Annotated in this window: 76 protein-coding genes and 4 pseudogenes (1 of these 80 cut by a window edge); 37 read left to right on the top strand and 43 right to left on the bottom strand. The window is 72.1% G+C overall.

Annotation, left to right across the window (positions count from 1 at the left end):
* Window positions 1–101 precede the first annotated feature (101 nt).
* From ACFC79_RS27895 to ACFC79_RS27880, 4 genes are all read left to right on the top strand, one after another.
* Entirely contained in the window at window positions 102–227 is a 126-nt protein-coding gene (locus ACFC79_RS27895) for a hypothetical protein (protein WP_376245369.1), read from the top strand.
* Window positions 228–354: 127 nt separating this feature from the next.
* Window positions 355–846 carry a hypothetical protein gene (locus ACFC79_RS27890; protein WP_376245366.1) on the top strand — a complete coding sequence of 164 codons (492 nt, stop codon included), beginning with the start codon at window positions 355–357 and terminating at the stop codon, window positions 844–846.
* Window positions 847–1,266: 420 nt separating this feature from the next.
* Window positions 1,267–1,608 (top strand): tyrosine-type recombinase/integrase, encoded by a 342-nt coding sequence (locus ACFC79_RS27885; protein WP_376245394.1) that lies wholly within the window; start codon window positions 1,267–1,269, stop codon window positions 1,606–1,608.
* A 358-nt stretch (window positions 1,609–1,966) separates the two neighbouring features.
* Entirely contained in the window at window positions 1,967–2,863 is an 897-nt protein-coding gene (locus tag ACFC79_RS27880; protein WP_376245363.1) for a metallophosphoesterase family protein, read from the top strand.
* Here ACFC79_RS27880 and ACFC79_RS27875 read toward each other — a convergent pair.
* The gene (locus tag ACFC79_RS27875; protein WP_376245361.1) at window positions 2,841–3,206 is read right to left on the bottom strand and encodes a VOC family protein; all 366 of its coding nucleotides are present in this window, start codon (window positions 3,204–3,206) and stop codon (window positions 2,841–2,843) included. The genes ACFC79_RS27880 and ACFC79_RS27875 overlap by 23 nt on opposite strands.
* Before the next feature lie 213 nt (window positions 3,207–3,419).
* Window positions 3,420–4,082: a ScbR family autoregulator-binding transcription factor gene (locus tag ACFC79_RS27870; protein ID WP_376245358.1), complete on the bottom strand. Its 663-nt coding sequence runs from the start codon at window positions 4,080–4,082 to the stop codon at window positions 3,420–3,422.
* Between the two features lie 129 nt (window positions 4,083–4,211).
* Here ACFC79_RS27870 and ACFC79_RS27865 point away from each other — a divergent pair, with 129 nt between their 5' ends.
* Together ACFC79_RS27865 and ACFC79_RS27860 are read left to right on the top strand one after the other, a co-directional pair.
* Window positions 4,212–5,282, top strand: a complete 1,071-nt coding sequence (locus ACFC79_RS27865; protein ID WP_376245355.1) for a ScbA/BarX family gamma-butyrolactone biosynthesis protein — start codon at window positions 4,212–4,214, stop codon at window positions 5,280–5,282.
* Window positions 5,279–6,271, top strand: a complete 993-nt coding sequence (locus tag ACFC79_RS27860; protein ID WP_376245352.1) for an NAD-dependent epimerase/dehydratase family protein — start codon at window positions 5,279–5,281, stop codon at window positions 6,269–6,271. The genes ACFC79_RS27865 and ACFC79_RS27860 overlap by 4 nt, the downstream gene beginning before the upstream one ends.
* Before the next feature lie 23 nt (window positions 6,272–6,294).
* On the opposite strand, the gene ACFC79_RS27855 is transcribed toward ACFC79_RS27860, so the two are convergent.
* Entirely contained in the window at window positions 6,295–7,194 is a 900-nt protein-coding gene (locus ACFC79_RS27855; protein ID WP_376245349.1) for a PhzF family phenazine biosynthesis protein, read from the bottom strand.
* A 65-nt stretch (window positions 7,195–7,259) separates the two neighbouring features.
* A complete protein-coding gene (locus ACFC79_RS27850; RefSeq protein WP_376245346.1) occupies window positions 7,260–8,033 on the bottom strand; it encodes an SDR family oxidoreductase in 774 nt (257 codons plus the stop codon).
* Between the two features lie 289 nt (window positions 8,034–8,322).
* Here ACFC79_RS27850 and ACFC79_RS27845 point away from each other — a divergent pair.
* Window positions 8,323–9,952 (top strand): annotated as a pseudogene (locus ACFC79_RS27845) (alkaline phosphatase D family protein).
* A gap of 45 nt (window positions 9,953–9,997) precedes the next feature.
* Here ACFC79_RS27845 and ACFC79_RS27840 read toward each other — a convergent pair.
* Window positions 9,998–11,020: a Gfo/Idh/MocA family protein gene (locus ACFC79_RS27840; RefSeq protein ID WP_376245344.1), complete on the bottom strand. Its 1,023-nt coding sequence runs from the start codon at window positions 11,018–11,020 to the stop codon at window positions 9,998–10,000.
* A gap of 75 nt (window positions 11,021–11,095) precedes the next feature.
* On the opposite strand from ACFC79_RS27840, the gene ACFC79_RS27835 reads away from it, so the two are divergent.
* On the top strand, window positions 11,096–12,418 hold the full coding sequence (locus tag ACFC79_RS27835; protein ID WP_376245341.1) for a multidrug effflux MFS transporter: 1,323 nt from the start codon (window positions 11,096–11,098) through the stop codon (window positions 12,416–12,418).
* A gap of 70 nt (window positions 12,419–12,488) precedes the next feature.
* Here ACFC79_RS27835 and ACFC79_RS27830 read toward each other — a convergent pair whose 3' ends face one another.
* Complete coding sequence (locus tag ACFC79_RS27830; RefSeq protein WP_376245338.1) at window positions 12,489–13,796, bottom strand: hypothetical protein; 1,308 nt, start codon at window positions 13,794–13,796, stop codon at window positions 12,489–12,491.
* Window positions 13,797–13,938: 142 nt separating this feature from the next.
* Here ACFC79_RS27830 and ACFC79_RS27825 point away from each other — a divergent pair, with 142 nt between their 5' ends.
* Window positions 13,939–14,934, top strand: coding sequence for a small ribosomal subunit Rsm22 family protein (locus ACFC79_RS27825; protein ID WP_376245336.1), 996 nt, complete (start codon window positions 13,939–13,941; stop codon window positions 14,932–14,934).
* Window positions 14,935–14,998: 64 nt separating this feature from the next.
* On the opposite strand, the gene ddaH is transcribed toward ACFC79_RS27825, so the two are convergent.
* Entirely contained in the window at window positions 14,999–15,868 is an 870-nt protein-coding gene (gene ddaH, locus ACFC79_RS27820) for a dimethylargininase (RefSeq protein WP_376245333.1), read from the bottom strand.
* 179 nt (window positions 15,869–16,047) lie between these two features.
* Here ddaH and ACFC79_RS27815 point away from each other — a divergent pair, with 179 nt between their 5' ends.
* Both ACFC79_RS27815 and ACFC79_RS27810 read left to right on the top strand, forming a co-directional pair.
* Window positions 16,048–16,719 carry a TetR/AcrR family transcriptional regulator gene (locus ACFC79_RS27815; protein WP_376245330.1) on the top strand — a complete coding sequence of 224 codons (672 nt, stop codon included), beginning with the start codon at window positions 16,048–16,050 and terminating at the stop codon, window positions 16,717–16,719.
* A gap of 286 nt (window positions 16,720–17,005) precedes the next feature.
* Window positions 17,006–17,752, top strand: a complete 747-nt coding sequence (locus ACFC79_RS27810) for a bifunctional DNA primase/polymerase (protein WP_376245327.1) — start codon at window positions 17,006–17,008, stop codon at window positions 17,750–17,752.
* Window positions 17,753–17,827: 75 nt separating this feature from the next.
* Here the strand turns inward: ACFC79_RS27810 and ACFC79_RS27805 are convergent, their stop codons facing one another.
* From ACFC79_RS27805 to ACFC79_RS27775, 7 genes are all read right to left on the bottom strand, one after another.
* Complete coding sequence (locus ACFC79_RS27805) at window positions 17,828–18,760, bottom strand: hypothetical protein (protein ID WP_376245324.1); 933 nt, start codon at window positions 18,758–18,760, stop codon at window positions 17,828–17,830.
* On the bottom strand, window positions 18,693–19,679 hold the full coding sequence (gene efeU, locus ACFC79_RS27800; protein WP_376245322.1) for an iron uptake transporter permease EfeU: 987 nt from the start codon (window positions 19,677–19,679) through the stop codon (window positions 18,693–18,695). Before efeU ends, ACFC79_RS27805 begins: the two co-directional genes overlap by 68 nt.
* A 58-nt stretch (window positions 19,680–19,737) precedes the next feature.
* On the bottom strand, window positions 19,738–21,069 hold the full coding sequence (gene efeB / locus ACFC79_RS27795; RefSeq protein ID WP_376245319.1) for an iron uptake transporter deferrochelatase/peroxidase subunit: 1,332 nt from the start codon (window positions 21,067–21,069) through the stop codon (window positions 19,738–19,740).
* 21 nt (window positions 21,070–21,090) lie between these two features.
* Entirely contained in the window at window positions 21,091–22,227 is a 1,137-nt protein-coding gene (gene efeO / locus ACFC79_RS27790) for an iron uptake system protein EfeO (protein ID WP_376245316.1), read from the bottom strand.
* A 189-nt stretch (window positions 22,228–22,416) separates the two neighbouring features.
* A complete protein-coding gene (locus ACFC79_RS27785; RefSeq protein WP_376245313.1) occupies window positions 22,417–23,256 on the bottom strand; it encodes a heme ABC transporter ATP-binding protein in 840 nt (279 codons plus the stop codon).
* A complete protein-coding gene (locus ACFC79_RS27780; RefSeq protein ID WP_376245310.1) occupies window positions 23,253–24,353 on the bottom strand; it encodes a FecCD family ABC transporter permease in 1,101 nt (366 codons plus the stop codon). Before ACFC79_RS27780 ends, ACFC79_RS27785 begins: the two co-directional genes overlap by 4 nt.
* Entirely contained in the window at window positions 24,350–25,450 is a 1,101-nt protein-coding gene (locus tag ACFC79_RS27775; protein ID WP_376245391.1) for a hemin ABC transporter substrate-binding protein, read from the bottom strand. The genes ACFC79_RS27780 and ACFC79_RS27775 overlap by 4 nt, the downstream gene beginning before the upstream one ends.
* A gap of 138 nt (window positions 25,451–25,588) precedes the next feature.
* Here ACFC79_RS27775 and ACFC79_RS27770 point away from each other — a divergent pair, with 138 nt between their 5' ends.
* The 3 genes from ACFC79_RS27770 (at window position 25,589) to ACFC79_RS27760 (ending at window position 29,561) form a co-directional block, all read left to right on the top strand.
* Window positions 25,589–27,004 (top strand): HtaA domain-containing protein, encoded by a 1,416-nt coding sequence (locus ACFC79_RS27770; protein ID WP_376245307.1) that lies wholly within the window; start codon window positions 25,589–25,591, stop codon window positions 27,002–27,004.
* Window positions 27,005–27,177: 173 nt separating this feature from the next.
* Window positions 27,178–28,764 carry an HtaA domain-containing protein gene (locus tag ACFC79_RS27765; RefSeq protein WP_376245305.1) on the top strand — a complete coding sequence of 529 codons (1,587 nt, stop codon included), beginning with the start codon at window positions 27,178–27,180 and terminating at the stop codon, window positions 28,762–28,764.
* A gap of 95 nt (window positions 28,765–28,859) precedes the next feature.
* Window positions 28,860–29,561 (top strand): PhzF family phenazine biosynthesis protein, encoded by a 702-nt coding sequence (locus ACFC79_RS27760; RefSeq protein WP_376245302.1) that lies wholly within the window; start codon window positions 28,860–28,862, stop codon window positions 29,559–29,561.
* A gap of 211 nt (window positions 29,562–29,772) precedes the next feature.
* Here the strand turns inward: ACFC79_RS27760 and ACFC79_RS27755 are convergent, their stop codons facing one another.
* On the bottom strand, window positions 29,773–30,438 hold the full coding sequence (locus ACFC79_RS27755) for a heme oxygenase (biliverdin-producing) (protein ID WP_376245299.1): 666 nt from the start codon (window positions 30,436–30,438) through the stop codon (window positions 29,773–29,775).
* A 304-nt stretch (window positions 30,439–30,742) separates the two neighbouring features.
* Window positions 30,743–31,600 (bottom strand): type I methionyl aminopeptidase, encoded by an 858-nt coding sequence (gene map, locus ACFC79_RS27750; RefSeq protein ID WP_376245296.1) that lies wholly within the window; start codon window positions 31,598–31,600, stop codon window positions 30,743–30,745.
* A 184-nt stretch (window positions 31,601–31,784) separates the two neighbouring features.
* Here map and ACFC79_RS27745 point away from each other — a divergent pair, with 184 nt between their 5' ends.
* Complete coding sequence (locus ACFC79_RS27745; RefSeq protein ID WP_376245293.1) at window positions 31,785–32,015, top strand: hypothetical protein; 231 nt, start codon at window positions 31,785–31,787, stop codon at window positions 32,013–32,015.
* 110 nt (window positions 32,016–32,125) lie between these two features.
* Here ACFC79_RS27745 and ACFC79_RS27740 read toward each other — a convergent pair whose 3' ends face one another.
* Window positions 32,126–33,433, bottom strand: a complete 1,308-nt coding sequence (locus tag ACFC79_RS27740) for an MFS transporter (RefSeq protein WP_376245290.1) — start codon at window positions 33,431–33,433, stop codon at window positions 32,126–32,128.
* A gap of 127 nt (window positions 33,434–33,560) precedes the next feature.
* Entirely contained in the window at window positions 33,561–34,163 is a 603-nt protein-coding gene (locus ACFC79_RS27735; protein ID WP_376245287.1) for a hypothetical protein, read from the bottom strand.
* 143 nt (window positions 34,164–34,306) lie between these two features.
* Between ACFC79_RS27735 and npdG the strand changes: the two genes are divergently transcribed.
* Both npdG and ACFC79_RS27725 read left to right on the top strand, forming a co-directional pair.
* On the top strand, window positions 34,307–35,032 hold the full coding sequence (npdG, locus tag ACFC79_RS27730) for an NADPH-dependent F420 reductase (protein ID WP_376245284.1): 726 nt from the start codon (window positions 34,307–34,309) through the stop codon (window positions 35,030–35,032).
* 153 nt (window positions 35,033–35,185) lie between these two features.
* Window positions 35,186–35,362: a hypothetical protein gene (locus ACFC79_RS27725; protein ID WP_376245281.1), complete on the top strand. Its 177-nt coding sequence runs from the start codon at window positions 35,186–35,188 to the stop codon at window positions 35,360–35,362.
* Window positions 35,363–35,440: 78 nt separating this feature from the next.
* On the opposite strand, the gene ACFC79_RS27720 is transcribed toward ACFC79_RS27725, so the two are convergent.
* Complete coding sequence (locus ACFC79_RS27720) at window positions 35,441–36,238, bottom strand: site-2 protease family protein (protein WP_376245279.1); 798 nt, start codon at window positions 36,236–36,238, stop codon at window positions 35,441–35,443.
* A gap of 197 nt (window positions 36,239–36,435) precedes the next feature.
* Between ACFC79_RS27720 and ACFC79_RS27715 the strand changes: the two genes are divergently transcribed.
* Window positions 36,436–39,762 carry a BTAD domain-containing putative transcriptional regulator gene (locus ACFC79_RS27715; RefSeq protein WP_376245276.1) on the top strand — a complete coding sequence of 1,109 codons (3,327 nt, stop codon included), beginning with the start codon at window positions 36,436–36,438 and terminating at the stop codon, window positions 39,760–39,762.
* Window positions 39,763–39,878: 116 nt separating this feature from the next.
* On the opposite strand, the gene ACFC79_RS27710 is transcribed toward ACFC79_RS27715, so the two are convergent.
* From ACFC79_RS27710 to panB, 3 genes are all read right to left on the bottom strand, one after another.
* Window positions 39,879–40,736 (bottom strand): ABC transporter permease, encoded by an 858-nt coding sequence (locus tag ACFC79_RS27710; RefSeq protein ID WP_376245273.1) that lies wholly within the window; start codon window positions 40,734–40,736, stop codon window positions 39,879–39,881.
* Window positions 40,733–41,746 (bottom strand): ATP-binding cassette domain-containing protein, encoded by a 1,014-nt coding sequence (locus tag ACFC79_RS27705; RefSeq protein ID WP_376245270.1) that lies wholly within the window; start codon window positions 41,744–41,746, stop codon window positions 40,733–40,735. The genes ACFC79_RS27710 and ACFC79_RS27705 overlap by 4 nt, the downstream gene beginning before the upstream one ends.
* A gap of 240 nt (window positions 41,747–41,986) precedes the next feature.
* A complete protein-coding gene (panB, locus tag ACFC79_RS27700; RefSeq protein ID WP_376245267.1) occupies window positions 41,987–42,874 on the bottom strand; it encodes a 3-methyl-2-oxobutanoate hydroxymethyltransferase in 888 nt (295 codons plus the stop codon).
* Between the two features lie 205 nt (window positions 42,875–43,079).
* Here panB and ACFC79_RS27695 point away from each other — a divergent pair, with 205 nt between their 5' ends.
* From ACFC79_RS27695 to ACFC79_RS27685, 3 genes are all read left to right on the top strand, one after another.
* Window positions 43,080–44,693 (top strand): MFS transporter, encoded by a 1,614-nt coding sequence (locus ACFC79_RS27695; RefSeq protein ID WP_376245264.1) that lies wholly within the window; start codon window positions 43,080–43,082, stop codon window positions 44,691–44,693.
* A 130-nt stretch (window positions 44,694–44,823) separates the two neighbouring features.
* Window positions 44,824–45,522 (top strand): TetR/AcrR family transcriptional regulator, encoded by a 699-nt coding sequence (locus tag ACFC79_RS27690; RefSeq protein ID WP_376245261.1) that lies wholly within the window; start codon window positions 44,824–44,826, stop codon window positions 45,520–45,522.
* Window positions 45,523–45,719: 197 nt separating this feature from the next.
* Window positions 45,720–46,751 (top strand): endonuclease/exonuclease/phosphatase family protein, encoded by a 1,032-nt coding sequence (locus ACFC79_RS27685; RefSeq protein WP_376245258.1) that lies wholly within the window; start codon window positions 45,720–45,722, stop codon window positions 46,749–46,751.
* A gap of 12 nt (window positions 46,752–46,763) precedes the next feature.
* Here the strand turns inward: ACFC79_RS27685 and ACFC79_RS27680 are convergent, their stop codons facing one another.
* The 6 genes from ACFC79_RS27680 to ACFC79_RS27655 all read right to left on the bottom strand — a co-directional run bounded on the left by ACFC79_RS27680 (window position 46,764) and on the right by ACFC79_RS27655 (window position 52,918).
* On the bottom strand, window positions 46,764–48,518 hold the full coding sequence (locus ACFC79_RS27680; protein ID WP_376245255.1) for an NAD+ synthase: 1,755 nt from the start codon (window positions 48,516–48,518) through the stop codon (window positions 46,764–46,766).
* Between the two features lie 115 nt (window positions 48,519–48,633).
* A complete protein-coding gene (locus ACFC79_RS27675) occupies window positions 48,634–50,421 on the bottom strand; it encodes a multicopper oxidase family protein (protein WP_376245252.1) in 1,788 nt (595 codons plus the stop codon).
* Window positions 50,422–50,487: 66 nt separating this feature from the next.
* A complete protein-coding gene (locus ACFC79_RS27670; protein ID WP_376245249.1) occupies window positions 50,488–50,658 on the bottom strand; it encodes a hypothetical protein in 171 nt (56 codons plus the stop codon).
* Window positions 50,659–50,903: 245 nt separating this feature from the next.
* Window positions 50,904–51,329: a CBS domain-containing protein gene (locus ACFC79_RS27665; RefSeq protein WP_376245246.1), complete on the bottom strand. Its 426-nt coding sequence runs from the start codon at window positions 51,327–51,329 to the stop codon at window positions 50,904–50,906.
* Between the two features lie 153 nt (window positions 51,330–51,482).
* Window positions 51,483–52,241, bottom strand: coding sequence for a DUF305 domain-containing protein (locus ACFC79_RS27660; RefSeq protein WP_376245243.1), 759 nt, complete (start codon window positions 52,239–52,241; stop codon window positions 51,483–51,485).
* Complete coding sequence (locus ACFC79_RS27655) at window positions 52,238–52,918, bottom strand: DUF3105 domain-containing protein (RefSeq protein ID WP_376245240.1); 681 nt, start codon at window positions 52,916–52,918, stop codon at window positions 52,238–52,240. The genes ACFC79_RS27660 and ACFC79_RS27655 overlap by 4 nt, the downstream gene beginning before the upstream one ends.
* A gap of 242 nt (window positions 52,919–53,160) precedes the next feature.
* On the opposite strand from ACFC79_RS27655, the gene glnA (ACFC79_RS27650) reads away from it, so the two are divergent.
* Window positions 53,161–54,522, top strand: coding sequence for a type I glutamate--ammonia ligase (gene glnA, locus ACFC79_RS27650; RefSeq protein WP_376245237.1), 1,362 nt, complete (start codon window positions 53,161–53,163; stop codon window positions 54,520–54,522).
* A gap of 77 nt (window positions 54,523–54,599) precedes the next feature.
* Entirely contained in the window at window positions 54,600–55,280 is a 681-nt protein-coding gene (locus ACFC79_RS27645; RefSeq protein ID WP_376245389.1) for a histone deacetylase, read from the top strand.
* A gap of 117 nt (window positions 55,281–55,397) precedes the next feature.
* Here ACFC79_RS27645 and ACFC79_RS27640 read toward each other — a convergent pair whose 3' ends face one another.
* Window positions 55,398–55,988 (bottom strand): TetR family transcriptional regulator, encoded by a 591-nt coding sequence (locus tag ACFC79_RS27640; RefSeq protein WP_376245234.1) that lies wholly within the window; start codon window positions 55,986–55,988, stop codon window positions 55,398–55,400.
* Window positions 55,989–56,136: 148 nt separating this feature from the next.
* Here ACFC79_RS27640 and ACFC79_RS27635 point away from each other — a divergent pair, with 148 nt between their 5' ends.
* The 3 genes from ACFC79_RS27635 (at window position 56,137) to ACFC79_RS27625 (ending at window position 62,176) form a co-directional block, all read left to right on the top strand.
* Complete coding sequence (locus ACFC79_RS27635) at window positions 56,137–57,639, top strand: MDR family MFS transporter (RefSeq protein WP_376245386.1); 1,503 nt, start codon at window positions 56,137–56,139, stop codon at window positions 57,637–57,639.
* A gap of 256 nt (window positions 57,640–57,895) precedes the next feature.
* On the top strand, window positions 57,896–58,714 hold the full coding sequence (locus ACFC79_RS27630; RefSeq protein ID WP_376245231.1) for a putative protein N(5)-glutamine methyltransferase: 819 nt from the start codon (window positions 57,896–57,898) through the stop codon (window positions 58,712–58,714).
* A 468-nt stretch (window positions 58,715–59,182) separates the two neighbouring features.
* Complete coding sequence (locus ACFC79_RS27625) at window positions 59,183–62,176, top strand: bifunctional [glutamine synthetase] adenylyltransferase/[glutamine synthetase]-adenylyl-L-tyrosine phosphorylase (protein ID WP_376245228.1); 2,994 nt, start codon at window positions 59,183–59,185, stop codon at window positions 62,174–62,176.
* Here ACFC79_RS27625 and ACFC79_RS27620 read toward each other — a convergent pair.
* Together ACFC79_RS27620 and ACFC79_RS27615 are read right to left on the bottom strand one after the other, a co-directional pair.
* On the bottom strand, window positions 62,161–63,198 hold the full coding sequence (locus ACFC79_RS27620; RefSeq protein WP_376245225.1) for a phosphatase PAP2 family protein: 1,038 nt from the start codon (window positions 63,196–63,198) through the stop codon (window positions 62,161–62,163). The genes ACFC79_RS27625 and ACFC79_RS27620 overlap by 16 nt on opposite strands.
* Before the next feature lie 149 nt (window positions 63,199–63,347).
* Entirely contained in the window at window positions 63,348–64,412 is a 1,065-nt protein-coding gene (locus ACFC79_RS27615) for a LacI family DNA-binding transcriptional regulator (protein ID WP_376245222.1), read from the bottom strand.
* Between the two features lie 393 nt (window positions 64,413–64,805).
* Here ACFC79_RS27615 and ACFC79_RS27610 point away from each other — a divergent pair, with 393 nt between their 5' ends.
* The 8 genes and pseudogenes from ACFC79_RS27610 to ACFC79_RS27575 all read left to right on the top strand — a co-directional run bounded on the left by ACFC79_RS27610 (window position 64,806) and on the right by ACFC79_RS27575 (window position 80,357).
* The gene (locus tag ACFC79_RS27610; RefSeq protein WP_376245220.1) at window positions 64,806–66,080 is read left to right on the top strand and encodes an extracellular solute-binding protein; all 1,275 of its coding nucleotides are present in this window, start codon (window positions 64,806–64,808) and stop codon (window positions 66,078–66,080) included.
* A gap of 19 nt (window positions 66,081–66,099) precedes the next feature.
* The gene (locus tag ACFC79_RS27605; protein WP_376245217.1) at window positions 66,100–67,119 is read left to right on the top strand and encodes a carbohydrate ABC transporter permease; all 1,020 of its coding nucleotides are present in this window, start codon (window positions 66,100–66,102) and stop codon (window positions 67,117–67,119) included.
* Window positions 67,113–67,985 (top strand): sugar ABC transporter permease, encoded by an 873-nt coding sequence (locus ACFC79_RS27600; RefSeq protein WP_376245383.1) that lies wholly within the window; start codon window positions 67,113–67,115, stop codon window positions 67,983–67,985. The genes ACFC79_RS27605 and ACFC79_RS27600 overlap by 7 nt, the downstream gene beginning before the upstream one ends.
* A gap of 109 nt (window positions 67,986–68,094) precedes the next feature.
* The gene (locus ACFC79_RS27595) at window positions 68,095–69,759 is read left to right on the top strand and encodes a glycoside hydrolase family 13 protein (RefSeq protein ID WP_376245214.1); all 1,665 of its coding nucleotides are present in this window, start codon (window positions 68,095–68,097) and stop codon (window positions 69,757–69,759) included.
* Window positions 69,744–70,796, top strand: coding sequence for a LacI family DNA-binding transcriptional regulator (locus ACFC79_RS27590; protein ID WP_376245211.1), 1,053 nt, complete (start codon window positions 69,744–69,746; stop codon window positions 70,794–70,796). Before ACFC79_RS27595 ends, ACFC79_RS27590 begins: the two co-directional genes overlap by 16 nt.
* 347 nt (window positions 70,797–71,143) lie before the next feature.
* Window positions 71,144–72,577, top strand: a pseudogene (locus tag ACFC79_RS27585) (alpha-amylase family protein); the annotation flags it as partial.
* Between the two features lie 245 nt (window positions 72,578–72,822).
* Window positions 72,823–78,150 (top strand): annotated as a pseudogene (gene pulA / locus ACFC79_RS27580) (pullulanase-type alpha-1,6-glucosidase).
* Between the two features lie 170 nt (window positions 78,151–78,320).
* The gene (locus ACFC79_RS27575; RefSeq protein WP_376245380.1) at window positions 78,321–80,357 is read left to right on the top strand and encodes a regulator; all 2,037 of its coding nucleotides are present in this window, start codon (window positions 78,321–78,323) and stop codon (window positions 80,355–80,357) included.
* 70 nt (window positions 80,358–80,427) lie between these two features.
* On the opposite strand, the gene ACFC79_RS27570 is transcribed toward ACFC79_RS27575, so the two are convergent.
* The 10 genes from ACFC79_RS27570 to ACFC79_RS27525 all read right to left on the bottom strand — a co-directional run bounded on the left by ACFC79_RS27570 (window position 80,428) and on the right by ACFC79_RS27525 (window position 91,816).
* Entirely contained in the window at window positions 80,428–81,141 is a 714-nt protein-coding gene (locus ACFC79_RS27570; RefSeq protein WP_376245208.1) for a TetR/AcrR family transcriptional regulator, read from the bottom strand.
* 134 nt (window positions 81,142–81,275) lie between these two features.
* Window positions 81,276–82,358: a PDR/VanB family oxidoreductase gene (locus tag ACFC79_RS27565; protein ID WP_376245205.1), complete on the bottom strand. Its 1,083-nt coding sequence runs from the start codon at window positions 82,356–82,358 to the stop codon at window positions 81,276–81,278.
* Between the two features lie 2 nt (window positions 82,359–82,360).
* Window positions 82,361–83,266, bottom strand: coding sequence for a metal-dependent hydrolase (locus ACFC79_RS27560; RefSeq protein ID WP_376245202.1), 906 nt, complete (start codon window positions 83,264–83,266; stop codon window positions 82,361–82,363).
* A 242-nt stretch (window positions 83,267–83,508) separates the two neighbouring features.
* On the bottom strand, window positions 83,509–84,156 hold the full coding sequence (locus ACFC79_RS27555) for a LuxR C-terminal-related transcriptional regulator (RefSeq protein ID WP_376245199.1): 648 nt from the start codon (window positions 84,154–84,156) through the stop codon (window positions 83,509–83,511).
* Window positions 84,141–85,409, bottom strand: coding sequence for a sensor histidine kinase (locus ACFC79_RS27550; protein ID WP_376245196.1), 1,269 nt, complete (start codon window positions 85,407–85,409; stop codon window positions 84,141–84,143). Before ACFC79_RS27550 ends, ACFC79_RS27555 begins: the two co-directional genes overlap by 16 nt.
* A 280-nt stretch (window positions 85,410–85,689) precedes the next feature.
* Window positions 85,690–86,292: a winged helix-turn-helix domain-containing protein gene (locus tag ACFC79_RS27545; protein WP_376245193.1), complete on the bottom strand. Its 603-nt coding sequence runs from the start codon at window positions 86,290–86,292 to the stop codon at window positions 85,690–85,692.
* Window positions 86,293–86,803: 511 nt separating this feature from the next.
* Complete coding sequence (locus tag ACFC79_RS27540; protein WP_376245190.1) at window positions 86,804–87,715, bottom strand: DUF6891 domain-containing protein; 912 nt, start codon at window positions 87,713–87,715, stop codon at window positions 86,804–86,806.
* A gap of 136 nt (window positions 87,716–87,851) precedes the next feature.
* Window positions 87,852–88,895, bottom strand: coding sequence for a glutamine synthetase (gene glnII / locus ACFC79_RS27535; RefSeq protein ID WP_376245187.1), 1,044 nt, complete (start codon window positions 88,893–88,895; stop codon window positions 87,852–87,854).
* Between the two features lie 162 nt (window positions 88,896–89,057).
* The gene (locus tag ACFC79_RS27530) at window positions 89,058–90,212 is read right to left on the bottom strand and encodes a hypothetical protein (protein WP_376245184.1); all 1,155 of its coding nucleotides are present in this window, start codon (window positions 90,210–90,212) and stop codon (window positions 89,058–89,060) included.
* On the bottom strand, window positions 90,209–91,816 hold the full coding sequence (locus ACFC79_RS27525; RefSeq protein ID WP_376245181.1) for a hypothetical protein: 1,608 nt from the start codon (window positions 91,814–91,816) through the stop codon (window positions 90,209–90,211). The genes ACFC79_RS27530 and ACFC79_RS27525 overlap by 4 nt, the downstream gene beginning before the upstream one ends.
* Before the next feature lie 345 nt (window positions 91,817–92,161).
* Between ACFC79_RS27525 and ACFC79_RS27520 the strand changes: the two genes are divergently transcribed.
* Window positions 92,162–93,073 (top strand): Gfo/Idh/MocA family protein, encoded by a 912-nt coding sequence (locus tag ACFC79_RS27520; RefSeq protein WP_376245178.1) that lies wholly within the window; start codon window positions 92,162–92,164, stop codon window positions 93,071–93,073.
* Window positions 93,074–93,250: 177 nt separating this feature from the next.
* Here ACFC79_RS27520 and ACFC79_RS27515 read toward each other — a convergent pair whose 3' ends face one another.
* Window positions 93,251–93,610, bottom strand: a complete 360-nt coding sequence (locus ACFC79_RS27515) for an arsenate reductase family protein (RefSeq protein ID WP_376245175.1) — start codon at window positions 93,608–93,610, stop codon at window positions 93,251–93,253.
* A 119-nt stretch (window positions 93,611–93,729) separates the two neighbouring features.
* Here ACFC79_RS27515 and ACFC79_RS27510 point away from each other — a divergent pair, with 119 nt between their 5' ends.
* Entirely contained in the window at window positions 93,730–93,999 is a 270-nt protein-coding gene (locus ACFC79_RS27510) for a hypothetical protein (protein WP_376245172.1), read from the top strand.
* A 220-nt stretch (window positions 94,000–94,219) separates the two neighbouring features.
* Window positions 94,220–94,324: pseudogene (locus ACFC79_RS27505) on the top strand (DNA mismatch repair protein MutT); the annotation flags it as partial.
* Between the two features lie 425 nt (window positions 94,325–94,749).
* Here ACFC79_RS27505 and glnA (ACFC79_RS27500) read toward each other — a convergent pair.
* Window positions 94,750–94,962, bottom strand: partial view of a type I glutamate--ammonia ligase gene (gene glnA, locus ACFC79_RS27500; RefSeq protein WP_376245169.1) — the 3' end only. 1,197 nt of this gene lie beyond the right edge of the window; the window shows 213 of its 1,410 coding nt (coding positions 1,198–1,410); the start codon falls outside the window, past its right edge; its stop codon occupies window positions 94,750–94,752.

Raw genomic sequence — 94,962 nt, 5'->3', positions numbered from 1 at the left:
GCGGATATTTCCTCGGGGCAGGCATCGTCTGGGCTCCTCTCATGAAACCCATCTGACCTGCTGTCACCTTTCCCCGCATCTCGGGGGAACCTCAAAGGGTCATGTACCGCCGGGATCTGCTCGATGCGTGGCTCAGTGAGCAGCAGAAGGCGGACTCGCGGTCGAACCCGGCCCTCAACCCGTTGAACAAGGCCCCGCAGCAGCGTGAGCGTCGCCGTGCTGCCTGACCTGGGAATACAGGTCTGAGGAGTTCAGCAGGACTCGGAATTTCATGCGCACGGCGATCGTCTGTGTGTCTGATCGCGACACAGATCGCGTCGAGAGAAGCAAAGCGAAGCCGAGGGCAGGACGGGTATGGCGGGATACATCGAGGACCGGTGGCTCAAGAAGCGACCGAACAAGGAGACGGGCAAGCGCGAACGCACTGCTCTGTGGGGCAAGTGCACGCGCTATCGGGTCAAGGGGATACCAGGGGTCCGCGACAGGTCTTTCGACACGGTCGCGGACGCCAAGGCGTGGCCGGCCGAGGCGCAGACCGACGCGCGGCGAGGGGAATTCGTCGACGCGCGAGACGGTGCGATCAGCCTTCGTGAGTACGTCGAGAAACACTGGTGGCCGTCCCAGGTGCATCCTGCTCAGACCCTGGAAAGCATGAGGCACCGAATCTGGGGGCAGGTGCTGCCGCAGCTTGGAGACCTGGCGCTCAGGGACATCGGTGTCGCGGAGCTGCGCAAGTGGTCGGCCGACGTATCAGAGGGCGGTGGCGTCGAGCACGGCTTATGTCGCGTGGGTGTACCTCAAGGCGATCATGCAGGCCGCGGTCGAGGACAAGCGGCTCTACCGTAACCCGTGCAAGGGCAACAGCTCGATCAAGCCGCCGAAGAAACCGGAGCGCAAGGCTCGCGCCTGGGAGCAGGATCGTGTCGACGTCGTACGGGAGGCGCTCGCCGACCGCTACCAGATCGCGCTCGACCTCGGCGTCGGATGCGGGCTCCGACAGGGTGAGGTGTTCGGCTTCAGTCCCAACGACGTCCACGGCGACTTCGTGCACGTCGAGCGCCAGATCCTCATGTACAAGTCGCGGCTGTACTTCGGCCCGCCCAAGGGCGGCAAGGAGCGTGACGTGCCTCTGCCGAAGGTGCTCGCGAAGCGGCTCCTCACCCACCAGGAACGCTTCGAACCGATCACGTCACCCTGCCGTGGCTGGACCCCGAGGAGCCCAACCTCGCACGCGAGGACCGGCGCAAGGTTACCGTCCCGTTGCTCGTGTACACCGGGCGGCGCGGTGCGATCAACCGCACCACCTGGAACACCAAGGCGTGGAAGCCGGCGCTCGCTGAGGTGGGAGTCATCCCGCCGCTGCCCGAGCGGCAGCCGGGCGAGAAGCCGTCGCGCGTATGGAAGCCGAGCCGCGAGCACGGCTTCCACGTCCTGCGCCACACGTACGCCTCGGTGATGCTCGAAGCCGGTGAGTCGATCGTCTGGCTCGCGAAGTGGCTGGGGCACTCCGATCCGGCGTTCACACTCCGGACGTACACTCACTTCATGCCGCAGGCCGGCGCGCGGGGACTGTCCGCGATCGAGGCGTGGCTCACCGATCTCGGCTGAAAGTCCCTGAGAAGTCCCAGAGGGCTGGACCAGCCGCCGGATTCCCGTAAATATGCAGGTCAGAGCGTGATCGCTCCCTGAGCGGAACAGAACCCGGCGTACAGCCCGACTCGTCTGCCGCCTCCGCCCCGCAAGGGGACGGAAGGCCGTATCACCTGACTTCGGCGATTCCCACCGGGTCGCTCGCGGAGCCGCATGCCGCACGTGCGGGTTCGGCACAGGAAGCGGAGACGGGCGCCCGGCGTCGAGACGGCGGGCGGCCGCCCGGGGCGGTGGGGCGCCGATGCCCGTGGCCGGCTGCGCCGCGCCCTTTCATGAGGCACGATCTTGTGCAGTTGTCTCCTGGGAAGGGTTCTTCATGTCCGAGCGTGCCGATGTACACCGCGGGTCCTTGTTCGCGGTGAGCGACCTACACGTCGGGATCGCGGACAACCGCCCCATCGTCGAGTCCCTGCGACCGGAGACGGACGACGACTGGCTCATCGTCGCCGGTGACGTCGCCGAGCAGGCCGAGGACGTGGAATGGGGGCTGCGGCTGCTCGCGGACCGGTTCTCCCGGGTGATCTGGACGCCGGGGAACCACGAGCTGTGGACCGTCAACGGCGACGCGGTCCGGCTGCGGGGCCAGGAGCGGTACGAGTACCTGGTCGAGCTGTGCCGGAGCATCGGGGTGACCACTCCGCAGGACCCGTACCCGCTGTGGACCGGCGCCGGGGGACCGGTGGCCGTGGCCCCCGTGTTCACGCTGTACGACTACACCTTCCGGGCTCCCGGCACCACGACCAAGGAGGAGTCCCTGGCGTACGCCCACCGGACGGGGGTGGTGTGCACCGACGAGTACCTGCTCCAGCCCGACCCGTACCCCGGCCGTGACGACTGGTGCAGGGCCCGGGTGGCGGAGACGGAACAGCGCCTGGCCGCACACGATCCGCAGGTTCCGCTGGTCCTCGCCGGCCACTGGTCCCTGGTCCGGCAGCCGATGGACGTCCTGACGTATCCCGAGTTCGCCCAGTGGTGCGGCACGGAACTCACCGCCGACTGGCACCGGCGCTTCAACGTGGCGGCCGTGGTCTACGGCCACCTGCACATCCCCCGGACGACCTGGTACGACGGAGTGCGCTTCGAGGAGGTCTCCATCGGCTACCCGCGGGAGTGGCGCAAGCGGGGCCACCCCAAGGGGCTGCTGCGGCGCATCCTCCCGTACGACGGCGCCGCCCCCGGGGCGAGGCCGGTCAGCGGTGGCTCAGCACGTTGATCACACGGCCGTCGGGGTCGCGGACGAAGAAGCGGCGCACCCCCCACTCCTCGTCCTGCAAGGGGTGGACGATCTCCGCGCCGCTCTCCACCAGGGCGGCGTGGACCGCGTCCACGTCGTCCACCTCCAGACTCAGGTCCGGAGCCACCGGTGCGGTCGCGTCCGCGCCCATGACGCTGAGCTGGACCGACGGGTGGGCGGGGGAGGCGAGTGTCATGATCCAGCCGTGGTTCATGACCTCCCGGAGGCCCAGCAGGCCGTAGAACTCCGCGCTCCGCTCCATCGCGGCCGCCGGATCGGCGGTGCTCGTAAGGATGTTGGGGACGATCCTGCGGACGGCCATCAGCTGCTCCTGTCGCGGGTTCTGCCGCGGGGTTCGCCGGGTGCCGCGTCCTGGTCCGCCGACGGCGGCGCAATCGACGTGAAGCGGGGCGCCGGCGTGTTCCCCGCTCGGGTTCGTCGAACGGTCCCGCCGAACCTACCGTCCGCACGGGCCCGGTGAACATACTGTCCGCACGGGCCGGGCCGTCGGTGCCGACGCACCGGCCCGGAGGCGTCAGCCGGTGGCGCCGGCCCGACTGGGTACCGTGTCGAGGGCACCGAACAGCCGCTCGCCGCGGTCCTCGGCCATGTCGAGCGTGGCCAGCACGGACGGCGTCGAGATGCTCGGCAGCACGAAATGCAGAAGGACCGAGATGCGATGCCCCAAGTCCTCGCGCTTGCACAGCGCCTGGGACATGACCTGGATGCCCGAGAAGGAGCCGGCGAGCATTTCCGCAGTCTCGCGGGGCTTGACGTGCGGCAGCAGTTCGCCCTGTTCCTTCGCGGCTTTCAGCAGATGTTCGAGCCTGTCTATCCAGGCACGGAACGGGGTGCCTCGGTCCAGTCCCTCCACGGCCTGGTCCATGGCCAGTCCGACGCTGGCGCGTACCAGCGGTTCGTGGCGGAGCCGGTAGGAGAGCAACATGCCCTGGTCGACGAGTTCCTGAAGCTTCGTCAGCTGCGGCGGGAGCGGGTTGCCGTCCAGCTGGACGTCCATCACGCCGAGCGCGAGGTCTTCCTTCGACGTGAAGTGGAAGTAGAGCGCACCCTTGGTGACACCGGCACGGGCGAGGATTTCACTGATGGTGGCGCTGCTGTAGCCACGTTCATCGAAGACGGCGGCGGCTGCCACCAGGATCGACCGTCGGGTCTGGATCGCGCGCGCCTGCTGTGCCATCAGCTACAAGTCTCTCTCAGCCGTGGCGTGGTCAGCACCCGATATGGCTGGATAGGAAAACCGGACTGTCAGTATCTTACTGCGGAGGCCGACTGCCCTCCCGGTATGGATCCTCTGGGAGGAAGATTCATGGTTCAACTCACCTCGAACAGCGTCTCGGCCCCGGCCGAGGGCGTCGGGGCCTTCGAATCCGTCGCCGTACGCGGAGTTGACGGGACGGGTCCCAGAGGGAGACAGGCGGAGGCGGACCTGCTGGCGCGTCTGGTCCACCGGCGCGACGCGCAGGATGTCTTCCCCACCGGCTGGACCCCGCAGACCGACACGCAGTTCTCGGTATCGGCCCGCTGGCCGCGCGCGCACCGGTTCTTCGCACCGGTGGCGGGCCGGCACCAGGACCCGTTGCTGATCGCGGAGACCATGCGGCAGACGACGATGCTGCTGGGGCACGCGGCGTTCGGCGTCCCGTTCGGGGACCAGTTCGTGATGTGGGAGCTGGCGTACGTCGCCGACCCCGGCCAACTGCTGCTCGGCGACGAGCCCTGGGACATCACGGTGGACGTCACCTGCTCCCGGATCAAGCGGGTGCGCAAGAGCATCGGGTCCATGCACGTCGAACTGCTCCTGCACCGGTTCGGCACCGTCCTCGCCCGGGGCGGCGGGCGCATCAGCTGCGCCTCGGCCGAGGCGTACGGCAGGCTGCGCGGCGGCCGCCGGCCGGACGCGGGTGTGCCGATACCCTTGCTGCCCGCCGTCCCGCCGTCCGCGGTGGGCCGGGCCGACGAGCGCGATGTGGTTCTGGCGCCCGGTACGAGGCGAAACGTTTGGCAACTGCGGCTGGACACCGGGCACCCGACCCTGTTCGCCCGGCCCAACGACCATGTGCCGGGCATCGTGCTGCTGGAGGCGGCCCGCCAGGCGGCCGTCGCCGTCTCCCCCGGTCGCGCCTTCCTCCCGACGTCGGCCAGGACCGATTTCCTGCGCTACGTGGAACTCGACCGCCCCTGCTGGATCGAGGCACAGCAACTCCCCTCCGAGGACCCGGACATGATCGCGGTGTGCGTCACGGCGACCCAGGACGACCGGCCCGCCTTCCGCTGCACCCTCGAATCCCCGGCGCCCGTCCCCGCCCGCGCGCACCACGCTTCGCCGGTCCCGGCGGAGTGCGCGCGGCAGCCGCACCGGCCGGACGGGCAGTCGTGACCTCGCGCGTACTCGTCACCGGCGCATCCGGATTCATCGGCGGGCACGTGGTGGCGGCAGCCCGCGCGGCGGGCGGTCCCCGGCTGCGGCTGATGACCCATCGGACCGCCCTCGCCCCGCAGTTCGCCGCGGACGGCGGACCCGGGATCGAGACGGTGCACGGCGACCTCGCGGACCCGGCGACGCTGCGCGGCTGCTGCGAGGGCGTCGACGCGGTGATCCACTGCGCCTCCGCGATCGGCGGTGACGAACCGACTGCCCGGTCCGTTAATGATCAAGGAACTCGGGCGCTGGTCGAGGAGGCCGTCCGCTGCGGCGTCCCCCGGATCGTCCAGCTGAGCACGGCATCCGTCTACGGGCGCGGCCCGTTCACCCGACTCCGGCCCGGTGGGGCCGCCCTCGCCCCGGCCTCCGCGACAAGCGCGAGCCGCGCCGCCGCGGAGGAACACGTCCTCGCGGCCGGAGGCGTCGTCGTGCGCCCGCACATCGTGTACGGGGCGGGGGACCGCTGGGCCGTGCCCGGACTGGTCGGGCTGCTCTGCATGCTCTCGGCCGGGGTGACCGGCTGCGAGGCGCGGCACTCGATGATCGAGGCGGGGGCACTGGGACGGGCGCTGCTGGGCGCCGCCCTTTCCCCGGTGGGACCGTCCGGGATCTACCACGTCAACCATCCCGAACCGGTGGGCTGTTCACAGCTGCTGGCCACGGTCGTCGACGAGCTGCGGCTGCCCCTGGCGGGGGCGGGGATCGATGCGGCGGAGGCACGGGCACGGTTCGCCGACGTGCCCCGCGCGCTGCACCATCTCGACATGCTCACCGCGGACCACTGGTTCACCGACGAACGGGTCGGCCGCGACTTCGGCTGGGAGCCCGGCGAGGGCTTCACCTCCGGGTTCGCCCGGCACGCCCCCTGGTACCGGCAGTACCTGGACTCCGCGCGCCGTGCCGCGGCCGGTGGCGCGACGGGCGCCGCGGCCCCGGGCCGCTGACGGACCGGGGCCCGGAGCCGCTGTCAGCCCGTGATCCGGGTGCCGGTTCCGCCGACCCGCACGCGGGGGTCGCCCGCCCGCAGTTCGACGGTGAGGGTGCCGGGGCGGCCCATGTCCTCGCCCTGGTGCAGGGTGAGGACCGCGGTCTCCGGGACGAGGCCGAGGGCGCGGGCGTACGCGCCGAACGCGGCCGCCGCCGCACCCGTGGCCGGGTCCTCGACCACGCCGCCCACCGGGAACGGGTTCCGGACGTGGAAGACGGACCCCGACGCCCGCCACACCAGGTGCACGGTGGTCAGGTCGAGCCGGTGCATCAGGGCTTCGAGGCGTGCGAAGTCGTAGTGGAGGCCGGCCAGGCGCTCCCGGCTCCCGGCGGCCAGCACCAGGTGGCGGGCGCCCGCGAAGGCGATCCGCGGCGGCAGCCCCGGGTCCAGGTCGGCGGCCGGCCAGTCCAGCGCGGCGAGTGCCTCCGCCACGTCGTCCGGGGCGATGTCCGTGACCCGGGGTTCGACACTGGTGAGCGTGGCGCGGAGTTCGGCGCCCTGCCGGGTGACGGTGACCGGGACCGGCCCCGCGGCGGTGCGGAAGAGGAGATCGCCGGGACCGTCGCGTTCGGCGAGCGCGATGGCCGTCGCCACCGTGGCGTGGCCGCAGAACGGCACCTCGGCCCGCGGGCTGAAGTAGCGGACGGTGTACGCCGGGGAGGCGGGCCGCCCCGCCTCGCCCGGCAGTTCCGCGTCGCCCGGCTCGGCCCGTCCGGTGACGAACGCCGTCTCGCTGTAGCCGAGATCCGCCGCGACGGCGAGCATCGCCGCGTCGTCGAGACCGGACGCGTCGAGGACGACGCCCGCGGGATTGCCGCCCTCCGGATCGGCGGAGAACGCGGTGTAACGCAGCACCTCGGTGCGTGGATTCTGACTCATGCCGCAGGTCAACCGAACCGGGTCCCGGTCCATTCCCGCCGGTCCGCCGACCGGGTGGGGCGCCGTCAGCCGCGGCCCACGTACGGCATCGCCGTCGCCAGGACCGTCGCGAACTGCATGTTCGCCTCCAACGGCAGCTCCGCCATGAGCAGCACCGTCCGCGCCACGTCCTCGACCGCCATCACCGGCTCCACCGCCACCTCGCCGTCGGCCTGGAGGACACCGGTGGACATCGCCCGCGTCATGTCCGTGGCCGCGTTGCCGATGTCGATCTGCCCGCACGCGATCCGGTGGGGGCGGCCGTCCAGCGACAGCGACTTCGTCAGGCCCGTCACGGCGTGCTTGGTCGTGGTGTAGGCGACCGAGTGCGGACGCGGGGCGTGGGCGGAGACCGAACCGTTGTTGATGATCCGGCCGCCCTGCGGCTCCTGGGCCTTCATCAGCCGGTAGGCGGCCTGCGCGCACAGGAACGCGCCCGTCACGTTCACATCCACCACCGCGCGCCAGTCCGCGACGGCGAGGTCCTCGACCGGGACGGAACGCGGACCGAAGGCCCCCGCGTTGTTGAAGAGCAGATCGAGACGGCCGAAGTGCTCCCGCACCGAGGCGAACAGCGCATCCACGTCCTCGGTACGCGACACGTCGGCGGGGACGGCGATCACCCGGGCGGCCTCCCCGGCCAGCGCGGCCGTTTCGGCGAGCGGGTCCGGACGCCGCCCCGCGAGCGCCACCGACCAGCCCGCGCCGGCCAGGGCGAGTGCCACCGCGCGGCCGATACCGGAACCGGCGCCCGTCACCACCGCCGTCCGCGAAGAGGGCCCGTTCGACGTGTCGTTCATGGCGTCGCAGCGTACGCGCTTCCGTTCGACCGGACACCGGTACGCGCGAGGACACGCCCGGACGAGGTCAAGGCGCGGTCAAGTCCCGGTGCGGGTCCGTGATTCCGGCACACGGGCGGGACCACCGGCCACAATCATGCTCGTCGACGCCTATGCGTGCTTTGCCCCGCGAATCCGTTCCCGCCGCATTACTCATCCGCGCGATGCCGCTGCGTCGCGTACACGACAGCCGTGCGACGGGCCGGCCCGGTGCACTTGCCGGGCACACCATCAGCCAGGGGAGGGACAGATGACGCACTCATCTCACCAGCAGGACATGCGGGACGCCGCCCGTAACGTCGGACGCCGCCGCTTCCTGACCGTCACCGGTGCCGCCGCCGCGCTCGCCTTCTCGGTCAACCTGCCGGCCGCCGGCGCCGCGAGCGCCGCCGAACTGGACGTGCGCAAGATCAAGGAGAATCCGTTCACCCTCGGTGTCGCCTCCGGCGACCCGCTGCCCGGCTCGGTCCTGCTGTGGACGAGACTCGCCCCCCCGCCCCTACGAGACGGGCAGCGGACTGCCCCGGGCCCGGGTCCAGGTCGGATGGGAACTCGCCCGCGACGAACGCTTCTCCCGCGTCGTCCGGCGCGGCACGGCCACCGCCCACCCGGAGTTCGACCACAGCGTCCACGTCGAGGTCAGGGGCCTGGAGGCCGACCGCGTCCTCTACTACCGCTTCCGCACCGGGAGTTGGACCAGCCCCGTCGGCCGCACCCGCACCGCGCCCGCCCGCGGCGCCCGCAACAGCAGCCTGACCCTCGCCGCGGTCTCCTGCCAGGCGTACCACGACGGCTACTTCACCGCGTACAAGCACCTCGCCGACGAGGACGTGGACGCCGTCTTCCACCTCGGCGACTACCTCTACGAGTACGCCGTCAACGCGACCGGCGGCGCCCGCAACGACACCAGCCGCAGGCTGCCCGCCCACTTCAACCGCGAGACGGTCACGCTGGAGGACTACCGGCTGCGGTACGGCCTCTACAAGTCCGACCCCGATCTGATCGCCGCCCACGCCGCGCACCCCTTCGTCGTCACCTGGGACGACCACGAGACCGAGAACAACTACGCGGGCGGCACCCCCGAGAACGACGTGCCGCCGGAGGAGTTCCTGCTGCGCCGCGCCGCCGCCTACCGGGCCTACTGGGAGAACCAGCCGCTGCGCACCCCGCAGCGCCCGGCCGGCCCGGACATGAAGCTCTACCGGCGCCTGCACTTCGGCACCCTCGCCCAGTTCGACATCCTCGACACCCGTCAGTACCGCAGCGACCAGGCGTACGGGGACGGCTGGCAGAAGCCCGGACCGGAGTCCGAGGACCCCTCGCGCACCATGACCGGTGCCACCCAGGAGCGCTGGCTGCTGGACGGCTGGCGCGCCTCGCGGTCCCTGTGGAACGTGGTGCCCCAGCAGGTCGTGCTCGCCCAGCGGCGGGACGTCCCCACCGACGCCTTCAAGCTGTCGATGGACGCGTGGGACGGCTACCCCGCCTCCCGGGAACGGATCCTGAAGGGCGCCGAGGCCGCCGGGGTCGACAACCTGATGGTGCTGACCGGCGATGTGCACGTGCACTACGGCTTCGACCTGAAGAAGGACTTCGACGACCCGGCGTCCCGCACCCTGGGCACCGAGATCGTCGCCACGTCCCTCACCAGCGGCAAGGACGGCTCGGACAGGCCGGGCAGCTGGGACAACCTGATGCGGGCCAACCCGCACCTGAAGTTCTTCAACGGCCGGCGCGGCTACGTACTCGTCACCCTGGGCCGCGAGCGGGCGCGTGCCGACTTCCGCACGGTGTCGGCCGTCACCACGCCCGGCGCGCCCGTCGCGACCGCAGGATCGTTCGTCACCGAGGTGGGGAACCAGGGCCTCACGCCCGCGTAGCGGCCGCCCCGTTCCCCGTCGCCGGTACCTCGCGGTGCGGTCCCGTCAGCCGATTCCGTCGGCCGGGTAACGGACGCCGATGCGGTCGCGCACCGCGTCGAGCGTCCGCATCACCGCGAGGGAACCGTCCAGTGGCACCAGCGGCGACTCCGTCTCACCCGCCCGCAACGCCCGTGCCACCTCGGCCTGTTCGAACTGCATCCCGCGCAGCCCCGGGCCCGTCCCGTCCGCCGCGCCCGCGGTGAACTCCTCCGGCTCGCGCCCCTCCCGGTGCAGGACGAACCGTTCCGGGTAGAAGAAGCCGCGTGGGAAGTCGATCCGTCCCCTCGTGCCCGTGACCGCCGCGGTCAACGGAGTGTCCGCGACGATCGAACAGTTCAGCAGCGCCGAGGCCCCGGCCTCCGACCAGCCCAGCAGCATCGCCGTGTTCAGGTCGACGCCCTCGGGGGAGAGCAGTGCGTCGGCCTGCACCCGGTCCGGCTCGCCCAGCAGCAGATGGGCGAACGACACCGGATACACCCCGAGGTCCAGCAGCGCGCCCCCGCCCAGCGCCGGGTCGCGCAGCCGGTGTCCGGGGCCGAAGGGGCCCGCGAGGCCGAAATCCGCCTGCACGGTGCGGATCTCACCGACGGCGCCGTCCCGCACCAGCTCCGTCATGCGCCGGATGACCGGGTTGAGGTACATCCACATGCCCTCCATCAGGAACAGACCGCGCTCCCGGGCGAGCCCCACCAGCTCCTCCGCCTCCCGCGCGTTGAGCGTGAACGCCTTCTCGCACAGCACGTGCTTTCCGGCCTCCAGGCAGAGCGCGGCGGCCTCCCGGTGCGCCGAGTGCGGTGTCGCGACGTACACCACGTCGACCTCCTCGTCGGCGGCGAGCGAGGCCCAGTCACCGTGTGCCCGGGGTATCCGGAACCGCTCGGCGAACGCCTCGGCCGAAGCGCGCGTGCGGGACGCGACGGCCACCACCTCCGCGTCCGGCAGTGCCCGCAGGTCCTCGGTGAACGTCGCGGCGATACCACCGGTCGCCAGTACACCCCAACGCAGAACCCCATCCGTGCCTGTCATGCCTGCTCCCGAAGGTCTCGACCAGTGCGGCTGAGCTGAGAGCATAGAAGCGGATTCAACTACATGGAGATGAGAATGGCGGAGAGCGGCCCGAGTCGGGCCCAGACGGACAAGGCGGACATATCGATCACCGGGGGTGAAGCCGGGAACGGCGCGGCAGCCGGGGCACTCCCCGGGACCCCACCGACGACCGGGGCGACACGGCGCACCGGCCTCTTCGTCACCCTGGTACTCGGCGGCCTCACCGCATTGCCGCCGCTCTCCATGGACATGTACCTCCCGGCGCTGCCCGCGGTCACCGAGTCTCTGCACGCCCCCGCGGCGACCGTCCAGCTCACCCTCACCGCATGCCTCACCGGCATGGCACTCGGGCAGGTCGTCGTCGGGCCGATGAGCGACCGCTGGGGGAGGCGCAAGCCCCTGCTCCTCGGCATGATCGTCTACGTCCTCGCCACCGTGATCTGCGTCTTCGCCCCCACCGCGGAATTCCTCATCGCCTTCCGCCTCCTCCAGGGGCTGGCCGGCGCGGCGGGCATCGTCATCGCCCGTGCCGTGGTGCGCGACCTGTACGACGGCGTCGCCATGGCCAAGTTCTTCTCCACCCTGATGCTGATCTCCGGCGTCGCACCGGTCGTCGCACCCCTGATCGGCGGGCAGGTGCTGCGCTTCACCGACTGGCGGGGCATCTTCGCCGTCCTCGCCGTCGTCGGCCTGCTGCTCACCCTCGTGGTCTGGAAGTGGCTGCACGAGACCCTGCCGGCCGAGGACCGGCACACCGGGGGCATCGGCGACGCGCTGCGCACCATGCGCGGCCTGCTCGCCGACCGGGTCTTCACCGGCTACATGATCGCGGGCAGCCTCGCCTTCGCCGTCCTCTTCTCGTACGTGAGCGCCTCGCCGTTCGTCATGCAGGAGATCTACGGGGCCTCGCCCCAGACGTTCAGCCTGCTCTTCGGCGTCAACTCGGTCGGACTGGTCGCGGTCGGCCAGATCAACGGCAGGCTGCTGGTCGGCCGGGTCAGCCTGGACAAGGCGCTCGGCTTCGGCCTGACGGTCATCGTGCTGGCCGCGACCGCGCTGCTGGTCATGACGTCCGGGATCGTCGGGGACGTCGGCCTGGTCCCGGTCGCGGCCGGGCTCTTCGTGCTGATGTCGGCGATGGGGCTCGCGATGCCGAACACCAACGCGCAGGCCCTGATGCGCACCAAGCACGCCGCCGGTTCCGCCTCCGCGCTGCTCGGCACCTCGTCGTTCCTGGTCGGGGCCATCGCCTCGCCGCTCGTCGGGATCGCGGGCGAACGGACGGCGGTCCCGATGGCCGTCGTCCAACTCGTGTGCGGGCTGGGTGCGATGGCCTGCTTCCTGGGGATGTGCCGGCCCTGGCAGCGAGCCGCCTGACCGGCCCGCCCCGGTGCCACGACGTGAGACGCCCCGCGCACCCGGCGAATTCCGGGGGGGGCGTCCCATGTCAGCGTGCGGCCGGGTACCCGATCAGATGCGGGCGGTCCTTCTCGTCGACCCAGCGGAACAGGCCGACGCCGTCCGAGGTCACTGCGCCCGGAAGCCGCACGTTCGAGGGCAGGGCCCCCGTCGAGCCGCTCCGCACCGCGACCGCGACGGGAGTGCCGCCGCCGGCCAGGACGTCCCCCGCGTTGCGCGCGTTCGCCGCGCCGTACGCGATGCCCTCGTCGTTCACCGACACCAGGGTCAGCGGCTTCGCTCCCTCCGTGCCCTCGAAGCAGAAGCCCCGCTTCGTCACCAGGTCGAAGGCGAGCGGCCCGGCCACCAGGAAGCCTCCCGAGGGCGCGGAGACGAGCTGCGGGTACTGGCCCGGCTTGATCGCGGGCTTGCTGCACTCCACGGAGGCCAGCGCCTTGCCCGTCTCCAGGTCGTGCACGGTCCACAGGTCGTGGGTGGCGGCGTGCTTCGCCTTCTTCTCCAGCTGCCACTTGGCGAGCACCAGACCCGGGATCACCGACGTCGGGATCCCGCTGACGCGGTCGGTGCCCTTGGGGGCGACGTTGCGGCTGAACCAGCCGTCCTGCACCCAGAACTCCTTGGCGCCGCTGAGCAGCAGGCCCTTCTGCGCCAGCCCGCGCACCTCCGTGAGCTGCTTGCAGTCGGCGCAGCCCTTCGGGTACTTCAGCTGGGCCGCGGCGATCTGCGACACCCGGCCGGTCACCGGGTCGACCACCGCGCTGTTCGTCCGGCCGTCGTTGATGAGGACGGCCGGGCCACTGGCGGAGACCGTGGGCACGGAGGTCCACGGCACCTCGACGCGCCGCCGGGAACCGTCCTGCACGCCGTAGATGTCCATCGAGACGATCGTGTCGGCGGGGGTCAGCGCGTTCTCGCCGACCTTTCCGTACGACCAGGTCACGAAGTACTCCTGGTCGCCCGCGGTGACCGTCAGCAGCCTCGGGAAGTTCTGCGGGGCCGGGGGCCGCCAGTTCTCCCCGTGCCAGCCGGCCTCCCCGGTCTCCGAGTCGATGGTCCGCAGCTGGTACTTGGTGTCCGAGACCCGCGCGATGTAGGCGAGGCGACCCGTCGACCGGGAGATCGCGTAATCGGGCGAGGTGCCGACCAGTTCCCAGCCGTGCTTTGTCTCGAACGCGTTGGGGACGGTCAGCTGGGTCACCGGCGTCGCGCTCGTCCTCACCTGCTTCGCCGACTTCTTGGCGCTCTTCTCACCGCTCCCGCACGTGGCGAGCAGCAGGAGCATGGCGAGCACGAGCACTCCGCCGACCAGAACCAGGCGCACGATCTTCTGTCTCATGGTGTCCCTCGATGGGCAAATCCCGACCTCGCGGCCGTCAGCGTAGCAACACGCGTAGCGCTCGTGGCAGTTCATGAGCACTGCCGTTCCCAGCCGTTCTCCGGCCGTGGGCCGGTTCGTCACCTCCGCCTACAATTCGTCGGTGAATGCCACCATCCCCACCGCGGAAGTCCTGCGCACGGCACTGGCCGGACTGCTCGACGGGCTCCCGCCCAAGCAGGCCGCCCAGGCCGTCGACCGGCTCATAGCCAACTACCGGGGCACCACTCCCACCCACGCCCCGGTGCTCCGCGACCGCTCCGACGTCGCGGCCTACGCCGCGTACCGGATGCCCGCGACCTTCGAGGCGGTACGCGCCGCCCTCACCGCGCTCCGGGCGGCCGCGCCGGACTGGGCGCCCGCCACGCACACCGACGTCGGCGGCGGCACGGGAGCGGCGAGCTGGGCCGTGGCGGGGGCCTGGGAGGGGACGCGGACGACCGTCCTGGACTGGGCCGAGCCCGCCCTCGCCCTCGGCCGCGAGCTGGCCGCGGCCTCCGGCAGCCCCGACCTGCGCGCCGCCGAATGGCGCCGGGCCCGGATCGGCGCGGACCTCGACCTCGCCCCCACGGACCTGATCACCGTTTCCTACGTGCTCAACGAACTTACCGAACAGGTCCGCACCGGCCTGATCGACGCCGCCGCGGCCGCGGCGCGGGCGGTCGTGGTCGTCGAGCCGGGCACACCCGACGGCTACGCCCGGATCATCGAGGCGCGCGACCGGCTGATCGCCGCGGGGCTGACGATCGCCGCACCCTGCCCGCACGACGGCACCTGCCCCATCGAACCGGGCACGGACTGGTGCCACTTCTCGGCCCGGGTCAGCCGGTCCTCGCTGCACCGGCAGGTCAAGGGTGGTTCGCTGCCGTACGAGGACGAGAAGTTCAGCTACGTCGTCGGCACCCGGTTCCCGGTGCGGCCCGCCAGGGAGCGGATCACCCGCAAGCCGCAGATCCGCAAGGGACAGGTGCTGCTGGACCTGTGCACCCGGGACGAGGGGCTGCGGCGGTCCACGGTCACCAAACGGCACGGTGAGCTCTACCGGGCCGCCCGGGACGCCGCGTGGGGCGACGCCTGGCCACCGGACGGAACCGACTGAGGGCTTCCGCGGCCCGCACCCCCGACCGGGGTGCGGGCCGCCCGGCCCCGCCGGAATCAGGGGATCAGCCGCGCAGCTCCTGCGTGCAGCACTTCACGCTGCCGCCCCCCTTCAGCAGCTCGCCCAGATCCATCGGCACCGGCTCGAAACCGCGCGCCCGCAAGGGCGCGAACAGCCCCGTGGCGGCCTGCGGCAGCAGTACGTGGAGGCCGTCGCTCACCGCGTTCAGGCCGAGTGCCGCCGCGTCCGCCTCCTCGGCGATCAACGCGTCCGGGAACAGCCTCGCCAGCACCGCCCGGCTGCCCGGGGAGAAGGCGTCCGGGTAGTACATGATCTCGTCGCCCGCCTCGTCGAGCACGGACAGGGCGGTGTCCAGGTGGTAGTAGCGCGGGTCCACCAGATCGAGCCCGACCACCGGGCGGCCGAAGAACTCCTGCGCCTCGCCGTGCGACAGCGGACTCGACCGGAAACCCCGCCCGGCCAGCAGATACGACGCGGTGACCGCGAAGTCGCCCTCGCCCTCGTTGACATGGGCCGGTTCGTGGATCGCGGTGAAACCGTGGGCCCGGAACCACGAGAGGTGGGCGGCGGACTCCTCGAAGCGTTCCCGGTAGGCGAACCGCGCGCCCAGCACCCGGCCGTCGACGACGGTGGCGCCGTTGGCGGCGAACACCATGTCGGGCAGGTCGGGACGGGGCGTGAGCAGCTCCACGGTGTGCCCGAGGGCCCGGTAGCGGTCCCGCAGGTCCTCCCACTGCGTCCGCGCCAGCGGAAGGTCCACGGGCTTGCCGGGGTCCATCCACGGGTTGATGGAGTACGTCACCCGGAAGTGGTCCGGAGGGCACATCAGGTAACGACGGGGCGTGGCCCGACGACGGGGGGCGGGGCGCGGAGCGCCGTGACGAGGGGTGCTGGCCGGGTGGTTCGTGGGCAATGAAGGCTCCTCACGAAACGCAGGGGTCGCCTGCCGGGGACATCGCACGGGCGTGTGCGGTGAGCCCATGGTCCGCCTTCCCGGGGTGGTGCGCATTGATCCGATCGGGTGGTTCCGTACGGGGGATCCCGGGGTGGGACGATACGTATCGACGCGTATCCGTCCACAGATCGGCAGCCATGGCAGACAGGCGTTCCCCCGACGCGGGCCGGCGCAGCGAGCGTTCCCGCCGCGCCATCCACGACGCGGCGCTCGCCCTGGTGGGCGAGGTCGGCTACCGCGCGACCACCGTCGAGGCCATCGCCGCCCGGGCGGGCGTCGGCAAGCAGACGATCTACCGGTGGTGGCCGTCCAAGGCGGCCGTCCTCCTGGAGGCGTTCGTCGCCCGCTCCGAGCGCGCCGCCCGGCGGGACGGCGGGGACGGGACGGGGAGCGGCGGGGACGGCGCACCAGGTCTTCCGCCGGAGATCCCGGACACCGGGGACCTCGCGGCCGATCTCAGGGCCGTCATGCGGGCCACCGTCGACGAGCTGACCGACCCCGCCTTCGAGGCGCCGACCAGGGCCCTGGCCGCCGAGGGGATCATCGACGCGGAACTCGGTGCCGCCTTCGTCCAGCAACTGCTCGAACCCGGTCTCCTGCTGTACGCCGCACGGCTGCGCGCCGCCCGGGAGGCCGGCCGGGTACGCGCCGACATCGACGTACGGATCGCCCTGGAACTCCTCGTCGGCCCGCTCACCCACCGCTGGCTGCTGCGTACGCTCCCGCTGACCCACGCCTACGCGGACGCGCTCGTCGACCATGCCCTGCGCGGCCTCGCGCATCCCTCGGGCCCAAGGGCTGTCCCGTAATCCGTGGTGGACCGGTGCGCGGCGTCAGATGTGGTGCATCGCAGGGCGGAGGGGTGTCCGCATACTGGATGTATGCGGACGTTCCGACAACGCGGCGAGGTGCCGCACCTGTCGTCGCGCGCCCGCCAGGGATTACGGGACAGCCCTTACCTGTCATTTCCTGACAGGAAGTGCCCTGGGGCGCCGCTCGGCGGAGCCCCTTCCGCACCCCGCTTCGGGACTCCGGCCACCTGAGGCGCAGGATGGTGGGACCATGGGGGCAGGCAATACCGAGGTGAGGGGATAGATGGGCGTCGATTTCGGCCGTAATCGCGGCTCAGCGAGCAAGATTTCCCAATGGCTCCGCCGCCGACCCAAACCGCAGCAGGACGAGGTCGACGACAGCGCGAGGGAGGAGCAGCTCCTGGCCGTCGCGGAAGCCGGAATGCCCATCGCGCCCGCCGCCCACCCGGTCGGCTACCGGTGTTCGTGCGAACGCATCGGCTGTCCCACCCCCGCCCGGCACCCGGTCTCCTTCGCCTGGCAGACCCAGTCCACCACCGACCGCGCCCAGATCGAGCGCTGGGCCCGCAACCAGCCGCAGGCCAACTTCATCACCGCGACCGGCATGATCCACGACGTCCTCGACGTGCCGCTTCCCGCGGGGGAGCAGGCCCTGGAACGCCTTCTCGCCGCAGGCGTCGACGTCGGCCCCGTCGCCCGCTCCGGCGACGACCGGATGCTCTTCTTCACCGCCACCCGCGGCACCCCCGAGGACGAGGACGAGTGGTGGCCCTGCGAGCTGGACTGCCACCCCGAGACCATGGACGAACATCCGGGGATGCGCTGGCACTGCCGGGGCAGCTACGTACTCCTGCCGCCGGCCAGGCTCCCCGGTGAGCTGGACGTGCGATGGGTACGGGGGCCGGAGCACCCGCTGCCCGATCCGCTGACGCTGCTGGAGACACTCACCGACGCCTGCGCGCAGTACGCGGACACCGCGGACCAGAGCGATCTGGACCATGGCTCGGTGGCGTGGCCGCTGAGCCGCTGAGGGCCGTACGACGCAGGTTCGGGGGCACGGCCCGGGCCGGCCGGCGGAGCCGTCCGGCCGCCGCCGAGGTCCGGGTCACTCGCCCTTCGCCGACGTCAGGCCCGGCAGCCGGTTCAGCACGACCACCTTGCCGTCGCCCGCGCCCTTCCTCGGGACGTACACCAGCTGACCGGAGACCCGCTCCTTGGTCAGGGTCGACTTCACCTCGCCGGTCAGCAGCGCCTCCACGTCCGCGTTGAGCGGGGGACGCAGCCCCTGGGCCGCGGTCTGCCGCTCGAAGTGCTTGCTGCTGAAGAAGACGAGCGCACCGCCGTCCTCCGTCTCCAGGCCGAGCGGTGCGAACGTGCCGGTGTCCATCGGCTGGTCGACGTACTGGTACGAGAAGCCGGGCCGCCGGGTGGTGCGGCGCGTCTCGCGCCAGCCCGAGGTGGCGGAGCCGGGGGCGAAGACGTCCGGGGTGCCCTTCTGGAGGAATTCCGTGTAGTGGGTGCCCAGGTCCTCCGGGGCCACGGCCAGTTCGGTGCTGTCCGCCGCCACCGGCCGGGCCCGTCCGTCGGCGTCCTTCGCGACGGCGCGCAGCTGCCCCGGGGCGACGACCGACAGATAGGCGGCCCGCCAGCCCGCGCCGGGAGCCGATTTGACGAAGACGACCAGCCAGCGGGTGTCCAGCTTCCCGCCGTCCTCGTCGCGGTTCGACTCCGTGTCCGCCACGAACCAGCGCGGCCAGCCCGCCTTCTTCGGGATGAGGTAGTTCGCGTCGGTCAGCGCCAACGGCGAGTGGTCCTTGTTGCCCTCGGGGCTGCTCTTCTGCCGCGCCTTCAGCCCGGCCTGGTTGATCGCGCCGAGCGGACCGGTGACCAGGTCCGCGTCCAGGGCCGGGTCGTATGCCTTGTCCGCCGCGTTGTACGCGGTGGTGAAGTCCTTCAGGGCCTGTGCGGCCTCAGCCGCGGTCGCCGCCGGTACCACTTCCAGCTCGCCGTGCACCGTCACGCACCCGCTCGCCGTCACGCACAGCACCGTCGCCGCCGCCGCGAGCCCCGTCGCCGGCCGAATCGGCCTCAGGCTTCTCATCAGTTGCTTTCCGCGCCTTCTGATCCGTGGCCCCCGATGCCGGGCCCCCTGACCGTCCGAACCCTACCGGGGAGAGGAACAGTGCGAGGGTGGGGATCAGATACAACGCCCACACCGTGATCTGGAGGACGGTCGGGTCCGGCTGGAAGTTGAACGTGCCCTTCAGCAGCGTGCCGTACCAGCTGTCCGGCGGAATCGTGGAGCTGATGTCGAATGCCTGGTTGTGCAGTCCGCCGATGAACTCGGCCTCCTGCAGGTCGTGGACGCCGTACGCGAGGACACCCGCGGCAACGACCACCAGCATGCCGCCCGTCCAGGTGAAGAACTTCGACAGGTTGATCCTGAGCGCGCCCCGGTAGAACAGCCAGCCCAGCACGACGGCGGCGGCGATCCCGAGGAACGCGCCGATCATCGGGTGCCAGCCGTCGTCCGCCGCGTGCACCGCGCGCCACACGAACAGCGAGGTCTCCAGGCCCTCCCGGCCGACCGCGAGGAGCGCCGTGGCGACCAGAGCCCCGGTCCCCATCGCGAGCGCCTCGTCCAGCTTGCCGTGCAGCTCCGTCTTCAGGTGCCGCGCGGTGCGCCGCATCCAGAACACCATCCAGGTGACCAGGCCGACCGAGATGATCGACAGCGAACCGCCGAGCGCCTCCTGCGCCTTGAAGGTCATCTCCTGGGAGCCGAATTCGAGGCCCGCGCCGAACGCCAGGCTGACGACGACGGCGATGGCGACGCCGATCCAGATCGGTACCAGCCTGTGCCTGTTGCCCGTCTTCACCAGATAGGCGATGAGGATGCAGACGACGAGGCTGGCCTCCAGACCCTCGCGCAGGCCGATGAGGAAGTTGCTGAACACGTCTCGGTTCTCCTGTTCCGCTTCGAGTCCCGTGGCAGGGACGGCAATGACCGGCCCGCTACGAGAACAGCGCCCGGCCCCACCAGTCGTCCTTGTCACGGACGCCCGGCGGGACCGCGAAGTGCGCCGAACCCACGTGCTGGATGTACTCGTTGAGCGCGTCGTGTGCCGCGAGGAGGCGTTGCACCGGGATGAAGCCCGTGCGGGCGTCGCGCTGGTAGGCGATGAAGAACAGCCCGGCGTCGAGTCGGCCGAGGCCGTCCGTGCCGTCGGTGAACGAGTACCCGCGGCGCAGGATCGTCGCCCCGCCGTTGCTGTCCGGGTGGGCGAGCCGGACGTGGGCGGTCGGCAGCATCGCCTTCAGGAACGGCTCGTCGCGCTCCTTGGACTTGCCGACCGGGGCGCCCTCGCCCTTGTCGCGGCCGAAGACGTCCTCCTGCTCCTGGAGCGGGGCGCGGTCCCAGGTCTCGATGTGCATCCGGATGCGCCGGGCCACCAGGTAAGACCCCCCGGCCATCCAGCCGGCACCGTCCTTCTCGCTCACCCAGACGTGCTTGTCCAGGGCCGCGCCGTCGGTGCCGGAGATGTTCCGGGTGCCGTCCTTGAAGCCCATCATGTTGCGCGGGGTCTGGGCGTCGGGCGTGGTCGAGGACGTCTTGCCGAAGCCCAGCTGGGACCAGCGGATCGCGGCACGTCCCATGCCGATCCTCGCCAGGTTGCGGATGGCGTGCACCGCCACCTGCGGATCGTCCGCACACGCCTGGACGCACAGGTCGCCGCCGCTGCGGGCCGCTTCGAGGTTGTCGCCGGGGAACTTCGGCAGGTCGATCAGGGCCTCGGGGCGCCGGTCCTCCAGCCCGAACCGGCCCTTGGCGAAGAGCGAGGGACCGAAGCCGATGGTGAGCGTGAGCCGGGACGGCTTGAGCCCCAGTGCCTCGCCGGTGTCGTCCGGCGGGGCCTCGGCGAGCCCGCCGTACGCCCCGTCACCGACCGCGTGACCGGCCGTCATCCGCTCGGCCGCCCGCGTCCACTCCTTGAGCAGCGCGACGAGTTCGGCGCGGTCCTTCGTCGTCACGTCGAACGCGGCGAAGTGCAGCCGGTCCTGGACGGCGGTGGCTATGCCGGCCTGGTGCGGACCGTGGAACGGCACGGCCGCACCGCTGTCGGCGGCCGGTACCGCGTCGCTCTCCGGCCGCAGCGCGGCCACCGCGCCACCGGCCGCGACCGCACCGAGCGCCAGCCCGGCGCCGCCCCAGCCGAGCAGCGCCCGGCGGGACGGAGCCGGACCGGTGGACGCGGAACGCCCGACGGCGGTGCCGCGCGTCCCGTCCGGTGCGTCGGGCGTCTCGGAAGTCTCGGGTGTCTCGGGTGTCTCAGGTGTGTCCGACATGGCCGGTGCCTCTCCCATCGGTTACTTCGTCACCGCGGCGGCGAGCTTGGACAGCGGCTCGGCCAGTGCGTTGACGGCGTCCGACAGCTCCTTGCGGTCCTCCTTGCCGACCTTCTCGTACGAGGTGAACACGTAGGAGCTCTTGTCCGTGCGGTACTTGTCGAGCAGCGTGTTCAGCGCCGCGAACTGCTTGTCCAGGGAGGCGGTCAGCGCCGGGTCGTTCTTCGAGGCGATCGGCTTCAGCAGCTCGTAGGACTTCTCCGCGCCCTCGACGTTGCCCTTGAAGTCGACGAGGTCGGTGTGGCTGTAGCGCTCCTCCTCACCGGTGACCTTGCCGGTGGCGACCTCGTCGAGGAGCTCCTTGGCGCCGTTGGCCATCGACGTCGGGGTGATCTCGGCGGTGCCGACCCGCTTCTGCCAGTCGAGCAGGTCCTTGTAGAGGGCCGGGGCCAGCGCCTTCTCCTCGGCGCCCAGCTTCTTGTCCTGCCACAGCGCCTTCTCCAGGCGGTGCCAGCCGGTCCACTTCTGCCCGTCCTCCAGGCCGTCCTCGCGGACGTCGACCTTCGGGTCGATGTCGCCGAACGACTCCGCGACCGGCTCGGTGCGCTCCCAGCCGAGCCGGGAGTCGGCGTAGAGCTTCTTGGCGGTCTCGATGTCGCCGGCGGCCACGGCGTCCGTGAACTTCTTGGCCTTCGGCAGCGTTTCGTCGGCCTGGGCCTGGACGTAGGTGCGGTATTCCGCGACCGCCTTGTCCATCTCGGGGCTGCGCTTGACCGCCTTGCCGCCGGTGACCTCGATCTTCTGCCGGATGCCGTGGCCCTTCATGCCGGGCTTGCAGGCGATCTCGTACGAACCGGCCTTGATCTCGGCCGTGATGTTCGCCTTGGTGCCGGGGCCGATGTTCTCGCGCTCGGCGACGATGCGGTCGTCCGGGAACAGCACGTAGACCTCGGTGACCTTGGACCCCTTGTTCTGCACCGCCAGTTCGACGTGACCGGCCGGCAGCTCCGTCTTCGAGACCTCGCAGGCGTCGTCCTTCGCGACGACCTGCACGGCGCCGTCGCCCTTGCCGTCGCTCTTCTGCGCGCAACCCGTGACGGCGGTCAGGGCTGCCACGGCGGTGGCAGCGGTGACGACGGAGAGACGAACGGCTCGCATGCGGGCTCCACGGAGGAAGAGAGGGACGGGAGGGAAGAACGGACAAAGACAGGTGAGGCGTGCCTAACTTAACCGAGGCTTACCTCGCCCATGCCCGTCCGTGCAGTGATTCGCCTCTCATCCCGGCATCACGGGAACGAAATGATCACGGTGGGGACAAGAATTCCTCGCGCAAGAGTCAAGCAATGGTCAAGTGATGCGGGTCGGCACGACGAGCGGCACCCCGGTCCGGGGATGCGGGAACACCTCGACCGGCTGCCGGTAGACCTCTCCGAGCAGTTCGTCGGTGAACACCTCGGCGGGCGGCCCGGCCACCGCGATCCGCCCGTTGTGCAGCACCGCGGCCCGGTCCGCGTACGCCGCCGCCAGTCCCAGGTCGTGCAGGACCACCACGACCGCGTCGCCCGCCGCGGCCCGTTCCCGGCAGATCCGCAGCACCAACTCCTGGTGGCGCAGGTCGAGGGCGGCGGTCGGCTCGTCGAGCAGCAGCAGCGGGGCGCGCTGCGCCAGCACCCGGGCCAGCGCGACCCTGGCCCGTTCGCCGCCGGACAACGCCGAGAACGGCCGGCCGGTGAACTCGGTGACCTCGGTGGCCGCCATCGCCGTCGCCACCGCCGGATCGTCCTCGTCCTCCCGCTCCGTCCCGGCCCAGGGCGCCCTCCCCATCCGGACCACGTCCTCCACCGGGAACGGGAAGGACAGCGCGGCGGTCTGCGGCAGCACCGCCCGGCGCAGGGCCAGTTCGGGGGCCGACCAGTCGGTGACCGGACGCCCGTCGATCCGTATCCCGCCGCTCTCCGCGGGCAGATCGGCGGCCAGCGCCGCCAGCAGGGTCGACTTCCCGGCGCCGTTGGGCCCGACCAGTGCCAGCACCTCGCCCGCGTGCGCGGTCAGGTCGATCGAGTCGAGCACCGGCCGCCGACCCAGCCGCACCCGCAGCGTGTGCGCCTCGGCGACGGGCGAGCCGGGGGAGACCGGGGCGGGCAGCAGGCGGCCTCGCGCCCGGAACGGATTCCGCATCACCCTCATGCCCAACCACCTTGCTTGCGACGGGTCCTGCGCAGCAGCCAGAAGAAGAACGGGCTGCCGAAGAGCGCGGTCAGCACACCGAGCGGCAGCTCGGCGGGGGCCGCCACGGTACGGGCCGCGAGATCACCCACCACCAGCACCAGGGCGCCGCCCAGCGCACTCGCGGGGACGAGGAAGCGGTGCCCGGGACCGTTCGCCATCCGCAACAGGTGCGGCACCAGCAGCCCCACGAACGAGATGATCCCGGAGACCGCCACCGCCGCGGCCGTCAGCAGCGCCACCACCAGCACCAGCACGATCCGCAGCCGCTCGACGTCGACCCCCAGGTGCCGGGCAGGCCGCTCGCCCAGCGCGAGCAGGTCCAGCTTCCGGGCGTACGACGGCGCGACGAGCAGCCCGAGCGCCGCGCACGGCAGTACCGCGAGCACCTTCGGCCAGGTCGCCTGCGCCAGCGAACCCAGCTGCCAGAAGGTGATCTGGGAGACCTGCGCGTTGTCGGCGAAGAAGACGGACAATCCGATCAGCGCCCCCGCGAAGGCGTTGACCGCGATCCCGGTGAGGATCAGCGTCACGACCTCGGCGCGCCCGCCCGACCGTGACAGCGCGTACACCAGCAGCACCGTCGCGAGTCCGGCGCCGAACGCGCAGACGGTGACGGTCCAGTTGCCGAAGAAGGTGAGCCCCAGCGCGATCGAGGCGACCGCGCCGACCGCCGCCCCGGAGGAGATCCCGATCACCCCGGGCTCCGCGAGCGGGTTGCCGAACACGCCCTGCATCAGGGCGCCCGCACAGCCCAGCGACGCCCCGACGAGCAGGGCCAGCACGACCCGGGGCAGTCGCACGTTCCACAGCACGCTCTCGCCGACCCGGTCCAGCGCCGCGCCGCCGAGCTCGATCCGGTGCTGGACCGAGCCGATGACGTCGCCGAGCGGAATGCTGTACGCGCCGAGCCCGGCGGACAGCAGGCAGCCCACCAGGAGGGCGGCGATCAGGCCGACGGTCAGGAGGAAGGCGGTGGAGCGCCGGGGGCCGGTCTGCGGCGGGGCCGGCGGCACGGGGGCGGCCGGACGGGTGCGTTCCTCGTGGGTGGCGGTCATGCGGTCGCACCGTCCTTCCGGTGGAGCTGCGCGACGAGGTCGCTCAGCACCCGGTCCGTGCGCGGCCCGTAGTTCAGCAGCACGCCGTCGTCGATGGAGATGATGCGCCGGTCCATCCCGGCCGGGGTCTCGGCGACACCCGGGATCTTCACCAGGCCGTCGACACCGCCCACCGAGTCCAGCCCCTTGCTCATCACCAGGATGGCGTCGGGGGCGGCCTCGGCGAGCGCCTCGCTGGTGATGGCGGTGAAGTCCTTCCTCAGCCCGGACGCCTTGCCCGCGTCGACGCCGCCGGCCGCCTCGATGAGCGAGCTCGCACCGGACTCCCGGCCGCCCAGCAGATAGACGGAGGCGGAGCCGCGCAGGTAGAGGAAGGCCACCCGGGGCTTCGGCCGCCCGTCGGCGGGGGCGGGCACGGACTTCTTCACCGCGTCGATGCGCGACCGGGTGCGCGCGTCGAGTTCGGCGCCCGCGTCCGGCACGCCCAGGGACGCCGCCACGGTCCCGATCCGGCGGGAGACGTCGGCGAGTTCCTCGGCGGGCCGGACGACGAGGAGCGGGATGCCCGCGCCACGGATCTGGTCGATGGCCTCGGCCGGACCGGTGGTGGTCTCGGCAAGGACGACGGTGGGCTTCAGCGAGAGCACGCTCTCCGCCGAGACGTCGTGCGCACGGGTCACGACCGGGAGCTTCGCCGCCTGTTCGAAGGTGGCGGTGATGTCGCGGGCCACGACCCGCTCGCCGAGGCCGAGGGTGAAGACGATCTCGCTCAGGCCGCCGGTCAGCGGCACGATGCGGTCCGCGGAGGTGATCGTGACGTCGGCGCCGTCCGCCGACTTCATCGTGACGGGCAGGCGCGGTTTCACCGGCGCGGTCAGCGGCTCGACGCGGTCGGCGGCGGCCTTCGCGGAACCCGCCGACGGCTTCGCGGTGTTCGTGCCGCCACCGCAGCCCGTCAGGGCGAGGAGCAGGGCGAGGCCGCCCGCCGACGCCGCCAGGGAACGGCGGGTCCTGGGCGTGCCCGCGGTCGCGAGTGGAGCGGGTCCGGGTCGTCGGGTGCGCCGTCCCCATGGGGCGAAGTCCTGCGAGAAGCGCACTGGGGCACCGTCCTGTCGTTCCGTCACGAGTGGTTGTCCATGGTTTGCGTGAGATGTGGCGAATGCGGGGGTACCGCCACATGAGTTACGCGTCTTAGGTTAGCCTTACCTACCTCGCTGGATATCGGAGGGGTTCCCATGCTGTCGTCCAGACCTGCCCGCGTGCCCGCAAGGGCGGGCGCGGTCGTGCTGCTCGCGGTGCTGCTCGGAGCCCTGCTCCCGGCCACCGCCGCTCACGCGGCGAGCCGCACGGTGCAGGGCGGCCGACTGGACTGGGGCATCAAGTCCTCGTTCCAGAGCTACGTCACCGGACCCGTCGCGAACGGGAGTTGGGGCCTGACCGGAGGCGCTGCCACCACCGGTGGCAGCCGGTTCCGCTTCCACTCCGCGACCGGTTCCTACGATCCGGCGACCGGGGCCTTCGCCGCGGGCTTCTCCGGCGGGGTCCGCTTCGTCGGCCACCGGAAGGCCGACGGCAGCAACGAACTGGAACTCTCCATCAGCCGCCCCACCATCCGTGTCACGGGGGGCCGCGGCACCGTCTTCGCCGACGTGGTCAGCAAGGAGCGGGGGAGCGGACGGGTCACCTCCGCCGCCCAGGTGCCGCTCGCCACGCTCGGCCTGGGCGGGATCGACATGAGGGGCGGCACCACCCCCATCGCCCTCACCGATGTCCCGGCGACCCTGACGGCGCAGGGCGCGAAGGCGTTCGCCGGTTACTACACGGCCGGTACGCCGCTCGACCCGATCAGCCTCTCCGTGGACACCACGGGCCCGGCCGGGAAGCCTGCCGCGTCCCGGTCCCCCGAGAAGCCCGCCGAGCCGAGGAAGACCGACCGGACGGCGGGACGGCTGGAGGACGCCGCCGTCGACTGGGGGGTGCGCCGCACCTTCCGCGAATACGTCACCGGGTCCATCGGCAAGGGGAAGTGGACCCTCGCCGACGGCGCGCAGGACGGCGGGGCGCTGTTCCGCTTCCCGCGCGGCAAGGGCACATACGAGCCGAAGGGGCAGAGTCTGGACGCCGCGTTCGCGGGCAGCGTCCGCTTCACCGGCGCCGACGGTCTCGACCTGAAGCTCTCCGCGGTCACGGTCCGGGTGAAGGCGGGCAGGGGCACGCTCTCGGCCGACGTGGTGAGCGGTGGCGACCGGCTCGGGCCCCTCCCGCTGGTCACCTTCGCCGCGAAGGACTTCGCACCGAAGAACGGGCTCGCCGTCCTCGCCGAGGCCCCCGCGACGCTCACCGCCGACGGCGCCAGGGCGTTCGGCTCGCTCTACCGGGCGGGAACCGCGATGGACCCGGTCTCCCTCGCCGTCGCCGTCGACGGGTCGGCCCGACTGCCCGCCCTGCCCGATCTGGGCAGCGACCCCACCCCGTCGCAGCCGCCCGCAGAGAAGACCGCCACCCCGGCGTCGGCGTCCGAACCGGCCCCGGACTCCGACTCCGGTTCCCGCACCCCGCTGTACCTCGGTGCCGGCGCCGGCGTGCTCGCCGCCGCGGCGGGCGCGTTCCTCCTCGTCCGCCGTCGCGCCACCGCGCGGAAGAACGACTGAGCTCCCCTCCGCCGCCCCGCCCGGCGGCCCCGTCCCCGATGAGAGGCCCGAACCCCCTCCCGCGCCCCGCCCGGCGGCCCTCGCCCGCCGAGGGGCCCGGGACTCCGCACCGGTCGAGCGACCGGCACCCCGTCCCCACCCCCGTACCGCACTCCCCGAGGAGACCACCGACCATGTCAGCCACCCGCCGCCGCCCCATAGCCCTCGCCGCTGCCGTCGCCACGGCGGCAGCCCTCGGCGCCACCGCGTTCGCCCTGCCCGCGCTCGCCGCCGACGGCGCCGCCACCGGCCGCGCGGCCGCCGGGGCGCCGAAGCTGGACCTTGAGGACGGCACCCTGGAGTGGGGCGTCAAGGAGTCCTTCCGCAAGTACCTCGCCTCGCCGTTCTCCGGCGGGAAGATCACCGTCGAGGACGGCGCCGTCCAGGCGGCCGGCAACGGCGTGTTCACCTTCGTCGACGGCAGGGGCAGCTACGACACCGGCACGCACGGCACCGACACCGCCTTCCGGGGCGGCGTCAACTTCTACGCCCACGGAGGCGTCCTCGACATCACGCTGTCGGACGTGAAGCTCTCCACCTCCGGTACCGGCGGTGCGATCACCGCCGACGTCAAGACCCCGGAGGGCACCCGCGACGACGTGGTCTTCGCCGACCTCGACCTGTCGGCGGTGAAGCCCGGCCGGGGCGAGGGCGGCGCCATGGTCTTCAAGGACATCCCGGCGAAGCTGACGAAGGCGGGCTCCGAGGCGTTCAACGGCCAGTACAAGGAGGGCGACGCGCTCGACGCGGCCACGCTTTCGGTCAAGGCCGCCGCGGCCCCGACCGGGAAGCCCACCACGGAGCCGACCACCGGGCCCACCGGGAAGCCGACGACCGAGCCGACCGGGAAGCCCACCACGGAGCCGACCACCGAACCCACCGGCAAGCCCACCTCGACCACCTCCCCGTCCCCGACGGCCACCGACAAGCCGGCCGCCGAGACCGGCGCGATCGTCGACGGCACCCTGGACTGGGGCGTCAAGAAGTCCTTCCGCAGCTACGTCACCGGCCCCATCGCCCACGGCAGGGTCGAGACGACGGCCGGCGCCGAGACGTCCGCCGACGGCTACCGGTTCCCCGACGCCACCGGTCACGTCGATGCGGCGAAGCAGACCCTGAACGCCGGGTTCGGCGGCAAGGTCCGCTTCCTGGGCCACGAGGAGAACGGCGCCCACACCCTGGACCTCTCCCTCGGTGCGCCGAGGATCCGGGTGAACGGCACGAAGGGCACGCTGATCGCGGACGTCTCCACCAAGGACCGCGAGACCGGGAAGGTCTCCTCGTACACCGGTCTGGCCGTCGCGGACCTGAAGCTGCCCAAGGGCGGACTCGTGGCCAAGGACGGGGTGGTGACCCTCTCCGCCATCCCGGCGACCCTCACCGCCGACGGCACCAAGGCGTTCGGCGGCATGTACCGGGCGGGCGAGGAACTCGACCCGCTGACCGTCGCGATCGCCCTCGACAAGGGCGCCGAACTCCCCGCCGCGAGCGGCACGGGCTCCGCGGGCGGCACCGGCGCCACGGGCGGGGCGGGCGGGTCCGCGGCCTTCGGCGGCGGCAGCGTGGGCGGCTCCGGCCTCGGCGGTTCGGTGGGTGGCTCCGGCTCGCTCGCCGCCACCGGCTCCGACGTCCCGGCCGGTGCCCTGATCGGCGGCTCGGCCCTCGTCGTGGCGGCCGGCGCCGCCACCGTCGTCGCCGCCCGTCGTCGCCGCACCGTCTGATCCCGGCGCGGCACCCGACCGCACCACCGCACACACCGTCCGGGTGGCGGCCCGCCCCGCGGCCGCCACCCGGACGGTGCTTGAATGCCGACGTGATGAGCGACGGCGAACCCGACGTGCCCGAGGGCATCGACGTGCTGCGGGTCTTCTGCGGCCCCGACGGACGGCACGGCAACCCCCTCGGCGTGGTGCGCGACGGACGCGCGTACCCCGACGACACGTCCCGGCAGGAACTGACCTGCCGGCTCGGCTTCAGCGAGACCGTCTTCGTCGACGACCCCGAGCGCGGACACGTCGACATCCACACCCCGGGGCTCCGTCTCCCCTTCGCCGGTCACCCGCTCGTCGGCACCGCCTGGCTGCTCGACCTGGAGATCCTGGAACTGCCGGTCGGTGAGGTGTTCGCCCGCCAGGACGGGGAGTTCACCTGGATCGGCGCCCGGCCGGAGTGGGTGCCGCCGCGCACACTGGAGCGGTACGCGTCCGTCGCCGAGATCGAGGCGCTGACCGGGCCGCCGCCCGGCGAGGGCTGGCTCTACGTCTGGGCCTGGGAGGACGAGGCAGCCGGCCGGGTCAGGGCGCGGGCGTTCCCGAGGCGGGGTGGCGAGGCGGGAGGAATCGTGGAGGACGAGGCCACCGGCGCTGCCGCACTGCTGCTCAGCGCGCGGCTGGGCCGGGCCCTCGACATCACGCAGGGGCGCGGCTCGCAGATCCTCACCGCGCCCGCACCGGACGGCACCGTGGAGATCGGGGGCCGGGTGCGGTGGGCGCACCGGTCCACCCCGTCGCGGGGCTGACAGCCCGCCGCGCCCTTCGGGCGTTACGCCCGGGGCCGGCGCGGGAAACGAGGGCGGTACGGGGATCGGGTCCGTCACGGGAAACGAGGGCGGTACGGGAACGGCGCGGCCGACGGGACCTGACCGGAGCGGCCGGTCGGTGCCGTCGGCCGCGCCGTACGGGCACGACGTACCGCGCGGGGGCCCGTGCCGTGACCGGCACGGGCCCGCTTCAGGCGCTGAGCGGGAACGCCTCGCCCAGTTCCCGGAACACCGCGGTGTTCAGCGCGAAGGCGCGCTTGCACTCGTCGATCACGCGCTGCTTCTCCAGGTCGTCCGCGTTCAGCGCGTCCAGCAGTTCGCGGTAGTCCCGCTTGAACGCGGCGGGGTTGGATATCGCCTCGAAGACGTAGAACCGCACGCCGTCCCCCTTGCGTGCGAAGCCCCAGGTCTTCTCCGCCTTGTCACGGATGATCTGGCCGCCCGAGAGGTCGCCGAGGTAGCGGGTGTAGTGGTGGGCGACGTAGCCGGCGGGCCAGGTACGGGCGCACTCCGCGACCCGGGCGGCGTACGCGGCGGTGGCCGGCAGCGGCTCCAGGCCCTCGCGCCAGTCGGCACCCCGCAGATGGGCCAGGTCGCGCTCCAACTCGGCGGTGCGCATCAGCTCGGACCGGATGAAGGGGCCGGCGACCGGGTCGTCCCGCAGTGCCTGCTCCCCCTCCTCCAGTGCCTGGTACACGAACCACAGCTGCTCGGTGTAGCGCGTGTACGCGTCCACCCCGAGGCGCCCGCCGAGCAGGTCGCTCATGAAGGTCGAGGTCTCCGCCTCGGTGTGCTGCTCGTGCGACGCCGTGCGGATGAGCGTCGAGAAGGGCGTGGCGGCGGCGGTTGCGTCCAAGGCGGGCCTCCGGGGGCCGAGGGGACGGGAAAGTCCAGAAACAGACGGATAAAAAGCGGCAGTGGCTGCGCGTCGCAGCCGCTGTCGACATCCCCGATCCTCCTGCTTAGGTTTACCTAAGTCAACAGCTTGCCGACGGCTTGTCGGTTAAATTGCCGACACGTTGTCGGTAAAAATCATACGTCGTTGCCCGATCCCGCGCCCCGCGGCGCGATCGGGTGCGGGAACGCGAGAGCGGCCGCCCCGGAGGGCGGCCGCTCTCATGGCCGATCGTTCCGCGCGAGGGTCGTTCCGCGCGAGGCCGTTACGGAAGCGTCAGGATGTCGGCGCCCGTCTCGGTCACCACCAGGGTGTGCTCGAACTGGGCGGTGCGCCTGCGGTCCTTCGTCACCACCGTCCAGCCGTCGTCCCACATGTCGTAGTCGTGGCTGCCCAGCGTCAGCATCGGCTCGATGGTGAAGGTCATGCCGGGCTTCATCACCGTCGTCGCGTGCGGGCTGTCGTAGTGCGGGATGATCAGGCCGGAGTGGAACGAGGAATTGATCCCGTGCCCGGTGAAGTCCCGCACGACGCCGTACCCGAAGCGCTTCGCGTAGGACTCGATGACCCGCCCGATGACATTGATCTGACGCCCCGGCCGGACCGCCTTGATGGCCCGGTTCAGGGCCTCCTCGGTGCGTTCGACGAGCAGCCGGGACTCCTCGTCCACGTCGCCGCAGAGGTAGGTGGCGTTGTTGTCGCCGTGCACGCCGCCGATGTACGCCGTGACGTCGAGGTTCACGATGTCGCCGTCGCGCAGCACCGTGGAGTCCGGGATGCCGTGGCAGATCACCTCGTTGAGCGAGGTGCACAGCGACTTGGGAAAGCCGCGGTAGCCCAGCGTCGAGGGATAGGCGCCGTGGTCGCACATGAACTCGTGGGCCACCCGGTCGAGTTCGTCCGTCGTGACGCCCGGGGCGATGTGCTTGGCGGCCTGGGCCATCGCCTGCGCGGCGATCCGGCCCGCGATGCGCATGCGTTCGACGGTGTCGGCGTCCTGGACCTCCGGACCGGTGTACGGGGTGGGGGCCGGCTTCCCCACGTACTCGGGGCGCCGGATGCTTCCGGGCACGGAACGGATGGGAGTGATCTCCCCGGGTACGAGCAGCGACTGGCCAGACATGCCAGCGAGTCTAACGACCCGGGGAGCAAGGGGGAGCGGCCCGGGAACGTGGGGAACATCGCGACCGCCGGCGACGCGGGAGGCGGGGCCGCAGGACGCCGGGAGCGCGCTCCCTTTCCCCTTGCTCCCCAGGTCGTCATCGGCTCGTCTGGGGCAGCATGGCCCCTGAGGGAAGGAGCCGATGATGGCCCTGTTCAAGAAGCGCACGGTCGGCAAACCGGGCGAGTGGTACTACTGCCTGCTGCACAAGAAGGTCGAGGAGGGCCCCGAGTGCCCGGCCAAGGACCGTTTCGGGCCGTACGCCAGCCGCGAGGAGGCGCAGCACGCGATGGACACGGCGCGGGAACGGAACCTGGAGTGGGAGACCGACCCCAAGTGGCACGACGGCGGCGCCCCCCGGGACCCGGAGGCGTGAGGCGGGGCGCCGCCGTCCCGGCCCCGGGTGTGAGACGGAGCACCGTCGCCCCGGCCCAGGACGGCGGCGCCGTCGGTCGCCCCGCGGGGTCACCGCCGGGCCCCGCCCGCTCATGCCTTGGCCGGGTCGGCCTCCGCGGCGCGCTGGGCGCGCCTGCGGGTCGCGTCCTCGTCCGTCTCGGAGTCGTACGTCAGCAGCTTCGGCAGCGCGGCCGTGAGCAGCGCGACCGACGCCACGCACGCCACGCCCCCGCTCCAGATCGCGGAACGGGTGCCCGTCCAGCCCGCCATCGCCCCGGCCCGCACCTGGCCCAGCTGCGGGCCGGTGCTGTACGAGAGCACCTCGATGCCCGCGAGCCGGCCCCGCAGCTCCTCCGGGATGGTCTGGTTCCAGATCGTGGAGCGGCCCAGACCGCTGAGCATGTCGCCCGCGCCCGCCACGGCCAGGCAGACCAGCACCAGCCACACGTTGCTGAACCATCCGGCCGCCGCGATCGCCAGTCCCCAGGCCGCCGCCCCGAACACCACGAACAGCCCGTGCCGCCGCACCCGCGACGTCCAGCCGCTGGTCAGGCCCAGCACCAGGGAGCCGACCGAATCAGCGGCATACATCAGGCCCAGCGACCAGTCGGCGTTCAGATCGTCCGCCAGGAACGGGAAGATCGCGTTCGGGAAGGCGAAGAACATCGCGGCCATGTCCACCGCGTACGTCCCCAGCAGCACCGGGCGGCTCCAGGCGTACTTCGCGCCCTCCACGATGCCGCGCAGCGACGGTTTCGCGTTGTCGCGGGCGGGCGGGGCCGGGGACAGACGCAGGCACAGCAGCACGGAGGAGGCGAACGTCAGCACGGTGACCGTGTAGGCCGTGGCGTGTCCGGCGTAGGCCACCACGAGGCCCGCCACCGCGGGCCCGGTGATCGCGCCGAACTGCCAGCGCAAGGAGTTCAGGGCGGCGGCCGCGGTCAGCTGGTCGTGCGGCACGATCCGGGCCATCAGGGAGTCCAGCGCGGGCCGCTGGAGCCCGGACAGCGCGGAGACCCCGCCCGCGACCAGGTAGAGCGGCCAGAGCAGGGGATCGGGCAGCGCGGCGTTCACCAGGAGCACCAGCGCCAGCACGCCCAGCCCCGCCTCGGTGCCCAGGATCACCTTGCGGCGGTCCACGGCGTCCGCGAGCGCGCCGCCGTACAGGCCGAAGACGATCAGCGGCACCAGCTCGACCGCGCCCATCGCGCCGACGGCCAGCGGCGACCCGGTGAGCTCCTTGATCTGGAGCGGCAGCGCGATCAGGGCCATGAAGCTGCCGAAGTATGTGACCAGGCCCTGGACCCAAAGCAACCGGAAGTCGGCCGAGGAACGCAGGGGGGTGACATCGGGCAGCAGAGCGGCGAGCCGGGCGATGCGGGAGGGAGCTGAGGTCACGAGGCGTCATCGTCCGGCGCGGTACGCGCCACCGCAACAGCTTTTCCGCGCCGCGTGCCGTCGGGCCCCGCCGTGCCCCGGCCCGCGGTGGCCCGTGCTCGGACGACGGTCCCCCGCACCGCACCCCTCACCAGCGCGGCGGAGGGGGTGCCGTCAGCCGGTCGGCGAGCCGGGACAGCCGGTCCCGGAACCGGCGGCGGCCGTGCGGCACGGGCGCGCCGCTCTCCCCGGCCGCCGCGCTCACCAGATGCTGCACGGTGTCCAGATCGACGTCGTCGCGGCCGCTCACCGTGAGCGTCTCGTGGGCGAGCCCCCGCACCTGCGGATCGCCGCCGTCCAGCGAGAGGACCGTCGCCCCGGCCCTGCGGGCGTCGTGCACGCGCTCCAACAGCCCCGCGCCGGGCCGCTCCGGGGCCACCAGGAGCAGGGTCTCGCCCCGCCCGGCCGCCTCGATCCGGCCGAGGCCGACCGCCAGATGCGCCGGATCGCCCGGTTCCACCCGGTGGCGCACCAGGACGGGCGCCAGCTCCGGCATCCCGGACCAGGCGGACTCGTCGACGAGGTGGGCCGCCAGGTGCCACGGCTCGTACTCCGCGGTTCCCACCAGCAGCAGTCCGCCGCAGTGCGGGACGACGGACGATCTGAGGACCCCGGCGAACCGCCGGGCCGCGGCCGGCCACTCGGTTCCGGCGAGCACTTCACGCAGCAGGGCGACACGTACGGCATCCATGGCCCGGCATCATGCCCCCGGCCCCCGCCCGCCACCGGTGAACGGCCCCGGAACCACACGAACGGCGCGCCCGCCCCCCGACACCGCGATCCCGCTGCCTCCCGCTCCCCAGGCCGTAACGGCCTCGCCGTAAGGTCGTGGTCATGACGACGAATGACACGGACAGCACCCCCAAGCCCGCGGCCAAGGACCCCTGGGACCTCCCGGAGGTGTCCGGGCTGACCGTCGGTGTGCTCGGCGGCACCGGCCCGCAGGGCCGCGGCCTCGCCTACCGGTTCGCCCGCGCCGGCCAGAAGGTGATCATCGGCTCCCGGGCCGCGGACCGCGCACGGACCGCCGCGGAGGAGCTGGGCCACGGTGTCGAGGGCGCGGACAACGCGGAGTGCGCCCGGCGCAGCGACATCGTGATCGTGGCCGTGCCGTGGGACGGCCACGCCAAGACCCTGGAGTCGCTGCGCGGCGAACTCGTGGGCAAGCTCGTCATCGACTGCGTCAATCCGCTCGGCTTCGACAAGAAGGGCGCCTACGCGCTGAAGCCCGAGGAGGGCAGCGCCGCCGAGCAGGCGGCCGCGCTGCTCCCGGAGTCCCGGGTCACCGCCGCCTTCCACCACCTCTCCGCGGTGCTGCTCCAGGACACCGCCGTCGAGGAGATCGACACCGATGTGCTGGTGCTCGGCGAGGCCCGCGCCGACACCGACCTGGTACAGGCCCTGGCGGGCCGGATCCCCGGCATGCGCGGCATCTTCGCCGGGCGGCTGCGCAACGCCCACCAGGTCGAGTCGCTCGTCGCCAACCTGATCTCGGTGAACCGCCGCTACAAGGCGCACGCGGGCCTGCGCGTCACCGACGTCCGCGCCACCGACGGCTGAGAGCCCGCCGGGTGCCCGGCAGGAGGGTGTGCGCCGGGCCGGTGAACCCCTCCGTCGGGGCACCGGCCGTCCGGGCCACCCCGCGTCGGGCGGACCGGGGCATGGGGGACACTGGACGGGACCGTGCACCGCCCCGGACAGGAGCCGACCCCCATGCCCCGCCTCGCTCTCTACGCCATCGCCGTCTGCGTCCTGGCCGTCGTCGCGGCCGTGATCTCGTTCACCCGGGGCCAGTGGCTCGGGATCGTCTGGATCCTGCTGGCCGGGCTCGCGTCGAACATGGCGTGGTTCTACGTGCGACGGCACCGCGCCCAGTCCGCCACGAGCTGATCACGGACCGGCCGTGAGCCGGTCGCGGACCGCGGGACGGCCGAGGCCGGACGCCGCCCCGTGGGTGGCCGCTGCCGGTCAGCCCGGCAGCGAGCAGACCGGGTCGGCGGCCCGCCAGAAGCGGTAGGCGTCGAAACCGCAGTACGTCGTGAACTCGTCGATGCCCAGTGCCCGCAGCAGGCCGTGGATCGCGTCGAAGAACACCGCGTTGACCTCGGGGATCCACAGCACGCCGAACACCGCGATCAGCCCGAACGGGGCGAACGGCTCGACCTGGCGGCGGACGCGGTACGACAGCCACGGCTCGATCACTCCGTACCCGTCCAGCCCCGGCACCGGGACGAAGTTGAGGATCGCGGCCGTGACCTGGAGCAGCGCCAGGAAACCCAGCGCGTACCGGAAGACCGGCGGGACGCCGTCCAGCGCGTGCAGCCAGAACGGCGCCGTGCAGACGATCGCGAACAGCACGTTCGTCAGCGGGCCCGCCGCCGAGATCAGGCTGTGCCGCCAGCGGCCCCGGATCCGGCCCCGCTCGATGAAGACCGCGCCGCCCGGCAGACCGATACCGCCCATGATCACGAACAGCACCGGCAGCACGATGCTCAGCAGCGCATGGGTGTACTTCAGCGGGTTCAGGGTCAGGTAGCCCTTCGCCCCGATGGAGATGTCGCCGCTGTGCAGCGCGGTCCGGGCGTGCGCGTACTCGTGCAGGCAGAGCGACACCACCCAGGCCGCCGTCACGAAGAGGAAGAGCGCGATGCCGGGCCGCTCGGCGAAATCCGTCCACACCGCCCAGCCCGACACCGCCGTCACGGCGACGATACCGAGGAAGACCGGGCTGATCCGCCGGTCGCTGCGGGCTGCTGCGGTGGGCATCGGCGAACTCCAGGGGGACGGGCCGGTCGGTGCGGTGCGGCGAGTCCGACCGTACCGCCGACACGTCACAAACGTCTCGCGCCGGGGCGGTGGTTCGGTTCAGGGTGGAGCCATGACGAATGCCCCGCGCACCCGACGAACACGGATACATCCGTACACGTGTCCGTCTTCCGCCCGCGGTCACGGAGAATAGGCGCGTGCGCTACAGCATCCTCGGCACCACCCGGGCACTCCGCGACGACGGCACGGCCGTCACCGTCGGCGGGGCGCGGCTGCGCGCCCTGCTCACCGCCCTCGCGCTGCGCCCCGGCCGCCCCGTCCCGGCCGCCGTGCTCGTCGACGAGGTGTGGGACGGCGACCCGCCGACCGACGCCACGGGCGCGCTCCAGGCGCTCGTCGGGCGGCTGCGCCGGGCCCTCGGCCGCGCGGCGGTCACCTCCGGCGAGAGCGGCTACCGGCTGGCCGCCGAGCCCGACGACATCGATCTGTACCGCTTCGAGCGGCTCGCGGGGGAGGGGACGCGGGCACTGGCAGGAGGCGACCCGGCCAAGGCACGGGCCGTGCTCGACGACGCGCTCGCCCTGTGGCGCGGACCGGCCCTCGCCGATCTGCCCGACCGCGACGCCCTCGCCGCGCGCTGGACGGCCCGGCGGCTGGAGGCCCGCCGCACCGGGATCGCCGCGGCCCTCCTGCTCGGCCGGGCGGACGAGGTCCTGCCCGAACTCGTCGCCCTGTGCGCCGAGCACCCGATCGACGAACCGCTCCAGGCGCTGCGGCTGCGGGCCCTGCGCGACGCCGGGCGCACGGCCCAGGCACTCGCCGCCTACGACGAGGTGCGCACCGTGCTCGCCGACCGGCTCGGCGCCGACCCCGGACCCGAACTGCGTGCCCTGCACGCCGAGCTGCTGGCCCAGGACGTGACGGGTGAGGAGCGGCGGCCCGGTCCGCCGCGCCCCGCCGTCCCCGAGCCCCCCGCGGCCCCGCGGGGCAACCTCCGGGCCCGGCTCACCAGCTTCGTCGGGCGCGACGACGACATCGGGGCCCTGCGCACCGACCTCGCGCGCGCCCGGCTGGTCACCCTTCTCGGGCCCGGCGGCGCGGGCAAGACCCGGCTCTCCCAGGAGGCCGCCGAATCCGTCGCCCCCGCCTGGCCCGACGGCGTCTGGCTGGCCGAACTCGCACCCGTCGACGACCCGGAGGCCGTACCGGAGGCCGTGCTGAGCGCGCTCGGCGCCCGCGAGACCGTCCTGCGCGGAGCGGGTGCCGAGGAGCTGCGGGTCGCCGAGGGTCATGCGGGCGACCCCCTGGTACGCCTCACCGAGCACTGCTCCCGGCGCCGGATGCTCCTGCTCCTGGACAACTGCGAGCACGTCATCGGGGCCGCCGCCGCCCTCGCCGACCACCTGCTCGCCCGCTGCCCGGGACTCACCGTGCTGGCCACCAGCCGCGAACCCCTCGGGGTGCCCGGTGAGTTCGTCCGCCCGGTCGACCCGCTGCCCGCCCCGATGGCGCTCCGGCTGTTCGCCGACCGCGGCGCCGCCGCCCGGCCGGGCTTCCGGACCGACACGGACGAGGGGACCGCCGAGGCCGCCGCCGAGATCTGCCGCCGTCTCGACGGGCTCCCGCTCGCCATCGAACTCGCCGCCGCCCGGCTGCGGATGCTCACCCCGCGGCAGATCGCCGACCGGCTCGACGACCGGTTCCGGCTGCTCACCAGCGGGGCCCGTACCGTACTGCCCCGCCAGCAGACGCTGCGCGCCGTCGTCGACTGGTCCTGGGACCTGCTCGACGACGCCGAACGCGCCGTGCTGCGCAGGCTGTCGGTCTTCGCGGGCGGCTGCACCCTGGGCGCCGCCGAGGCGGTCTGCGCCGACGGCCCCCGGGGCGGGCCCGAGGTCGCCGGGCTGCTCGGCTCGCTCGTCGACAAGTCCCTCGTCGTCGCCGCACCCGCCGAGGACGGAGGAATGCGCTACCGGCTCCTGGAGACCGTCGCCGAGTACGCCGCCGAACGGCTCGACGCGGCGGCGGAACGCGACACCGTGGAGCGGCGCCACCTGGTGCACTACCGGGAACTGGCCCGGACCACCGACCCGGAGCTCCGGGGGGCCGGTCAGCGCGACGCCATCGAACTCTTCCGCCGCGAGTACGAGAACATCCGCACCGCCCTGCGCCGCGCCGTCGCCGCCCGCGACGAGCAGGAGGCACTCTGCGTGGTGCTGTCGATGTGCTGGTACTGGCAGATGCGGGACCTGCGCGCCGACGCCCTGCACTGGGCCGACGCGGTCGCGGCCCTGGGCCCCGACCCCTTCGCCGGGCCCGCCGGACCCGTGCCCTCCCTGCACGAGCGCTGCACCGACGCACCGCCGCCCATGCCGCCCGACCTGCTCCAGGAGGCCCGGCGCCAGGTGGCCCTGGTCCAACTGGCCAGCATGGACCACGACCTGGACGTGTGGACCGACGAGAAGGGCATGGCCCGGCTGCGCGTCATCGCGAACACCTACCGTCCGGGCCAGCCGCAGACCTGCCGCGCCCCGGCCTCGCTGTGGTTCTTCGCGGTCATGATGACCGGAGAGATCGACGACCTGCGCGTCCTGATGGACGAAGCGGTCCGGGCCTGCCGCGAGTTCGGCTATACGTGGGAACTGGCCGGCGCGCTCCAGATGCGGGCCAACGTCCTGGCCAACCGGACCGACTGGGCGGGCGAGGCGCGCGCCGACGCCGACGAGAGCCTGGAGATCTTCATCCGGCTCGGTGACGACTGGGGCGCCGCCGAGGCGCTCTCCTCCCGGGGCGAGGCCAACGAGAAGCGCGGCGAATACGTGCGCGCGGCCGAGGACTTCCAGGCCGCCGTCGAACACGCGGAAAGGCTCGGCGCCCGGTCCCAGACGCTGGTCCTCAGGGCCCGCCACGCGTCCGTGCTCACCGAGCTCGGCCGCGGCGACGAGGGCGAGGCGATCATGCGGGGCGTGATCGCGGAGGGGCACGGGGCGAGCCACGAGGCGATGCCCGCCGCCCGGCTCCACCTCGCCCTGTGGCTGGGCCGCAGCGGACGCACCGACGAGGCGCGTGAGCAACTCGACATCCTGCGCGAGGAGTTCCGTTCCGACACGCTGGCGATCTTCGACGGGTTCCTGCAGGGCGCGCTGGCCTGGCTGGACAACCAGGACGGCCGGTACGCCGAGGCCCTGCCCAAGGGCCTGACGGCGCTGGCCCGGTCCCAGGACCGGCTGTCGCAGATGGTGGCCCCCCACATGACGGTCATCCAACTGGTCGGCGTCGCACGATCGTTGGCCGGCCTCGGCGGCGAGCGGCGAGCCGTGGCCGCGGCCCGGCTGCTCGGGGCCGGACGCGGACTGCTGTCCCCCACGTACGTACCCACGTCGATGGAACGGCACGACTGGGCCGCGGCGGAGGGGACGGCCGTCGCCGTCCTCGGCCGGGCCGCCTACGACGCCGCGTACGCCGAGGGCGGCGGCCTCTCCATGGAGGAGGCCGCCGCCCTCGCCGAAACGTACCGGGACTGACGGCCCCGCCGGTCGCGCACCGGCCATGGGGACCGAACCGTTCGCCACCGGCCGTTGCACCGAACCGTTTGCCACCGGCCGTCGGGTCGCACCGGCCGGTGGCGGACGGCGGGGCCTCAGCTCCGCTTGCGGAACTTGGCCACCGCGAGCGGAGCCGCCACCGCGGTGATCGCCACCGCCCAGCCGAGCGTCAGCCACACCGCGTGGGCGACCGGGCCGCCGATCATCAGCCCGCGCGCCGCGTCCGCCAGGTTGGACAGCGGGTTGTAGTCGGTGAACGCCTGGAGCCAGCCCGGCATCGTGGCGGGCGGGGCGAAGATCGACGAACCGAACTGGAGGGGCATGAGCACCAGGAACCCCAATCCCTGAACCGCCTGGGCGGTCTTCACCGACAGCCCCAGCAGGATGAAGATCCACATGATCGCGGCGCCGAACGTCACCGACAGACCGACCGCGGCGAGCAGGCCGAGCACCGAGGTCTTCAGCTCCATGCCGAGCAGGAAGCCCATGCCCAGCAGGATCGCCGTGGCGACCAGCATCCGGCCCATCTCGACGAGGATCTTGGCGATGAGGACCGACGAGCGGGCGATGGGCATCGTCCGGAACCGGTCCATGATCCCCTTGCGGAAGTCGTCGTTGACCCCCGTGCCGACCGCGGTGGCGATGTTCATGCCCATCATCGCCATCAGACCGGGGACGACGTAGTTGATGTACGTCTGCCGGTCACCGCCCAGGCTGGAGCCGATGGACCCGCCGAAGACGTACACGAACAGCAGGGTGAAGACGATGGGCATCAGCAGCACGTCGAACATCGACTCCGGATCCTTCTTGATCTGGAGCAGATTGCGCCGCATCAGCGCGCCGATGTGCCGCAGGTTGGCGCGCAGCCCGATCCGGCCCTCGTCGGGGAGCGTCCGCGGCGGCGCGGCGGGAGCGGAACCGGTGGTGGCGGGCTTCTGGATCGTCGTGCTCATGCCGCGACCTCCGCGGGGATCGTGTCGGTGGCGGAAGCGCTCTTCTCGCCGGTGATCGCCAGGAACACCTCGTCCAGGCTGGGCAGCGCGGTGGCGACGTGCGCCAGCGAGAAGCCCCGGGTGCCGAGCAGGCCGATGACGGCGGTCAACTGCTCGTCGCTGAGGATCGGTACGTACAGCAGGCCCTCGCCCGGGACGGCCTGGGCGCCCGCGACCCCGTCGAGCCCGGCCTCCTTGATCGCCAGCGCCATCGCGGGCAGCTGCGCCGGGTCCGAGGGCCGGATCTGCAGGGTGCGGCCGCCGACCTTCGCCTTGAGCTCGTCGACCCCGCCGCTGGCGATGATCCGGCCCTTGTCGATGACGGTGAGCTCGCTCGCGAGCTGCTCCGCCTCCTCCATGTACTGGGTGGTGAGCAGCACGGTCGCCCCCTCCTCGACCATCCGCCGCACCTCCTCCCAGACCTCGTTGCGGGTACGGGGGTCGAGCCCCGTCGTCGGCTCGTCCAGGTAGAGGACGGCCGGACTGCCGATCATCGACGCGGCGAGGTCGAGACGGCGCCGCATGCCGCCGGAGTAGTCCATCGCGGCGCGCCCTGCCGCTTCGGTGAGCGAGAAACGCTCCAGGAGTTCGTCGGCCCGGGACCGGGCGGCCTTGCGCGACAGATCGAGCAGCCGCCCGATCATGTAGAGGTTCTCCCAGCCGGAGAGCTTCTCGTCGACCGAGGCGTACTGTCCGGTCAGCCCGATGGTGCGGCGCAGCTGCCGGGGCTGCTTGACCACGTCGAAGCCCGCGACGGTGGCGTGTCCGGCGTCGGGGACGATCAGGGTGGACAGGCAGCGCACGAGCGTGGTCTTGCCGGCGCCGTTGGGCCCGAGCACACCGAGCACGGTGCCCTCGCGGACATCGAGGTCCACGCCGTCCAGAGCCTTGGTCGAGCCGTAGTGCTTGACCAGCCCCCGGACCTCCACGGCGTTCGAGCCGCTCCTGGGGTTCTTGTCGTTTCGCGTCATGTCCCCATGGGACCAGGCGTTGCCGACAGTCCGCCGACAACAGGCCGACAGCCCGCCGATGGGGGATGTCGGCGGGCTGTCGGTGGTGCGGGAGATGGACCGTGACCGGGGCCCGTCCGGTGGCCGGGCCCCGGTGGAACGACGTGCGGGAGTGCTCGTGGTCCGGTGGGCCGGGAGCCCGGTGGGCCCAAGGGCCGTCCCGTCATCCCCGGCGGGCCACCATGGATGACGGGTCGGTCCTCAGTGGAAGGTGTGCTCGGCGGCCGGGAACGCGCCGCCGACGACCTCCTGCGCGAACTCCTTCGCCGCCTCGCCCAGCACCTCGCGGAGGTTCGCGTACTGCTTGGTGAAGCGCGGCACCTTGCCGCCGGTCAGCCCGACCATGTCGGTGTAGACCAGCACCTGGGCGTCCGTGTCGGGGCCGGCGCCGATACCGACGGTCGGGATGTGCAGGGTGCGGGTGACCTCGGCGGCCAGCTCGGCCGGCACCAGCTCCAGGACGACGGCGAACGCCCCCGCGTCCTGCACGGCCTTGGCGTCGCGCAGCATCTGCTGCGCCGCCTCCTCGCCGCGCCCCTGGACCCGGTAGCCCATCGCGTTCACGGACTGCGGGGTCAGGCCGATGTGGGCCATCACCGGGATGCCTGCCTCGACCAGCAGCCGGATCTGCTCGTGGCTGCGCTCCCCGCCCTCCAGCTTGACCGCACCGACGCCGGACTCCTTGATCAGCCGGGTGGCGTTGCGCAGGGCCTGGACGGGTCCTTCCTGGTACGCCCCGAAGGGCAGGTCGGCGACGATCAGCGCGCGCCTGGTGCCCCGTACGACGGCGGCGGAGAGGACCGCCATCTCGTCCATCGTCACGGGCACGGTGGTCTCGTAGCCGAGGTGGCAGTTGCCCATGGAGTCCCCGACGAGCATGACCGGGATGCCGGCCTCGTCGAAGACGGACGCGGTCATCGCGTCGTACGCGGTGAGCATGGGCCACTTCTCGCCGCGCCCGGTGGCGGCGGCGATGTCGTTGACGGTGATGCGGCGGGTGCTCTTGCCTCCGTACAGCGCCTTGCTGCTGTCGGTGGCGGCTCCCGCGGCGGAAGAGGTGGGCTTGTTCCGCGCAGCCTGAAGCGACATGTGCCTATGGCTCCTTCGTCATCTCAAGGCGCCCTGACGGCGTCCCTGGACCGGTTCCATGGTGGCATCCCGCGACCGTCCTCGTGAAGTGGGCCGGCGCGCGGTTCCGGAAAGCGGGCCGGCACGTGTCGGCCGCAGGAACGTGCGGCAAAGGCAGTACCAATACGAGACGGTCTCGTATTGGTAATCGGATAGGCTCCTCGGCATGTCCATACCGTCGGGCGCTCGCACCGCCCCGCACCAAGTGCCCGAGGCGATCCACCGCCGCCGCTGGGCCATTCTCGTCGTCCTGATGTTCAGCCTGCTCATCGTGGTGCTGGACAACTCGATCCTGAATGTCGCGGTCAAGACCATCGCCAGCCCCGCCCCCACCGGCATCGGCGCCACCCAGAGCGAGCTGGAGTGGGCCATCAACTCCTACACGCTCGTCTTCGCCGGAATCCTCTTCACCGCGGGACTCCTCGGCGACCGCCTCGGCCGCAAGAAGGTGCTGCTGTTCGGCATCTTCCTCTTCGGCGTCGGTTCCGCCCTGGCCGCCATGTCCGAATCGCCCGGCGAACTGATCACCTGGCGGGCGGTGATGGGGTTCGGCGCCGCGTTCGTCATGCCCGCCACGCTCGCCGTTCTGATGAACGTCTTCGAGCGCGACGAGCAGCCCAAGGCCATCGGCATCTGGGCCGGCAGCGTCGGCCTCGGCATCGCGATCGGCCCGATCACCGGCGGACTGCTGCTCGAACACTTCTGGTGGGGCTCGATCTTCCTGGTGAACGTGCCGGTGGTGGTCATCGCCCTGATCGCGATGGCGCTGCTGGTGCCGGACTCCAAGGACCCGAAGCCGGGCCGGCTCGACCCGTTCGGTGTCCTGCTGTCCATCGTCGGCCTGGTCCTGCTCGTCTACGGCATCATCCGGGGCGGCGAGCTCGGCGACTTCACCGATGCCACCGTGTTCCTCCCGGTCGTCGGCGGCCTGGCCGTCCTCGCCGGGTTCGTCCTGCACGAGCGGCGCAGCAGCCACCCGGCCCTGGACGTCTCGTACTTCAAGAAGCCCGCGTTCTCCGCGGCCGTCGCCGCCATCGCGCTGGTCTTCTTCGCGCTGATGGGTGTGACCTTCTTCTCCGCCTTCTACATGCAGAGCGTGCGTGGCTGGAGCGCGTTGCAGGCCGGTCTGCTGATCCTGCCGCTCGCCGCCGCCCAGATGATCTTCGCGCCGCGCGCCCGGCTGGTCGTGGACCGGTTCGGCGCCCGGGCGGTGTGCGCCGTCGGCATGCTGCTGGTGGCGCTCGGCCTCGCCGCGTTCACCCTGTTCGACGCCGACACGCCGATCTGGGTGATGTGCGTGGTCTTCTTCGTTCAGGGGCTGGGCATGGCGCATGTGATGCCGCCGGTCACGGTCGCCGTGATGCAGACGCTGCCCAGGGAGAAGGCGGGTTCCGGCTCGGCCGTCAACAACACGTTCCGGCAGGTCGGCGGGGCGCTCGGGATCGCCGTGCTCGGCTCGGTGCTGTCCACCGTCTATCGGAACGGCATCGAGGGGCACCTCGGCGCCCTCCCGGCCGGGATCCGGAAGGTCGCGGGGGAGTCGATCGAGGCCACGCTCGGCATCGCGGACGGGCTGGGCCCGGCCGGTGCCCCGCTGGTGACGGCCGCGCACGACGCGTTCCTGGACGCCATGCACGTCACCGCCATCGCCTCGGCGGCCATCGCCCTGGTGGGTGCGCTCGTGGTCGCGCTGTTCCTGCCGGGCCGGACCCCCGCCGGACGGCCGTCCGTCCCGGCCCGCGAGGAGGAAGCGTCGGTGCGGGCCGACGCGGGCCGCTGACGACGGCGGAGGACCGATGGACCGCTCCCGGGACCCGGCTCACCCCCAAAACCCGAGGGCGGTCCGCACGGATGCCGTCCCCGTCGGCGAGAATCGGAATCGCCAATGGCGCGGCGAGAGGTGGATGCAAGTGCGGGCAGAGGCGCAGGCGCAGGACCGGGACCGTCCGGCCCGGCAGGATCCGGAACCCCGCAGGGGCCGGCCGCGCAGTGCGGCGGCCGAACGGGCGATCCTGGACGCCGTCGTCGAACTGCTGGAGGCGGGCGAGCCCCTGGCCGCCCTGTCCATCGAGCGGATCGCCCGGACCGCCGGGGTCGGCAAGGCCACCATCTACCGGCGCTGGAGCGGCAAGGAGGAGCTCTTCGTCGACGTCCTGCGCGACATAGAGCCCCCGGAACCCGTCGTCTCCGGCACCGCCGGCCTCGACGACCTGCGACTGCTGCTGGAGTCGATACGGCGGCGCGGCCTGGCCCAGCGCTCGTCCGTCCTGCTCCACAACGTCTTCGCGCAGATGAAGAGCCATCCCAAGCTGTGGTCCGAGTACCAGTGCACCGTCATGGCGCCCCGGCGCACCGCCATGGTGGCCGCCGTGCGACGGGCCGTCGCCGCGGGCGAACTCCGTGCCGACCTGGACGTGGAGCTGATGGACGACCTCTTCGTCGGCCCCATGCTCGTGCGCACCATCCACCGGCCGGACGCGCCGCTGACCGAGGACCTCACCGATCGCATCGTCCGGGCCCTGATCGAGGGACTGGGACCGGTACGTCCCCGGGACGGGGGCCGCACACCGCCCCGGACGCCCGAGGCGCCGGGAACGACCGGTGTGTGATCGTTCTGTCACAAGCCGCTGCGGGAGTCATCCGGCAGGAACTCCCGGCACCCCGCCGCTCGTCCTGGTGACCGTACGGCCGTCGAGGACGGCGGGGAACACGTCGCGCATCGCCCGGGGCCGGTCCACCGGGTATCCCGGGAGAGCCCTTAGGGTCGAGGGCGCGGCTACATGCACGGCAAGGTGAGGACAGCGCGATGGTGCAGGCGTACGGAGCGGACACCGGCAGCGACCGTGCGGAGCCGCCGCGCACCGGGTCCCGGCTCCGGGACCTCCGGGATCTGCGGGACCGCTGGGGCCGCGCCCGGGGCATCTGGCGGCGCGGTGTCGTCCTGGCCGCCTGCTCGGTGCTCCTGACCCTCGTGATGGTCTTCCACGCCCGGATCCCGAACACCGTCGGCAACCTGGGCAGCCTCATCGAGACGTTCCTGCCGTGGATCGGCCTGTTCGTCCCGCTGCTGCTGATCCTGGGCCTGGTGCGCCGCTCGGCGACCGCGCTGATCGCCCTGCTGCTGCCCGTCCTGGTCTGGTTCAACCTGTTCGGCGGGCTGCTCACCGGCAAGTCGGGCTCCGGCGGCGACCTCACCGTCGCCACCCACAACGTCAACGCCGGCAACTCCGACCCCGCCGGCACCGCCCGGCAGGTGGCGGGCTCCGGTGCCGACGTCCTCGCCCTGGAGGAACTGCCGGACGGCCAGGTGGCGGAGTACGAGGCGGCACTCGCCGACCGCTACCCCTACCACTCGGTGCAGGGGACCGTCGGGCTGTGGAGCAAGTACCCGATGCGCGACCCCCGCGAGGTCGACATCAAGATGGGCTGGCCCCGGGCGATGCGGGCCACGGTGACGACGCCCCGGGGGGACGTCGCCTTCTACGTGGCCCACCTGCCGTCCGTACGGGTCAAGCTGCACGCCGGATTCACCGCCAACCAGCGCGACGGCAGCGCGGACACCCTGGGCGAGGCCATCGCCGACGAGCGGCTCGACAAGGTGATCCTGCTGGGCGACCTCAACGGCACGATGAACGACCGCTCGCTCAACGCGGTCTCCTCGCAGCTGAGGTCCACCCAGGGCGCCGCCGGCGACGGCTTCGGCTTCAGCTGGCCGGCGTCCTTCCCGATGGCGAGGATCGACCAGATCCTGGTGAAGGGCGTCGAACCGAAGGCGTCCTGGACGCTCCCGGCGACGGACAGCGACCACCTGCCGATCGCGGCCCGCGTGGAGCTGTGAGCCCGCCCCCGGTCAGCCCGACTCGCGCCACCGGTTGGTGATCGGCAGCCGCCGGTCCTTGCCGAAGCCCTTGGGGGAGATCTTCGTGCCCGGCGGGTACTGCCGACGCTTGTACTCCGCCGTGTCCACCATCCGCAGCGTCTTCGCCACCAGCGCCTCGTCGAACCCGGCCGCGACGATCTCCGCCAGGCCCCGGTCGCAGTCGACGTACAGCTCCAGGATCCGGTCCAGCACGTCGTAGTCGGGCAGCGAGTCGGTGTCGACCTGGTCCGGGCGCAGCTCGGCGCTGGGCGGCTTGGTGATCGACGCCTCCGGGATCGGCGGGGTCTGCCCGCGCTCCTCGGCGGCGCGGTTGCGCCACTTCGCGAGCCGGAAGATCGACGTCTTGTAGACGTCCTTGATCGGCCCGTACGCCCCGACCGAGTCGCCGTACAGCGTCGAGTAGCCGACAGCCAGCTCGGACTTGTTGCCCGGCGCGAGAACGATCTGGCCCTCCTGGTTGGAGACGGCCATCAGCATCGTGCCGCGCAGCCGGGACTGGAGGTTCTCCTCGGCGAGACCGGCGAGCCCCAGCGAATCCATGTACGCGTCGAACATCGGCTCGATCGGCACGGTGCGGAAGTTCAGCCCCGTGCGGCGGGCCAGCTCGGCCGCGTCGCCCTTGGAGTGGTCCGAGGAGTACTTCGACGGCATGGAGATGCCGTACACGTTCTGCGCGCCCAGCGCGTCACAGGCGATCGCCGCGACCAGCGCCGAGTCGATCCCGCCGGAGAGCCCGATCAGCACGCTGCGGAAACCGTTCTTCGCCGCGTACGCCCGCAGGCCCACGACCAGCGCCGAGTACAGCTCCTCGTCGTCGTCGAGACGCTCCGCGTAACCGCCGGCCAGCTCCGGCTCGTAGGCCGGCAGGGGCTCCTCGGAGAGCACCACCCGGTCGATCCGCAGGCCGTCGTTCACCACGCCGGCCGGCGGCTCGGCCGAGGCGGCGGGCAGTTCGAGGTCGAGCACGACGCAGCCCTCGGCGAACTGCGGGGCGCGGGCGATCACCTCGCCGTCCCGGTCGACGACGATGGAGTCGCCGTCGAAGACCAACTCGTCCTGGCCGCCGATCATGGCCAGGTACGCGGTGGTGCAGCCGGCCTCCTGGGCCCGCTTGCGGACGAGTTCCAGCCTGGTGTCGTCCTTGTCCCGCTCGTACGGCGAGGCGTTGATCGACAGCAGCAGTCCGGCGTCCGCCGCCCGCGCGGCCGGCACCCGCCCGCCGTCCTGCCAGAGGTCCTCGCAGATCGCCAGCGCCACATCCACGCCGTGCACCCGCACGACCGGCATCGAGTCGCCCGGCACGAAGTACCGGAACTCGTCGAAGACGCCGTAGTTGGGGAGGTGATGCTTGGCGAAGGTCAGCGCGACCTGCCCGCGGTGCAGCACCGCGGCGGCGTTCTGCGGGGCGCCGGCCGGCTGGCCGTAGCGCGGCTGCGCCTTCTCGGAACGGTCGAGGTAGCCGACGACCACCGGCAGCTCCCCGAGACCTTCGTCGTCGAGCCGGGCGGCGAGCGCGCGCAGCGCCCGGCGCGAGGCATCGACGAAGGACGACCGCAGGGCCAGGTCCTCGACGGGGTAGCCGGTCAGCATCATCTCGGGGAACGCCACGAGATGGGCGCCCTGTTCGGCGGAGTGCCGGGTCCAGTGGACGACCGCCTCGGCGTTGCCGGCGAGATCACCGACGGTCGAGTCGATCTGATTCAGTGCGAGGCGTAGTTGAGGCACGCGCACCAGTGTAATCGTCTGACTGACGCGATCTCCCGGCGGGCCGCCCCGGCGCCTTCCCCCGCGGGTCGCGCGGCGGCGGACCGGCCCGTCGGGGAAGGTCGGCGTCGGCGGATCAGCGGCGGTAGCCGAGGACCGTCATCATTCCCACGTCCGAGTGGTAGATGTTGTGGCAGTGGAGCATCCACAGGCCCGGGTTGTCCGCGTCGAACTCCACCGCCATCGAACTGTTCGGCCGGACGATCACGGTGTCCTTGCGCGCCCACTGCGGCTCGCGCCGCCGGGAGGCGTGGTGCCGCGGCCCCGCCGCCCCCACCACGCCGAACGAGTGGCCGTGCAGGTGGATGGGGTGCCACATCGACGTGATGTTGAAGAATTCCAGCCTCACCCGCTCGCCCGCCGCCACCGGACGGCGGCGGTCGGGGGCGTACGGCTCGTGGTCGAAGCCCCAGTCGTACGCCTTCATCGTGCCGGTGAGCTTGAACCGGATGGTCCGGTCGGGCTCCCGGGCCGACAGCGCCACGGACTCGTGCGGTGACAGGTCGCCCGCCTCCACCAGCTTCCCGTCGAGTTCCTTCGGACGCACGGAGGCGGCGGGCGGCGTGCCCTGCCCGGTGCGCAGCAGGGCCAGCGCGGTGGCCCCCTTGCCCTCGGCGAGCGCGGTGAGCGGGAACACCCCGTCCTTGGCGGTGACGATCACGTCGTAGCGCTCGCCCATGCCCATCAGCAGGGCGTCCGTCGTGGTGTGCCGGACCGGGTAGCCGTCGGTGTGGGTGATGGTCATCCGGTGCCCGCCGAGCGCGACGCGGAAGGCGGTGTCGCCGCCCGCGTTGATGATGCGCAGCCGGATGCGGTCGCCGGGTCTGGCGGTGAAGGAGGTGGGTGCCTTCGGGATGCGGCCGTTGATCAGGTAGTACGGGTAGGCGACGTTGCCGCCGTGGCTGTCGAGCAGTTCGCTGAAGCCGTCCCTCAGGATCCGCGAGGGACCCGAGCGGCGTCCGGACGAACCGGCGGACCTCGGTGCCCCGGATGACGCGGCGGGGCCCCGGCGGCCGTCGTCGTCGTTCGCGTCGCGCTTGTCGTCCATGACGTCCATGTCGTGACCGTCGTCGGTGTCGTCCTTGCCGGACCCGCCGTCCCCGGACCCGTGACGCATCCCGCTGTGGTCCATGCCGCCCCGGCCGCCGCTGAGCTCGTCGAGCACCCCGTCCGGCGTGGAGCCGTCCACCCCGTCGACCCAGTCGTCCAGGACGACGACCCACTCCTTGTCGTACTTCAGGGGTTCCTTCGGGTCCTCCACGATCAGCGGCGCGTACAGGCCCCGGTCCTGCTGGACGCCCGTGTGCGGGTGGTACCAGTACGTCCCCGGGTGCGGCACCTTGAAGCGGTACGAGAAATCCGCGCCCGCCTTGATGGGCCGCTGGGTCAGGTCGGGGACGCCGTCCATGTCGTTGCGCACGTTGAGGCCGTGCCAGTGCAGGGTGGTCGCGTCCGGCAGGTGGTTGGCGAGGGTGAGCGCCACGTTCTCGCCCACCGTGAACCGGAGCTCCGGGCCGGGCAGCCGGGCCTCGTAGGCCCAGGAGCCGACGACCAGCCCGCCGCCCAGGTCGAGGCGGGCCGGCGTGGTGGTGAGGTGGAACTTCCGCAGCGGCCCCGAGGGCCGCTTGGCCTCGGCCGCCGCGACCTCCTCGCCGTGGGGGGAGACGTACTCGCCCTCGGATCTTCCGCGACCGGCCTTCCCGCGGTTCGCACCGCCGGGCTCCGGGCCGCCGGCCTGCGCACCGCTGGGCCGAGGACTGCCGTGGCCGGGGTCGGAATCGCCGGAGCAGGAGGCCAGGGCTGCCGTGCCGACGGTGGCGACGGCCGCGCCGAGCACGGCGCGGCGGGTGGGAGGAGTGCGCATGACGAAGAGCACCTCGGGGTGTTGTCGGTGGGCCGGTCTGCTGGGGAGGGGGAGGCGGGTCCCCTCCTATATGCGCGGCACCGACAAGGGGGCGCGAAGGCCACGGCGGAGCCGGGGGACCGCCCCCGGCATCGGCGACACCCGCGCCGCGGCGTCCGCGAGGACGCGGGCGATCCCGATGAGCAGCGCCGCGGACGGGGGCAACTGTCCGTATGTCACACGATCACTCAGGGTCATGCAGAGCACCTTACCCCGGTTGGGTATATCTCGCCCGGGGAGCGCGCGGAAACGTATCGCCTCAATGCTGACGGGGGAGCCCGAGAAGCATGGACGGGTCGGCGCGCCCCGGGCCGGGGTACCCGCGAAACCGCGGCGGAACCACGCAGGCGCGGGGCGGGCGGCACACGGCGGCCCGGCACCCGTGGAGCCGGGTGCCGGGCCATCGGGCACGGAAGGCCGCGACCGGGTGCGAGACCTACTCGTCAGCCGCGGGCGTAGACGTTCTCCACCCAGCAGGCGAGCTGCTCGTCGGAGAGGTGCTGTGCCAGGTCGGCCTCGCTGATCATGCCGATCAGCTTCTTGTTCTGGACCACCGGGAGCCGACGGATCCGGTGTGTCTGCATCTCCTGCAGGACCTGGTCCACGTCCGCGCCGGCGTCGATCCAGCGCGGGGTGCCCTGGGCCAGCTCGCCCGCGGTCATCCTCGCCGGATCGTGCCCCATCGCCACGCAACCGATCACGATGTCGCGGTCCGTGAGAATGCCGATCATCCGGTCCTGCTCACCGCTGGCCGAGATGGGCAGCGCGCCCACCTTGTGGTCGCGCATCAGCTGCGCGGCCCGGTCGAGCGTCTCGTGCGCGGGGATCCAGGTGGCCCCGGTGTGCATGATGTCCTTCGCAGTGGTCATGAGCGATTCCTCCTGCGTACCGACGGGCATGCTGTTCACCCCCGAGTGATCCCATCGTCATACGCCCGTTCGGAGTACGCGACCGCTGTCACCCGTTCAGGTGCGTCCCTGCGCGCCCCGCCCGTCCGCGCCCGTCCACGACGGCCGGGCCCGTCACGACCGGGGTTCCGCCCCGCGCGCTCGGAGCATCCCGGCCATCATGTCCAGTTCGGACTGCTGGGCCTCCACCATGCCCCGGGCCAGCCGGTTCTCCGCCTTCACCGCGCAGAGCCGGGCGCAGCCGCGGGCCATGTCGATGCCGCCCCGGTGGTGGTCGCTCATCAGCCGGAGGTACAGGACCTCGGCGTCCCGGCCGCTCGCCGTGCGCAGTCGGTCCAGCTGGGTCCGGGTGGCCATGCCGGGCATGAGGGAGCCGTCATGGACCCGAAAACCGCCCTCGGTTTCCGCGGCCCCCGCAGCCCCTGCGGTCCCAGCCGTCTCCGCAGTCCCCGCCGTGCCCGTGCCGTGGCCCTCGTGCCCGGACCCCATCCAGGCCATCGGCGGCCGGCCGCCGGGGGCCGTCTTCGGCAGCTCCCACAGGTCCAGCCAGCCGAGCATCATGCCCCGCTGGTTGGCCTGCGTGTTGGCGATGTCGTACGCGAGGCGGCGCACCTCCTCGTCCCGGGTGCGGTCGCGCACGATGAAGGACATCTCCACGGCCTGCTGGTGGTGGACCGCCATGTCCCGCGCGAATCCGGCGTCGGCGGAGTCCACCGCGGGCGTGCCCGGAGCGGGGGCGGGTGCCGCGGCGGCGTGGTGCGTGCCGTCGTCCCGCGCGGAGGCGACCGTCGCCGCACCCGCGAACAGCAGGGCGAGCACCACGGCGGAACCCGCCGCCCACTCGGCGCGCCGACCGCGTCGTGCCGCGGTCACCGGGCGCCCCGCCCGCCCGTGCACGCCGCGCCGGGCTCCGGCGTCTGCGGCCCCTGCACGAACGCCGAGAAGAACGTGTCGACGCGCGGGTCGTCGGCGCCGTCCACCGTCACCTGATTGCCCCAGGCGGTCAGCATGATCGTGCCGGCCTGGTCCGGGTACGGGCTCATCAGCGAGTACGGCGTCCTGCCGACCCGCTCGGCGAGCTTCGCCACATCGGCCTTCGCGGCCTTGTCCGTGTACGTCACCCACACCGATCCGTGCTCCAGGGAGTGCACGGCGTTCTCGTCGGGGACCGTCTCCTCGTAGACCTCGCCGTCGCAGTTCAGCCAGACCGGATTGTGGTCACCGCCGACCGGGGGCTTCATCGGGTAGTCGACGGGGCCGCTGACGTGGTTGCGGGTCAGCTTCGCCGCGTCCCAGGTCCTCAGCCCCTCGATGGAGCCACCGGCCGGCTGCCTCCGCCGGTCGGGTGCGGGGGCCTTGGCGTCGTCCGGCATGGCGTTCTGCTCGTTCTCCGCCGCCTCGGACTTGTTCAGCAGCGTGTACGAGCCGAATCCGACGAGGCCGACGACGACGAGAACGCTCAGGGCTATGGCCAGGACGCGATTGCGGCGCCCGCGCGTGCGGTCGGCGTCGTGCGTCTGTTCCGGGTGGGGCCGGTGGTCGAAGCTCATGTCGTCAGGTCCTTCTGCGAAGAGGCGGGAAGGGACGGAAGGGATCCGGGAACCGGCACGCACCGGACAGTGGTCGAGCCGCTCCACCCCGTGCGTGCCATGGGCGCAGATCGTAGTGGGTGGCCGGGTGCTCCATCTCACTCCGTGTGCGTAATCTGGGTGAAATCCCGGGCCGTGACACTGGAGCTCCTCCCCACCCCGGGCGGTGGTGCATGAACCGTCTGAACTGCAAGGATGTGGCTATGGACAAGCAGCAGGAATTCGTCCTCAGGACGCTTGAGGAGCGCGACATCCGCTTCGTACGGCTGTGGTTCACCGATGTCCTCGGCTACCTCAAATCCGTCGCCGTGGCCCCCGCCGAACTGGAACAGGCGTTTGACGAGGGAATCGGCTTCGACGGCTCCGCCATCGAGGGCTTCGCCCGGGTGTACGAATCCGACATGATCGCCAAGCCGGACCCGGGTACGTTCCAGATCCTTCCGTGGCGCGCGGAGGCACCCGGCACGGCCCGGATGTTCTGCGACATCCTGATGCCCGACGGCTCGCCGTCCTTCGCCGATCCGCGCTACGTCCTCAAGCGCATCCTCGCCAAGACGTCCGACCTGGGCTTCACCTTCTACACCCACCCGGAGATCGAGTTCTTCCTGTTGAAGGACAAGCCGGTCGACGGCAGCCGCCCGACGCCCGCCGACAGCTCCGGCTACTTCGACCACACCCCGCAGAACGTCGGCATGGACTTCCGCCGCCAGGCGATCACCATGCTCGAATCCATGGGCATCTCGGTCGAGTTCAGCCACCACGAGGGCGCCCCCGGCCAGCAGGAGATCGATCTGCGGTACGCGGACGCGCTCTCCACCGCCGACAACATCATGACCTTCCGGCTCGTGATGAAGCAGGTCGCGCTGGAGCAGGGCGTGCAGGCGACGTTCATGCCGAAGCCGTTCTCCGAGTACCCCGGTTCGGGCATGCATACGCACCTCTCTCTCTTCGAGGGCGACCGCAACGCCTTCTACGAGTCGGGTGCCGAGTACCAACTCTCCAAGATCGGGCGGTCGTTCATCGCCGGCCTGCTGAACCACGCCGCGGAGATCTCCGCCGTGACCAACCAGTGGGTCAACTCCTACAAGCGCATCTGGGGCGGCTCCTCCCGCGCCGCGGGCGCCGGCGGCGAGGCCCCCTCGTACATCTGCTGGGGCCACAACAACCGCTCCGCACTCATCCGCGTCCCGATGTACAAGCCCGGCAAGACCGGCTCCGCCCGCGTCGAGGTCCGCTCCATCGACTCCGGCGCCAACCCGTACCTCACCTACGCGGTACTGCTCGCCGCGGGCCTCAAGGGCATAGAGGAGGGCTACGCGCTCCCGGCCGGTGCCGACGACGACGTCTGGGCCCTGTCCGACGCGGAGCGCCGCGCGATGGGCATCGAACCGCTGCCGCAGAACCTGGGCGAGGCGATCTCGCTGATGGAGCGGAGTGAACTGGTCGCCGAGACCCTCGGCGAGCACGTCTTCGACTTCTTCCTGCGCAACAAGAAGCAGGAGTGGGAGGAGTACCGCTCCGAGGTCACCGCCTTCGAGCTGAAGAACCTGCTGCCGGTGCTGTGACCGGCGGGCGGTCGCGGTGGCCTGCTGTGCCGGTCACAGCGATCGCCGTGCCGTCGGCCCCTGGAGTTCCCGTGCCCGTGAATGCCCCGGTGGACATCGACCCGGCCCCGCCGGGTGATCCGCGCCCGCGGCGGGTCTGGTACCTGGCGTACGGCTCCAACCTGCGGTCGGAGCGGCTCGCCCATTGCATCCGGGGCGGGCGGCCGACCGGGGCGGCCGGGCCGGGCGGGGAGTGCCCGGGGTGCCGGGACACCCGGTTGCCCACGCGCTCGATCGCCGTCGAGCCGACGGGCGCCGTGTACTTCGCGACCGAGTCGCCGGTGTGGGGCGGCGGCCGGGCGTTCTACGACCCGTCGGCCGACGGACGGGTGCTCGCCAGGGCCCACCTGGTCACGGCGGAGCAGTTCTCCGACATCGCCGCCCAGGAGATGTACCGGGAGCCCGGCCCGCAACTGGACCTGACGGACGTGCTCGCCCGCGGGCGGTCGGCCGTGGGCGAGGGACGCTACGAGACGCTGGTGTGCGCGGGGCAGGTCGACGGCCTTCCCGTGCTCACGTTCACCGCGCCGTGGAGCATGGGCGACGTGGCGCTCGTCCCGCCGTCCGCGGGCTACCTGCGCTGCCTGGCCTCCGGACTGTCGTCGGCGCGCGCATGGGACACGGATGCCGTCGCCGCCTACCTGGCCTCCCGGCCGGGGGCGGCCGGGCACTGGTCGCCCGGGGCCGTCGCCGGTCTGCTGAGCGAACCGCCGCGGTAGGGCGGTGCCGCGGCCGGGGCGGGGCCGGCGCCGTGCTGCACCGCGGGCGGCTTTTGCCGGTCCCGTCCCGCCGCCCGGCGCGATCGGTCGCCGGAGGGTACCGCTTGCGCGCCCCGCTCAGTCGAACCGGCAGGCCATCTCGTCGAGGATCTCGCCCATCACCTCGGCCGGCTCGCGGGCCAGGTCCTCCTCGATCCACATGCGCATGGCGATCCGCAGCGAGGACAGGAACGCCGCGGCCAGGACCGTCGGCCGGACCGGCTTCCCGGACGGGCCCCGGCGGGGCGCCACGGCATCGGCCAAGTCCCGTTCCAGGGCCGCGTGATTGGCGAGCTGGCGGGCGAGCAGCGAGGGGTGCCGCATCGCCAGCCTGGTGCGCAGCGCCCATTCGCGTTCCGGTGGTGAGATCCGCTCGGTGAACTGTTCCATGGCCGCTCGCAGCGCCGTCCAGGCGGACTCCTCGGCGGGGCGGTCGCGGACGGTCTGCACAAGGGCCCTGATGTGCTGCTCCTCGCCGTGCAGGAGGGCGTCCTCCTTGCCCGCGAAGTAGTTGGAGAACGTTCTGCGCGAGATGCCCGCCGCGTCCGCGACGGCCTCCACCGTGACGTGGTCGAAGCCGTGCTCCACGGTCAGCCGCAGCGTCGCCTCGTGCACGGCCTGCCTGGTGGCTTCCTTCTTGCGTTCCCGCAGTCCCACAGCGCTCTCCATGGGTTCAGTATCGCCCCGACGGGAATAATTGCCCAGTGTGCAAAATTGCGCAATGAGCATGTATGGTGAAGCCTTTCCTGCCCCTGCTCGTCCCTCCCGGAGGTTGCGCGTGAGCGCACAAACGGCCGCGCCGACCGAAGTCGCGCCGATGGATCACCGTCATGTGCTGCGGGCGCTGAGCGGCCTGCTGATCGTGCTGTTCGTGGCGATGATCAGCAGCACGGTGGTCTCGGTGGCGCTGCCGAAGATCATCGGTTCGCTGAACGGCACCCAGTCGCAGTACACCTGGGTCGTGACCGCGACCCTGCTCGCGTCCACGGCGTCCACCCCGATCTGGGGCAAGCTCGCCGACCTGTTCAGCAAGAAGCTGCTGCTCCAGATATCCATCGGCATCTTCGTCATCGCCTCGGTCGCCTGCGGATTCGCCCAGTCCACCGAGCAGTTGATCGCCTTCCGCGCCGTCCAGGGCCTCGGCATGGGCGCCCTCCAGGTGCTGGTCCAGGTCATCATCGCCGCGATGATCAGCCCCAAGGAGCGTGGCCGCTACAACGGCTACCTGGGCGGTGTCATGGCCGTCGCCACCGTCGGCGGGCCGCTGCTGGGCGGCTTCATCACCGACACCTCCTGGCTCGGCTGGCGCTGGTGCTTCTTCATCGCCGTGCCGTTCACCCTGATCGCCCTCGTGATGCTCACCCGGACCCTGCACCTCACCGAGGTGCGCCGCCCCGACACGAAGGTCGACTACCTGGGTGCCGCCCTGATCGCCGCCGGGGTCAGCCTGCTGCTGCTCTGGGTCACCTTCGTCGGCAACGACTTCGACTGGATCTCCTGGCAGACCCTCGTCATGGTCGGCGCGAGTGCCGTGATCCTGATCGTGGCCGTCCTCGTCGAGAACCGGGTCGCGGAGCCGGTCGTCCCGCTCCACGTGGTGCGCCGCCGCGACCCCGCGCTCGCCATCGTCGCGAGCCTCGCGGTCGGCATGGCGATGTTCGGCGGCGCGGTCTTCCTCGGCCAGTACTTCCAGATCGGCCGCGGCTACTCGCCCACCGAGGCCGGACTCCTCACCATCCCGCTGATGCTCGGCGTGCTGGTCTCCTCCACCGTCGCCGGGCGCCTGGTCTCCCGCACCGGCAAGGTGAAGCCGTACATCATCACCGGTGTCGTCGTCCTCGCGCTGGGCTTCCTGGGACTGTCCGCCATCGACCACGAGACCTCGCTCGTCCTGGTGTCGGCGGGCATGCTCGCGGTCGGCGTGGGCGTCGGCATGTCGATGCAGAACCTGGTGCTCGTCCTGCAGAACACCGTTCCGCTCGGCGAACTCGGCGCGGCCAGCGGCGCGATCACCTTCTTCCGCTCGCTCGGCGGCACGGTCGGGGTCTCGGTGCTGGGGGCGGTGCTCGCCAACCAGGTCGCCACCAGGATCGCCGACGGCCTGGCGGAGCTCGGCGTCGACCCGGCGGCCTCGTCCGGGGGCGGCGGCTCCACCCTGAACCTGGCCGCGATGCCGCCGCAGATCCAGGAGGTGGTGCGCGCCGCGTACGGCGACGCGACCGGCACCGTCTTCCTCATCTCGGCCGGCATCGCCGTGATCGGCGTGGTCGCCGCCCTGTTCCTGACACCGACGAAGCTGCGCGACAGCGTCGATCTGTGACGGACCGACAGTGACGGGCCCGGCCGCCCCGTGCCCCGTGCCGTCCACGACGGACGGCACGGGGCACACCCCTGCCGTCCCGCACCCCCGCCACCCGGGACTGGGGTAGTGTGACCCACCCCGACCGGGGACCGACCGAGGAGGTGAGACCCATTACCGCTGTATCAGGCTGGGTGCTCCTTCCGCACGATCGCGTGGTCGACCCGACATAATCGACCGCGGAGCGCCCATCGGCTTTCCCGAAAGGCTCCGCTTCATGTCGGATTCCGCTCCAACGCTCGCCGTCTCCTCCCTCGTCACCGCACTCCGCGCCGCAGGCTGCGTATTCGCCGAGGACGAGGCGGAGTTGATCCTCTCCACGACCACCGACCCGGCCGAGATCGCCGCCGTGGTCGAACGCCGGGTCGCCGGGCTCCCTCTCGAACACGTCCTCGGCTGGGCCGGGTTCAGCGGTCTGCGGATCGCCGTGGACCCCGGGGTCTTCGTGCCCCGCCGCCGCACCGAGTTCCTGGTCCGGCAGGCCGCCGCCCTCGCCGGGCCGGGGGCGGTCGTCGTCGACCTCTGCTGCGGGTCGGGCGCCCTCGGCGCCGCGCTCGCCGTGCAGCTGGGGCGGATCGAACTGCACGCCACCGACGTCGAACCCGCGGCCGTGCGCTGCGCCCGGCGCAACCTCGCCGGCACGGGCCGGGTGTACGAGGGCGACCTCTTCGAGCCGCTCCCCGCCACCCTGCGCGGCCGGGTGGAGATCCTGCTCGCCAACGTGCCGTACGTGCCGACGGACGATGTCGGACTCCTGCCTCCCGAGGCGCGCATCCACGAACCGCGGGTCGCCCTCGACGGCGGTGCGGACGGCCTGGACGTCCTGCGGCGGGTCGTCGCCGAGGCGCCGCGCTGGCTGGCACCGGGCGGCCACCTGCTGGTCGAGACGAGCGAACGGCAGGCGGCCCGGGCCGTGGAGACCATCGCCCGCAGCGGTCTGCTGCCGCGCGTGGTCGGCTCCGAGGAGCTGTACGCCACCGTCGCCGTCGCGACCAGGCCGGACGGCGCAGCCCTCCCGGGCCCTTCCGGGGGCTGACCGTCGCCGGGCCCCGGGCCCCGGGCCCGGCGGGGGCGGGCGGCCCGGGGGACCGCATCGCGCACGGGCCCCGGCACGGCCCGGCGGCGAACCGCCCCGCCCCGAGGGCCCCGGACACCACTCCCTGCCCCGCCGCCGGTCGCATTGCTCCACGCCTCCCGTCCTGCCCCGCCGCCGGTCGCATTGCTCCACGCCTCCCGTCCTGCCCCGCCGCCGGTCGCATTGCTCCCCTGCCCGTCGCGGGCGGGGTCGTCAAGGGCTGCCCCATGGTCCCCGGCGGGCGTGCGACGGCAGCTACGGCACGTCGCGGCGTTGTCGGATCGCCCGAATACGTCCCGTATGCGGGCGTTTCTCCGCCGTGCGGCGCACCCGCATCTGACGCCGCGCGCTGATCCGCCGGGGACTACAGGACAGCCCTTAGGCTCGAAGCGCTGGATCGTGTGTGGGCGGCGAGCAGGAGAGTACGGAATGACGACGGTGCCGGGACGCAGGAGCAGTACGTTCACCCGACTGCTGCGGCATGGATTCACCGATCCATCCGCCGCCGAGCGGGTCCTCGACCTGCCCGCGCTGGCGTCCGTACGGTCCGACCCGGTGCTCCTCGAAGCCCTCGGGGCCACCGCCGACCCGGACCTGGCGCTGCACGGGGTCGCCCGGCTGGTGGAGGCCGAGGACCCGGACGAGCGGCAGGTCCTGCTGGACACCCTCATCACCGCCAAACCCCTGCGGGACCGGCTGCTCGGCGTGCTCGGGGCATCCGAGGCCCTCGGCGACCACCTGGCGCGCCACCCGCGCGACTGGCACGCGCTCGTCACCTACGAGGCCGCCGATCTGCACCCCGGCGTGCCGGAGTTCGAGCAGGAACTCGCCGGGGCCGACGACCCCGACTCGCTGCGCGTCGCCTACCGCCGCTGCCTGCTGGCCATAGCGGCCCGGGACGTGTGCGGGACGACCGGAGTCGCCGAGACCGCCGCCGAACTCGCCGACCTGGCCACCGCGACACTGCGGGCGGCACTCGCCATCGCCCGGACGGCCGCGCCCGAGGACGCCGCCCGGTGCCGGCTCGCCGTCATCGCGATGGGCAAGTGCGGCGGGCACGAACTGAACTACGTCTCCGACGTCGACGTCATCTTCGTCACGGAACCGGCCGACGGCGTCGAGGAGAGTGCGGCGGTACCGGCCGCCACCCGCCTGGCCGCGCACATGATGCGGATCTGCTCCGACACGACCGTCGAGGGCACCATCTGGCCCGTCGACGCCAACCTCCGGCCCGAGGGCCGCAACGGTCCGCTCGTACGGACGCTCTCCTCGCACCTCGCGTACTACCAGCGCTGGGCCAAGACCTGGGAGTTCCAGGCGCTGCTCAAGGCCCGGCCGGTGGCCGGAGACCCCGAACTGGGCGCCGAGTACATCGAGGCCGTCTCCCCGCTGGTGTGGCAGGCATCCGAGCGCGAGAACTTCGTCGCCGACGTCCAGCGGATGCGCCGCCGCGTCGTCGACAACATCCCCGCCGACCGCATAGACCGCGAGCTCAAACTCGGCCCCGGCGGACTGCGGGACGTGGAGTTCGCCGTGCAGCTGCTCCAGCTGGTGCACGGCCGCAGCGACGCCGCCCTGCGCAGCGGCACCACCCTGGAGGCCCTGCGGGCGCTCGCCGCGGGCGGCTACGTGGGCCGGGTGGACGCCGCGCAGCTGGACGACGCCTACCGCTTCCTGCGCGCCATGGAGCACCGCATCCAGCTCCACCGGCTGCGCCGCACCCATCTGGTCCCGGAGGACGAGGCCGACCTGCGGCGGCTCGGACGCTCCCTCGGGATGCGCACCGACCCGATCACCGAACTCAACCAGGCGTGGCGGCGGCACTCCTCCGTGGCGCGGCGGCTGCACGAGAAACTCTTCTACCGGCCGCTGCTCGACGCCGTCGCCCAGCTCGCCCCCGGCGAGTCCCGGCTCAGCGCCGAGGCGGCCCGGCACCGGCTCGAAGCCCTCGGATATGCGGATCCGGCAGCGGCGCTGCGGCACCTGGAGGCGCTGTCGTCCGGGGTGTCCCGCAAGGCCGCGATCCAGCGCACCCTGCTGCCGGTGCTGCTCGGCTGGTTCGCGGACTCCGCCGATCCCGACGCCGGCCTGCTCGGCTTCCGCAAGGTGTCCGACGCCCTCGGCAAGACGCCCTGGTACCTGCGCCTGCTGCGGGACGAGGGCGCGGCGGCGGAGAACCTCGCCCGGGTGCTGTCGGCCGGCCGGCTCGCCCCGGACCTGCTGCTGCGCGCCCCCGAGGCGGTGGCGATCCTCGGCGACCCGCAGGGGCTGCGGCCGCGCGGCCGGGCCCATCTGGAGCAGGAGGTGCTGGCGGCGGTGGGGCGGGCCGACGGTGCCGAGTCCGCCGTCGCCGCGGTGCGCGGCGTGCGTCGGCGCGAACTGTTCCGCACCACGGCCGCGGACCTCATCGGTTCGTACGGCACGGAGGAACGCCCCGCCGAGGAGGACCCGGGCGCCCTCGTCGACCGGGTCGGCGACGCGGTCACCGACCTGACCGCCGCCACCATCGCGGGCGCCCTGCGCGCCGCCGTGCGCGACCAGTGGGGGGACACCCTGCCCACCCGGTTCGCGGTCATCGGCGTGGGCCGGTTCGGCGGGCACGAACTCGGCTACGGCTCCGACGCCGACGTGCTGTTCGTCCACGAACCGCGCGAGGGCGTCGACGAGCAGGAGGCGGCACGGGCCGCGAACGCGGTGGTGGCCGAGATGCGCAGGCTGCTGCAACTCCCGACCGCCGACCCGCCGCTGATCATCGACGCGGACCTGCGCCCGGAGGGCAGGAACGGACCGCTGGTGCGCACGCTGCGCTCGTACGAGGCGTACTACCGGCGCTGGTCGCTGGTCTGGGAGAGCCAGGCGCTGCTGCGGGCCGAACCGGTCGCGGGCGACGAACGGCTCGGCCGCGACTTCATCGAGCTGATCGATCCGCTGCGCTACCCGATGGAGGGACTCGGGGAGGACGCGGTGCGCGAGATCCGTCGGCTGAAGGCCCGGATGGAGTCCGAACGGCTGCCCCGCGGCGCGGACCCGACGCTCCACACCAAGCTGGGCCGCGGCGGGTTGAGCGACGTCGAGTGGACGGTCCAGCTGATGCAGATGCGGCACGGCTGGTCGGAGCCGGGGCTGCGGACGACGCGCACGCGCGAGGCGCTGGCCGCCGCGTGCGCGGCGGGGCTGATCCCGACCGAGGAGGCGCAGACGCTGGACGAGGCATGGGTGCTGGCGACGCGGGTCCGCAACGCGGTGATGCTGGTGCGCGGGCGGCCGGGCGACACGTTTCCGTCCGGGCCCCGCGAACTCACCGCGGTGGGACGCTACCTGGGCTACGAGCCGGGCCACGTCGGCGACATGCTGGACGACTACCGGCGGATCACGCGGCGGGCACGGGCGGTGATGGAGGAGCGCTTCTACGGGGCGGCGTGAGGCGGGAACGCCGATTCCGCCGCCTCCGGCACGTCCGCCGCACCCGGCGACCGCCGGCCGATCCGGGCCGCGACGCCCGCGCGCGGACGGGCACCCGGCCGCGTTCTGCCGTCCGGCACCCGTACCCGCCGGGGCAGGCGGTGCGGCAGCGAGCCGTACCAGGCGTACGAGAGCACACAGCCGAAGGCCAGACACAGCATGCCGCCCAGCGCGTCCAGCCAGAAGTGATTGGCCGTCGACACGATCACGAGCAGGGTCAGGGCCGGGTAGAGCAGGCCCAGCACGCGGGCCCAGGGCGCGGAGACCAGGGCGAAGACGGTGAGGCCGCACCAGAGCGACCAGCCGATGTGCATCGAGGGCATCGCCGCGTACTGGTTCGACATGTTCTTGAAGTTGCCCGACGCCATCGAACCCCAGGTGTGGTGGACCAGGACGGTGTCGATGAAGTGGCCGCCGCTCATCAGGCGCGGCGGCGCCAGTGGAAACACGTAGTAACCGAGCAGGGCCACCGCCGTGGTCGCGAACAGGGCCAGCCGGGCAGCCGCGTACCGGCCGGGGTGACGGTGGAAGAGCCACACCAGGACACAGACGGTCACGACGAAGTGCAGTGTCGCGTAGTAGTAGTTCATCGACACGATCAGCCATGTCACGGAATTCACCGCATGGTTGACGGTCTGTTCGACCGCGATTCCCAGGTGCTTCTCGACCGACCAGATCCAGTCGGCGTTGCGCAGCGCCTGGGCCCTCTGCTCCGGAACGGCGTTGCGCACCAGCGAGTACACCCAGTAACTGGCGGCGATCAACACGATTTCGAACCGGACACGTGGCCGGCGGGGGGGCCGTGACCGACGTGCGAGCCGGGCCAGGCGCGAGGAGCGGGAGGGGAGGGGCGAGGGCGCCGGGCCGTTCCCGTCCGGTTCGGCGTTCCGTCTCGGGGGCGCCGCAGGGGTCGTTGCGTCCGCGATGGGTGACGGGGCGGCCTCCGGGAGGACTTCCTGTGACGTGACGCGCAATTCACCCATAGGCATAGAGTCTGCCAGAAATGTCCTGCCCACTCGGTCACGTCCCCCCGAGGGCTGCCCCGTAGCCCCCGATTCGCCACGGATTACGGGACGGCTCTTCAGGAATGCCCCGTAGCGCGTGGCGGATCGGCGCCGGGGCGGACCGCGGTTCAGCCCCGGCCGTGGGATTCCGGTACGGCCCCGGCGGGTGCCGGAGCGGGACCGGGACCGGCCGCCGTCGAGCCGCGGACCACCAGTTCGGGCATGAAGACGAACTCGCTGTGCGGAGCGGGCGTGCCGCCGACCTCCTCCAGGAGGGTGCGCACGGCGGCCTGGCCCATCGCCGTCACCGGCTGCCTGATCGTCGTCAGCGGCGGATCCGTGAACGCTATGAGCGGCGAGTCGTCGAAGCCGACGACCGACAGGTCGCGCGGCACCTCCAGGGACAGGCGGCGGGCGGCCCGGATCGCGCCGAGCGCCATCATGTCGCTCGCGCACACCACCGCCGTGCAACCCCGCTCCATCAGGGCCGAGGCGGCGGCCTGCCCACCCTCCAGGGTGAACAGTGAGTGCTGGATCAGCTCCTCCACCCCGTCCGCACCGACGCCCAACTGCTCCCGCACGGCGGCGCGGAAGCCCTCGATCTTGCGCAGCACCGGCACGAACCGCTTGGGCCCGACCGCCAGTCCGATCCGCTGGTGCCCCAGCGACACCAGGTGTGTCACCGCGAGCCGCATCGCCGCCCGGTCGTCCGGCGAGATGAACGGCGCCCGCACCTCGGGGGAGAAGCCGTTGACCAGGACGAAGGGGACGCCCTTCCCTCGCAGTTGCTCGTAGCGCCGCATGTCGGCGGAGGTGTCGGCGTGCAGCCCGGAGACGAAGATGATGCCCGAGACCCCGCGGTCGACCAGCATCTCGGTGAGCTCGTCCTCGGTGGAACCGCCGGGCGTCTGGGTCGCGAGGACCGGGGTGTATCCCTGCCGGGTCAGCGCCTGGCCGATGATCTGGGCCAGCGCCGGGAAGATGGGGTTCTCCAACTCGGGCGTGATCAGCCCGACCAGCCCCGCGCTGCGCCTGCGCAGGCGCACGGGCCGTTCGTAGCCGAGGACGTCGAGCGCGGCGAGAACGGATTCGCGGGTGGCCGCTGCAACACCGGGCTTGCCGTTCAGTACGCGGCTGACCGTCGCTTCGCTGACCCCCGCCTGAGTTGCGATATCGGCAAGCCGTGCGGTCATGGAACTGGACTGTACCGGGCGTATGTCGGATTGCCCACTATCCGCCCGCCTGCCCGCCCCCGGAGCCGGGCGGCCCCGTCCGCGGTGCGGGGGCGGGACATCCGCCGGGTGGTTTCAGTAGCTGGGGCGGCAACTTCTTGCAAGACCTTGCGGAGTCGTCGGCGGCGTGCGATCGCGTCCTCGTGCCGTGTGATCACTGCCCACAGGCCGCCGTGGTCAGGGATCGGCATCTCTCGTCAAGAGTCTTGACGGCAACCGTGCGGACACGCGAATGTAACGATCGTCGGTGCTTGCAGAAATATTCCGCAAACTCTTTCGGCGTTCTTTCATCCTTGTTACGTTCACGTCGACCCGGCGCCGCGACGGAGCGGTACGGCAGTTGAAGGAGTTCAGATGCGACGTGGCATAACGGCCACCGCCCTGGTCGCGGCCCTGGCGCTCGCGGCGACCGCCTGCGGCAGCGACGACGAGTCCGGCGGCACGAGCAAGAGCTCGGGCGAGCTGTCCGGCACGGTGACGTGGTGGGACACCTCCACCGCGGGCAGCGAGGACAAGGTCTTCAAGAAGATCGCCGAGGACTTCACCAAGCAGCACCCGAAGGTCCACGTCAAGTACGTCAACGTGCCCTTCGGCGATGCGCAGAACAAGTTCAAGAACGCGGCGCAGTCCGGCTCCGACGCACCCGACGTGATCCGCTCCGAGGTCGCCTGGACCCCCGAGTTCGCCGACCTCGGCTACCTCGCCCCGCTCGACGGCACCACGGCGCTGAAGAGCCCGGAGGACTTCCTCAAGCAGGCCGCCGCGTCCACCAAGTACCAGGGCAAGACCTACGCGGTGCCGCAGGTCATCGACTCCATGGGCATCTTCTACAACAAGAAGATCTTCAAGGAGGCCGGTGTCGAGGTCCCCAAGACGGTCGGCGAGCTCAAGTCCGTCGCCAAGAAGATCAAGGACAAGACCGGCAGGACCGGCATGTACCTGCGCGGTGACGACGCGTACTGGTTCCTCTCCTTCCTCTACGGAGAGGGCGGCGACATGGTCGACGCCTCCAACCAGTCCGTCACCATCGACAACCCCAAGGGCGTCGCGGCGATGAAGGTCGTCAAGGACCTCGTCGACTCCGGGGCGGCCAAGACCGACGCCACGGACGGCTGGGAGAACATGCAGGCGTCCTTCAAGGACGGCAAGGTCGCCATGATCATCAACGGCCCGTGGGCCGTCGCCGACACCTACGCGGGCAAGGAGTTCAAGGACAAGGCCAACCTGGGCGTCGCCCCGGTCCCGGCGGGCTCCGCCGCACAGGGCGCCCCGCAGGGCGGGCACAACCTCGCCGTCTACGCGGGCTCCAAGAACCTCGACGCCTCCTACGCCTTCGTCGAGTACATGACGTCCGCACAGACCCAGGCCCAGGTCACCAAGGAACTGAGCCTCCTGCCGACCCGCACCTCCGCGTACGCCAAGAAGGACGTCGTCGACAACGAGATCGTCGGCTTCTTCAAGCCCGTCGTCGAGACCGCCGTCGAGCGCCCCTGGATCCCGGAGACCGGAAGCCTCTTCGCCCCGCTCGTCACCGAGTACACCAAGGTCCTCACCGGCCAGACCGAGCCGGAGAAGGCCGTCAAGACCACCGGCGACTCCTACCGCAAGCTCCTCAAGGGCTGGAAGTAACAGGAAGGCAGGCCGGCTGATGGCTGTCCACACCGGCCAGTCGGTGGTGAGGGCCGCGGACGACGACGTCGTCCGCGGCCGGAGCCGCGGCACTGGCAACCCCCCGCCGACGCCCGGCAGGCTCCGGCGGGCGCTGTCGACCCACTGGTACGCCTGGACCATGGTCGCGCCGGTCGTCGTCGTGATCGGCGTGATCATCGGATACCCGCTGGTCCGCGGCATCTACCTGTCGATGACCGACGCCAACGAGCGCAACGTCGCCCGGTCCATCGGTGTCAACCACATGCCCGCCACGTACGAGTTCGTGGGCCTGGACAACTACACCGAAGCGCTCACCGGCCATCAGTTCCTCGGCACCCTCGGGTGGACGCTGGTGTGGACGGTCTCCTGCGTGGCCATCACCTTCTGCCTCGGGATGGCCCTCGCCAACATCCTCAACCGCCGCATCGCCGGTCGCTCCGCGTACCGGATGGCGCTCATCCTGCCCTGGGCCATCCCCGGCTTCGTCTCCGTCTTCGCCTGGCGGTTCCTCTACAACGAGGACCGCGGCCTGCTCAACAAGATCCTCTCCGGTACCGGCATCGACGGCATCCCCTGGCTGAACGACCCCACCTGGGCGAAGTTCTCCGTGATCGCCGTCAACGTCTGGCTCGGGGTGCCGTTCATGATGGTCGCCCTGCTCGGCGGGCTGCAGTCCATCCCCAGCGAGCACTACGAGGCCGCGGAGATGGACGGCGCCACCGCCTGGCAGCGCTTCCGCCACATCACGCTGCCGGGACTGCGGCCGGTGTCCACCACGGTGATCCTGCTCTCCACCATCTGGACCTTCAACATGTTCCCGGTCATCTTCCTGCTGACCCGCGGCGGACCCGGTGAGGCCACCCAGATCCTGGTCACCCAGGCGTACAAGTTCTCCTTCGAGATCAGCCCGCGCGACTTCGCCCAGTCCTCCACCTGGGGCGTGCTGATCCTCGTGCTCCTGCTGATCTTCGCCGCCGTCTACCGGCGAGTCCTGCGCACCCAGGGAGACGACTGGTGACCACCGCCCCCGCAACCGCCGCCGCCCGCAAGGTCCGGCTGCGCGGCGAGCGTTCGCCGATCGCCTCCGTCGCGCTGCATCTCACGCTCGTCGTGGCGTCCGTGATCGCGGTCTTCCCCGTGCTGTGGGTCCTGCTCACCTCGCTGAAGCCCGCCGCGTACGCGACGACCACGGACTTCTTCAAGGAGACGACGTTCGAGAACTACACGAACCTGATCCGGGACACGAAGTTCCTCACCTGGTTCGGCAACTCCCTGCTCGTCGCGGGGCTCACCACACTTCTCGGCGTCATCGTCTCCGCCTCCACCGGCTACGCCGTCAGCCGCTTCAGGTTCCCCGGCAAGCGCGGGCTGATGTGGACGCTGCTGGTCACCCAGATGTTCCCGGTGGCCGTCCTCATCGTGCCCATCTACAACATCATGTCGGGCATGGGGCTGCTGAATCAGCCCGCCGGACTCGTCATCACCTACCTCACCATCTCGGTACCGTTCTGCGCCTGGATGATGAAGGGCTTCTTCGACACCATCCCGCGCGAGATCGACGAGTCGGGCCAGGTCGACGGCCTCACCCCGTTCGGCACGTTCTGGCGGCTCGTCCTGCCGCTCGCCAAGCCCGGTCTCGCCGTCACCGCCTTCTACTCCTTCATCACCGCATGGGGCGAAGTCGCCTACGCCTCCGCCTTCATGGTCGGCGAGGACAACCTCACCCTCGCCGGCGGGCTCCAGCTCTTCGTCAACCAGTACGGAGCCCAGTGGGGGCCGATGACCGCCGCGTCGGTGCTGATCGCGATACCCGCCGGCCTGGTCTTCCTCTTCGCCCAGCGCCACCTGGTCACCGGCATGTCCGCCGGAGCCGTCAAGGGCTGACGGCCACGACCTGTCGCACGCCGTACGACCGCACGCACCACGCCACCGCGTCGCCGGACACCCCACCAGGTCTCCGGCCGCGCACCCACCCCGACACCCCAGGGACGACATGACCCAGCACCTCGCTGCCCCCTCCGCCGACGCTCCGGCCCACCAGACCGGCTGGTGGCAGGACGCGGTGATCTACCAGGTCTATCCACGGAGCTTCGCCGACGGCAACGGTGACGGCATGGGCGACCTCGCGGGCGTACGCGGCAGGCTCCCGTACCTCAAGGACCTCGGCGTCGACGCCGTCTGGCTCAGCCCGTTCTACGCCTCCCCACAGGCCGACGCCGGTTACGACGTCGCCGACTACCGGGCCATCGACCCCATGTTCGGCACCCTGCTGGACGCCGACGGGCTGATCCGCGACGCCCACGAACTGGGCCTGCGGATCATCGTCGACCTGGTCCCCAACCACTCCTCCGACCGCCACGAATGGTTCCGGCGCGCCCTCGCCGAGGGCCCCGGCTCGGCACTGCGCGACCGCTACCACTTCCGCCCCGGCAAGGGCAGCGACGGCGAACTCCCGCCCAACGACTGGGAGTCCGTCTTCGGCGGTCCCGCCTGGACCCGCACCACCGACCCGGACGGCACCCCCGGCGACTGGTACCTCCACCTCTTCGCACCCGAGCAGCCCGACTTCAACTGGGAACACCCCGCCGTCGCCGACGAGTTCCGCTCGATCCTGCGCTACTGGCTCGACATGGGCGTCGACGGCTTCCGGGTCGACGTCGCCCACGGCCTCGTCAAGGCCGAGGGCCTGCCCGACCTCGGCACGCACGACCAGCTCAAGCTCCTCGGCAACGACGTCATGCCGTTCTTCGACCAGGACGGCGTCCACGAGATCTACCGCTCCTGGCGCACCATCCTCGACGAGTACCCGGGCGACCGGATCGCGGTGGCCGAGGCATGGACCCCCACCGTCGAGCGCACCGCGAACTACGTGCGCCCCGACGAGATGCACCAGGCGTTCAACTTCCAGTACCTGTCCACCGGCTGGGACGCCGCCGAGCTGCGCGCGGTCATCGACGCCTCGCTCGACGCGATGCGCCCGGTCGGCGCCCCCACCACCTGGGTGCTGTCCAACCACGACGTGACCCGGCACGCCACCCGGTTCGCCAACCCGCCCGGCCTGGGCAACCAGATCCGCTCCGCGGGCGACCGCGAACTGGGGCTGCGCCGGGCCCGCGCCGCCACCCTGCTGATGCTGGCGCTGCCCGGTTCCGCCTACGTCTACCAGGGCGAGGAGCTCGGCCTGCCCGACGTCACCGACCTGCCCGACGAGGTCCGCCAGGACCCGTCGTTCTTCCGGGCCGCCGGCCAGGACGGCTTCCGCGACGGCTGCCGGGTGCCGATCCCGTGGACCCGCGAGGGGAGCTCGTACGGCTTCGGCAGCGGCGGCAGCTGGCTGCCGCAGCCCTCGGGCTGGGGGGAGCTGAGCGTGCAGGCGCAGACCGGGGTCGAGGGCTCCACCCTGGAGCTGTACCGGGCCGCGATCGCCGCCCGGCGGGCACACCCCGGCCTCGGCGCGGGAAGCGAGGTGGAATGGCTCGACGCCCCCGAGGGGGTGCTGATCCTCGCCCGCCCCGGCTTCGTCTGCACCGTCAACACCACGGACAGCCCGGTCCGCATCGCGGTGCGCGGCAGCGTCCTGCTGTCCAGCACCCCGGTCGTCACCGACGGCGCCGAGTTCGAGCTGCCCGCCGACACCACGGTGTGGTGGACGGTGTGACGATCGCGGGAACCGGCGGTGCGCCGAGACTCTCGGACATCGCCGGCCGGGCGGCGGTCAGCGAGGCGACCGTCAGCCGGGTGCTCAACGGCAGGCCCGGCGTCGCGGACCCCACGCGACGCCGGGTGCTGGCCGCGCTGGACGTCCTGGGCTACGAACGCCCCGTACGGCTGCGGCAGCGCAGCGCCGGGCTGATCGGACTGGTGACACCCGAACTCACCAACCCGATCTTCCCGGCCTTCGCGCAGGCCGTGGAACAGGTCCTGGCCGGGCACGGCTACACCCCGGTGCTCTGCACCCAGATGCCCGGCGGTGCCACCGAGGACGAACTCGTCGAGCAGCTCGTCGAACGCGGCGTCGACGGGATCGTCTTCCTCTCCGGACTGCACGCCGACCTGTCGGCCGACCCGTCCCGGTACGCCGCGCTGCGCGAGCGCGGCGTACCGTTCGTGCTCATCAACGGCTGCAACGAACGGATCAGCGCCCCGTTCGTCTCGTCCGACGACACCGCCGCCGTACGGATGGCCGTCGGCCACCTCGTCGAACTGGGGCACCGCGGGATCGGTCTGGCCATCGGCCCGCAGCGCTACGTGCCGGCCCGCCGCAAGCGCGAGGGCTTCGTCGAGGCCGCCCGGAAGCTGCTCGGGCTGGACCGCGCCGAGGCCGAACGCCTCGTCTGCACCACGCTCTTCAGCGTCGAGGGCGGCCAGGTTGCGGCGGGCGCGCTGCTCGACCAGGGGTGCACGGGCATCGTCTGCGGCAGCGACCTGATGGCGCTGGGCGTGGTGCGCGCGGCCCGCAACCGAGGGCTCGACGTGCCGCGCGACGTCTCGGTGGTGGGCTTCGACGACTCCCAGCTGATCGCGTTCACCGACCCGCCGCTGACGACGGTGCGTCAGCCCGTGCGGGCGATGGCGGGGGCCGCGGTGAGCGCTCTGCTGGAGGAGATCGGCGGCAGCCCGGTGCAGCGCACCGAGTACGTGTTCCAGCCGGACCTGGTGGTACGGGGATCCACCGCCGCGGTCCGCGACGCCTGAACCCGGCCGCGGGAGCGGGAGGCGCCGGGGTCCGATCCGGCCGGCCGGGCGCGTGAGGTCCCGAGGCCCGAGGCGTCGGAACCTCCGGCCGGCCGGACCGGAGCAGTCAGGAACGTAACAGCGTTGCAATGTCTTGCGTAAGTCTTTTCAGCGAGAAAACTGCCGTGTTTCCGGGATGTGGGCGGGGCGTGTCCAAAGGGTTGACCCGGGGCGGGCGGCCTCGTACGGTCTGCGGCGCGACAGGTTTTGCATTCTTGCAGCAAGAACCTTCAGGAGCCTTGAAGGCAGGGCGCGTTGCCACGTGAGGCTGCACCGTCACCCGCATTCCCCCCACAGCAGGAGGAAACATGGCACGCAGACCACTGTCCGGGGCGCTGGCCCTGATAGCGGGCGCCGCCGCCGTCTTGGTGGCGCCCGCCACCACCGCCCGGGCCTCGGCGCCGGGCGACAAGGACGTCACCGCCGTTCTCTTCGAGTGGAAATTCGACTCCGTGGCCAAGGCGTGCACGGACGCCCTCGGCCCGGCCGGCTACGGATACGTGCAGGTCTCGCCGCCCCAGGAGCACATCCGGGGCGACCAGTGGTGGACCTCGTACCAGCCGGTCGGCTACCGGATCGCCGGACGGCTCGGCGACCGCGCCTCCTTCGCGAACATGGTGAACACCTGCCACGCCGCGGGCGTCAGGGTCGTCGCCGACGCCGTCATCAACCACATGGCGGCGGGATCGGGCACCGGCACCGGCGGCTCCGCGTACACCAAGTACGACTACCCGGGCCTGTACTCGGCGGCCGACATGGACGACTGCACCGCGCAGATCAGCAACTACCAGGACCGGGCGAACGTCCAGAACTGCGAACTGGTCGGCCTCGCCGACCTGGACACCGGTGAGGAGTACGTCCGCGGCCGGATCGCCGGATACCTCGACGACCTGCTCTCGCTCGGCATCGACGGCTTCCGGATCGACGCCGCCAAGCACATGCCCGCCGCCGACCTGGCGAACATCAAGTCGCGGCTGAGCAAGCCCGATGTCCACTGGAAGCAGGAGGCGATATACGGGGCCGGGGAGGCGGTCCAGCCCGACGAGTACACCGGCACCGGCGACGTCCAGGAGTTCCGCTACGCCCGCGGCCTCAAGCAGGTGTTCACCGACCGGAACCTCGCCGACCTGAAGAACTTCGGCGAGGGCTGGGGCTTCATGCCCTCGTCCACGTCCGCCGTCTTCGTCGACAACGACGACACCGAGCGCGTCGGCGACACCCTCAACTACAAGGACGGTGCCGCCTACACCCTGGCCAACGTCTTCATGCTGGCCTGGCCGTACGGCTCGCCCGATGTGCACTCCGGCTACGAGTGGTCCGACAAGGACGCCGGACCGCCCGACGGCGGCACGGTGAACGCCTGCTACCGCGACGGCTGGAAGTGCCAGCACGCCTGGCGGGAGATCTCCTCCATGGTCGGCTTCCGCAACGCCGCCCGCGGCCAGGGCGTCACGGACTGGTGGGACGACGGCGGCGGCCGGATCGCCTTCGGCCGCGGCTCCACGGCGTACGTGGCCATCAACCACGACGACTCCCCGTTGACCCGCACCTTCCGGACCTCGCTGCCCGCGGGCGACTACTGCGACGTGCAGTCCGGCAGGGGCGTCACCGTCGACGGCTCCGGCAGTTTCACCGCCACCCTGGGAGCCGCCACCGCGGTCGCGCTGCACGTCGGCGCCCGCACCTGCGACGGCGGCGCGACCGGCGGGTCGGGCGCCTCCTCCGGTGCGGACGCCGCCACCGCCACCGTGCCGTCCACCGGCCGCGTCGCCCCGACCGCCGACGTCCGGCGCGACTGAAACCCCCACCTCCCGCGGGCCGGGACGCGCGACGGCGCGCCCCGGCCCGCATCGCCGGATCAGGCGGCGCCCGGCACCTGTCGCTCGGCGCATGCCGCCCGGCACCCGGCGCTCACACCTGCCGTCCGCTACGTGTCGCCCGGCGCATGCCGCCCGGCCCGCCCCGAAAGCCCGAGGAGAACCTTCCCGTGTCCCGAACCACCCTCGGACGGGGAGCCGTTGCCGCACTGTGCGCGGCACTGCTCCCCGTCGTCCCGGCGGCCTCCGCGTCCGCCGAGCCCGGACCCCCGTCCCCGCCCTCGGACGCGGAACTCGCCCGCGAACCGGCCCGGCACGACCTGACCCGTGAGCAGTTCTACTTCGTCATGCCCGACCGGTTCGCGAACGGCGACCCCGCCAACGACCGCGGCGGGCTCACCGGTTCGCGGCTGGAGACCGGTTTCGACCCCACCGACAAGGGCTTCTACCAGGGCGGCGACCTCAAGGGCCTGACCGACCGCCTCGACTACATCAAGGGGCTCGGCACCACCGCCATCTGGCTCGCCCCGATCTTCGAGAACCGCCCGGTCCAGGGCACCGGCAAGGACGCCTCGGCCGGCTACCACGGCTACTGGATCACCGACTTCACCAAGGTCGACCCGCACTTCGGCACCGACGCCGACCTGTCGGAGCTCATCGACAAGGCCCACCGCAAGGGCATGAAGGTCTTCTTCGACGTCATCACCAACCACACCGCCGACACCATCGACCACGCCGAGAAGGAGTACGGCTACAAGCCCAAGGGCGCCTACCCCTACCTGGACGTGAACGGCCGCCCGTTCGACGACGCCGAGGGCATGGCGGAGGTCGACGCGGACTCGTTCCCGTACACCCCCAGGAGCAGCGGCGGGAAGGTCCCGGCCTGGCTCAACGACCCGACGATGTACCACAACCGCGGCGATTCGACCTACGCCGGGGAGTCCACCACGTACGGCGACTTCTCCGGCCTGGACGACCTGTGGACCGAACGGCCCGAGGTCGTCTCCGGGATGGAGAAGATCTACCGGAAGTGGGTTCGCGACTTCGACATCGACGGATTCCGCGTCGACACCGTCAAACACGTCGACCTGGACTTCTGGACCCAGTGGGCGACGGCCCTGGACGCCTACGCCGCCCGGCAGGGCCGCGAGGACTTCTTCATGTTCGGCGAGGTCTACTCCGCCGACACCGCCGTCACCTCGCCCTACGTGACCCGGGGCCGGCTCGACGCGACACTCGACTTCCCCTTCCAGGACGCCGTCCGCCAGTACGTCTCCCGCGGCGCCCCGGCCTCGAAGCTCGCCGCCGTCCTCGCCGACGACTACCGCTACACCACCGACCGGGCCAACGCCTACGAGCAGGTCACCTTCCTCGGCAACCACGACATGGGCCGCATCGGGACGTTCCTCGCACAGGACAACCCGAAGGCCGACGACGCCGAACTCCTCGCCCGCGCCCGGTTCGCCGACGAGCTGATGTTCCTCAGCCGCGGCAACCCCGTCGTCTACTACGGCGACGAGCAGGGCTTCACCGGCGCCGGCGGCGACAAGGACGCCCGCCAGACCATGTTCGCCTCGAAGACCGCCGACTACCTCGACGACGACCGGATCGGCACCGACCGCACCCACGCCTCCGACGCCTACGACACCACGCACCCGCTGTACCGCACCATCGCCGCGCTGTCCGCACTTACCCGGAAGCACCCGGCGCTGCGCGACGGGGTCCAGACCGAGCGGTACGCCGAGGACTCCGTCTACGCGTTCTCCCGCACCGACCCCGACCGCCCGAACGAATACCTCGTCGCCGCCAACAACGCCACCACCCCGCGGACGGTCGAACTGCCCACCGCGTCCGCCCGGACGGACTTCCGCACGCTGTACGGCGGTTCCGGCACCGTCCGCAGCGGCGCCGACGGGAGGGCCACCGTCACCGTGCCCGCCCTGTCCGCCGTCGTGCTGCGCGCGGAGAAGGCGCCGGCCGAGCCCGCCGCCGAGCCCTCGATCACCCTGCGGGCCCCGGCCGCCGGAGCCACCGGCACCGTCTAGATCGCCGCCGACGCCGACGGCGGAACGCTCGGCCGCGTCGTGTTCGCCGCGCAGACCGGCAACGGGAAGTGGACCGTGCTCGGCTCCGCCGACCACGCCCCCTACAAGGTCACCCAGCACCTCGACGACACGGTGACGGCCGGAACCCCCCTGCGCTACAAGGCGGTCGTCGTCGATCGCCGGGGCCGCACCGCGAGCGCCCTGGCCACCACCACCGCCGGACAGGCGCCCCCGGCCGAGAAGCCCGTCGCCGTCGAGCGCGACCACGTCGTCGTCCACTACCGGCGCACCGACGGCGACTACGACGGCTGGAAGCTCAGGACCGGCGACACCACCGCCGACTTCACCGGGCGCGACGCCTACGGCGCCTTCGCCTGGATCGAGCCCGCCGAGGGCGCCGCCGCCGTCCCGTACACCGTCGAGAAGGACGGCACCGGCGACGGGCCGCAGCGCACCGTCGACCTCGCCAGAACCGGACAGGTCTGGATCGAACAGGGCGGCACCGGCCAGTCCGACACCGCCCCCGAAGGCGCCTACCCGCCGCAGGACACCGGCAGGGCAGTCCTGCACTACTACCGGCCCGACGGCGACTACGACGGCTGGGGGCTGCACACCTGGACCGGGGCGAAGGACCCCACCGACTGGGCCGGGCCGCTCCGGCCGGTGAGGACCGACGCCTCCGGGGCCACCTTCGAGGTCCCGCTCGCCGACGGGGCCGGCTCGCTCTCCTACATCATCCACAAGGGCGACGAGAAGGACCTCCCCGCCGACCAGTCGCTCGACCTCACCACCTACGGGCACGAGGTCTGGCTGCTCGGTGCCACCCCCGGCCACCTGCTGCCGCAGACCGGCGCCGCCCCCGCACCCGACCTCACCGGGGCCGAGGCGCAGTGGATCGACGCCGACACCGTCGTCTGGGACGTCGAGGCCACCGCCGCCACCAGCCAGCAGCTCGTGTACGCGCCCGACGGCGGCATCACCGTCGTCGACGGGGCGCTCTCCGACGAGGGACAGTGGATCCGGCTCGCCCCCTCCGCGCTGACCGACGCCCAGAAGGCGAAGTACCCGCACCTCAGGGACCGTCCGGCGTTCACCGTCGACGCCCGCGACCGGCGCAGGGTCCGCGAGGCGCTGCGCGGCCAGCTGATCGCCACCCAGCGCGCCGCGAACGGCGCCCTGCTCGCCGCCACCGGCGTCCAGACCCCGGGCGTCCTCGACGACCTGTACGGGAAGCACGCGGCGGCCTCCGCGCTCGGCCCGGTCTTCGACAGCGGCAGTCCCACCTTGTCCGTCTGGGCGCCCACCGCCCGCACCGTCGCCCTCGAACTCGACGGCCGCCGCGTCCCGATGCGCCGCGACGACCGCACCGGCGTCTGGTCCGCCACCGGCACGAAGGCGTGGACCGGCAAGCCCTACCGCTACCTGGTGGACGTGTGGGCCCCCACCGTCCGGAAAATGGTCACCAACAAGGTCGCCGACCCCTACTCCACCGCCCTGACCGCCGACTCCGCACGCAGCCTCGTCGTCGACCTCGACGACCCCGAGCTCGCGCCCGGCGGCTGGTCCGCGCTGCGGAAGCCCGCCGCCGTCCCGCTGCGCGACGCGCAGATCCAGGAACTGCACATCCGTGACTTCTCCATCGCCGACCGCACCTCGAAACACCCCGGCGAATACCTGGCCTTCACCGACGCCCGCTCCGACGGGATGAAACACCTCAAGCGGCTCGCCGACGCCGGCACGAGCTACGTCCACCTGCTGCCCGCCTTCGACTTCGGCACCGTCCCCGAAAAGAAGTCGGACCGGCGCGAACCCGCCTGCGACCTGTCCGTGTACGCCCCCGACTCCGCCGAGCAGCAGGCATGCGTGGCGAAGGCCGCCGCCCGCGACGGCTTCAACTGGGGCTACGATCCGCTGCACCACACCGTCCCGGAGGGCTCCTACGCCTCCGACCCGAACGGCACCCGGCGCACCGTCGAGTTCCGGCGGATGGTGCAGGGCCTGAACGGTGCCGGGCTGCGCACCGTCATGGACGTCGTCTACAACCACACCGTCGCCGCGGGCCAGGACGACAAGTCCGTACTCGACCGGATCGTGCCCGGCTACTACCAGCGGCTGCTCGACGACGGCACCGTCGCCACCTCCAGCTGCTGCTCCGGCACCGCGCCCGAACACACCATGATGGGCAAGCTCGTCGTCGACTCGGTCGTCACCTGGGCCAAGCAGTACAAGGTCGACGGCTTCCGCTTCGACCTGATGGGCCACCACCCCAGGGCGAACATCCTCGCCGTCCGCGCGGCGCTGGACGCGCTGACCGAGGCGAAGGACGGCGTCGACGGCAAGAAGATCGTCCTGTACGGGGAGGGCTGGAACTTCGGCGAGATCGCCGACGACGCCCGGTTCGTCCAGGCCACCCAGAAGAACATGGCAGGCACCGGCATCGCCACCTTCTCCGACCGGGCCCGCGACGCCGTCCGCGGCGGCGGCCCCTTCGACGAGGACCCCGGCGTGCAGGGCTTCGCCAGCGGCCTGTACACCGACCCCAACACCTCGCCCGCCAACGGCACGGAGGCCGAGCAGAGGACCCGGCTGCTGCACTACCAGGACCTGATCAAGGTCGGCCTCACCGGCAGCCTCGCCGACTACACCTTCACCGACTCCACGGGACGCACGACCAAGGGCTCCGACGTCGACTACAACGGCGCCCCGGCGGGCTACGCCGCCGCCCCCGGCGACGCCCTGGCCTACGCGGACGCCCACGACAACGAATCGCTGTACGACGCACTCGCCTTCAAGCTCCCGGCGGGCACGTCGGCCGCCGACCGGGCCCGGATGCAGGTCCTCGCCATGGCGACGGCCGCCCTGTCCCAGGGTCCCTCGCTCTCCCAGGCCGGCACCGACCTGCTGCGCTCCAAGTCCCTGGACCGCAACTCGTACGACAGCGGGGACTGGTTCAACGCCCTGCACTGGGACTGCCGCGACGGCAACGGCTTCGGCCGCGGACTGCCCCCGGCCGCCGACAACGAGCCCAAGTGGTCCCACGCCCGCCCGCTGCTGGCCGACGCCGCGCTACGGCCCGGGTGCGCGCAGATCGAAGGAGCCTCCGCCGCCTACCGGGACCTGCTGACCATCCGCACCACGGAACCGGACTTCTCCCACGCCACCACCGGGCAGGTGCAGGCCGCGCTGTCCTTCCCGCTCTCCGGGAAGGACGAGACACCGGGCGTGATCACCATGCGGCTCGGCACGTTGGTCGTCGTCCTCAACGCCGGCCCCGGCACCACGTCCCAGACCGTCGCCGCCCTCGCCGGACAGCGGTACGCCCTGCACCCCGTCCAGGCGGCGGGCGCGGATAGTAACGTCAAGAAGTCGACGTATGAGGAGAGTTCGGGAAGGTTCACCGTTCCGGGACGCACCGTGGCGGTGTTCGCGCTGAACGGTGCCGCACGGCACTAGGCTGGGAGCCAGCAGCCGCCGGGGAGTGCCGCATCACCGCACTGTCCGGCGCGCTCTTCCCACTCTCGGCCGGTCCCGGCCCCGCCCCGGTGCGCCAGGTCCCTCCCATGCCTGCGCGCACCGGACCGGGGGCCGGGACCGGCCGGTCCACCTGTTCGGCGACGGTGACCATGGCGAGCAACATTCCCGAGGAGACGACGAGCTTTGTCGGACGGAAAGCGGAACTTGCCGGGCTGGAACACACCGTCGCCACCCACCGGCTGACCACCCTCACCGGCAGCGGGGGCGTCGGCAAGACCCGGCTCGCGGTCCGCACCGCCCGGCAGGCCGCGCCCGCACACCGTGACGGGGTCCGGTGGGCGGACCTGTCCCCGCTCCACGACGACAGCCTGCTCATCGCGACCGTCTCCGACGCGGTCGGGCTGTCCGACCACACGCTGCGCATGCCCATCGACGCGCTGTGCGAATGGCTCGCCGACAAGGAACTGCTGCTGGTCCTCGACTCCTGCGAGCACCTGCTCCCCGCCTGCGCCCACCTGCTCGGCGAGATCCTCACCACCTCGCCCGGCCTCACCGTGCTGGCCACCAGCCGCCAGCCCCTGGGCCTGAGGGGCGAACGGCTCGTCGAGGTGGCACCGCTCCCCGTCGACGGCGCGGGCGACGCACTCGCCCTGTTCCGTGACCGGGCCACCGCGGCCGCCCCCGGCCTCGCCCTCGACGCACCGGCCGACGCCGCGGCCGCCACCGAGATCTGCCGCCGCCTCGAAGGCATCCCGCTCGCCATCGAACTCGCGGCCGGAGCGGTGGGCGGGGAGACCGTCGAGCAGATCGCCGAACGGATCGGCACCCGCTTCGACGTACCGTCCGACGCCTCGGCCCGGCCGCCGCGCCACCGCACCCTGCGTACCGCCATCGGCTGGAGCCACGAGCTGTGCACCCCGCTGGAACGGCTGCTCTGGGCCCGGCTGACCGTCCTGCGCGGCGACTTCGACGAGGCCGCCGCCCGCGAGGTCTGTGCCGAGGGGCCGCTCACCGGGGACGGGGTGACCGAGGCGCTGAACGGCCTGGTCGCCAAGTCCGTCGTCCGGCGGGACGGCACCCGCCACCGGATGCTGGACACGATCCGCGAGTACGGCCGGATGTGGCTCGCCGAACTCGGCGAGGAACGGGCCGCCGCCGACCGGCACGCCGCCTGCTTCCTCGGCCTGGCCCGCAACGCCCACGCGGGCTGGACCGGCGACGACCAGATCACCTGGTACCACCGGATCGCCGAGGCCCACGCCGACCTCTGCACGGCGCTGGACCACCTGCTGGTCCACGACGCCGCGGCCGCCCAGGAGATGGCGGGCCGGATCGGCTTCTTCTGGTGCTGCTGCGGCCACCTGCCGCAGACCCGCGACTACGCGCGGCGCGCCCTGGACGCGGGTCCGTCCGAGGGCCCGCACCGCACCCGGGCCCTATGGGTGCTGGGCATCACCGTCATGCTCCAGGGCGACTACCCGGCCGCCCGCCGCCTGGGCCGGGAATGCACCAGGGCCGCGGCCCGGGACGGCAACGACGAGGGCATCCTCTCGGCCGCCTACCTGTGCGGCCTCACTCACCTGATGACCGGTCGGCCCGAGGCGGGCCTCCGCCGGATCGAACAGGTCCTGCGCACCAGCAGCGTCACCAACCGGCTGGAGGCCGCCTACCAGCTGCGCTGCCACCTCATCACCGTCTTCGCGCTGACCGGCCTCGGCCGACTCGACGAGGCGGCCGCCGCGGCCGGGAGGCTGCGCGCCGTCTGCGAGGTCCAGGACGAGTGCTGGACCCGCAGCTACGTCGACTACCAGCTCGCCGTGATCGCACTGCTGCGGGGCGACGCCGACGCCTCCGCCGCCCACGCCCGTTCGATGATCGCGGGCAAGCACCGCCTCCGCGACCGCTTCGGCATCGCGCTCGGGCTGGACATCCTCGCCGCCGCGATCGCCGCCCAGGGCGCGGGGGCCCGCGCCGCCCGGGTCTACGGCACCGGGCAGGTCTACTGGCGCATGGTCGGCTACCCGCAGCGCGGCACCCCCGAACTGGGCCCGCTGCGCGAGGCATGCGAGCGTCAGGCCCGGGCAGCCGTCGGCGACGCCGCCTACCAGCGCGCCTACGAGCGGGGGCGTGCCGACAACGCCGAGGTCGGGCTGGCGGCCGCGCTCCAGGGCGAATTGCTCCTGTAGGGCGCGGGCCGGCCCCGCCGCGACGGCAGCTCCCCACCGGACGGGCGGGACGCCGTCAGAGCGTCGGCCGTCACGGCAACCGCTGTGCGGGCACGGCGGGCGCCAGCACGGAGAGTCGGTCCAGCAGCTCTCCGAACGGCCCGTCCTGCGGCTCCTGCGCCAGGACCCGCAGGACGATGCCCGCCATCTCCGCGTCGTACGCGGCACTCACCGCCGCCAGCGCGGCGAAGTCGTGCACCAGTTGCAGGGCGAGCTCCGCGCGCGGAATCTGCCGCCCGTCCAGCCAGATCAGCGCCGTCGACTCGGCCAGCGACACCCATGACCGCACCACCAACTGCAGTCGCGCCGGGGGAGCCTCGACGTCGAGATGGGCGAGGATCTGCTCGTACGCGGCCTGCCGCACCCCGTCGATCATCGCGTTGGCCGTCGAGGAGCCGGCCGCCGGGCCGCCGCGCATCAGTGCCGAGAATCCGGGGCCGTGCTCGTCGACGAAGTCGAAGAACCGCTCCATCACCCTCAACAGCCGCTCGCCGAGGGGTCCTTCGCGCGGCTCGACGAACCGGGCGGACAGCTCGTCGGCAGCCCTGCGCAGCGCCGCCTCGTACAGGCTCTGCTTGCCGGGGAAGTAGTGGTAGACAAGTGGCCGCGAGATCCCGGCCGCCGCCGCGATCTCGTCGATCGACACCTCGTCCGGGGCGCGATGGCTGAACAACTCCAGCGCGACACCGATCAACTGCTGCCTGCGCTCCTCGACGCCCATCCTGCGCCGCACCCCGGTCGTCATGTCGGACAGCGTACCGAGTGGGACGGTGCGGCAGCAGTGGCGGGCCGGTCCACCGGCTCACCTGCGGCGACGACCGGCCACCCCCGCACCGCCCGGCAGGCGCTGCCCCGGGGCGGCGCCCGCCCGTCGCGGCACTACAGGTCCAGGACCAGCCGTTCTCCCCGGCACCGGGACACGCAGATCAGCATCGAGTTTTCCCGTTCCGCGTCCGTCAGGAGCTCGTCGCGGTGGTCGATCTCGCCCTCCAGGACACGTTGTTGGCACGTGCCGCAGAAGCCCTGTTCGCAGGAGTACGACACGTGCGGGAGCGCTTCGCGCACGGCGGCCAGCACCGACCGGTCCGCCGCCACCGTGACCGTGCGGCCCGAACGGCGCAGTTCGACGTCGAACGGACCGGAGTCCGCCGCCGACGTGCTCGTCCCGGCGAAGCGTTCCAGATGGAGGTCGCGGCCCGGCGGAAGGGCGGCGGCGACCGCGTCCATCAGGGGTTCCGGGCCGCAGCAGTACACCGCGGTGCCCTCGGACGTGTCCCGCAGGGCCGCCGCCGCGTCCGGGTGGCCGGCCTCGTCCGCGGGCACGACCGTCACCCGGCCGCCCTCGGTGCCCAGCTTCTCGATCTCGTCGAGGAACGGCATCGTGGTGCGGGACCGTCCGCCGTACAGCAGGCGCCAGTCCGCGCCCGCGGCGGCGGCCGCGCGCAGCATCGGCAGGATCGGTGTGATGCCGATGCCGCCCGCGACGAAGAGGTACGCGGGAGCCTCGACCAGGGGGAAGCGGTTGCGCGGGGCGCGGACCTCGACCTCGTCGCCCTCGCGGAGCCTCTCGTGGACCTCCCGGGAGCCGCCGCGGCCGTCCTCGACCAGCCGCGTCGCGATGGTGTACGTGTCGGCGTCGGCCGGGTCCCCGCACAACGAGTACTGCCGGACCAGGCCGGAGGGCAGCAGCAGATCGAGGTGCGCCCCGGGCTGCCAGGTCGGCAGGTCCGGTCCCTCCAGGCGGAGTTGGACCACGCCCTCGGCCGGGGAGGACCGCTCGGTGACGAGCAGACGGCGGGTGGTGGTGGAACGGCGTTGCGAGTGTCCCGAGACCGGGGTCTCCAGGGCGGGCAGTGGCCACAGCGGGGAGCGCCGGATACGGCGGCGCAGGGCCCGCCTGGCGAGCAGGGCGGCTCCGGTGACGAACAGGACGGTGCGCGGGCGGGGCAGGGGAAGGGGCATGGTCAGCCGGCCCCCGTCGTCCGTGCCTCGGCCGTCGTCGCCGCGGGGGAGTGGGCGAGGTAGTCGATCGCCTGGGCCGTGCTGCCCTCCTGCGAGGGGTGGTAGGAGCGGCTCAGGTAACGGGGGACGGAGCGCAGCAGATCGCCGGTCGCGGGCAGGGTGCCGCGCCTGCCGCTGGTGTAGAACTCCCGGAACGACGCCTTTCCGTCCAGCAGGCTCGGGTCGTTCTCCATGAAGAAGCGGGTGCCGCGCTGCCAGAGGAAGAGCAGCGCGGTGAAGGCCGTCGCCCAGGTCCGCACCCGTCGCCGGTAGCCGCCGTCGACATGCATGAACACGTCGAACGCGACGGAGCGGTGCTCGACCTCCTCCGCCCCGTGCCAGCGCAGCAGATCGAGCATCGTCGGGTCGGCACCGCGCCGGTCCAGCTCGTCGGCGTTGAGGACCCAGTCGCCGAGGAAGGCGGTGTAGTGCTCGATGGCCGCGATCGTCGCCACCCGTTCCATCAGCCACCATTTCCGGGCCCGCCCCGGTGGCATCGTCCGGTCGCCGAGGAGCTTCTCGAAGAACCAGTCGACCTGCGCGGTGTACGGCGTCGGGTCGAGTCCCAACTGCTTGAGGTGCGGCAGTACGTCGTCGTGGGCCTGGGAGTGCACGGCCTCCTGCCCGATGAACCCGATGACGTCCTGGCGCAGTTGCTCGTCGTGGATGTAGGGCAGCACCTGCCGGTACACCTGGATGAACCAGCGCTCCCCGGCGGGCAGCAGCAGATGGAGCACGTTGATCGTGTGGGTGGTGAACGGGTCGCCCGGTACCCAGTGCAGGGGAGTCCTCTCCCAGGCGAAGGAGACCTTGCGGGCCTTGAGCGGGGTCCGCTCCGACACGGCCGGCGTCGGCTTCGTGTTAGACATGTTGTCAATGTACTGATGGGTACGGCACCGGAACAGGGGTCGTGCGGCGATTTCCCGGTCACGGGCCGCGACGCCTCCCCGCCGCTCGGCGTCCCACCGGGAGGGGCGGCCGGGCCACGGCCTGCGCGGCCCGCGTGGAGGCGCCGGGGCCGGGGGCGGCGCCGCCCCCGAGGACGACGGCACCGCCCGCTCGGCCCGGCACGCGTGGCGCCCCGGGCCGGGCGGGGACCACACGGCCCCGTTCAGCCCCGGTCGAGGTAGGCGAGCACCGCGAGAACACGGCGGTTGTCGTCGTCGGACGGCGGCAGGCCGAGCTTCTGGAAGATGTTCGAGGTGTGCTTGGCCACCGCCCGTTCCGTGATCACCATCTGCGCGGCGATCGCCCCGTTGGAACGCCCCTGCGCCATCAGCTCCATGACCTCCCGCTCGCGCGGGGTCAACCCGCCCAGCGGCTCGTCCCGCGAACGTCGCGACAGCAACTGCGAGATGACCTGCGGGTCCATCGCGGTCCCGCCCGCCGCGACCCGGCGCACCGCGTCGACGAACTGATCGGCGTCGAAGACCCGGTCCTTGAGCAGGTAGCCGATGCCGCCGTTGCCGTCCGCCAGCAACTCGCGGGCGTACAACTGCTCCACGTGCTGCGAGAGCACCAGCACCGGCAGCCCCGGCCTGGCCCGCCGCGCCGCCAGCGCGCACTGCAGGCCCTCGTCCGTGTGGGACGGCGGGAGCCGGACATCGACGACCGCCACGTCGGGCTCCGACTCGGCCAGCGCGCGGGCCAGTTCGGGCCCCGTCTCGACGGCCGCCGCGATCTCGAAGCCGTACGCCTCCAACAGGCGGACGAGACCGTCGCGCAGCAGGAAGAGGTCTTCGGCTAGGACAACTCGCACGGGATCTCCATGGTCACCGTGGTGGGACCGCCTGCGGGGCTGCTGACGGCCATGACGCCGTCGAATGTACCGAGTCGGCGTTCGATTCCGCTCAGCCCCGAACCGCCTCCGACTCTCGCGCCGCCGGCCCCGTTGTCGGTGACACGGACCCGCAGTGCACCGTCCGCGTGATGGATGTCCACCTGGACGCGGTCCGCCCCCGAGTGCTTGACCGCGTTCGTCAGGGTCTCGCTCACCGCGAAGTAGGCCGCCGACTCGACCGCGGCGTCCGCCCGCCCGTCCAACTCCACCAGGACCTCCGTCCCGACGGGCAGCCGCAGCGCCAACGCCCTCACCGCATCGCCAAGTCCGCGTTCGGCGAGCACCGGCGGGTGAATGCCCCGGACCAGATCGCGCAGCTCCGTGAGCGCCTCGGCCGAGGACTCGCGGGCCATCGCGAGAAGCTGCTTCGCCCGCGCCGGATCCTTCTCGATCAGTGCCTCCACGACGCCGAGGTTCATCCCCACGGCGACCAACCGGGCCTGCGCCCCGTCGTGCAGATCCCGCTCGATGCGCCGCAGTTCCGAGGCCGCCGTGTCCACCGCCTCGTGCCGGGTCTCGGTCAACCGGTCGATGCGGCGGACCAGTTCCTCCTCCGGCGAGGGGGCCAGCATCGCGCGGGTGAGCAGGAAGTGCACCCGCAGCAGCGGCCCACTGGCCGGCAGACCGATCGTCAGGATCGCCACCCCGAGCGCCGCCGCCGCGAGCCCCGTCGCCTGACTGTCGACCGGCACGAACCCGTACCAGTACCGGTCGTCGGTGAAGACCCGCCACAGCCCGGCCGCCAGGACGAAGCCCTCCAACGGGTAGATCAGCAGCCCGGCCGCCAGGGTCGCGATCAGATAGCCGGCCGTCATGTCGACCACCAGCCACCGCAGGTCCCGCCAGGTCGCCGGGTCCCTCAGCATCAGCGAGGTGCGCTCCACCCGTCCGACGAGGCCGGCGCGCAGGTCCTCGGGAAACGGGCGGTACGACACCGGGACGCGGACACCGCACCAGGTGGCCGCGAGCAGTCGGCGCCGGTTCGCGTGCCTGCGGACCAGGCCCAGCACCGACGGGGTGGTGAACAGACCGATTCCCAATGGCACGGAGAGGATGGCGAGCACGGCCCACACGAAGAGCGTCATCGACCCGACCAGGGAGGCGACCGACAGGACGAGGCTCCGCCCCAAGGTCGTCGGCACGCCCCGTGCCCGGGTGCGTATCGCGTTCATCCGGCTCGTGTCCCCCCTCGCCTGGCCCTCGGTCCGGGCCCGCCCGGACACAGTTTCCCCGACCGGCTCCGCGCGCATCAGCCGCCTCGCCTCCCACCGGGGGTGTACCCAGCCCCCCTTCGGCGGCGGGGCGGAAGGCGCCCGGGGTCCGGCCGGGGCGGGAGCAGGGAACCGGTCCCCGGCCCCGCGGGCACGGGAACACCCGGCCCGACGCATACCGGCCGGGTGTTCCCCGTGTCGGGGCCGGTGCGGCTGTCCGCGCCGAACCCCGCCGTCGGCGTCAGGGGGCGTACTTGTAGCCGACGCGCCGCACCGTCTGGATCGAACGGCGGTGCTCGGCGCCCAGCTTGCGGCGCAGCCGCGCGACGTGGACGTCCACGGTGCGCCCGTCGCCGACATGGCCGTAGCCCCAGACCGTGGTCACCAACTGGTCGCGGGTGTGCACCCGGTGCGGGTGCGCGACGAGATGGGCGAGGAGTTCGAACTCCAGGTAGGTGAGGTCCAGCGGCTTCCCGTCGACGGACGCGGTGCGCTGCACCGCGTCGATGCCCACCGGACCGGCGGCCTGTCCTTCCGCCGGCGGGACCACCACGTACTGGCCGGCCGCGGCGGCCGCGGCCGTGCCCGGCTGCTGATCGGCCGGTACGAGAACCAGGTAGCCGATCATCGGCGGCCGGCCGGGCAGTGCCGGAACGCTGTGCTGGGGTGCGGGCAGCCAGGTCGCGCCCGGCGGCAGCAACTCCGCGGCATCGACGGGCCGGACGACCTCCTGGGGATCGACGGCGCGCAGTCGGTGGCGGTGGGAGGGGAGCGGCCGGGCCGTGGCGGCGGAGGCCGAAGGAGTCGCGGAGGCAGCGGTGGAGAAGGTACGGACGTTCTTCATGGGGTCAGCTCTTTCGCGCGAAGGAGTCGTCTGCGGACGGACGGTTCTTGCGCGCGGGCCGAAGGCCGCGAGGAGCGGTTTTAGAGGGCCTGCGCGTTCAACGCGCGGCAACACACCCGGTCGAAGTCGTGGTGCTGACGGGACGGCCAGAACGGTTCCAGGTCACTGCGACCCGTCGAGGTGTACTGGATACCGGCCATGGCCCCATTCAACCAGACAACACGACGGCGCAGCAGGTCTCCGGCAGCCGCCGGTGCGACTCCCGGTGTCGGTTTCCTCACTCCGGGACCGCACCGGACCGAGCGGCCGACGCGCCCCTCATCCCGGCCCCCATCCCTGCCCCGCATCCTGGCTCCGTCACTCGGGCTCCGTCACTCGGGCTCCGTCACTCGGGCCCCGTCACTCGGGCCCCGTCACTCCGGCCACTCGATCCGGCCCCGTCACCCCGGCTCCCGGGCCGTTTCGAAGGACCGTCACCGCGCCCGGTCACCCGCGTCCGCACCCCTCCGGCTCACCCCACGAGCCGCTTGCGCCAGTCCAGCGGGGAGAGTTCGATCGCCCGGTCCGGTGAACCGTCCCACTCCACCGCCAGGCCCGCCTCGCGCAGCGCCGCCACCACCTCGCGTCCCACGGCGGTCGTCGTCTCCGCCGACTCGTCGAACCCGCCGTAGTACAACGAGAGTCCGTGACCGGCCGCCGCGCCCTGCGTGCACTGGGTGTGGAAGAAGACGAAACCGCGCGCGTCCTCGCGCCCGGCGGCACGGATCTCGCCGAGCCCGCACGAACGACAGCAGGAGAAGTGCTCCCGCGCCGTGATACCGCGCTCGTCCAGCGCGGCGAACGCCCGCTCCAGACGGTCCGCGTCGGTCGTGTCCGACCACTGCCGCTGCTTTTCGACCCGCTCCAGCCAGAGCCGTTCCGCCACCTGCCGCGCCTGCTCCGGGGTGACCGGACGCACGCCGTCCGCCACGAGGTACTCCTCGGCCGCCTCGGCGAGATCGTCCACCGTCCCGTACCCGCACCGGAGCAGCAGCCGGACCTGCTCCTCCACCTGCTCCCGGACGGCGGCGGGGAGATCGGGCACCGGTGCCTCCTCCGGCATCCCGGCGTCCTCCCACTCCACGCCCGCGTCCCACTCCGGCTCAGCGCGCGCCCAGCGGGCCATCAGCCCGGCGACCCGCTCCGGCGTGCCGATCATCGCCCGGCGGTGGGTGGCGGGCCCGCCGGATCGGCGTTCCATCTGGTAGTCGCCGCCGTGCTCGTGCCACACCTGGACGTAGGTGCCCGGGACGTCCGGTATGCGCTGCACGACCAGGAAGTGGTCGTCCTCCCCGCCGATCCGGTGCACCAGGTCGCTCAGCGCCTGCTCCGTCACACGGATGTGGGTCTGCCAGTTCTCGGTCTCCACCTTGATGTCGAGCATGTCCCGACCCTCGCACACGCCACTGACAACGGACCGGGCCGACGGGGTCGCTCCGGGCGGCACGGAAGGGGAGCCCGCCCCGATTCCTGGAACCCGAGAACCGGCGGACGCCCCTCGCGGGCGGGAAACGGCCCGGTCAGACCTGACCGGCCTTCTCCAGCGCGGTGCAGCAGGTGTCGACCATCAGCCGGGTGACGACGTAAGGGTCGACGTTGGCGTTCGGGCGGCGGTCCTCGATGTAGCCCTTCCGGTCCCTCTCGACCTGCCACGGGATGCGGACCGAGGCACCGCGGTCGGAGACGCCGTAGCTGTACTCGTTCCACGGGGCGGTCTCGTGCAGACCGGTCAGCCGGTCGTCGATCCCGGCACCGTAGTTCTTCACGTGGTCCATCGGCTTCGAGCCCTCGCCCAGCGACTCGCACGCGGTGATGATCGCCTCGTAGCCACCGGGGCCTTCGCGCATCGCCTTCGTGGAGAAGTTGGTGTGCGCGCCCGCGCCGTTCCAGTCGCCCTTGACCGGCTTCGGGTCGAGGGTCGCGGAGACGCCGAAGTCCTCGGCGGTGCGGTACAACAGCCAGCGGGCGACCCACAGTTGGTCGGAGACCTCCAGCGGGGACAGCGGCCCGACCTGGAACTCCCACTGGCCTGGCATCACCTCGGCGTTGATGCCGCTGATGCCGAGCCCCGCCCGCAGACAGTTGTCGAGGTGCTTCTCGACGATGTCGCGGCCGAAGATCTCGTCGGCGCCGACACCGCAGTAGTAGCCGCCCTGCGCGGCCGGGAAACCGCCCTCGGGGAAGCCGAGCGGCCGGTGGCCGTCGAAGAAGGTGTACTCCTGCTCGATGCCGAAGACCGATTCCTGACCGGCGAACCGCTCGGCCACCTCGCGCAGCTCGGCACGGGTGTTGGAGGAGTGCGGCGTCATGTCTGTGCCGAGGACCTCGCACAGCACGAGGATGTCGTCGCCGCCGCGGATCGGGTCCGGGCACGAGAACACCGGCTTCAGCACCAGGTCGGACGCGCGCCCCTCGGCCTGGTTGGTGCTGGAGCCGTCGAAGCCCCAGAGCGGCAGCAGGTCCACGTCCCGTGAGGCGTCCCTCGTCATGATCTTCGTCTTCGAACGGAGCTTGGCGGTCGGCTCGGTGCCGTCGATCCAGATGTACTCGGCCTTGAACGTCACGGAAGCCATCCTTTGCGGGTCCTGCGGTGCCGCGGCCCGGCCTGCCCCGCGGTCCGGTCCGTGCCGCGGGCCGGGCCGTGCAGCGATCCGGTCTTTGCAGCGGCAGCTTCGCAAGCCGCGATTTCCCGTCCGTTGCCCGCGTGTGAACCCGGTGTTACCGAACTACCGGGGGAGTCCGCCCGGCGCGCGGTGCCGGAGCAGCTCCTCGAAACCCGCCGCCCGGATCCGGCGCACCAGCTCCTGTTCACCGGTGCCCAGCGCCTCGGCCGCCGCCGCGAGCCGCCAGTCCGCCCCGGCGAGCCGGTGCAGCAGATGACCGCGCCGGATCTGGGCGTCCGACAGCCGGAACGTCTTCAGGTAGGCGACCCGCCCCTTGTGATCGGTGATCGTCTCGCCGATGTGCCGGCCGGTCCCGTCCAGCCGGAACGGCGGCAGGAACCGCCACAGGGAGAACGAGCCCATCCGGTACACCCGGTCGAAGGCGTACGAGGAGTCCAGCAGCTCACCCGCGAACAGGGTGTCGTGCGCCTGCGCCCATTCCCGTTCCTGCGCCACCGCCGCCGCCCGCAGATCGCCGAGCGTCCGCAGATGCGGCCCGTCGACGATCCGCGCCGCGAACTCCGTCACCGGGGCGCCGTACAGCGCGTACTGGTGGACCAGCTCGCCGTACAGGTCCTCGACCAGCGAGGCGTGCAGCAGCCGGTAGTCGTCCGGGTGCGGCACCACGAACGCGGCGGCGAGCGCGTCGGCGGCGTACACCATCACCCCGCACTGGCCGGGATGGATCTCGAAGGTCCGCAGCGCGTCGCCGAGCCCGCGCACCGACCGGCCCAGGTACGCGTCCTCGGCACGCGGCGACAGCCCGTCGCGCAACGCCCGTCGCGACCACTCCTCCCAGGCGACCGTGGGGCCGCCGAAGTGCAGGGCGAGATAGCCCTCCAGCGCGAGGTGCAACGGCAGGAAACGCAGCCGGTCGCCCGGCTGCCGCTTGGCCATCCGGTGGTGACGGTGACGCTGGAGCCGCGCGGTGCGGGGCGGCGCCTTCCCCGACGGGCCGTCCGCGCCGGACCCGAGCTGGGTGCCGTACGCGGCGGACTGCATGCCGTCCCCGGACCAGTCCGCGACGAGACCGTGCGGGATGTACGAGACGTAGTGCGTGTCCGGGCCGACGTCGACGACGCCCATCCCGCCCGTGTAGACCTCCCGGTGCAGCCGCAGCCCGTCCACGGGCCGCTCCCGCACCAGCGGCACCAGCCGGATGCCGCCCCACACCTGGGACGGCCGGGTGACGAGCCCGGTGAGTTCGAGTCCGTTCACGACGACGCCCCCGTACCGGCCGCGCCCGGCCCGCCGGTGAAACGCGCGACCCGGTCGTCGAGGTAGCCGTACAGTGCGTCGACCCCGGTGCGCCCCTCGGCGAACTGCGCGATCTCCACCAGGGCCGGCAGGTCCTCCGCGTCCCGGATCCCGGCCGTGGGAACCCCCGGGGCGAGCCGCCGCACGTCGAAACCGTTCGCGTCGTACACCGGGTTCACATGCACCACAGCCGTGCGCCGGTCCGGATCGAGCCGGGTCCGCCACACCCGCAGCACCTCGCCCGCGAGGCCGGGCGGGGCGTTGTCCCAGCCGTCCGAGACGATCACCAGCCGCTGCGGACCGTGCTCCAGCGCGTCCAGCACGCGCGCACCCAGCGGGGACGGCCCCCAGGGCCTGACCAGCAGCGGATCGGTGCCGCCCGAGGTCCACAGCGCGGTATACCCGCCCGGCGCGGCCAGTGCCTCGAACAGGAAGTGGCAGGCCAGCGCCACGGCGAGCGGGCGGCGCCGCTTCTCGCCCGAACCGGACGACGAGTAGCTGTCGTCCAGGACCCCCGCGACCCTTCCCCAGCTCCCGCGCTGCGGACCCGCCGCGCGCCGGGCGGCGGCCCGCAGCGCGTCCGTCAGCTGCGCACGGTGCGCCGAGCGCACGTCGAAGCCGAGCGACAGCACGTACAGGGCGAGACGGGTCAGCGGCATCGCCGCCAGATCGACGTCGGCGGGCGGCGCCTGCGTGCCGGCACCGCGCTGCCCCAGCGTCCGGAGCCGTTCCAGCCGGGTCATCCGCGGCGCCGCCCGCTCCAGGAACACCTCGCGCCTCATCCCGTGCCGGGCGGCGAAACCCTCGGCGACGGTGAACGGCAGTTCCTCGACGGCGCCCTGCTCGTAGTGGGCACGCCGCCACGCGTCGAGCAACTGGTGCCGGTAGCGCGGCCGACGACCGGGCCGGAACAGGAAGTCCCCCGTCTCACCGGCCCCGTCCGGCCGTTCGGCAACCGGCACGCAGGACCCCGGCCCACCAGTTCCCGGTGCACCGCTCCCCGGCCCGCCGGGGCCGTCGTCGAACCGGAGGTGGACATGGCGGGCCGCGGTCTTCAGTCCGGAGCGGTACTTCACCGCGTCGTGTGCCAGGTCCGGCCGGGCATTGAGCCAGTCGCGCATGATCGCCCGGGTGCGGCGGTTGTTCACCCCGGCCCGGCGCAGCGCCCCGAACAGCCGGTACACCCGCTGCGGCGGCAGCTTCGCCAGCCGGGCGGCGATCAGCAGTCCTTCGTCCTGCCGCTCCCGGGCCGTCGCCTCGGCGGCGGTCTCCAACAGGCCCCGGACGATGCGCACGGCGTTGTGGTCGTTGATGTCGAGAGCCAGTGCGGCGGAGTACACGCGACGGTAGTTGACCCGCACGTACTCGTGGAGGAAGTCCAGCGACAACTGCTGCTGGTACGCCGTCGAGCGGAACTCGCGCTGGCCGGTCGCGGTGATCGCCGCGTTGACGAAGAGCAGCACGTCCTCGGCGGCGACGAGACCGGCACCGGTCGCGGGCCGTGCGATCCCCGTCGTGCCCGTTTCCGCTCCGGTACGCGTTTCCGTTCCCGTGCGTGTCGTCATCACTTCCCCCATGGTCGCGCACCGTCGTACGCGGGCGGACGCCGGCCGGGGAATGGGGGCGCGAACAGCGAAATCTTTGCTTCAGAGGCAAGTCCCGGAAGTCGCGGCCGGAGTCCCGCGGCCGGCTCGGCACAACGTAACCCGGCACGTCCGCCCCGCGCCAACCCGATATCCGGGCCCCTTTGGCACACCCGCCCACCCCGGAGCCGGCCCGTCGGTACGCCGCCCGGCACCCCCGCCCCGGCACCCCGCCCCGTACGGAGCCGGGACCGCCCTTCGAATACGGGACCGGGCGGACGGCCGTTCCATACGGGACCGGTCCGGCGAACCCGGCAGACTTGTCCCATGACGACACACTCCCCGTCCTCCCTGCGCATCGGTCTCGTCGGTACCGGCCCCTGGGCCAGGAACACCCAGGCCCCCGCCCTCGCCGCCCACCCCGATGCGGTACTCAGTGGCGTGTGGGGCCGTCGTCCCGAGGCGGCGCGGGCGCTGGCCACCGCCCACGGGACCACGGCGTACACCGGTGAGGCGGGCATCGACGAACTCTTCGCGGCCAGCGACGCCCTCGCGTTCGCCGTGCCGCCGGACGTCCAGGCCCCGCTCGCCGCCCGTGCCGCGGCCACCGGGCGCCACCTGCTGATGGACAAGCCGGTCGCGACCACCGTCGCGGGCGCCCGCGAGGTCGCCCGGGCCGTCGAGCAGAGCGGGGTCGCGTCCGTCGTCTTCTGCACCCTGAGGTTCGCGCCCCGCACTGCCGCATGGATCACCGAACAGGCCGCCGCGGACGGATGGTTCACCGCACGTGCCGAGTGGATCGGAGCACTGTTCGCCCCCGGTGCGACCAGCGAGTACGCCGCCTCGCCCTGGCGCCGCGAGAAGGGCGGGCTGTGGGACGTCGGCCCGCACGTCCTGTCGGTGCTGATCCCCGTGCTGGGCGACGTGACGCACCTGACCGCGGCCCGCGGCCGGTCCGACACCACCCATCTGATCCTCCGTCACACCTCCGGTGCGTCCAGCACGGTGACCCTGGCCCTGGGAGCGCCGGAGGGCGCGGTCGGCACGACGGTCGAGCTCCGGGGCGAGCAGGGCGTCGTCACGCTGCCGCAGTGGGACGGGGCGGTCGAGGCGTTCGGGGCGGCGGTCGACGCGCTCGTCGAATCGGTGCGCACGGGGGAGCCGCATCCGTGCGACGCGCGGTTCGGGCTGCGGCTGACGGAATTGCTGGCCGAGGCGGAGGAACGGGCGGGGGAGTAGGCGGACCGGAAGCACTCACCGGGGAAACCCTGACCTCGCGTCCCTGCCGCGTACGGGCGGGCGCACCACTCGTACACGGCGGTCTCCCGCACGAGGCGCCGCCCCCGTACCCCGCCCGGTAGGGGCATGTGCCGGACGGGATGCGAGGGCGGTTCGCCGGGGCGGACGTCCCTCCCGTCAGCGCCCCAGGGCGTCCCGTACCGCCTCGTCCGTACGGGCCACCACGGCGGTCCCGTCGTCGGCCGTGATGATCGGCCGCTGGATCAGCTTCGGATGCCCGGCGAGCGCCTCGATCCACCGATCCCGCGAACCGGCCTCGCGCGGCCACTCCTTGAGCCCGAGCTCCTTCGCCTCCGCCTCCTGCGTGCGGGTGATGTCCCACGGTTCCAGCCCGAGCCGGTCGAGCACCGCCCGGATCTCGTCCGGCGACGGCACGTCCTCCAGGTAACGGCGGACGGTGTACGCGGCGCCCTCCGCGTCGAGCAGCGTCAGCGCGCTGCGGCACTTCGAGCAGGCGGGATTGATCCAGATCTCCATGGGGCCAACGGTACGGGAGGGACTCCGAAAACACCGCTGGCCAGGGACGATTGTCAGTGGTGGGCCGTAAAATGGAGGTAGTTCGTGAGGGTTCCACGACCGTGCCAGGAGGATGCCCCATGGCCGTTGCCGCAGTCACGACCGAGCAGTACCACAAGCCCCTGCGCAAGAAGCCGCTTCCCGCGGGCCGGCCCCGCGAGTGGTACATCACCCACAACCGGCGCCTGAAGGCCATGCGCCTGACGATCGCCCTGCTCGACACGGGCGTCTACTACCCGTCGACCGCGACCAACCACAAGATACGCACGATCGCCGAGCGCATCGGCATCCACCCGCCGTCCGACACCACCTGCCGCATGGTCCGCGCGCTGATCCGATACGGCCGCTGACCGCTGACCGCTGACCGCTGACCGCTGACCGCTGACGGCCCGGAGCCCGCTTCCCCTCCCGGAGACGCAGGCTTCGGGCCTTCCTGCCGTTGGGCCGTCGGCACGCGCAGGGCGTACGGCGCACCGAGTACACGCCCGCGCTCCCGTCGAGCCGCCCCGGGCGGGCCGGTGGGGAAAGAGCCGGGCACCACGGCCATGGAGGGCATGACATCCGATCGCACTCGACGCCGACGCCATCCCCGAGAACTTCGCCGACACCACCTCAAGCGCTCTGCACCGGTGTCTCGCGGGAGGCCCGGAGGTTTCCCTCGACGGCTGGCGGTAGAGACGCTGTTGTCCCGGAGTGGCTGAGACGGCGCGATGCCGTAGCAGTCCCCGGACAGTCCGCAAGACATCCGGTCAGGGTCGTCGCACCCCATCGCCGGCAGTCAGCAAAAGGCCGCGTCGGCGGCCTGCGGCAACCATCCGAGCGGGTGACCCACCCCACCCAGTATTTGGAGACGAAGAAGTCTTCCGAGTTGACGCCAAGCAGTTCATGACGCGAGTGAGGGCCGCCACCTCCTCCCCGGAGACGGCGGCCCTCACTCGTGTATCTGATTGTGGGTCAGGCGTCGAGGCGGCCGGTGCGCACCCGGTGCACAAGGACCTGGAGAACAGCTGGGAACAGCAAGCACTGTCGAGCAGCGTTTCCCCAGCTCACAGCAAGTTTCCCGAGCCTAGGGGCTGTCCCAGGCCACCCGACCCCGCCCTTTAGAGGTCGAAGTACAGCTCGAACTCGTGCGGGTGCGGGCGCAGCTGGATCGGGGCGATCTCGTTGGTGCGCTTGTAGTCGATCCAGGTCTCGATCAGGTCGGCCGTGAAGACGCCGCCGGCCTGGAGGTACTCGTTGTCCGCCTCCAGCGCGTCCAGGACGGCCGGGAGGGAGGTCGGGACCTGCTGGACGTTGGCGTGCTCCTCGGGAGC

This window comes from Streptomyces sp. NPDC056061 (genome assembly GCF_042266885.1).
Lineage (GTDB): Bacteria > Actinomycetota > Actinomycetes > Streptomycetales > Streptomycetaceae > Streptomyces.
The sequence above is the reverse complement of the archived record's forward strand: the minus strand, read 5'-3'. Positions and strand labels throughout refer to the sequence as shown.

Coding starts and splice junctions, on each gene's coding strand:
- ACFC79_RS27835 (WP_376245341.1), top strand. CDS start 11,096: ATGGCGGAGAGCGGCCCGAGTCGGGCCCAGACGGACAAGGCGGACATA.
- ACFC79_RS27725 (WP_376245281.1), top strand. CDS start 35,186: ATGCCCCGCCTCGCTCTCTACGCCATCGCCGTCTGCGTCCTGGCCGTC.
- ACFC79_RS27840 (WP_376245344.1), bottom strand. CDS start 11,020: ATGACAGGCACGGATGGGGTTCTGCGTTGGGGTGTACTGGCGACCGGT.
- ACFC79_RS27850 (WP_376245346.1), bottom strand. CDS start 8,033: ATGAACGACACGTCGAACGGGCCCTCTTCGCGGACGGCGGTGGTGACG.
- ACFC79_RS27640 (WP_376245234.1), bottom strand. CDS start 55,988: ATGGAGAGCGCTGTGGGACTGCGGGAACGCAAGAAGGAAGCCACCAGG.
- ACFC79_RS27685 (WP_376245258.1), top strand. CDS start 45,720: ATGGTGCAGGCGTACGGAGCGGACACCGGCAGCGACCGTGCGGAGCCG.
- ACFC79_RS27520 (WP_376245178.1), top strand. CDS start 92,162: ATGACGACACACTCCCCGTCCTCCCTGCGCATCGGTCTCGTCGGTACC.
- ACFC79_RS27565 (WP_376245205.1), bottom strand. CDS start 82,358: ATGCCCCTTCCCCTGCCCCGCCCGCGCACCGTCCTGTTCGTCACCGGA.
- ACFC79_RS27760 (WP_376245302.1), top strand. CDS start 28,860: ATGAGCGACGGCGAACCCGACGTGCCCGAGGGCATCGACGTGCTGCGG.
- ACFC79_RS27625 (WP_376245228.1), top strand. CDS start 59,183: ATGACGACGGTGCCGGGACGCAGGAGCAGTACGTTCACCCGACTGCTG.
- ACFC79_RS27745 (WP_376245293.1), top strand. CDS start 31,785: ATGGCCCTGTTCAAGAAGCGCACGGTCGGCAAACCGGGCGAGTGGTAC.
- ACFC79_RS27635 (WP_376245386.1), top strand. CDS start 56,137: ATGGATCACCGTCATGTGCTGCGGGCGCTGAGCGGCCTGCTGATCGTG.
- ACFC79_RS27605 (WP_376245217.1), top strand. CDS start 66,100: ATGGCTGTCCACACCGGCCAGTCGGTGGTGAGGGCCGCGGACGACGAC.
- ACFC79_RS27815 (WP_376245330.1), top strand. CDS start 16,048: ATGGCAGACAGGCGTTCCCCCGACGCGGGCCGGCGCAGCGAGCGTTCC.
- ACFC79_RS27875 (WP_376245361.1), bottom strand. CDS start 3,206: ATGGCCGTCCGCAGGATCGTCCCCAACATCCTTACGAGCACCGCCGAT.
- ACFC79_RS27575 (WP_376245380.1), top strand. CDS start 78,321: ATGGCGAGCAACATTCCCGAGGAGACGACGAGCTTTGTCGGACGGAAA.
- ACFC79_RS27615 (WP_376245222.1), bottom strand. CDS start 64,412: ATGACCGCACGGCTTGCCGATATCGCAACTCAGGCGGGGGTCAGCGAA.
- ACFC79_RS27550 (WP_376245196.1), bottom strand. CDS start 85,409: ATGAACGCGATACGCACCCGGGCACGGGGCGTGCCGACGACCTTGGGG.
- ACFC79_RS27735 (WP_376245287.1), bottom strand. CDS start 34,163: ATGGATGCCGTACGTGTCGCCCTGCTGCGTGAAGTGCTCGCCGGAACC.
- ACFC79_RS27870 (WP_376245358.1), bottom strand. CDS start 4,082: ATGGCACAGCAGGCGCGCGCGATCCAGACCCGACGGTCGATCCTGGTG.
- ACFC79_RS27695 (WP_376245264.1), top strand. CDS start 43,080: ATGTCCATACCGTCGGGCGCTCGCACCGCCCCGCACCAAGTGCCCGAG.
- ACFC79_RS27560 (WP_376245202.1), bottom strand. CDS start 83,266: ATGTCTAACACGAAGCCGACGCCGGCCGTGTCGGAGCGGACCCCGCTC.
- efeB (WP_376245319.1), bottom strand. CDS start 21,069: ATGTCGGACACACCTGAGACACCCGAGACACCCGAGACTTCCGAGACG.
- ACFC79_RS27765 (WP_376245305.1), top strand. CDS start 27,178: ATGTCAGCCACCCGCCGCCGCCCCATAGCCCTCGCCGCTGCCGTCGCC.
- ACFC79_RS27720 (WP_376245279.1), bottom strand. CDS start 36,238: ATGCCCACCGCAGCAGCCCGCAGCGACCGGCGGATCAGCCCGGTCTTC.
- ACFC79_RS27595 (WP_376245214.1), top strand. CDS start 68,095: ATGACCCAGCACCTCGCTGCCCCCTCCGCCGACGCTCCGGCCCACCAG.
- ACFC79_RS27620 (WP_376245225.1), bottom strand. CDS start 63,198: ATGGGTGAATTGCGCGTCACGTCACAGGAAGTCCTCCCGGAGGCCGCC.
- ACFC79_RS27570 (WP_376245208.1), bottom strand. CDS start 81,141: ATGACGACCGGGGTGCGGCGCAGGATGGGCGTCGAGGAGCGCAGGCAG.
- panB (WP_376245267.1), bottom strand. CDS start 42,874: ATGTCGCTTCAGGCTGCGCGGAACAAGCCCACCTCTTCCGCCGCGGGA.
- ACFC79_RS27890 (WP_376245366.1), top strand. CDS start 355: ATGGCGGGATACATCGAGGACCGGTGGCTCAAGAAGCGACCGAACAAG.
- ACFC79_RS27770 (WP_376245307.1), top strand. CDS start 25,589: ATGCTGTCGTCCAGACCTGCCCGCGTGCCCGCAAGGGCGGGCGCGGTC.
- ACFC79_RS27610 (WP_376245220.1), top strand. CDS start 64,806: ATGCGACGTGGCATAACGGCCACCGCCCTGGTCGCGGCCCTGGCGCTC.
- ACFC79_RS27545 (WP_376245193.1), bottom strand. CDS start 86,292: ATGAAGAACGTCCGTACCTTCTCCACCGCTGCCTCCGCGACTCCTTCG.
- ACFC79_RS27705 (WP_376245270.1), bottom strand. CDS start 41,746: ATGACGCGAAACGACAAGAACCCCAGGAGCGGCTCGAACGCCGTGGAG.
- ACFC79_RS27895 (WP_376245369.1), top strand. CDS start 102: ATGTACCGCCGGGATCTGCTCGATGCGTGGCTCAGTGAGCAGCAGAAG.
- ACFC79_RS27665 (WP_376245246.1), bottom strand. CDS start 51,329: ATGACCACTGCGAAGGACATCATGCACACCGGGGCCACCTGGATCCCC.
- ACFC79_RS27810 (WP_376245327.1), top strand. CDS start 17,006: ATGGGCGTCGATTTCGGCCGTAATCGCGGCTCAGCGAGCAAGATTTCC.
- ACFC79_RS27510 (WP_376245172.1), top strand. CDS start 93,730: ATGGCCGTTGCCGCAGTCACGACCGAGCAGTACCACAAGCCCCTGCGC.
- ACFC79_RS27515 (WP_376245175.1), bottom strand. CDS start 93,610: ATGGAGATCTGGATCAATCCCGCCTGCTCGAAGTGCCGCAGCGCGCTG.
- ACFC79_RS27855 (WP_376245349.1), bottom strand. CDS start 7,194: ATGAGTCAGAATCCACGCACCGAGGTGCTGCGTTACACCGCGTTCTCC.
- ACFC79_RS27780 (WP_376245310.1), bottom strand. CDS start 24,353: ATGACCGCCACCCACGAGGAACGCACCCGTCCGGCCGCCCCCGTGCCG.
- glnA (WP_376245237.1), top strand. CDS start 53,161: ATGGACAAGCAGCAGGAATTCGTCCTCAGGACGCTTGAGGAGCGCGAC.
- ACFC79_RS27525 (WP_376245181.1), bottom strand. CDS start 91,816: ATGACGACACGCACGGGAACGGAAACGCGTACCGGAGCGGAAACGGGC.
- npdG (WP_376245284.1), top strand. CDS start 34,307: ATGACGACGAATGACACGGACAGCACCCCCAAGCCCGCGGCCAAGGAC.
- ACFC79_RS27785 (WP_376245313.1), bottom strand. CDS start 23,256: ATGAGGGTGATGCGGAATCCGTTCCGGGCGCGAGGCCGCCTGCTGCCC.
- ACFC79_RS27670 (WP_376245249.1), bottom strand. CDS start 50,658: ATGACCCTGAGTGATCGTGTGACATACGGACAGTTGCCCCCGTCCGCG.
- ACFC79_RS27630 (WP_376245231.1), top strand. CDS start 57,896: ATGTCGGATTCCGCTCCAACGCTCGCCGTCTCCTCCCTCGTCACCGCA.
- ACFC79_RS27675 (WP_376245252.1), bottom strand. CDS start 50,421: ATGCGCACTCCTCCCACCCGCCGCGCCGTGCTCGGCGCGGCCGTCGCC.
- efeO (WP_376245316.1), bottom strand. CDS start 22,227: ATGCGAGCCGTTCGTCTCTCCGTCGTCACCGCTGCCACCGCCGTGGCA.
- ACFC79_RS27830 (WP_376245338.1), bottom strand. CDS start 13,796: ATGAGACAGAAGATCGTGCGCCTGGTTCTGGTCGGCGGAGTGCTCGTG.
- ACFC79_RS27540 (WP_376245190.1), bottom strand. CDS start 87,715: ATGCTCGACATCAAGGTGGAGACCGAGAACTGGCAGACCCACATCCGT.
- ACFC79_RS27655 (WP_376245240.1), bottom strand. CDS start 52,918: ATGAGCTTCGACCACCGGCCCCACCCGGAACAGACGCACGACGCCGAC.
- ACFC79_RS27865 (WP_376245355.1), top strand. CDS start 4,212: ATGGTTCAACTCACCTCGAACAGCGTCTCGGCCCCGGCCGAGGGCGTC.
- ACFC79_RS27880 (WP_376245363.1), top strand. CDS start 1,967: ATGTCCGAGCGTGCCGATGTACACCGCGGGTCCTTGTTCGCGGTGAGC.
- ACFC79_RS27710 (WP_376245273.1), bottom strand. CDS start 40,736: ATGAGCACGACGATCCAGAAGCCCGCCACCACCGGTTCCGCTCCCGCC.
- map (WP_376245296.1), bottom strand. CDS start 31,600: ATGTCTGGCCAGTCGCTGCTCGTACCCGGGGAGATCACTCCCATCCGT.